Annotated in this window: 77 protein-coding genes and 2 pseudogenes (1 of these 79 cut by a window edge); 33 read left to right on the forward strand and 46 right to left on the reverse strand. The window is 63.8% G+C overall.

Going from position 1 to position 91,501, the window contains the following annotated elements; genetic code table 11:
* Positions 1-608 carry the 3' portion of an acyl-CoA dehydrogenase family protein gene (locus tag ABEH27_RS04785; protein ID WP_346612451.1) on the forward strand. The gene continues 556 nt to the left of window position 1, outside the view, so 608 of the gene's 1,164 nt are visible here — the last part of the coding sequence; its start codon lies off the left edge, out of view; the stop codon is at positions 606-608.
* 64 nt (positions 609-672) lie between these two features.
* Positions 673-1,983, forward strand: coding sequence for an MFS transporter (locus ABEH27_RS04790; protein ID WP_346612452.1), 1,311 nt, complete (start codon positions 673-675; stop codon positions 1,981-1,983).
* Here the strand turns inward: ABEH27_RS04790 and ABEH27_RS04795 are convergent.
* A complete protein-coding gene (locus ABEH27_RS04795) occupies positions 1,968-2,930 on the reverse strand; it encodes a LysR family transcriptional regulator (RefSeq protein ID WP_197897535.1) in 963 nt (320 codons plus the stop codon). The two genes, ABEH27_RS04790 and ABEH27_RS04795, sit on opposite strands and share 16 nt — an antisense overlap.
* A gap of 150 nt (positions 2,931-3,080) precedes the next feature.
* On the opposite strand from ABEH27_RS04795, the gene ABEH27_RS04800 reads away from it, so the two are divergent.
* The 3 genes from ABEH27_RS04800 to ABEH27_RS04810 are packed head-to-tail and all read left to right on the forward strand — an operon-like array spanning position 3,081 to position 5,109.
* Entirely contained in the window at positions 3,081-4,418 is a 1,338-nt protein-coding gene (locus tag ABEH27_RS04800; RefSeq protein WP_346612453.1) for a DUF1329 domain-containing protein, read from the forward strand.
* A 12-nt stretch (positions 4,419-4,430) separates the two neighbouring features.
* On the forward strand, positions 4,431-4,820 hold the full coding sequence (locus ABEH27_RS04805) for a DUF202 domain-containing protein (protein ID WP_279923554.1): 390 nt from the start codon (positions 4,431-4,433) through the stop codon (positions 4,818-4,820).
* Entirely contained in the window at positions 4,810-5,109 is a 300-nt protein-coding gene (locus tag ABEH27_RS04810) for a DUF202 domain-containing protein (protein ID WP_346612454.1), read from the forward strand. The genes ABEH27_RS04805 and ABEH27_RS04810 overlap by 11 nt, the downstream gene beginning before the upstream one ends.
* An 18-nt stretch (positions 5,110-5,127) precedes the next feature.
* On the opposite strand, the gene ABEH27_RS04815 is transcribed toward ABEH27_RS04810, so the two are convergent.
* Both ABEH27_RS04815 and ABEH27_RS04820 read right to left on the reverse strand, forming a co-directional pair.
* Positions 5,128-7,086 carry an alkyl sulfatase dimerization domain-containing protein gene (locus tag ABEH27_RS04815; RefSeq protein WP_346612455.1) on the reverse strand — a complete coding sequence of 653 codons (1,959 nt, stop codon included), beginning with the start codon at positions 7,084-7,086 and terminating at the stop codon, positions 5,128-5,130.
* Positions 7,087-7,187: 101 nt separating this feature from the next.
* A complete protein-coding gene (locus ABEH27_RS04820) occupies positions 7,188-8,087 on the reverse strand; it encodes a LysR family transcriptional regulator (RefSeq protein WP_346612456.1) in 900 nt (299 codons plus the stop codon).
* 100 nt (positions 8,088-8,187) lie between these two features.
* On the opposite strand from ABEH27_RS04820, the gene ABEH27_RS04825 reads away from it, so the two are divergent.
* From ABEH27_RS04825 to ABEH27_RS04855, 7 genes are all read left to right on the forward strand, one after another.
* Positions 8,188-9,426 (forward strand): 3-hydroxyacyl-CoA dehydrogenase NAD-binding domain-containing protein, encoded by a 1,239-nt coding sequence (locus tag ABEH27_RS04825; protein ID WP_346612457.1) that lies wholly within the window; start codon positions 8,188-8,190, stop codon positions 9,424-9,426.
* Positions 9,423-11,210, forward strand: a complete 1,788-nt coding sequence (locus ABEH27_RS04830; RefSeq protein WP_346612458.1) for an acyl-CoA dehydrogenase C-terminal domain-containing protein — start codon at positions 9,423-9,425, stop codon at positions 11,208-11,210. The genes ABEH27_RS04825 and ABEH27_RS04830 overlap by 4 nt, the downstream gene beginning before the upstream one ends.
* Before the next feature lie 43 nt (positions 11,211-11,253).
* Positions 11,254-12,417 (forward strand): iron-containing alcohol dehydrogenase, encoded by a 1,164-nt coding sequence (locus ABEH27_RS04835; RefSeq protein WP_346612459.1) that lies wholly within the window; start codon positions 11,254-11,256, stop codon positions 12,415-12,417.
* Positions 12,418-12,419: 2 nt separating this feature from the next.
* Positions 12,420-12,854, forward strand: coding sequence for a thioesterase family protein (locus ABEH27_RS04840; protein WP_346612460.1), 435 nt, complete (start codon positions 12,420-12,422; stop codon positions 12,852-12,854).
* Positions 12,855-12,875: 21 nt separating this feature from the next.
* Positions 12,876-14,060, forward strand: a complete 1,185-nt coding sequence (locus ABEH27_RS04845; protein ID WP_346612461.1) for an acetyl-CoA C-acyltransferase — start codon at positions 12,876-12,878, stop codon at positions 14,058-14,060.
* 174 nt (positions 14,061-14,234) lie between these two features.
* A complete protein-coding gene (locus ABEH27_RS04850; protein ID WP_346612462.1) occupies positions 14,235-16,088 on the forward strand; it encodes a DUF1302 domain-containing protein in 1,854 nt (617 codons plus the stop codon).
* 20 nt (positions 16,089-16,108) lie between these two features.
* On the forward strand, positions 16,109-17,428 hold the full coding sequence (locus ABEH27_RS04855) for a serine hydrolase (protein ID WP_346612463.1): 1,320 nt from the start codon (positions 16,109-16,111) through the stop codon (positions 17,426-17,428).
* On the opposite strand, the gene ABEH27_RS04860 is transcribed toward ABEH27_RS04855, so the two are convergent.
* Positions 17,429-17,593 (reverse strand): hypothetical protein, encoded by a 165-nt coding sequence (locus ABEH27_RS04860; RefSeq protein WP_346612464.1) that lies wholly within the window; start codon positions 17,591-17,593, stop codon positions 17,429-17,431.
* A gap of 291 nt (positions 17,594-17,884) precedes the next feature.
* On the opposite strand from ABEH27_RS04860, the gene ABEH27_RS04865 reads away from it, so the two are divergent.
* Positions 17,885-18,580 carry a 3-oxoacid CoA-transferase subunit A gene (locus tag ABEH27_RS04865; RefSeq protein ID WP_346612465.1) on the forward strand — a complete coding sequence of 232 codons (696 nt, stop codon included), beginning with the start codon at positions 17,885-17,887 and terminating at the stop codon, positions 18,578-18,580.
* A gap of 8 nt (positions 18,581-18,588) precedes the next feature.
* The gene (locus tag ABEH27_RS04870; protein WP_346612466.1) at positions 18,589-19,230 is read left to right on the forward strand and encodes a 3-oxoacid CoA-transferase subunit B; all 642 of its coding nucleotides are present in this window, start codon (positions 18,589-18,591) and stop codon (positions 19,228-19,230) included.
* 240 nt (positions 19,231-19,470) lie between these two features.
* Here the strand turns inward: ABEH27_RS04870 and ABEH27_RS04875 are convergent, their stop codons facing one another.
* From ABEH27_RS04875 to ABEH27_RS04915, 9 genes are all read right to left on the reverse strand, one after another.
* On the reverse strand, positions 19,471-19,782 hold the full coding sequence (locus ABEH27_RS04875; protein ID WP_346612467.1) for a DUF2388 domain-containing protein: 312 nt from the start codon (positions 19,780-19,782) through the stop codon (positions 19,471-19,473).
* An 80-nt stretch (positions 19,783-19,862) separates the two neighbouring features.
* On the reverse strand, positions 19,863-20,048 hold the full coding sequence (locus ABEH27_RS04880; RefSeq protein WP_346612468.1) for a hypothetical protein: 186 nt from the start codon (positions 20,046-20,048) through the stop codon (positions 19,863-19,865).
* A gap of 714 nt (positions 20,049-20,762) precedes the next feature.
* Entirely contained in the window at positions 20,763-21,155 is a 393-nt protein-coding gene (locus tag ABEH27_RS04885; RefSeq protein WP_346612469.1) for a hypothetical protein, read from the reverse strand.
* 65 nt (positions 21,156-21,220) lie between these two features.
* Positions 21,221-22,021, reverse strand: coding sequence for a DNA-binding protein (locus tag ABEH27_RS04890; RefSeq protein ID WP_346612470.1), 801 nt, complete (start codon positions 22,019-22,021; stop codon positions 21,221-21,223).
* A 232-nt stretch (positions 22,022-22,253) separates the two neighbouring features.
* Complete coding sequence (locus ABEH27_RS04895) at positions 22,254-22,487, reverse strand: hypothetical protein (protein ID WP_346612471.1); 234 nt, start codon at positions 22,485-22,487, stop codon at positions 22,254-22,256.
* A gap of 223 nt (positions 22,488-22,710) precedes the next feature.
* Positions 22,711-23,964 carry an aminotransferase class III-fold pyridoxal phosphate-dependent enzyme gene (locus tag ABEH27_RS04900; RefSeq protein ID WP_346612472.1) on the reverse strand — a complete coding sequence of 418 codons (1,254 nt, stop codon included), beginning with the start codon at positions 23,962-23,964 and terminating at the stop codon, positions 22,711-22,713.
* 61 nt (positions 23,965-24,025) lie between these two features.
* Positions 24,026-24,931, reverse strand: coding sequence for a LysR family transcriptional regulator (locus tag ABEH27_RS04905; RefSeq protein WP_346612473.1), 906 nt, complete (start codon positions 24,929-24,931; stop codon positions 24,026-24,028).
* Positions 24,932-25,022: 91 nt separating this feature from the next.
* Positions 25,023-25,559, reverse strand: coding sequence for a 2,4'-dihydroxyacetophenone dioxygenase family protein (locus tag ABEH27_RS04910; protein WP_346612474.1), 537 nt, complete (start codon positions 25,557-25,559; stop codon positions 25,023-25,025).
* A gap of 123 nt (positions 25,560-25,682) precedes the next feature.
* Positions 25,683-27,092 carry an amino acid permease gene (locus ABEH27_RS04915; protein ID WP_346612475.1) on the reverse strand — a complete coding sequence of 470 codons (1,410 nt, stop codon included), beginning with the start codon at positions 27,090-27,092 and terminating at the stop codon, positions 25,683-25,685.
* 246 nt (positions 27,093-27,338) lie between these two features.
* Between ABEH27_RS04915 and ABEH27_RS04920 the strand changes: the two genes are divergently transcribed.
* Positions 27,339-27,590 (forward strand): hypothetical protein, encoded by a 252-nt coding sequence (locus ABEH27_RS04920; RefSeq protein ID WP_346612476.1) that lies wholly within the window; start codon positions 27,339-27,341, stop codon positions 27,588-27,590.
* 184 nt (positions 27,591-27,774) lie between these two features.
* On the opposite strand, the gene ABEH27_RS04925 is transcribed toward ABEH27_RS04920, so the two are convergent.
* The 8 genes from ABEH27_RS04925 to nikA all read right to left on the reverse strand — a co-directional run bounded on the left by ABEH27_RS04925 (position 27,775) and on the right by nikA (position 42,573).
* Positions 27,775-28,041: a hypothetical protein gene (locus tag ABEH27_RS04925; RefSeq protein ID WP_346612477.1), complete on the reverse strand. Its 267-nt coding sequence runs from the start codon at positions 28,039-28,041 to the stop codon at positions 27,775-27,777.
* 90 nt (positions 28,042-28,131) lie between these two features.
* Positions 28,132-28,851: a Crp/Fnr family transcriptional regulator gene (locus tag ABEH27_RS04930; RefSeq protein ID WP_346612478.1), complete on the reverse strand. Its 720-nt coding sequence runs from the start codon at positions 28,849-28,851 to the stop codon at positions 28,132-28,134.
* 55 nt (positions 28,852-28,906) lie between these two features.
* A complete protein-coding gene (locus ABEH27_RS04935; RefSeq protein ID WP_346612479.1) occupies positions 28,907-37,540 on the reverse strand; it encodes a glucoamylase family protein in 8,634 nt (2,877 codons plus the stop codon).
* Positions 37,541-37,636: 96 nt separating this feature from the next.
* A complete protein-coding gene (gene nikE, locus ABEH27_RS04940) occupies positions 37,637-38,449 on the reverse strand; it encodes a nickel import ATP-binding protein NikE (protein ID WP_346612480.1) in 813 nt (270 codons plus the stop codon).
* On the reverse strand, positions 38,446-39,216 hold the full coding sequence (gene nikD / locus ABEH27_RS04945; RefSeq protein WP_346612481.1) for a nickel import ATP-binding protein NikD: 771 nt from the start codon (positions 39,214-39,216) through the stop codon (positions 38,446-38,448). Before nikD ends, nikE begins: the two co-directional genes overlap by 4 nt.
* Entirely contained in the window at positions 39,217-40,062 is an 846-nt protein-coding gene (nikC, locus tag ABEH27_RS04950; RefSeq protein WP_346612482.1) for a nickel ABC transporter permease subunit NikC, read from the reverse strand. It abuts the gene before it with no gap.
* The gene (nikB, locus tag ABEH27_RS04955; RefSeq protein ID WP_346612483.1) at positions 40,059-41,000 is read right to left on the reverse strand and encodes a nickel ABC transporter permease subunit NikB; all 942 of its coding nucleotides are present in this window, start codon (positions 40,998-41,000) and stop codon (positions 40,059-40,061) included. The genes nikC and nikB overlap by 4 nt, the downstream gene beginning before the upstream one ends.
* A 1-nt stretch (position 41,001) precedes the next feature.
* Positions 41,002-42,573 (reverse strand): nickel ABC transporter substrate-binding protein, encoded by a 1,572-nt coding sequence (gene nikA / locus ABEH27_RS04960; protein WP_346612484.1) that lies wholly within the window; start codon positions 42,571-42,573, stop codon positions 41,002-41,004.
* A gap of 227 nt (positions 42,574-42,800) precedes the next feature.
* Here nikA and ABEH27_RS04965 point away from each other — a divergent pair, with 227 nt between their 5' ends.
* Both ABEH27_RS04965 and ABEH27_RS04970 read left to right on the forward strand, forming a co-directional pair.
* Positions 42,801-43,325, forward strand: coding sequence for a cupin domain-containing protein (locus ABEH27_RS04965; RefSeq protein WP_346612485.1), 525 nt, complete (start codon positions 42,801-42,803; stop codon positions 43,323-43,325).
* A 121-nt stretch (positions 43,326-43,446) separates the two neighbouring features.
* Positions 43,447-43,794 carry a hypothetical protein gene (locus ABEH27_RS04970; RefSeq protein ID WP_346612486.1) on the forward strand — a complete coding sequence of 116 codons (348 nt, stop codon included), beginning with the start codon at positions 43,447-43,449 and terminating at the stop codon, positions 43,792-43,794.
* A 50-nt stretch (positions 43,795-43,844) separates the two neighbouring features.
* On the opposite strand, the gene ABEH27_RS04975 is transcribed toward ABEH27_RS04970, so the two are convergent.
* Complete coding sequence (locus ABEH27_RS04975; RefSeq protein ID WP_346612487.1) at positions 43,845-45,590, reverse strand: FAD-dependent oxidoreductase; 1,746 nt, start codon at positions 45,588-45,590, stop codon at positions 43,845-43,847.
* A 182-nt stretch (positions 45,591-45,772) separates the two neighbouring features.
* On the opposite strand from ABEH27_RS04975, the gene ABEH27_RS04980 reads away from it, so the two are divergent.
* From ABEH27_RS04980 to ABEH27_RS05000, 5 genes are all read left to right on the forward strand, one after another.
* A complete protein-coding gene (locus ABEH27_RS04980) occupies positions 45,773-46,549 on the forward strand; it encodes an IclR family transcriptional regulator (protein ID WP_346612488.1) in 777 nt (258 codons plus the stop codon).
* Between the two features lie 136 nt (positions 46,550-46,685).
* Positions 46,686-47,738, forward strand: a complete 1,053-nt coding sequence (locus ABEH27_RS04985) for a Gfo/Idh/MocA family oxidoreductase (RefSeq protein ID WP_346612489.1) — start codon at positions 46,686-46,688, stop codon at positions 47,736-47,738.
* A gap of 33 nt (positions 47,739-47,771) precedes the next feature.
* On the forward strand, positions 47,772-48,587 hold the full coding sequence (locus ABEH27_RS04990) for a sugar phosphate isomerase/epimerase (RefSeq protein WP_346612490.1): 816 nt from the start codon (positions 47,772-47,774) through the stop codon (positions 48,585-48,587).
* Positions 48,588-48,831: 244 nt separating this feature from the next.
* Positions 48,832-50,373, forward strand: a complete 1,542-nt coding sequence (locus tag ABEH27_RS04995; protein ID WP_346612491.1) for a gamma-glutamyltransferase — start codon at positions 48,832-48,834, stop codon at positions 50,371-50,373.
* Between the two features lie 73 nt (positions 50,374-50,446).
* Positions 50,447-51,142, forward strand: a complete 696-nt coding sequence (locus tag ABEH27_RS05000) for a GntR family transcriptional regulator (RefSeq protein ID WP_346612492.1) — start codon at positions 50,447-50,449, stop codon at positions 51,140-51,142.
* Here ABEH27_RS05000 and ABEH27_RS05005 read toward each other — a convergent pair.
* The 4 genes from ABEH27_RS05005 to ABEH27_RS05020 are packed head-to-tail and all read right to left on the reverse strand — an operon-like array spanning position 51,111 to position 56,895.
* Positions 51,111-52,358 carry an amidohydrolase family protein gene (locus tag ABEH27_RS05005; protein ID WP_346612493.1) on the reverse strand — a complete coding sequence of 416 codons (1,248 nt, stop codon included), beginning with the start codon at positions 52,356-52,358 and terminating at the stop codon, positions 51,111-51,113. The genes ABEH27_RS05000 and ABEH27_RS05005 overlap by 32 nt on opposite strands.
* Positions 52,355-54,835 (reverse strand): branched-chain amino acid ABC transporter ATP-binding protein/permease, encoded by a 2,481-nt coding sequence (locus tag ABEH27_RS05010; protein ID WP_346612494.1) that lies wholly within the window; start codon positions 54,833-54,835, stop codon positions 52,355-52,357. The genes ABEH27_RS05005 and ABEH27_RS05010 overlap by 4 nt, the downstream gene beginning before the upstream one ends.
* A 2-nt stretch (positions 54,836-54,837) precedes the next feature.
* On the reverse strand, positions 54,838-55,707 hold the full coding sequence (locus tag ABEH27_RS05015; RefSeq protein WP_346612495.1) for a branched-chain amino acid ABC transporter permease: 870 nt from the start codon (positions 55,705-55,707) through the stop codon (positions 54,838-54,840).
* A 15-nt stretch (positions 55,708-55,722) separates the two neighbouring features.
* Positions 55,723-56,895, reverse strand: coding sequence for an ABC transporter substrate-binding protein (locus ABEH27_RS05020; RefSeq protein ID WP_346612496.1), 1,173 nt, complete (start codon positions 56,893-56,895; stop codon positions 55,723-55,725).
* A gap of 185 nt (positions 56,896-57,080) precedes the next feature.
* On the opposite strand from ABEH27_RS05020, the gene ABEH27_RS05025 reads away from it, so the two are divergent.
* Positions 57,081-57,479, forward strand: coding sequence for a nuclear transport factor 2 family protein (locus ABEH27_RS05025; protein ID WP_346612497.1), 399 nt, complete (start codon positions 57,081-57,083; stop codon positions 57,477-57,479).
* Between the two features lie 44 nt (positions 57,480-57,523).
* Here ABEH27_RS05025 and ABEH27_RS05030 read toward each other — a convergent pair whose 3' ends face one another.
* The 4 genes from ABEH27_RS05030 to ABEH27_RS05045 are packed head-to-tail and all read right to left on the reverse strand — an operon-like array spanning position 57,524 to position 62,073.
* Positions 57,524-59,200 carry an FAD-dependent oxidoreductase gene (locus ABEH27_RS05030; protein ID WP_346612498.1) on the reverse strand — a complete coding sequence of 559 codons (1,677 nt, stop codon included), beginning with the start codon at positions 59,198-59,200 and terminating at the stop codon, positions 57,524-57,526.
* Between the two features lie 20 nt (positions 59,201-59,220).
* Complete coding sequence (locus ABEH27_RS05035; RefSeq protein WP_346612499.1) at positions 59,221-59,541, reverse strand: NIPSNAP family protein; 321 nt, start codon at positions 59,539-59,541, stop codon at positions 59,221-59,223.
* Positions 59,526-61,259 carry an FAD-dependent oxidoreductase gene (locus ABEH27_RS05040; protein WP_346612500.1) on the reverse strand — a complete coding sequence of 578 codons (1,734 nt, stop codon included), beginning with the start codon at positions 61,257-61,259 and terminating at the stop codon, positions 59,526-59,528. Before ABEH27_RS05040 ends, ABEH27_RS05035 begins: the two co-directional genes overlap by 16 nt.
* 4 nt (positions 61,260-61,263) lie before the next feature.
* Complete coding sequence (locus ABEH27_RS05045; protein ID WP_346612501.1) at positions 61,264-62,073, reverse strand: shikimate dehydrogenase; 810 nt, start codon at positions 62,071-62,073, stop codon at positions 61,264-61,266.
* A gap of 299 nt (positions 62,074-62,372) precedes the next feature.
* Here ABEH27_RS05045 and ABEH27_RS05050 point away from each other — a divergent pair, with 299 nt between their 5' ends.
* Complete coding sequence (locus ABEH27_RS05050) at positions 62,373-63,143, forward strand: IclR family transcriptional regulator C-terminal domain-containing protein (RefSeq protein ID WP_346612502.1); 771 nt, start codon at positions 62,373-62,375, stop codon at positions 63,141-63,143.
* A gap of 830 nt (positions 63,144-63,973) precedes the next feature.
* On the opposite strand, the gene ABEH27_RS05055 is transcribed toward ABEH27_RS05050, so the two are convergent.
* The gene (locus ABEH27_RS05055) at positions 63,974-64,378 is read right to left on the reverse strand and encodes a MerR family transcriptional regulator (RefSeq protein WP_346612503.1); all 405 of its coding nucleotides are present in this window, start codon (positions 64,376-64,378) and stop codon (positions 63,974-63,976) included.
* A gap of 73 nt (positions 64,379-64,451) precedes the next feature.
* On the opposite strand from ABEH27_RS05055, the gene ABEH27_RS05060 reads away from it, so the two are divergent.
* From ABEH27_RS05060 to ABEH27_RS05070, 3 genes are all read left to right on the forward strand, one after another.
* Positions 64,452-65,516, forward strand: coding sequence for an SDR family oxidoreductase (locus tag ABEH27_RS05060; protein WP_346612504.1), 1,065 nt, complete (start codon positions 64,452-64,454; stop codon positions 65,514-65,516).
* A 194-nt stretch (positions 65,517-65,710) separates the two neighbouring features.
* Positions 65,711-66,517: a diaminopimelate epimerase gene (dapF, locus tag ABEH27_RS05065; protein ID WP_346612505.1), complete on the forward strand. Its 807-nt coding sequence runs from the start codon at positions 65,711-65,713 to the stop codon at positions 66,515-66,517.
* 130 nt (positions 66,518-66,647) lie between these two features.
* Positions 66,648-67,274: a VOC family protein gene (locus ABEH27_RS05070; RefSeq protein WP_346612506.1), complete on the forward strand. Its 627-nt coding sequence runs from the start codon at positions 66,648-66,650 to the stop codon at positions 67,272-67,274.
* Between the two features lie 180 nt (positions 67,275-67,454).
* Here the strand turns inward: ABEH27_RS05070 and ABEH27_RS05075 are convergent, their stop codons facing one another.
* Positions 67,455-67,994, reverse strand: coding sequence for an XRE family transcriptional regulator (locus ABEH27_RS05075; protein ID WP_346612507.1), 540 nt, complete (start codon positions 67,992-67,994; stop codon positions 67,455-67,457).
* Between ABEH27_RS05075 and ABEH27_RS05080 the strand changes: the two are divergent.
* Positions 67,933-68,064, forward strand: a pseudogene (locus tag ABEH27_RS05080) (EamA/RhaT family transporter); the annotation flags it as partial. The gene ABEH27_RS05075 and the pseudogene ABEH27_RS05080 sit on opposite strands and share 62 nt — an antisense overlap.
* A gap of 126 nt (positions 68,065-68,190) precedes the next feature.
* Here ABEH27_RS05080 and ABEH27_RS05085 read toward each other — a convergent pair.
* Complete coding sequence (locus ABEH27_RS05085) at positions 68,191-69,714, reverse strand: MFS transporter (protein ID WP_346612508.1); 1,524 nt, start codon at positions 69,712-69,714, stop codon at positions 68,191-68,193.
* Positions 69,715-69,817: 103 nt separating this feature from the next.
* Between ABEH27_RS05085 and ABEH27_RS05090 the strand changes: the two genes are divergently transcribed.
* Both ABEH27_RS05090 and ABEH27_RS05095 read left to right on the forward strand, forming a co-directional pair.
* Entirely contained in the window at positions 69,818-70,720 is a 903-nt protein-coding gene (locus ABEH27_RS05090) for a LysR family transcriptional regulator (RefSeq protein ID WP_346612509.1), read from the forward strand.
* 741 nt (positions 70,721-71,461) lie between these two features.
* Positions 71,462-72,811, forward strand: coding sequence for a DUF4303 domain-containing protein (locus tag ABEH27_RS05095; protein ID WP_346612510.1), 1,350 nt, complete (start codon positions 71,462-71,464; stop codon positions 72,809-72,811).
* 313 nt (positions 72,812-73,124) lie between these two features.
* Here ABEH27_RS05095 and ABEH27_RS05100 read toward each other — a convergent pair whose 3' ends face one another.
* Positions 73,125-73,409 (reverse strand): hypothetical protein, encoded by a 285-nt coding sequence (locus ABEH27_RS05100; RefSeq protein ID WP_346612511.1) that lies wholly within the window; start codon positions 73,407-73,409, stop codon positions 73,125-73,127.
* Positions 73,410-73,499: 90 nt separating this feature from the next.
* On the opposite strand from ABEH27_RS05100, the gene ABEH27_RS05105 reads away from it, so the two are divergent.
* Positions 73,500-74,492 carry a hypothetical protein gene (locus ABEH27_RS05105; RefSeq protein WP_346612512.1) on the forward strand — a complete coding sequence of 331 codons (993 nt, stop codon included), beginning with the start codon at positions 73,500-73,502 and terminating at the stop codon, positions 74,490-74,492.
* A gap of 332 nt (positions 74,493-74,824) precedes the next feature.
* Here the strand turns inward: ABEH27_RS05105 and ABEH27_RS05110 are convergent, their stop codons facing one another.
* The 5 genes and pseudogenes from ABEH27_RS05110 to ABEH27_RS05130 form a co-directional block, all read right to left on the reverse strand.
* Entirely contained in the window at positions 74,825-75,337 is a 513-nt protein-coding gene (locus ABEH27_RS05110; RefSeq protein WP_346612534.1) for an IclR family transcriptional regulator C-terminal domain-containing protein, read from the reverse strand.
* A 54-nt stretch (positions 75,338-75,391) separates the two neighbouring features.
* Positions 75,392-75,595: pseudogene (locus ABEH27_RS05115) on the reverse strand (helix-turn-helix domain-containing protein); the annotation flags it as partial.
* 135 nt (positions 75,596-75,730) lie between these two features.
* On the reverse strand, positions 75,731-77,050 hold the full coding sequence (locus ABEH27_RS05120) for an MFS transporter (RefSeq protein ID WP_346612513.1): 1,320 nt from the start codon (positions 77,048-77,050) through the stop codon (positions 75,731-75,733).
* Positions 77,051-77,227: 177 nt separating this feature from the next.
* Positions 77,228-78,430, reverse strand: coding sequence for a CaiB/BaiF CoA-transferase family protein (locus ABEH27_RS05125; RefSeq protein ID WP_346612514.1), 1,203 nt, complete (start codon positions 78,428-78,430; stop codon positions 77,228-77,230).
* Positions 78,427-79,368 (reverse strand): hydroxymethylglutaryl-CoA lyase, encoded by a 942-nt coding sequence (locus ABEH27_RS05130; RefSeq protein ID WP_346612515.1) that lies wholly within the window; start codon positions 79,366-79,368, stop codon positions 78,427-78,429. Before ABEH27_RS05130 ends, ABEH27_RS05125 begins: the two co-directional genes overlap by 4 nt.
* A 391-nt stretch (positions 79,369-79,759) precedes the next feature.
* Here ABEH27_RS05130 and ABEH27_RS05135 point away from each other — a divergent pair, with 391 nt between their 5' ends.
* Together ABEH27_RS05135 and ABEH27_RS05140 are read left to right on the forward strand one after the other, a co-directional pair.
* A complete protein-coding gene (locus tag ABEH27_RS05135; protein WP_346612516.1) occupies positions 79,760-80,692 on the forward strand; it encodes an SMP-30/gluconolactonase/LRE family protein in 933 nt (310 codons plus the stop codon).
* A gap of 105 nt (positions 80,693-80,797) precedes the next feature.
* Positions 80,798-82,084, forward strand: coding sequence for a citrate:proton symporter (locus ABEH27_RS05140; RefSeq protein ID WP_346612517.1), 1,287 nt, complete (start codon positions 80,798-80,800; stop codon positions 82,082-82,084).
* A gap of 509 nt (positions 82,085-82,593) precedes the next feature.
* Here ABEH27_RS05140 and ABEH27_RS05145 read toward each other — a convergent pair.
* The 7 genes from ABEH27_RS05145 to ABEH27_RS05175 all read right to left on the reverse strand — a co-directional run.
* Complete coding sequence (locus tag ABEH27_RS05145) at positions 82,594-85,080, reverse strand: TonB-dependent siderophore receptor (RefSeq protein WP_346612518.1); 2,487 nt, start codon at positions 85,078-85,080, stop codon at positions 82,594-82,596.
* A gap of 114 nt (positions 85,081-85,194) precedes the next feature.
* Entirely contained in the window at positions 85,195-86,163 is a 969-nt protein-coding gene (locus tag ABEH27_RS05150) for a FecR family protein (protein WP_346612519.1), read from the reverse strand.
* Positions 86,160-86,663: a sigma-70 family RNA polymerase sigma factor gene (locus tag ABEH27_RS05155; protein WP_346612520.1), complete on the reverse strand. Its 504-nt coding sequence runs from the start codon at positions 86,661-86,663 to the stop codon at positions 86,160-86,162. The genes ABEH27_RS05150 and ABEH27_RS05155 overlap by 4 nt, the downstream gene beginning before the upstream one ends.
* Positions 86,664-87,230: 567 nt before the next feature.
* Positions 87,231-87,425 carry a DUF1737 domain-containing protein gene (locus ABEH27_RS05160; RefSeq protein WP_346612521.1) on the reverse strand — a complete coding sequence of 65 codons (195 nt, stop codon included), beginning with the start codon at positions 87,423-87,425 and terminating at the stop codon, positions 87,231-87,233.
* 187 nt (positions 87,426-87,612) lie between these two features.
* A complete protein-coding gene (locus ABEH27_RS05165) occupies positions 87,613-89,160 on the reverse strand; it encodes a J domain-containing protein (protein WP_346612522.1) in 1,548 nt (515 codons plus the stop codon).
* A gap of 3 nt (positions 89,161-89,163) precedes the next feature.
* A complete protein-coding gene (locus tag ABEH27_RS05170) occupies positions 89,164-90,858 on the reverse strand; it encodes a molecular chaperone HscC (RefSeq protein WP_346612523.1) in 1,695 nt (564 codons plus the stop codon).
* A 378-nt stretch (positions 90,859-91,236) separates the two neighbouring features.
* A partial coding sequence (locus tag ABEH27_RS05175; protein ID WP_346612524.1) for a transposase occupies positions 91,237-91,501 on the reverse strand: 265 nt, incomplete at its 5' end.

Genomic DNA, 91,501 nt, shown 5'->3' on the forward strand with positions numbered 1-91,501 from the left:
AGGGCATTTCGGCGTTCTTCGTCGACCTCAACGCCCCGGGTGTGCGAATCGACAGCGATTACTCGGTGATGTCCGGTGGCGGTGCCCACGGCGACATCGTGCTTGACCAAGTGCGCGTGCCCGCCGCCAACCTGATCGGTGAAGAGGGGCAGGGGTTCAAACTGGCCATGGGGCGCATCACCCTCAACCGCCTGCTGCATTGCCCGACCCTGCTGGGGATGGCCGGCCTGGCGCTGAACCTGTCGATCGAGCATGCACGCAGCCGCAAGCAGTTCGGCCAGCCGATCGCCATGTTCCAGGCGGTCAACCACATGATCGCCGACATGGCCACCGAGCTGCACGCTGCCCGCAGCATGGTCTACGCCACGGCCCAGGTGAACGACGCAGGGGGCGATATCCGCACCCAGGCGCCGATGTGCAAGCTGTTCGTCTCCGAGGCTGCCTTCCGCATCGCCGACAAGGCAGTGCAGGTGCACGGCGGCGCTGGGCTGATGCAGGGCCACCCGGTGGAGTGGATTTTCCGTGCCACGCGGATGATGCGTATCCTCACCGGTACCAGCGAGATCCAGCGCAACACCATCGCCAAAGGCGTGCTGATGCCTGCCTGAACGACGGGCCGCCCTTGCGGCGGCCTTTTTGCAACACCCCACAACAATAACAAGAGTACTCGCCATGACTGCGGATTCTTCCCTGCCCAACCCCCGTACCGCCTGGCTGGTGGCCGCGCTGCTGGCCCTGCTGATGCTGGTCAACTTTCTCGACAAGGTGGTGATCGGCCTGGTGGCGGTGCCGATGAGCGCCGAACTGGGCCTGACGGCCACCGAGTTCGGCCTGATCGGCGGCGCCTTGCATTGGTTTTTCGCGATCTCCGCCGTGGTCGGTGGCTTCATGGCCAACCGGCGCCCCACCCGCACCTTGCTGCTGGGCATGGGCCTGTTCTGGGCGCTGATCCAGCTGCCGATGCTGTTTGCCACCTCGCTGTGGGCCATCGTCGCCTGCCGGGTGCTGCTGGGCATTGGTGAGGGGCCGGCATCGCCGGTGGCCACCCATGCGCTGTACAAGTGGTTCCCCAACGATCGGCGCAACCTGCCGGTGGCCCTGCTGCATGCCGGCAGTGCCATGGGCCTGCTGGTGGCGGGGGCGATGATCCCCTGGGTCAGCCTGCATTACGGCTGGCGCACCAACTTTATCATCCTTGCGCTGATCGGCCTGGTCTGGTGCCTGCTGTGGTGGCGGCTGGGCCAGGAGGGCACCCTCGAGCGCCTGCGTGCCAGCCAGCTCAAGGCCGATGAGCCGTCTGTTCCCTATCGCAGGCTGCTGGGCGACCCCAGCGTGCTGGGCAACTACCTGTGCCACTTCGCCGCCAACTGGTCGCTGGCCCTGACCCTGACCTGGGTACCCAGTTACCTGCAGGTGGGCCTGGGTATCGACCCGCTGCAGACCGGCCGAATCTTCATCATGTTCGTGGTCGTGACCACGCCGCTGAGCCTGCTGCTGGCCTGGTTCTCCCAGCGCCTGATGCGTCGCGGCGTGACGTCACGGGTGGCACGCGGCGTGTTCGTTTCGGTGTGCCTGATACTGGGCGGGTTGTTGTCGGCGTCGCTGATGCTGCCTGGCTTGAGCACGGCCGCAAGGGTCGCCGCGCTGACCCTCAGTGGTGGCCTGGCGTTGGTGATGTATTCCGTGGGCCCGGCAATGCTCGCCGAGTTCACCCCGGCGGCCCAGCGCGGCGGCATCCTCGCCATGGGCAACGGCATCGCCTCGCTGGCCGGGCTGGCAGCGCCGGTGGTGACCGGCTTGCTGGTACAAGGTGCGGGTAGCGAACACCCGGCGGGGTATGCCCAGGGCTTCCTGGTGTGCGGCGCGGTGCTGGTGGTGGCCGGGCTGGTGGGCCTGGCCACCCTGAACCCGCAGCGCACCCAGCAGCGCCTGCGCGAGTCGGCTGCAGCTGGCGGGCAGGCGCGCGCTCAGACCGCCAGCTGAACGCCGAGCACCGACTCCAGTGGTTCGGCCTCTTTGCCGATCAGCTCGCCCCGCCAGCGGCCGCTGTTGACCAGGTCGATCAGCACGCTGCGCACCAGGTCGCGCAGGCAACCGGCAGCGAACGACAGGGGTTTGTGCTGGGAATGCGCCAAGGCGATGGTGCGGCTGATGCGCGGTTCGACGATGCGCCGCGCCGCCGTGGGTTCGAGCAGTACGCTCAGCGGCGGCCAGTTACTGATGGTCGCCGCCAGGCCGGCGCGCACCAGGCTGGCGATACCGGGTGCCGATTGCTGCTCGTAGGCGGCGGCCAGGGGTACGGCGGCTTCCATGGCGGCTTGCTCGATGCGTCGGCGCAGGTGCAGCGTCCTGGGCGGCAGCACCAGCCGGGTGGCGGCGGCTTCGGCGAGGGTGATGGTGTCGGGGGTGCCAGGGGCTGATGCGCCAACCCAGTACAGCGCTTCGGTGAAGATCGGCTCGGCCTCCACATGGTCGAGTTCCTCGGCATTGGGCACCACACCGAAGTCCACCTTGCCCAGCTCGATGGCCTGGCCGCCTTCACGGCTGAGGCCGTCCCATACGGTCAGCGTCACGCCGGGGAAGCGCTGTTCGGCGCGCCTGACGATTTCTGGCAGCAGCAAGTCGGCGGCCGTGGCCGGGATGGAAATGGCCACGTGGCCCTTGGGGTCGCCGCGGCTGGATTTGAGCTCATCCTTCACCGAGTCGAGTTTCTGCACCACCTGCCGGGCCACTTCGTAGAGCTGGCGCCCGGCATCGGTCAGGGCAATGCCATCGTGCTGGCGGTCGAGCAGCTGCATCTCCAGCTCGCTTTCCAGCAGGCTGATCTGCCGGCTCAACGCCGGCTGGGCAATGTAGGCGCGACGTGAAGCCGAAGAGAAGCTGCCGGCTTCGACGATGGCGATCAGGTAGCGGAGCTGTTTCAGGGTCATCGGAGCGGTTCCAAGGGTATGCCGAACTGATATGGCACGTATCCGAACACGTTATTTGTGGGGTTCGAAGCGCGGCTCCTAGTATCACCCCGAAAGGGCGTGCCAAGGCAAGCCCGGCCCGGACACCACAACAACAAGAGGCCAAGCCCGATGAAACCATTCGCCTTGCTGCGCAGCTTCCTGTTCGTCAACGCCAGCCTGCTGAGCCTGTACCTGGGCGCCACGCCACTGCCCGCAGACCTGACGCCGGTGGGGGCCGAACGCGGGCCCAGCAACGACGGCCGCATACCGGCCTGGAACGGCGGCCTGCAGGCGGGGCAAGTGTCGCTGGCGGTCAACGGCACGCCGCTGGACCCATACGCCGATGAGCAGCCGCTGTATGTGATCACCGCCAACAACTACACCCAGTACCGGGAGCAGCTGACGGCGGGGCAGGTGGCCTTGATGCAGCGTTACCCCCAGTCGTTCCGCCTGCCGGTGTATCCCTCGCACCGCAGTGTCGCGGTGCCGCCACCCGTGGGCGAGTGGGCCCGGCACAATGCGGCCAGTGCCCGGCTGGTCAATGACGGCAACGGCGTGCAGGGCTTTGCCGGCGTAGTGGCATTCCCCAAGCCCGAGAATGGCCTGCAGGTGCTGTGGAACCACCTCACCCGCCCGCGCAACGGCAGTTACAGCCTGGCCTCGGACAGCATTACCCCGCGTGGCGATGGCCGCTTCGCGACGATGAGCCTGCAACAGAACTTCGCCCGCCCCGACGTACTGGAGGGCGGCCAAGCGGGCAACGTGCTGTATTACCTGAGTTACCGCATGACCGCGCCGTCGCGCCTGGCGGGCGATGCCGTGGTGTTGCACGAAACCCTCGACCAGGTGGCCCAGCCGCGCCTCTCGTGGCTGTACAGCAGCAGCCAGCGGCGGGTGCGGCGCGCCCCGGCGCTGGCCTATGACAGCATCACCCCGGGCACGGCCGGCCTGCGCACCGCCGACAGCCGCGACATGTTCAACGGTGCCCCGGACCTCTACCAGTGGACCCTGGTGGGCAAGAAGGCCCTGCACGTGCCGTACAACAGCTATCGCCTGGCTTCGCCGCTGCTCGGTTATGCCGCGCTGATCGGGCCGGGGCACGTCAACCCGCAACCTACCCGCTACGAGCTGCACCGGGTGTGGGAAGTGGTGGGCACCCTCAAGCCTGGGGCGAAGCATTTGTACGCCAGCCGCCGGTATTACCTGGACGAGGACAGCTGGGCCATCCTCGAGGCGGACTTCTTCGACCACAAGGGTCAGCTGTGGCGCACTGCCCAGGCCCACAGCTATTACCACGTCACCGGGCAGGCACTGGTCAACGCCATGGAGGCGATCTACGACCTGCGCAGTGGCCGCTACCAGCTGTCTGGCCTGACCAACGAGCAGCCAAGGCCGTACGCCTTCGACGTGCGCACCAGTGCTTCCTACTTTTCACCCGGCGCATTGCGCAGCCAAGGGCTGCGTTGACACAGGGCTCTCATGAATTCCGATCACCGTCATACCCCTTGGGAGCGCTGGTTGCTGGGGCAGGGCAAGGCGCCCGACCCGCGTTTTACCCTGGCCAATGAGCGCACCTTTCTTGCCTGGATCCGCACCGCCCTGGCCTTGCTGGGCGGCGCCATCGCCATCGAAACCTTCGCGGCCCATGCCTGGCCGCCGTCTGGGCGCGTGGCGATGGAGCTGGCGTTGCTGGCCACCAGCTTGCTGGTGAGCCTGGGCGCCGGCTGGCGCTGGTTGGCGGTGGAGCGCGCATTGCGCCGCGAGGCACCGCTGCCGCTGCCGCGCCTGGTGCCGCTGCTGAGCGTGGCGTGCGGGCTTGCCTGCGTGGCGCTGGTCGGCGTGCTATGGGCGCGTTGGCATGGCGGATAGCGCCAGCGACAGCGGCCTGCAGGCCGAACGTACGGTGCTGGCCTGGCGGCGCACGCAGGTGGCGTTGCTGCTGGTAGCGTGCCTCGCCTGGCGCGGCGAAATGTGGGAGGTGGCCGGCCTGGCGGCGCTGCTGGCGCTGCTGGGCCGGGCCCGTGAGCGCGGGGTGTATCGCCGTGGGCTGGGCATGCTGCACCGCGAGCAGGGCCACGCGGCCGCCTGCAGCGTGCTGCTCTGCGCCCTGGGGGTGGCGGGCCTGGTGCTGAGCGTGTGGTTGCGCCGCTCGCTTTAGGGCGGCGCTGTTGGTCATTCAGGGTGTGACGATATTGAAGCGCCCATCCGGCTCGTCCAGCCCTGCCATGAAGCGCATGAATTTCACCCGCTCACCACTGATCTCGACATCACCCACGGTCGCCTCCTTGAGAAAGCCGGTCTGCTTGAGGGCGATGCGGTCCAGGGTAGCCTTGCTCATTTTCACCTCGACATCCGCCTGCCCGTGGCGGGTGTGGTCGCGGTGGGTGAGCACGCCGTTGCGCAGGGTCAGGGCGTAGTCTTCGTTCAGGTCGGTGAAGTGCCAGTTGATGGTCAGGTCCTGCTCGGCGGCCTTGGCAGCATCCACGCGTACGCCCAGGTAATCGAAGAACAGCGTCGGGGTCAGGGCGCGTACCAGGTCGTCCGCACTGCCGCCTTTGCTGGCGGCCGGCGCCACACCGTTGCGCAGCTCTTGCGCACCGGTCAGGTAGGCGTTGCGCCAGGTGGCATTCTCGCTCTGGTAGCCCAATTGCTCCAGGGCGTCGGCCTGCAGCTCGCGCGCTGCGCTGTTGTCGGGCTGGGCGAAAACCAGGTGCCGGGTGAGCTCGGCAACCCAGCGGTAATCACCGCTGCCGTAGGCCTCACGGGCCAGGGTCAGCACCCGCTCGGCGCCGCCCAGGGCCTTGACGTAATGCGTGCCGGCCTCGCTCGGCGGCAAGGGGTTGAGGGTTGCCGGGTTGCCGTCGTAAAAGCCCATGTAGCGCTGATACACCGCCCGCACGTTGTGGCTGAGCGAGCCGTAGTAGTCGCGGCTGTACCATTTGCTGGCCAGCCGTGGCGGCAAGCTGGTCAGCTCGGCGGCGATCTCGGTGGGGCCAAGGCCGCGGTTGATCAGGCGCAGGGTCTGGCTGTCGATGAAGGCGTACATGTCGCGCTGGTCAGCCAGGTAGTCGCGGATCGCCGCGCCGCCCCAGGTCGGCCAGTGGTGCTGGGCAAATACCACTTCGGCCTGCTCGCCATAGCGCATCAGCGACTGGTCGAGGTAGTGCGCCCACACCTTGGCGTCGCGCACCTGGGCGCCGCGCAGGGTCAGCACGTTGTGCTGCACGTGGGAGGCGTTCTCGGCCATGCACAGGGCCTTGAACTGGGGGAACCACAGGTTCATTTCAGCAGGCGCTTCGGTGCCAGGGGTGAGCTGGAACTCGATGTCGACACCGTCGATGCGCAGGGTTTCGAAAGGCTGTTCGATCAGCCGGGTCGGGGCAATCAGGCTAACCGTGGCATTGGCCGGCACACCCTTGCCCAGGCCGGCATCCACCTGGCCGCGTGGCCCGCGTGGCAGTGGCGCGCCGTACATGTACTGCGCCCGGCGCTTCATTGCCGGCCCGGCCAGCACGTTTTCGCTGACGGCATGTTCGAAGAAACCCTGCGGGGCGATGACCTGCACCTTGCCGGCCTTGACGTCGGCCTCGTCGATCACCCCACGCACACCGCCGAAATGATCGACGTGCGGGTGGGTATAGATCACCGCCACCACCGGCCGCTGCGGGCGATGGCGAAAGTACATGGCCAAGCCGGCCCTGGCGGTTTCCACCGACAGCAGCGGGTCCATCACGATCAGGCCGTGCTCGCCTTCGATCAGGGTCATGTTGGCCAGGTCCAGGCCGCGCACCTGGTAGATGCCTTCGCTGACCTTGAACAACCCGGCAAGGGTGTTGAGCTGGGCAATGCGCCACAGGCTCGGGTTGACCGTGGCCGGTGCCTCGTCTTTCAGGAAGGCATAGCGCTGCAGGTCCCAGACGGTTTTACCGTCGGCATTGACCACGGGCTGGTCGACGGCTTCTAGCAGCCCGCGGCGGGCATTGTCGAAGTCGTTGCGGTCGTCGAAGGGCAGGCGCTGCAACCATTGCTGATTGCTCTGGCGGGTGAGGTCGCTGGCGTCCTTGGCCGGCCCGTCGGCCAGCGCCGCGTAGGGCAGGGCCAGGGCCAGCAGGCAGGGCAGTGTGCGTAGGCGCATGGGGTGGTCCTTGTTGTTCTGAGGGCGAACACTCTAAGGACAGAGCTCGCTGGCGAACCAATACCACTCTTGCATGGCCACCCATGCCCAAATGCGATGGCTCAGCCGGCACCGATGTCCATGATGCGCGCCACCAGCCAGGCCAGTGCCGGGTCGTGCTGGCGATGGGCGAGGTACACCAGCTCCAGCTGGAAGGGCTCCAGGGCGAACGGCAGGTCGAATACCTGCAGCGGCAGCAGCCGGGCGAAATGGCGGGCCAGGGCGGTGGGCAGCACCACGCAGAGGTCGGAGCTTGCGGCCAGGTGCGCGGCCTGCAGGTAATTGGGCGTGGTGTAGACGATGCGCCGGGCCAGGCCCTGTTCCCCCAGCCATTGGTCGACCATGCCACGGGTCTGGCCGCCGTGCACCCACAAGTGGCGCAGGGCGAGAAACGTTTGAAGGTCGAGCGTGCCATCCACTTCGGGGTGGCCCTGGCGCACCGCCACGTGCAGGGTTTCGCTGCGCCAGTGGCGCCGCTCGTAGCGCGCGGGCACCTCATCGAAGCGCCCCAGCACCAGGTCGAGTTCGCCGCGGTCGAGGGCTTCAGCGGGCAGATTGGGCGTCAGGTGCAGCACGTCCACGCGCAAGTGCGGGGCCTGGGTTTGCAAGGTGGCCAGCAACTTTGGCATGCACAGCTGTTCGGCGAAGTCGGTGAGGGCGATACGCAGCTGGCGGTGGCTGAGCTGCGGGTCGAAGCTGTCGCCGGCGCCAAGGGTCTGTTCGATCTGTAGCAACGCCGCGCGAATCGGGCCTTCCAGGGCCAGGGCGCGCGGGGTGGGGCGCATGCGCCGGCCCACGCGCACCAGCAGCGGGTCGCCCAGCAGGTCGCGCAGGCGCGCCAGCGCATTGCTCACCGTCGGCTGGGTCAGCGCCAGGCGCTCGGCAGCGCGCGACACGTTCTGTTCACGCAGCAGCATGTCCAGGACGCGCAGCAGGTTGAGGTCGAAGTTGGCTATATTCATGCGAAAAATACATGGGATGGAAAATGAGAATTTCAAAAATAGTAGGCGCCTGACTAGGGTGAGGGCAATGCCTTCACACCTCGAATCAGGAGCGTCACCCGTGAGTACTCCCTACAACGTTCAGCAGGCGGCGGTGATCGGCGCCGGCACCATGGGCCGCGGCATCGTCATCAGCCTGGCCCGTGCAGGCCTTGCGGTGCTGTGGTTGGACAACGACCCCAGCGCCACCGAAGCGGGCCTTGCGATGATCGCGCAAACCTGGGCAAAGCAGGTGGCCAAGGGCCGTATCGATCAGGCCGAGGCCGACGCTTGCCTGGCGCGGGTGCGCCAGGTAACAGCCTATGACGACCTCGCCGAAGCCGACCTGGTGATCGAAGCGGTGTACGAGAACCTGGCGCTCAAGCAGGCCATCTTCCGTACCCTGGACAGCACGCTCAAGGCCGACGCCATCCTGGCCAGCAATACCTCGGCGCTGGACATCGACGCCATCGCGGCCGTCACCCGCCGGCCCGAACAGGTGCTGGGGCTGCATTTCTTCAGCCCGGCCCATGTGATGAAGCTGTTGGAAGTGGTGCGCGGCGAGCGCACTTCGCCTGCGGTACTCGAGGCGGCCCAGGCCCTGGGGCAGCGCATGGGCAAGGAAGTCGTGGTGGCCGGCAACTGCCCAGGCTTTATCGGCAACCGCATGCTCGCCAGCTATGTGGCCGAGGCGCGCAAGCTGCTGCTCGAAGGCGCCACGCCGCGGCAGGTGGATGGGGCGCTGCAGGCGTTCGGCATGGCCATGGGCCCGTTTCGCATGTACGACGTGGTTGGCATCGACCTGGAGTGGCGTGCGCGCCAGCTGGCCGGCAAAGACATGGATGCGCCGTTGGTACAGGTCGACAATGCCCTGTGCGCGCTGGGGCGTTTCGGTCAGAAAAGCGGCCAGGGTTACTACCGGTATGCCCCTGGCAGCCGTGAAGCCGTGCACGACCCCGAGGTCGATGCGCTTGTGCTCAAAATCGCCCAGGGCCTGGGCGTGCACCGGCGCGCGATCGACGACGAGGAAATCCGCGAGCGCTGCCTGCTGGCGCTGGTCAACGAGGGCGCGAAAATTCTCGAGGAAACGGTGGCCAGCTGCAGCGCTGACATCGACCGGGTGTACCTGCATGGCTATGGCTTCCCGCACGAGGTCGGCGGGCCGATGCGCTGGGCCGACCAGCAGGGCCTGGGCTTGCTCCTGGCACGCCTGGAACGCTTGCAGGGCCTGTTCGGCGAACACTGGCGCCCGGCCGGGTTGCTGATGCGCCTGGTGGCCGAGGGCAAACAGCTGGCCGACGTCCGCGAGGGCCGCGCATGAACTACCGAGCCCCCCAGCGTGACATGCACTTCGTGCTGCACGAACTGTTCGATGTGACGGCGCACTGTGCCCGCCTGGGCAATGAGCTGGACCGCGAAACCATCGACGGCATCCTTGAGCAGGGTGCACGCTTTGCCGGCGAAGTGGTTGCGCCGCTCAACCGCCAGGGCGATGAGCAGGGCTGCCGCCTGGAGCAAGGCAACGTGCGCACACCGGATGGTTTCCGCCAGGCTTACCGGCAGTATGTGGAGCAGGGCTGGGGTGGCATGACCGGCCCGCTGGAACATGACGGCCAGGGCCTGCCGCAAATGGTTTCGGCCTGCTTTCACGAAATGCTGATGGGCGCGTCGCTGTCGTTTCGGATTTATTCCGGCCTGACCGAGGGCGCCGTGCTGGCCTTGCACCGGCACGGCAGCGCAGCGCTCAAGCGCGATTACCTGGGCAAGCTGGTCAGCGGCGAATGGGCCGGCACCATGTGCCTGACCGAGCCGCAGGCCGGTACCGACCTGGCGCTGCTGCGTACCCGTGCCGAGCCGCAGGGCGATGGCAGCTACCGCATCAGCGGCAGCAAGATCTTCATCAGCGGCGGCGACCAGGACCTCACCGACAACATCGTCCACCTGGTGCTGGCGCGCCTGCCGGATGCGCCGGCCGGTGTGCGCGGCATCAGCCTGTTCCTGGTGCCCAAGTTCGAATGCACCGAAGGCGCAGGGCTGGGCCCGCGCAATGCGGTGGAATGCGGCGCGCTCGAGCACAAGATGGGCATCAAGGGTGCGGCGACCTGCGTGATGAATTTCGATGGCGCCCGTGGCTGGCTGGTGGGGGAGGCCAACCAGGGCCTGGCGTGCATGTTCACCATGATGAACGATGCGCGCTTCCAGGTCGGCCTGCAGGGGCTGGGCATCGCCGAGGCGGCCTTCCAGGGTGGCCTGGCCTATGCCCGCGAGCGCTTGCAGTCGCGCAGCCTGGCAGGGCCGGTGGCGCCCGAGCGCAGTGCCGACCCGATCATCTGCCACCCTGACGTGCGGCGCATGCTGCTGACCCAGAAAACCCTCAGCGAAGGTTGCCGCATGCTGGCGGCCTTTGCCGCCCAAGCGCTGGACCTGGAGCACGGCGCCTTGCAGCCTGAGGTGCAGGCGGCCGCCGGGCGCCGGGCGGCGTTGCTGATCCCCATCGTCAAGGCCTTCCTCACCGATGTCGGCCAGGAGACTGCCAGCCTGGGTGTGCAGCTGTACGGCGGGCATGGCTACATCCGCGAATGGGGCATGGAGCAACTGATGCGCGACAGCCGCATCACTCAGCTGTACGAGGGCACCAATGGCATTCAGGCGTTGGACCTGATTCGCCGCAAGCTGCTGGGCGACGGCGGCGAGCAGTTGCGCCTGCTGATCGATGAGTTGCTTGAAGCGGCACGCAACTGCCGCGCAGACGCGCTGGCCGGCATGGCCCAGGCGGTTGCCCAGCGCCTGCAGGAATGGCGCAACCTGAGCGCCGAGGTGCTCGACGCCTGCCGCTGCGACCCGCAGGAAATCGGCGCGGTGTCGGTGGATTTTCTCGCCTATTCGGGCTACGTGCTGCTGGCCGCGCTGTGGCTGCGGGCGGCCGAAACCGCCAGCGCGGCCTTGGCCGCCGGCAGCCAGGACAGCGCCTTCTACCAGGCCAAGTTGCACGCTGCAGCCTTTTACTGGCGGCGGGTGTTGCCGCGCGCGAGTGCCCACTGCGAGGCCGTGCGCGGCGGCGCGCAGTGCCTGATGAGCCTGGATGAAGCGCACTTCGCCTTTTGACCTGGCCCGGCTGTTCACCCACAAGAACAAGAGGAACATGAGCATGCAGCCTTTCAGTTTTGCCACCACCCCCCATCTGCTGTGCGAACCCGGCGCCGCCGGGCGCCTGGCGCAGCTGTGCCAGCAACGCGGCGTGCGCCGCGTGCTGATCGTCACCGACCCGGGCATCGTCAACCTGGGCATGCTCGATGACTTGCTGCCAGGGTTTACCCAGGCCCGCCTGAGCGTGGCGATCTTCAGCGAGGTCAGCGCCGACCCCAGCCACGCCTGCGTGCTGTCGGCCGTCGCTCGGGCGCGGCATATCGGCGCCGAGCTGATCGTCGGCTTCGGTGGCGGCAGCTCCATGGATGTCGCCAAGCTGGTGGCGCTGCTGGCGCACCCGGCCTGTGACCAGACCCTGGAGGCGGTCTACGGCATCGACCAGGCCAAAGGCCAGCGCTTGGCGCTGATCCAGGTGCCGACCACCGCCGGGACGGGGTCGGAGGTCACACCCGTGGCCGTGATCACCACCGGCGAGGCGGCCAAGATGGCGGTGATTTCACCCCTGTTGCTGCCCGACCTGGCGTTGCTCGACGCTGAGCGCACCCTCGGCCTGCCCCCGGCGATCACCGCCGCCACGGGGATCGATGCGATGGTCCATGCCATCGAGGCCACCACCAGCCAGTTCAAGCGTAACCCGCTGTCCAGCCTGTTGGCCCGTGAGGCGCTGGCGCTGCTGGCCAGCAACCTCGACCAGGCGGTGCACAACGGTGGCAACCTGGCGGCGCGCCAGGCCATGCTGCTGGGCGCCTGCCTGGCCGGGCAGGCGTTTGCCAACGCGCCGGTGGCGGCGGTGCATGCGCTGGCCTACCCGTTGGGGGCGCGTTACCACGTGCCGCATGGGCTGGCCAATGCGCTGGTGCTGCCCCACGTGATGCGCTTCAACCGTCGCGAAGCGTTCGCCGACTACGCCGCGCTGGCCCCGGCACTGCTGGGTGAGCGGCTGGTGCCTGGTGACCCGCATGAGCTGTGCAGCCAGTTCATCGATGAGCTGGAGCAGCTGGCGCCACGCTGCGGCCTGCCCAGCCGGCTGCGAGATGTCGGGGTACCGCGGCACAGCCTGCCGTTGCTGGCCGAGGATGCCCTGCAACAGCAACGGTTGCTGGTCAACAACCCGCGCAAGGTCACCCTCGACGACGCAGTGGCCCTCTATCAGGCGGCGTTTTGAACATGGCCAGGGAACGCCCGCTGCGCGGCGCCTACCGCCACTTCCAGCCGATCACCACGCGCTGGCACGACAACGACCTGTATGGGCATGTGAACAACGTTGTGTATTACGGGTTTTTCGACAGTGCCGTGAATACCTGGTTGATCGAGCACGCCGGCCTCGATATTCACCACGACCCGGTGGTGGCCTACGTGGCCGGGTCCGCCTGCGACTATTTTGCCGCCGTCGCCTTCCCGCAACGCATCGAGGTGGGTATCGCCGTCGAACGGTTGGGCAACAGTTCGGTGCACTACGCCCTGGCCGTGTTCGTCGAGGGCGAGCCCGAGGCCTGCGCCGCTGGCCGTTTCACCCATGTGTTCGTCGATCGCCGCAACAACCGCCCGGTCACTATCCCCGCCAAATTGCGCAGCGCCTACGCAAGCCTGCTGCCGGTGTAATTGCCCAAGGAGAGCCGTTTCATGCAAGACGCCGTCATCGTATCCACCGCACGCACGCCCATTGCCAAGGCTTGGCGCGGCGCGTTCAACGACCTCACCACCCCCAGCATGAGCGCCATTGCCATCCGCGCCGCCGTCGAGCGCGCCGGCGTGGAGCCGGGCGAAGTCGAGGACCTGGTGCTGGGCACCGCCATGCAAAGCGGGACCGCCGCCATCAACCCGGCGCGCTTGTCGGCCCTGGCGGCCGGCTTGCCGCAGTCGGTGGCCGGGCAGACCATCGACCGCCAATGCGCTTCAGGGCTGATGGCCATTGCCATCGGCGCTCAGCAGATTCGCGGCGAGGGCATGCAGGTGGTGGTCGGCGCCGGGCAGGAGCAGATTAGCCTGGTGCAGCAGGCGCACATGCAGGCCGCCAATGCTGCCCAGGACGCCACGGTGCGGCGCCTGTGCCAGCACGCCTACATGCCCATGCTGCACACGGCCGAGCACGTCGCCAAACGCTATGGTATCGACCGCCACGCCCAGGACCGGTACGCCTTGCTGTCGCAGCAGCGCACAGCGGCAGCGCAGGAGGCCGGGCTGTTCGCTGACGAAATCGTGGCGGTCACGGCGCAACGCAAGGTCGTCGACAAGGCCACTGGCGTCCAATCCCACGAGCGCGTGCACCTGAGCCAGGATGAAGGTAACCGCCCGCACACCCGGCTGGCGGACCTTGAGGCACTGCAACCGGTGATCGAGGGCGGCTGCGTGACTGCGGGCAATGCCAGCCAGTTGTCCGACGGTGCCAGCGCCTGTGTGCTGATGAGCGGTGCCCGGGCGGCACGCGCAGGCTGCCAGCCGCTGGGGCTGTACCGGGGCATGGCGGTGGTCGGCCTGGCCCCGGAGGAAATGGGCATTGGCCCGGTGCTGGCGATACCGCGCCTGTTGGCGCGCCACGCGTTGCGGGTCGAAGACATCGGCTTGTGGGAGATCAACGAGGCATTCGCCTGCCAGGTGCTCTACTGCGCCGAACACCTGGGCATCGACCCGTCGCGGCTTAACGTCAACGGTGGCGCCATCGCCATCGGCCACCCCTATGGCATGAGCGGTGCGCGCATGGTCGGGCATGCCTTGCTCGAAGGCCGCCGGCGCAAGGTTCGCTACGTGGTGGTGAGCATGTGCGTGGGCGGGGGCATGGGCGCCGCAGGCTTGTTCGAAGTGCTCTGAAGCACCGCCATCGAGCCATAACGAACCGGCATGGCATTGATCCGAAGACGCTATTTGTGAGCGTAATCAAACCTACCTGATACTGCTCGTCACCGACACCGCCGGCCTGGGCGGCCGGCGCGTCCGCGCTGAACCCATCATTTCCCTCTCTAATAAAACAACAAGAGGTTAAGAGTGAGCGCAACCCTCCTATTCTGTCGGCGCCAGGCGCCGCTGGCGGCCCTGTGCTGCCTGCTCGCCACCCCGGTTGTGGGCGTTCAATTCGACGTTGGCTCGCTGCAAGGGCGTTTCGACTCGGCGCTGTCACTGAGTACCGCCGTCAGCACTGCCAACCCCGACAAACAGCAGTTGCAGGCAGCCAATGGCAACGACGCGCGGCGCAACTACCGCTCGGGCGATGTGTTTTCGGCGATGTTCAAAGGCACCCACGACCTGGAGCTGCGCCGCGAGAACGTGGGTGTATTCCTGCGTGGCACCTATTGGTACGACACCGCGCAGCGCGACCACAGCCAGCGGGCCGTCGACATCGACGACCGCAACCGCCAGGTTTCGGCGAAAACCGCGGGGGCGGAGCTGCTCGATGCATTCGCCTATGGCCTTTACGACATTGGCGGTGAACCCGGGTCGCTGCGGGTGGGCAAACAGGTGGTCAACTGGGGGGAAAGCCTGTTCATCCAGGGCGGGCTGAACGTGATCAACCCCTTCAACCAGGCTGCGCTGCGCCGGCCAGGCTCGGAAGTGAAAGACGCCCTGGCGCCGGTCAACCTGCTGTATGTCACGCAGAACCTCAACCAGGCGCTGTCTTTCGATGCCTTCTACCAGCTGGACTGGGAGCAGACCCGGCTGGAGAACTGCGCAACGTTCTTTTCCGGCAACGACTTCATGCCCGAAGGCTGCCAGGGGCTGGATGTCGGCGGGCAGATGGTGACCAACCCGGCCGTGTCGCCGGCCCTGGCCCCGTTTGGTGTGACGCTGACGGAGGAGGGCGTGCGCGTGCCTCGGGGCGCCGACCAGGATGCACGCAACGGTGGCCAATGGGGTGTTTCGCTGCACTGGTACGTGGAGCCACTGGATACCGAGTTCGGCCTGTTCGCCGCCAATTACCACAGCCGCTCGCCCTATCTGGGCACGGTCAGCAGCCGTTATTACGCCAATACGGGTTTTGCCCGTGAACTGTGCGGCAATGTCGGTGTGGCGCTGGCCAATTGCGGGGCTTTTCTGGCGTCCAGCAACGGGCAGACCCTGGCCGGCGCGCTGCGCATGGGCACCTCGCAGTACCGGGCGCAATACCCCGAAGACATCCGCCTGTACGGCCTGACCTTCGCCACCACCCTGCGCAACGGTGCCGCCGTGCAGGGCGAACTCAGCTACCGGCCGAACATGCCGGTGCAGCTCAACGGCAACGATGTGCTGCAGTCACTGCTCAATGCCCCCGGCCGCAGCCCGCTCAACGCCGACGGCCTGCGCCCTGCGACAGACAACACACCCTTCGACGGTTACCGGCGCAAGGAGGTGACCCAGGCCCAGGTATCGGCCGTGCAGGCGTTCAGCCAAGTCATGGGCGCCAACCAGCTGCTGCTGATGGGTGAGGTGGGCGCCACCTATGTCGGCGGGTTGGAGGGGCGTTTCGGGCCGCGTTATGGCCGCTCCGGTGCCTATGGCAACGGCGAGCTGGCCGACAACAGCCTGTGCCTGGCGATCTCGAAAAGCCCGGGCGACTGCAACGACGAGGGCTTTGTCACACCCTTTTCCTGGGGCTACCGCCTGCGCGCCACCTGGAGCTACCCCAACCTGATCCAAGGCCTGGACATTCGCCCAGGCCTGGCCTGGGCCCATGACGTCAAGGGTTACTCACCGGCGGACAGCTCGGCCTTCAACGAAGGCTCGCGCTCGATCAGCCTGGGCGTGGACGTCAGCCTGGCCAGCCAGTACTGGGCAAGCCTTGCCTATAGCGATTACCTCGACGGCGATTACGGCACCCGCGGCGACCGCGATTATGTCGCGTTCAGCGTGGGCGCCAACTTCTAGTGCAACCAAGGAGCAAGACCATGTCCAAACGCATGCAGCCTTCATCCGCCAACCTGACGAGTATCGCCCTGGTGCTGGCCGGTGCCCTGGCCCCCACCCTGGCGGTTGGTGCACCGACCGGGCAGGGTGTGATGCAGGGGTTCCCTCCGGCGCCGGAGCTGCGGGTCAACCAGGCCAATGCCTTTCAGCCACCGTACTTGCGCTGGTCAATGCGCCACGCCCGTGAGGTGTCGCCCACCCGGGGCATCGGCCGCGCAGCCACACCGCTGGCCTTGGCCGAAGGCCGCGCGGCGGCGCTCGACCAACTGGCTTTCAGCGCCGGCGACCAGCCGTTGACCGTGGCCGGCTACCTGCAGCAAACCAGCACCGACGGGCTGATCGTGCTGCACCGGGGCAAGGTGGTGTACGAGCGTTACATGGACGGCTTCCAACCCGGCCAGCCCCATATCTGGGCGTCGATGACCAAGTCGGTCACCGGCCTGATCGCCGCCCAGCTGATCGCTGAAGGTGCACTGGACCCGCAGCGTACGCTGGCGCATTACGTGCCGGAACTGCGCGGCACGCCGTTTGGCGAGGCGACGGTGCAGGCCAACCTGGACATGCAGGTGGCGGTGCAGTACCCCGCGCAGATGCCGCCGGACCTCGGCCTGTTTGCCGCCACCGGCCTGATACCGCGGGGCGAGGGCATGCCGGGGGATATCTACAGCTTCCTGCGGCAGGTGCAGCAGGCGCCGAACCCCGCTGGCCAGGCGCCGTTCTTCTACCAGAACGGCTCGCCGGAGGCGCTGGCCTGGGCGTTGCGGCGCATCACCGGGCTGAACTGGGCGCAGTTGGTCGAACAGCGGTTGTGGTCACGCTTCGCCGAGGACGATGCCTATGTGCAAGTCGACCCGCTCGGTACCGAAATGGCCAGTGGCGGCATCAGCTGCAATTTGCGCGACACCGCCCGCTTCGCCGAACTGGTGCGCCGCGAACTGGCCCGTGATGCCAAGGGCGACAGCTTCAACCAGGCGGTGCACAGCACGTTCCAGCCTGCGGACCCGGCAGTGTTCGCCCAGGGCAGCCTCGGCCCCGGCCGCCCTGGGTACAGCTACCGCAATTACTGGTACCAGAAAAACGACGGTGACGGTTCGTTCGAGGCCAGCGGGCGCTTCGGGCAGAAAATCTACATCAACCCCCGCCGCGAACTGGTGATCGTCAAGCTCTCAGCCACCGCCGACCAGGCCCGTCGCGCCACGCGTGCTGACGGCGAGCCAAACGCCCCCGCGCGCGTGGTGGACTCGCCGGCTACGTTCAATAGCATGGTCGGTGCGGTGCTGGCGGCGCTGCCACGCTCATGATCAGCTCGCAGCGCCAGCAAGCAGCTTCAACAACGCATCAGCGTCGATTTTTGCACTGACCTCGCCACCCTCGAGCAGGCCGTCGGCCAAGTCGCGCTTGCGGGCATGCAGGGCGACGATCTGTTCTTCGAGGGTGTTCTCGGCCACCAGCCGGTAAAGGGTCACCGGGCGCTGCTGGCCAATGCGATGGGCACGGTCACTGGCTTTAGCAGCGCGGTCTTGCCTTTGTAACGATGCGTATTAAACGGTGGGCACACCCGACCGAAAATCGCACAATCGTTCGGTAACCGCACATATTCCCGCATCCCCCCCTCTACTGTTGCCGCGTCTTGCGGCACGCTATAGCCATATCAGCAAAACAACGCCAATCGCTGAGAGGCCCAGTAATTCTCCCATGGCTTGGCGGCTGACCACTGACCAGATAAACCCCACTCCAGGAACCACCAGGAGCTCGCCTTGATCAACAAAACGTTTGAGTCCATCGCCAGCGCGGTAGAAGACATCATCGACGGTTCGACCATCATGGTCGGTGGCTTTGGTACGGCCGGTATGCCGTCCGAGCTCATCGACGGGCTGATCGCCACCGGTGCCCGCGACCTGACCATCATCAGCAACAATGCCGGCAACGGCGAGATCGGCCTGGCCGCGCTGCTCAAGGCGGGCTGCGTGCGCAAGGTAGTCTGCTCGTTCCCGCGGCAGTCCGACTCGTACGTGTTCGACGAACTGTACCGCGCCGGCAAGATCGAGCTGGAAGTGGTGCCGCAAGGCAACCTGGCCGAGCGCATCCGCGCCGCAGGCTCCGGCATCGGCGCGTTCTTCTCGCCGACCGGCTACGGTACCCTGCTGGCCGAAGGCAAGGAAACCCGTGAGATCGACGGCCGCATGTATGTGCTGGAAATGCCGCTGCACGCTGACTTCGCGCTGATCAAAGCGCACCAGGGCGACCGCTGGGGCAACCTGATCTACCGCAAGGGCGCGCGCAACTTCGGCCCGATCATGGCCATGGCCGCCAAGACCGCCATCGCTCAAGTCGACCAGGTTGTCGAGCTCGGCGTGCTTGACCCGGAGCACATCGTCACCCCGGGTATCTTCGTCCAGCGCGTGGTTGCCGTCCCCGGCGCTACCGCTTCCTTGATCGCCAACGCTGTCTGAGGCCTGCCATGACCATCACCAAAAAGCTCTCCCGTACCGAGATGGCCCAACGCGTGGCCGCAGACATCCAGGAAGGCGCCTACGTTAACCTGGGTATCGGCGCCCCGACGTTGGTGGCCAACTTCCTGGGTGACAAGGAAGTCTTCCTGCACAGCGAGAACGGCCTGCTGGGCATGGGCCCGAGCCCGGCGCCGGGCGAGGAAGACGATGATCTGATCAACGCCGGTAAGCAGCATGTGACCATGCTTCCCGGAGGCGCGTTCTTCCACCACGCCGACTCGTTCTCGATGATGCGCGGGGGCCACCTGGACATTGCCGTGTTAGGCGCTTTCCAGGTGTCGGTCAAAGGCGACCTGGCCAACTGGCACACCGGTGCCGAAGGTTCGATCCCGGCCGTGGGCGGCGCGATGGACCTTGCTACTGGCGCCCGCCAGGTGTTCGTGATGATGGACCACCTGACCAAGTCCGGCGAAAGCAAGCTGGTGCCCGAGTGCACCTACCCGCTGACCGGTTTCGGTTGCGTCAGCCGCATCTACACCGACCTGGCCGTGCTGGATGTGACCTCTGATGGGCTGCGGGTGGTCGAGATCTATGCGGATATCGACTTCGAGCAGTTGCAGGCATTGAGTGGCGTACCGCTGATCCAGTGATCGGCGCAGTACGCATTGCCACTGCCTTCCACGAGGGGCTGCTATCGACTCATGGCGGACACCGTCCCACCGCCCTGTAGTCAGTACCGGCCTCATCGCCGGCAAGCCGGCTCCCACAGACCAGACGCCAACTTACTGATTTGGCGGGGATCCTGTAGGAGCGTAACCAGTCTCCGGGCTTGCGCAGTATCCGTGGGAGCCGCGCTTGCCGGTGATGGGCCGCGAAGCGGCCCCGGCCTTTTACTGGGCTACACCCCTGGCCAGAATGGATTGAGCCAGGTCCATATCACTGATCTCCATTTCAGGGTGGGATGTTCGAAATTTTTCCATCGCAGCTTCCAGATAGACGCCCTTGATGCCGCCATTACTTGCAACGAAGGTGCTTGCATCATCTTGTGTGCCGACGATCAGTTTTTTATCTCGGGATGTTAAATAGGTGGTGGCCGTGCTCGTGCTGGAGATCAGGGTTTCAGCCCAGAAATCATTAATCGCCATTGCAGGGCTGGAAAGAACCATCAGGCAGTAAGCTGATGGGATACATAGGTAGCGCATGGAGAAAACCTGAAGGTAGACCACTGGCAGTGGTTTATGATAATGCCCGAGAAGTAAAACCTTTATTTGCAGTGCTCAACTCACTTTCTCGCTTTAATCCGCTCGGCAGCATCATTGGCGCGCTTCAAGCGCGCAGTTCGCTGGGATTTATTGTAATCATCACGCCCCTGCATCACGCCGCCCGCGATTTCAATCCAATCATTCGCGGTGCAGCCAGAAACAAGCGCACAAAATAAAAACGGGGCCATAGACATCAACGGCTTCATTGCACACCTCTATCAACCAGGCTCAAACTTAAGCTACAACTCACTTTCTTGCGCTGATATACGGTGCAACCTTTCGCGCGCTTGTTCCAGTTTTTGCTTGTACCTTTCTACCATTCTGGGTGAGCCGGACGCTATTGCAGCATCCAACTGATCCTCCCTCCGTTGGACATCCTGCCGCGCCCGAAACAACCGGTCCTCCCGTTGGCTTGGCACATCGTCGCGGCAGTACCGCTCAACCCGATATAACGCCGACTCCAAGCCTCGCTGCTTGTATATATTGCCCGATCGTATCGCCTGATCCCTTTCGTAAATAATTTCATCTTTCTGCTGTTGGCAGGGCTTTCCGCTGTCGGCGTACGACTGATCACACCCTATGATAAAAGCAACCATGCCCATTAAACATGCCCTTGGCACTGACACCTCACCTTTTGCTGCTGCTTCAACCTTGAATGTTCCACAGCGCACAGCAACGCGAACTTCGCGTTCGTTTCAGGCCTGTGGCTACGTTGTGCGAGCAGGTCATCGAAGAACCCTGCTCAACTCGAGCTCCACAGTACCTGGCGAGAATACGACGGGCTTTACTTCGGCCCTACGTGGCCTTACTTATCTTTCCATGGGGCGGGATGGCTCTTACTTTTTCTTACCCAACGTGGCGCACGGGCGGCCCTGCGCCGGAGTCACCGGCGATTGCGGGTTCCAGGCGTGTGACATTGACTAACGCGGCACATGGCACACACCCACAACCAGGTTGTTCACATTGAAGTAGTATTCGAAATCGGAAAACGCATTGAAGGTCATCACACCCCCTTGAAACCCACGTGCCATGAAGGGGATGTTTCCTCCCGCCGTATCGCCATCGAAGATTGAAACGCTGCGGGTTTTGAAAAGGTACCGCGAGGTATCCAGGTGCGTCATCGATAACTCGAACCGTCGGTCGTACAGGTATTTCACGCGGTGCGGTGTTACCACTTGGTAGTAGACATAAATGGACCCTTCATTGGGGTCGATCGTCATATCCCCCACGCCGCGCCAAAGCCCCTCTCCATCCTCCACGTGGACGAAGTCAATGGAGGCGCTGCACGGTGCCCGGGGGATATCTTTGTACACGGATATTGCGTACTTGCCTATCAAAGTTCCAAAGGTCACTATTGAAACCAGGGAGGTAAGGCCAATCACTTTTTTCCAACGCGTAGATAGTTTACGCACAACGCCTCCCCGTGGCTTTCTGGTTTGACACAGCTGATCAGTAGTTGGCTGAGAGGTTTGCGTATATAAAAGTTGCTGTCTTTCAGAACCAGGGCTGGCTCAAATCCAGTCATCGCCGTCAACACGTCATCCTTTGACATGCGTTCACTGGCTTCCGCATATAGCGTTGCATCTTCACTGGCCCATACACGCTTCCACGCTTCCAGGTCAGGGGGCTTGTGAAACATAAGGTAGGCGTAAACAGCCGGCAGCAAAGCGCCAAGAATGACGAGGCTTGGCAAGAACAAGTGGCTATTTCTGCGTATCCACCCGTCACGCAACGGCAGGGGCGCCGTAACTGAGTTTGTGTTTTTGTCGGCACAGTCGTTGTGCGGACTGCCATTGCCAGGGGTATCTTCACTGTCGACAACTGACGCACCAGCGCTATCTGGGGCAGTGTGCAATGGCATATTGCGTTCAACTGCAGGGTCCGCAGAGATCAGGGTGATTTCGCAAAGCAGTATCAAACCTCGTTTAGGCAACGTCTTCAAACTGTCACGAGGTACGCCAATATCAACCAGCTTTGAACGAAGCGCATGCACGGTTTTATAATAACTGCTGTCTGAGACAACCAACCCCCGCCCACCCCAAACCCGGGCGATGATCGCTTCTTTATCGGTAATGCCTGCTATCAGCGCCAGCAACATGTCACTTTCATTGCTGCCGAGCGTGGTTGTTAACTGATCGCAACTCAGCGTCATCCGCTCAGCGTCGTAACAGACCTCCATCCATACTCCTTTCTGTGGTGCAAATGCGTTTCATCCAGCGCCTTGGCACACCGTCAACTTTGCGGGTGCCCAGCCTGCACTCAAGACAGTCGCGCTGGGTTCTGCATACTATCATGCCCACATGGCGAGCCAGATCCGGGCCGTCCGAGTGACCGGTGTGCGAGGCCCACTCGGGCGGCCTGCACACTATGAGCGGGCGGTGGCCTGGGGATTTGGCCGCATGACGTGAACCCTAGCTGTCGCTGTCCTGCACAGTGACCCTCACGCCCGTCGCTACGATCTCGTATTCGCGTTCGGAAATCTTGTTTACCGCACCCCCAAACTGCATCTCAAAATGCTTTAAGCCGGGATGTCGAATCATGCCATTGGGCGAGCGCTCCACGGTCTCGTCCTGATAAATGTTGATGACGTAGTTCACATTATCCGTGCCAACTCCGACTAATTTCCCAACATATTTATCGGCCATGTCCGCACTCCTTGAGTGAAACTTCAAGGTAGCCGCAATGGATGGATCAAGCCACAGCAATCAGCGATTTACCGTGACCGGCTATCCTGCGGGCCAGGGGTGTGCACGCCTGAAGGCATTTGTCGCCGTTGAGATCGAGCGCCTCCCGCGCGGCGCTCGATCATGAACCAAACCCACAACGGCGAGCGCCGCAGGCTTGCAGGAAAAAATGCTGACCCGTGGCTCAACGGTTCCTATCGGCAAAACGCGGCGCCAGCTGCACCGCAGCTGCTTCGAACGCGTGATTCATCTGCTCCACGACCGCATCGCTGTGCTCGAACGACAGGTAAATCCGCCCGTACTGGGACGGCATCACCAGCAGCCCCTGCGCACGCAGCGCCAGGTGCAGGGCCTGGCTGAAGCCTGCATCGCCGAACGCAGCCGCTTCTGCATAGGTGGACGGCGCACGCACGGATGGCCAGATGGCGAACACGTTGCCGTAGCCGCTGGTGCTGATGGTGATGCCCTGGGCCTTGAAGATCGCCTGTACGGCCTGGCGCAGCCGCTCGCCGCGTGCGATCAGCTGTGGGTAGTCGGCAGCGTCCAGTTGCTCCAGCGTGGCGAGCACCGCCGCGCACGCCAGCGGGTTGCCGCTGAAGGTGCCGCCGCGCAGTACCTTGCCTTGCTCGAAGCCCGCGAGGATATGCGGCTTGCCGACGATGGCCGACACCGGCACGCCGTTGCCGATGGCCTTGCCGACGCTGGCGATGTCTGGGTCCAGGCCGGCGTGCAGGCTGGCAAGCCCGGGATGCAGGCGAAACCCCATCAGCACTTCGTCACTGATCACCAGCGCACCGTGGCGGTGAGCCACCCCCTGCACGTGCTGCAGGTAGCCTGGCGCGGGCATGATGCAGCCGGCATTGGCGAGCATGGGTTCGAGGATCACCGCAGCGATGTCCTGGTCTTCGTCGAACAACCGCTCGACGTCGTCGAAGTCGTTGAAGCGCAGCAGCGTGGTGCGCGCCGTGGCGGGGCGCTCGCCATCGGCGAACGCGGCTTCGGGTGAGCCGACGTTACCGAAGCTGACATCGTCGAACCAGCCGTCGAAGCCGGCCGCCATCTTGGCGATGCGGCCGCGCCCGGTATAGGCGCGCGCCGCACGGCAGGCCAGGTGCACCGCTTCGCTGCCGGAATTGGTGAAGATCACCCGGCTGAGGGCGCCAGTATGGGCCGCCAACGCGGTGGCGGCGGCGTGCTCGCGTACGTGGGCCCAGGAAGGCGAAGCGGAGTCGGCCAGGGCCTCGGCCACCTGCGCGTTGACGCTGGCGTTGGCATGGCCGAGCAGCACGGCGCCGAAGCCCAGCGCGGTGTCGATGTACTGGCGGCCCTGGTCGTCCCACAGGTGCGGGCCTTTGCCGTTACGGATGAACAGGGCCTGGCCGTCGAGTGCCGGGAGGATGCGAGCGGCGCTGGAAACATCGCCTACGAGATTGCGCATGTGTACCTCTGTGTTGTTGTGCGGTACAGGGCTGGCGGTGCGCCTGGCCCTGTTCTGTGCCTCAGCGGGTGTTCCATGGGCTGCTCGCGAGCTTCTGTTCGAGAAAGTCGCGGAACACCCGGATGCGTGGGCTGAGGTGTTTGCGGTTGGTGTAGATCATGTAGATCGGTTCGACGCTGTCCTGGGCATACCGTTGCAGCAGCGGCACCAGGCGGCCTTCCTGGATGTCCTGGCCGATGTGAAATTCGGCCAGGCGCACGATGCCGGCGCCGCTGAGTGCCAAGTCGCGCAGCAAGTCGCCCTGGGCGAAGGTGGCCTTGGGCACCACGGGAACGGTGACGGCCTGGCCATCGACCACGAACCCCCAGGTGTTCCACACGCTGCTGAAGCCGAAGGAAAAACAGCTGTGCTGCAGCAGCTGCCCCGGGTGTTCAGGCGTGCCGTGCGCGGCCAGGTAACTGGGCGATGCGCAGATGACCCAGCGGCTTTGGCCGATCTTGCGGGCGATGCGCGACGAGTCGGGCAGCACGCCGCTGTGGATGGCCACGTCCAGCCCCTGGTCGAACTGGTCGCTGAACTGCGCACCCACCTGGATATCCACGGTCAGCCCCGGGTAGGCAGCGAGGAATTCCGGCAGCCAAGGGATGATCTGGTGCTTGGCGAAGGTGGTCATGGTGTGCACCCGCAACGTGCCGCTGACGCGGGTGGGGAAGGCCTCGGCCAGCGAATCGGCTTCGGCCATGGCATTGCTCACCGCGCGGGCGCTGACCAGGTAGGCAGCGCCTTCCTCGGTCAGCGTCAGGCTGCGGGTACCGCGCTGGAACAGGCGCACTTGCAGGCGGTCCTCCAGGCGCGAAATCAGCTTGCTGATGGCCGACGGGGTCATGCCACAAGCACGCGCGGCAGCAGAAAAGTTGCCGTGCTCGGCGGCGCCGAGGAAGGCCAGCAGTTGTGAGTAGTTGTCCATGTTCTGCCTCCATCAATCAGCAGGATGCTGGCAGCGCCGCGTCGGGGTGGCAACCGGCGTAGCGATGGCTACGCCAGTGGGGTGAGGCAGCTCAGCGAATGAACTGCTCGATGTAGTCGTCGGGCAACCCCAGCGTCTTGTAGTGAGCGCGGGCGGTTTCCAGCTTGGTGAACACGTCCTCGTAGCCCACGGCGACGCCCTGCGGGTCCACATAGGTATAGCCGCCTTGCACGTGGAACCAGGTGATCATCTCTTCGACGTCTTCCGGCACGAACAGGGTGTGGGTTTCACCTGGCGGCTCGAAGGCGAACGAGCCTTCTTCGGCGATCCAGTCATGCTCCAGGTAGTACCAGCGGCCTTTGAGCACCAGCGCATGCACCCCGCCAGTGTGGCGGTGGCGCGACAGCACACCGCTCTGACGCACCCGCAGCAGGTTGATGTAGTAGCCGCCAGAGACGCTCAGCAGCAGCGGCTTGAATGACACCGAAGCGGTGACCGGCACCCACAGCTGGTCGTCTTCGAGCCACTTGCCGAGTACCCCGGGGTGCACCATGTCGGGGGCCATGAACGGCACTTGCGGCAGTTGATAAGGGATGGCCAGTTCGTCGGGTTTTGGCGCAATGCTCATGAAGGGCTTCCACAGTTTGATTGGTTGGATTGCCCGGCCCGCTGTGGGCCGGGGTACAGCCAGGTTAGGGCTGTGTTACAGAAGGAAAAAGAGCTTGCGCGGCACAGCCGCTGTGACGGCGCGTCACGGCGTGCTGGTTTCGAACTGCAACGCGCTGCGCTGCGCCGACAGCGCCGGCTGGCGCTTTTGCAGGTAGGTGCCGATGGCGACCAGCACGGCGGTCAGCCCCAGCGTGCTGAGCAGCTCGGCCCGTTGCCCGGGGAACGCCGCCATGATCGCGAACACGCTGACGATCAGCACGATGGTGAACAGCGTCAGCCACGGGAACAGCCACATGCGCACCTCCAGCTGCTTGCCCAGCGCCACCAGTTTGCGGCGCATGCACAGCTGGGTAATGGCGATCACCAGGTACATCAGCAGTGCCAACGCGCCGCTGGTGGCCAGCAGAAACTGGAACACCTGGGCCGGCAGCAGGTAGTTGGCTGCCAGTGCCACCAGCGCAGCGGCTGAGGTGAGGGCAACGGCCAGCAGTGGCACACCCTTGTCAGTGGTGCGTGAAACCGCCTCGGGTGCATCGCCGCGGCGTGCCAGCGAGTAGGCCATGCGCGAGGCCGTGTAGATGGCCGAGTTCAGGCAACTGGTGACCGCCACCAGCACCACGATGCTCATGATGCCCGGCGCCCAGGGGATGTTCATCGCGGTCAGTACCGCCTGATACGAGCCCTGCGCCAACCCCGGGGCGTTCCACGGCACCAGGCACACCACCACGAACATCGAGCCGAGGTAGAACAGGCCCAGGCGCCAAACCACGGCGCGGATGGCCTTCTTGATGTTGGCTTTCGGGTCACGCGATTCGGCGGCGGCGATGGTCACCACCTCGCTGCCCTGAAAGCTGAACATGGCCGTCAGCAGTGCGGCGACGATGGCCACGTTGCCGTTGGGGGCGAAACCGCCGTTGGCGTACAGGTTGCTGATGCCGCTGGTGGCCGAGCCCGGCAGCAGGCCGAAGATCGCCAGCACGCCGAGGCCGATGAAGCTGACGATCGACACCACCTTGAACAGCGACAGCCAGTATTCCAGCGTGCCGAACGACCCGACGCTGAGGCTGTTGCAGAAGATCAGCACCAAGGTCATGGCGAAGGCCGTAAACCAGTGCGGCAGGCCTAGCCAGTCACCGAGGATGTTGCCCGCGACGATGGCTTCGATGGCGATTACCAGCACGTAGAACCACCAGTACAGCCAGCCGATGGAAAACCCCGCCCAGCGCCCGATGGCCTGGTCGGCGTAAGAGGAAAACGAGCCCGTGTCCGGCCGCGCCGTGGCCATTTCGCCAAGCATCTGCATGACCAGCACCACGATTGCCGCGGCGATCACGTACGCCACCAGCACCGCTGGCCCTGCAGCGGCGATGGCATTGCTGGAGCCTACGAACAGCCCGGCGCCAATCACACCGCCGATCGAGATCATCGTGACCTGCCTGCCTTTCAAGCCAGTCCCCAGCTTGTTGTTAGTCTTTTCTTGATCGCCACGCATCGGCTTGCACCTCGGTTGCACGCTTGTTGTTGTCATGGGCCGTTAGCTGCACGGCCTTGCAGGGCTACCTTAAGCGGCAAAGGCACACGGGATTAGCCGGCGCAGCGTCATACCGGGTGTGACGACAGTTCACAGGTGGGCGAAGCAGGTGCAGGCCGTGCGCTGTTGGTCCGATATAAACCCTTTGCCAAGCGTGAAGGCGCACACTCAAGGCAGCTCAGGACTTCTGAGCATCGAGAGGTGTGTATGACCATTGGCAAGAGCTTCACCGATATCGACGCCCCAGGTGGCAACCCCGATGAGGAAGCAGACTGGCCAACCGGCGAAGACGAAGAGGGCAGTGAAGAAGGCGAGGGCTCGAATGCGCAAGATCATGATGATCACGGGGATGAGCAGGCGCGCAAGGAAAGCGTGAAGGGCTCTGGCCGCCCAGACCCTTCGCGAGCCTCGGAGGCGGAGCGGTACAGCTACCAGCCGTGGCAGAAAATGAAGCCGTGAGTAACTGAGGCTGCGCGCTCCCACTTCAACGGCATCGGCCCCAAGCCCTGTGCAGGACCTGTGGGAGATTACCCAGCCCTTCGGGCTGCGCTGCCGCGCTGAGACATACCCTGTGGGAGCTGGCTTGCCAGCGATGAGGCCCACCCAGGCAACTCAAGGCAGTTGCTGCCACAGGCGTTCGCCGTCAGTGCTTGTCGAGGTAGTGGTGTGGGTACAGCGCCTTGTCTTTCTCCAGCTTTTCAGCATCCCCCACGCGCTTGCGAACTTCCGCATAGAACTGCTGGCTCTGGTTCTGAAACCTGACGTAATCCCGGGTGCAGACCTTGAGCGCACAACTGAGCTGCTCACCGCTCAGGCCTTCTGCCCGCTTTTGCGATGCGAGGTACGCCTGCCAGCTGTTCTCCACCTGCAACAGCCCCTGCGCGAACGCAGTTGTCTCGATTGTCGCCATTGCTGCACCCTCGTTGAGCCGCCCGAGCGACGAATGAGCCTTCGAAGTACCGAGCGTAGCCTGTTTTGCCTGGCACGCCTGCGCGGGCTGCTAAACGGGCGGCAGGTAGGGCAGCAGCCGGTCGGTCTCTTTCTTCACCACCGCGTAGCATTCGCAGCTGAGCTGCTCCAGGCGTGCCCTGTCGAGCACCCGGATATGGCCGCGGTTGTACTCGATCACCCCCAACCGCTGCAGTTTGCCGGCGGCATCGGTCACACCCTCGCGGCGCACACCGAGCATGTTGGCAATCAACTCCTGGGTCATGCGCAACTGATCGCCCGGCAGGCGGTCCAGCGACAGCAGCAGCCAGCGGCACAGTTGCTGGTCGATGGCATGGTGCCGGTTGCACACCGCCGTCTGTGCCATCTGGGTGATCAGTGCCTGGGTGTAGCGCAGCATCAGCATCATCAGTTCGCCATGGCGATTGAACTCCTCCTTGAGCTGTTCGCCCGGCAGGCGGTAGCCATGCCCTGCGCTTTGCACGATGGCGCGGCTGGGCGTGCTTTCACCGCCCATGAACACTGCAATGCCCACCAGCCCTTCATTGCCCACCACCGAAATTTCCGCCGACGCGCCGTTTTCCATGACGTACAGCAGCGAGACGATCGCATCGGCGGGGAAATACACATGGCGCAGGGTATCGCCCGATTCGTACAGTGATTTGCCCAACGGCAGGCTGACGCGCTCCAGGTGCGGCTCAAGCCTGCTGAACGTCTGCGCCGACAAGGCCGCGAGCAGGTAATTCTGTTTGGGGTTGAACACCGATTGCATGCGTGGGGACCGTCGCGGGCAGCTGTTGTGGCAACAAGCCTAGTCCAGGGGCGGCTCAGGCTGTGGGCAAGGGCGACGGTTGGCACTGGGCGATCACGTGGTGCTGGCCGCCATCATCCTGCAAGGGCAGCGTGGCCTGGTCGAGCAACTGGCCATCCAGGCTCAGGGTCACTTCGGCGCTGGCACCGTTGCGCACTTCGATGCGGTAGAGGGTGCTGCCAAACCGATAGTTCAGGGTGTAGCCGGGCCAATGGGCCGGCAGCAGCGGCTGGATGCGCAAGCTGCCACCGCGGCGTTGCAGGCCCAGCAGGTGCTCGACGATAAACCGGTACATCCAGCCTGCGGAACCGGTGTACCAGCTCCAGCCGCCACGCCCGATGTGCGGTGCCAGGGCGTAGACATCGGCGGCCATCACATAGGGTTCGACCTTGTAGGTGTCGATCAGCTCATCACTGCCCTGGCGCACCGGGTTGATCAGGCGCAGCAGCTCCCAGGCCTTGGCGGCATTGCCCAACTGCGCATAGGCCATGCCGGCCCAGATCGCCGCGTGCGTGTACTGCCCGCCGTTTTCGCGCACGCCCGGCAGGTAACCCTTGATGTAGCCAGGGTCCAGGCTGCCACGGTCGAAGGGCGGGTCGAGCAGTTTGACCACACCGAGGTCGCGGCGTACCAGGTGGTGCTCGAGCGCGGCCATGGCGGCGCGTGCGCGCTCGGGCGAAGCAACCCCGGAGAGGACCGCCCAGCTCTGAGTCAGCGAGTCAATCCGGCATTCCTGGTTGCTTGCCGACCCCAGCACCTGGCCATCGTCGAACCAGGCCCGGCAATACCAGTTGCCGTCCCAGGCATGCCGTTCGAGGTTTTCCGCCAGGGCGGCGGCCTGCGTCGTGCAGTGCAGGGCAAAGCTGCTGTCGCCGTGGTGCAGGGCCACGCTGCCGAACGCGCGCAGCACTTCATGGCCGAAAAAGCCCAGCCACACGCTCTCACCACGGCCTTGCTCGCCGACGCGGTTCATGCCGTCATTCCAGTCACCGCTGCCCATCAGCGGCAGGCCGTGAACGCCGCACTGCAGCCCGTGCTGGAGGGCACGCTGGCAGTGCTGATACAGGCTTTCGACCAGGCTCGCGTGGGCGGGCAGGTCGTAATACGACTCTTCACCGGCATTCAGCGCACGCCCGGCCAAGTAGCCGACCGGTTCATCCAGTACCGTGTAATCGCCGGTGATCACCACATAGCGGCTGGTCGCCAATGGCAGCCAGAGCATGTCGTCCGAACAGCGGGTACGCACGCCACGTTGCATCGGAGGGTGCCACCAATGCTGCACATCACCTTCGACGTACTGGTGCGCCGCGCAGCTCAGCAGGTGCTGGCGCGCTACGGCCGGCGCTGCGTGGAGCATGGCCATGCTGTCCTGCAACTGGTCGCGGAAACCGAAGGCGCCACCCGACTGGTAAAAGCCGCTGCGTGCCCAGAAGCGGCAGGCAATCACCTGGTACATCAACCAGCCGTTGGCCAATACATTCAGCGCAGGTTCTGGTGTTTCGATCTGTACGGTATCGAGGGTTTCGCGCCAGTAGCGCTGCACCTTGTCCAATTCGTCCATGGCTGTGCGAAGCCCGCGATACTGTTGCACGCAACGGCTGGCGGCCGTGGCATCGCGCTCGGCGCCCAGGCGGAACACCACTTCCAGGCTGTCGCCAGGCGCCAACAGCAGGCCGACCTGCAACGCCGCGCAAGGGTCGAGCCCGCCGCCCATGCGCCCAGACAGCCGCGCCTGGCGCAGGCCGGCGGGCGACGGGTAATCACCGTTGCGCCCAAGGAATTCGCTGCGATCACAGGTAATGCCTTGCGACGGCAGGTCGCAATCAAGAAACGCCACATGCCCGGAAAACTCGATGTTGAACGCGTTCCGGGCGAACAGCGCGCCACTGACCGGGTCGGCCTCGCTGACCACATGCAGCGCCGATTTGCTGCGCAGGTCACCCAGCACCCATTCCACGAAGCAGGTCACCGACAAGCGCCGCGCCCGCGCGGCGCGGTTGTGCAACTTGAGCCGGCTGAACTTGACCGGTGCATCCAGCGCCACGTGCACCCAGAGTTCGCTGTCCAGCTCGTCATCGGCATACTCGAACACGCTGTAGCCAAAGCCATGCCGGGTGCGATAGCGGCCAGGGCCGGGGCAGGGCTGCGGGGTAGGCGACCAACAGCGGCCGCTGTCCTCGTCGCGCAGGTAGAACGCTTCGCCGCCAGGGTCGGCAACCGGGTCGTTGTGCCAGGGCGTCAGGCGGTATTCGTGGGCGTTTTCGTACCAGCTGTAGGCACTGCCGGCTTCCGACACCACGCTGCCAAACCGCGGGTTGGCCAGTACGTTGACCCACGGCGCCGGTGGTGGCGCGCCGGGGCTATGGGCAATGACGTACTCGCGGCCATCGGCGTTGAAGCCGCCATACCGGTTGGCGAGCTGCAATGCAGGGGCAGCCGGCAGCGAGCGGCTGGCGGGCATGGGCCGGGCGTTGGCCAGCGTGGGCGCGAAGGCGGCAGGCGCCGCAGGAGGGCGGCGGTGATGCAGTTGCTCGGCCAGCGTGCCCTGGCTGTCGCTGAGCACCATCCGCGCCACCGACAGCGTCAGTACGCGGTCCTCCTCGGACAACTGCTGCGCCGGGCGCACGAAGATGCCACCGGGGCGGTCGAGCAGCGCCGCTTCGCTGCCAGAGGTGACGATGCCGACGATCATTTCCTGCAGTTGCTGGCGGTAGCCGGCCTGGTCTTCGTTCCAGATCACCAGGTCCAGTGCCAGGCCTTTCTGCCGCCAATAGGCATGGGCCAGCACCATCTGCTTGACCAGCTCGATATTGGCGAGGTCGCCGATCTGCACCAGCACGATCGGCAGGTCACCCGACAGCCCCTGGCCCCACAGGCCAGACTGGCTGCGCCGGTTGCTGGCCAGCAGCGCTGTACTGGCGCGCATCAGCGCATTGGGGTAAATGATCGATGCCGCCATCTGTTCAAATAAGCGGGCATCGTTCAGCGACCCGTTGAGCTGGCGCAACAGCACCTGGCTGTGCGGCCAGGCCAGGTCGAAGACCCGGTCGGCCAGGTGCCGGTCACGGTATCTGGCGACCTGTTGCAGGCACGCATCGCGGCTGTCGGCCACGCCGGTGGCCAGGTCGACCGTGGCGGCTTGGCCGGGCGCCAGGGTGATGCGGCAGCGGATCGCGACGATAGGGTCGAGCACCGGCCCGGCGCTGCCGGACAGCGCCTCGGTGTGCCGGTCCAGGGCTGCCGGGGCGCGCAGGGTGCGGCCGCGGCCGATGAAACGGGCGCGGTCGGTTTCATAGGAAATGGCGTCGATATCCACACCATGCACCGCCAGCACATGGCACATCCAGGGCGTTGCATCGAGCAGCGAGCGCGGCCGCCGGGTACAGAGGATGGCCTGCAGCGGGCGGATCAGCTCGGTCTGCACGAACAGCTTGCTGAAGGCCGGGTGCAGCGCGTCGCTCAGCGCCGGCGCCAGCACCACTTCGGCGTAGCTGGTCAGCTCCAGCGTGCGGCGCTGGTCACCATGGTTGGTCAGGTGCAGGCGCCGCAGCTCGATGTCGTCCTCGGGCGAGACGGCAATCTCGGTATGGCAGTCGAAGTCCCGTTCGCGCACGCGAAACTCCGCCCGGCCATCGCTGAAGATCGCTTCCTGGTTGTGGCTGCGGTGCTGCGTCGGCTGGTAGGTGGTGGACCAATACGCACCGCTGGCGACGTCGCGCAGGTAGCAGAAGCTGCCCAGCTCGTCGCGCGTGGCGTCCTCGCGCCAACGGGTGACGGCCAGGTTGTTGTGGTGGCTGTAGCCACTGCCGACGTGGTTGACCATGACGTGGTAGTGGCCGTTGGAGAGTAACTGCACGGCGGGGTGGCGCCGGTTGGGCTCGGTAAATACGCGCAGCCGCGCTTCACCGTTGTCCCTTGCGCCGTCGACGGCCGGTGACTGCAGGGTATGCAGGTACGGGGCCGCGGTTTTCGGTACGCGTTCCTGAAGCAGCAGCATGCTGGCCTGGAACTGTGGGTCGCAGGCGAAGCGCCGTTGCATGGGCTGGTCCAGCAGCACTGCGGTGAGGGCCAGAAAACTCATGCCCTGGTGATGCGCCATGAACGAACGGATAACCACCGCCTCTTGCCTGGGCGGCAACCGTGCTTCGCTGTAGTCCACGGCTTCGTACAGCCCGAAGCGGCCGGCCATACCGAGTGCGCTCAGGCGCTGCAGGTTGTGGCAGGCGGCGCTGGGCGCCACCATCAACGCCAGTGTGCTGGCGTAGGGCGCGACCACCCGCTCTTCGCCCAGGCCGCGCTTGAGGCCCAGCCCTGGCACGCCGAACGCCCGGTACTGGTAATTGAAGTGGGTGTCCAGCGCGTTGTAGGCCGACTCCGAAACGCCCCACGGGATACCCAGCAGGTGGCCATGCTCGATCTGCCGGCTGACGGCGGCCTGGCAGGTCTGGTCGAGCAGGGTGCCCTCGTAGTTGGGCATCACCAGCAGCGGCATCAGGTACTCGAACATCGAACCGGACCACGACAGCAGCACCGGCACGCCGGCATTGCTGGTCAGCAGCCGGCCCAACGCGAACCAGCTGGCCTGGGGTGCCTGGCCCTGGGCGATGAGGACGAAATTGGTCAGGCGCATTTCCGATGCCAGCAGGTCATAGAAGGACGCGTCCAGGCGATGCTCGTCGGCGTTGTAGCCGATGGCGAACAGGTCGCGGTCGTTGTCGTAGAGGAAGCTGAAGTCCATGTCGGCCAGGGCGGGGATGCGCGCCGCCAGCTCCTGCGCCTGGCCGATGCGCTGCAGGGCGAAGGTACGAACTTGCCTCACTGCGGCCTGATCGGCGCTTGGCCACTGGCCTGGCTCCAGGTTTGCCAGTTGTTGCCAGCTCGCGGTGCCAGGCAACGCCGGATCATGACTGCCCGGTAGCTGCACAGCTTGCAGCTCGCTGGCCAGGTCCAGGCACTGCTCCAGCATCATCTGCAGCCAGAACCCGCACTCATCGCCCTGCGTGTCATCGGCTGCGGGCAGGGCGTACTTGCTCAACAGGCCTTGCAATTGGCCGGCAAGCAGCGCCATCAGTGCGGCTGGCGGCGGCTGCGCAAGCGCATGGGCTTGCGCGACCTCGCGGCGCAACGCCTGCAATTCTGCGACCTCGCGGCCTGCCTGGGCGAACGCCTCGAGCAGTATGTCGAGGGTATCCAGCAGCCCTTGGGTCACGCGCGGGTGCGGTACCGGGGTGTCGGCCATCGCCAGCAGCCCGGGCCTCAACGTCAGCACCAGCGCGGCCAGGTTGCCGCTGTCTACCGAGGACACATACAGCGGCGGCAGCGGCTTGAGGGTGTGGGTGTCGTACCAGTTGTAGAAGTGCCCTTTGTAGCGCTCCAGGCCGTCCAGGGTGTCGAATAGGTGGCCCAGGCGTTCGAACAGGCGACCGGCAGACAAATAGCCAAAGTCATGGGCCGCCAGGTGCGACAGCACGGCCATGCCGATGTTGGTGGGTGAAGTGCGATGGGCGATGCTGGGGAAGGGCGGCTCCTGCAGGTTGTCAGGCGGCAGCCAGTGGTCGGCGGGGCCGACATGGCAGTCGAAGAACGCCCAGTTGCGCCGCGCCAGCCGATGCAGAAAGCGCAGGTCGCCGGCCGAGGGGGCAAACGCGGTGCGCACCCGCGCGCGGCTAAGCCACCAGGCCAGTGCCGGGCCGAGTAGCCAAAGGGTGAGGATTGGCGAGGCCAGCAACAGGGTGCCTGGCTGCAGCGCCAATGCGCAGGTCAAGGCCAGCGCCAGGGCCGGTTGCAGCCACTGCTCGCGGTACACCGCCTGCAAGGTATCGGCGCTGCTGCGTTCCTCTGTTTGCGAGGGGTTCCATTGCAGCAGGCGGCGTTTGCTCACGGCCAGCCGCCATAGGGTGCGGGCGATGGCCCCCAGGCTGTAGCTGGCTTCGAAAGGTAGCCAGGCCAGGAACAGCCCGGCTCGCACAAAGTAGATGCCCGAGGTTCGCAGGGCTGCCAGGAGGTGCTCGGCCAGCAGCACGTCAGTGGTCTTGTGCAGCACCTCCAACAGCGCATCCAGCAACGGGCGCACCAGTAGCAACCCCAGCAACGCCAAGGTCCAGAACAGGGGCGAGGCGCTGGCCAGCCAGCCCCACAGCAAGACCGTCAGCAGGGCTGCGGGCTCCAGGCTGCGGCGCAGGTTGTCGAAGATCTTCCAGCGCGACAGGGGACTCAGCGGGCTCCGGTCGCCACTGCGCTGGCCTGGCAATAGCCACGGCAGCAATTGCCAGTCACCGCGGATCCAGCGGTGACGCCGTTTGGCATCGGCGCTGTAGCGCGCCGGGTAACCTTCGAACAACTGCACGTCGCTGAGCAGGCCGGAGTGCGCATAGCAGCCCTCGATCAGGTCATGGCTGAGTATTCGGTTGTCGGCAAAGCGCCCCTCCAGGGCCTGCTCGAAGGCATCCACCGCGTAGATGCCCTTGCCGATGAACGAGCCGCTGAGGAACAGGTCCTGATACACGTCCGAAACCGCCTGGGTGTAGGGGTCGACCCCGGCATCGGCAGCGAACAGGCGCGCATAGGCCGAGCGCGAAACACTGGGCAGGCTGATGCCCACCTGCGGTTGCAATATCGCGTAGCCCGAGCGCATGCGGCCGGTCTGGGGGTCGAAACGCGGGCGGTTGAGCGGGTGTTGCATGGCGCCGACGAACTTCTGCGCCGTGTCGCGCGGCAGCAGGGTGTCGGTGTCCAGGGTGATGACATAGCGCACATCGCCCAGCGTGTGTACATCGCCAACGGTAAGCATGAAGCAATCGGCACCGTGCCCGCGCAGCAGGGCGTTGAGCTCGGCGAGCTTGCCGCGCTTGCGTTCACGGCCCATCCAGCAGCGTTCGGTGGCGTTCCACACCCTGGGCCGATGCATCAGAAAAAAACGCGCGCAGCCCGGGTTCGGGTACTTGCCATTGAGGGCCTGGATGCCGTCGCTGGCGAGGTCGAGCAGGGCCTGGTCGCCTGGGCAGGTCTGTTGCTGGGCGTCGACGAAATCACTCACCAGCGCAAAATGCAGGTGCGCGTCACGGTTGGCCAGAAAGCGCACTTCAAGGCCTTCGACAAGCGCCTCGACATCACCGGCACTGCCCAGCATGCAGGGCACGGCCACCAGCGTGCGCGCCTCGGCCGGGATGCCCAGGGTGTAATCCAGGCGTGGCAGGAACGACGGCTTGACGGTCAGGGTGACCAGCCAGTTCACCAGGCCAACGGCCAGGCGGCTGGTGGCAAGCAGCAGGGGGATGGCCATGAGCGCCGCAACCCAGGCCGGCCAGCCCTCGCCGCCGATCGTGCCGAGAAAGCCCCAGGCCAGCAGGCCTGACAGCAGCACCACCGGCACCAGGTAGAACGCCAGCGGCGCCCGGTGCAACAGGCGTTGCCAACGGTCGGCCAGCGCAAGCCGTGCACCAAGCTGGCGTTCCAGCGCCGGCAGGCCCTCGCCGGCCAGGTAGTAGCCGACATGCCTGGCCTGGTCATCTGCCCCGGCGCCTGCGGCCTGGGCAAGCGCGATGGCCGCATGTGCGACCTGTACTTCGGCAAATGCGCTATGCCGCGCCAGGCGTTCGACAAGGTGCCGGTAGTGGTCGCGGCTGGCGAAGTCCATGGCCGGGTAGACGGCGGCCGGGTCCTGGCTGAGCACCTGTTCCACATGGCTCAGGTGCTCGACGAACAGCCGCCAGTCGATGGTCGACAGCAGGCGCAGGCTGCCGATGCTGTTGCTGATGGACAACTGGTCGACGGCCTGCTGTTGCGCATCGAGTTGCACACTGCGCTCGATGCTCAGCGCCGACTCGCCAAGCATCTGCTCGATCCACGCCAGCGGTTGGGTCAGGGTGCTGCCGTGGCCTTGTAGGCGCCTGGCCAGTTCGGCGACGAAGGCCGGGGTCATCGGCGGGGCCGAGCGGGCCATGTCGGCCACCACCAGCACCACGCTCTTGGCATCGCGTTCGGCGGTTTCGCTGAGCTTGTCGGCCCAGCCATTGGCCAGGTCGCGGTCTGCCCAGTTCGCCATTACCCGGGCCGCCACCCGCCGCAGGTTTTCGATCAGCGCCAGGCGCAGCATGATCGGGATCGCCCACAGCTCGCCCAGGGTCAGCGGGGCGGTGTGCTGATAGGCTTCGACAAAGCGGCTGAGGCTGTCGCCATCGACCCGGCCATCACCGTGGGAGATGGTTTCCAGCGCGATGTCATAGACCCGCGGCAGGCCGCTGGAGGGGCCGTTGTCCAGGCGCGGCAGCTGCAGGCTGTAATCGGACGGCAGATGGCGCTTGGCGATGCGGATATGGGTTTCGACCAGGTAAAAGTTGTCGAGCAACCATTGCGCGGCCGGCAATGCCGGGCGGGCCCCGGGCAGGCTGGCGGCCAGGGCAGAACAGCTGGTATAGAGCATGCGCTCGTTATCGGCCAGGCGATCGAGCAGCGAGTCGTCGGCAGGCAGCTGGCTCAAGCGATGCTGGCTGGCCAGCCAGATGCCGTGGTCGGCCAACTGCTTGGCGCTGTAGAGCTCCGAGCGCAGCAGGCTCTCGTAGGTGAACCTGTGCCGCGGCGTGCGCCAGCCCCGGGCACGGCTGGCCAGGCGTTGGAGGTAGGCGAGGGGGCGAAGCCAAGGGGCGTCCATGGTGTCGGGGTTACCGCGAGCTGGCCGGTCAGACCCTCAGTCTGCACGGCCGGCGCGAGGCCGGTCTGTTCGGTAGCGAACAGACAGCAGCGGGTGTCAGCCGGTGCGCAGGTTTGCCGCCTCCGGCTTGAATGGCCGTGCCGGCAGCATGGCGGCTTGCAGCTGCTTGCCCACTTCATGATCGAAGCTCAGGTTACCGTCCACCGGGCGGTCCTCGACGATACGCCCAGCGTCCAACAGCAGCACCCGCTGGCAGAAGTAACGCACCAGGCTCAGGTCATGGGTGATCAGCACGAACGCGGTACCGCTTTCGCGGCGCAGGGCTTCCAGCCGCTGCAGCAGCTGCAGCTGCAGCACCCGGTCGAGGTTCGACAGGGCCTCGTCGAGCACCACCAGCTGGGGCGAAAGCGCCAGCGCCCGGGCGATATTGGCGCGTTGCAGCTGCCCGCCACTGAGCTGGTGGGGCAGGCGCTGGGCATGTTCCTCACCTAAGCCCATTTGCTGCAGCAGGGTCAGCACACGCTGTTCACGCCCTGCGCTGTCGAGGTCACTGAGGTGGCGCAGCGGCTCGGCGATGCTCCAGCCGATGCTGCGCTGCGGGTTGAACGCGCCGGGGGCATCCTGAAACACCAGCTGCACGGCGCTTTGGAAGGCGTGCGCCTGGCGCCCGCGCAAGCGGCTGACATCCTGGCCGGCGAAAGTCACCTGGCCATGGGCGGGTGTTTCCAGCCCCAGCAGCAACCTTGCAAGGGTGCTCTTGCCACTGCCGCTGCTGCCAAGCAGCCCGACCGACTCGCCAGCCTTGAACTCAAGCTGGATGCCGTCGAGCACCTGCAGCCAGCCCCGCCTGGCCAGCAGCCCTCCAGTGCGGTAGCCGTGGCCGATGTCATTGACGTGCAGCAGGGTCATGGCGTGCTCTCGGCAAGGATCTGGTGGGCGTCGAGCAGGGTGCGGGAAGCCGCACTGGCCGGGCGCTCGAACAGGCCATGGACCGTTTGCCGCTCGACAATGCGGCCGGCGTCCATCACCGCAACGTGATCAGCGCAGCGGGCGACCACGCCCATGTCGTGAGTGACCAGCAGCACCCCAAGCCCATGCTGCTGCACCAGCTCCATCAACAGGTCGAGAAAGCGCGCCTGGCTCAAGGCGTCAAGGTCACTGGTGGGCTCGTCTGCCAGCAAGAACGGGGTTTGCGCCATCAGCGCCAAGGCGATCATCATGCGCTGGAGCATGCCGCCGCTCAGCTGAAAGGCGAAGGCCTGCAGCACCCGCTCGCGGTCCTCAAGGCCCACGGCTTCCAGGCACTGAGCCATGCGCGCGCGGGCAGCGGCGCCGCCGATACCGCGCAGCTTCAAGGTTTCCTGGGCATGGCTGGCCATGTTGCGCACCGGGTTGAATGCGCTGCGCGGGTTTTGCAGGACCAGGCTGGCGGCCCGGCCGCGAACCTGTGCTGCCGGCAACGCTTGGCCATCCAGCAGCAACTGGCCGTGGGTGCGGGCCAGGCCTGCTGGCAGCAGGTCGAGCGCGCCCAGGCAGGTGAGGGATTTGCCTGAGCCGCTGCTGCCGACCAACGCGCAGACTTGGCCGCGGCGCAGTTGCAGATCGACGTCCTCGACCAGCACGCCCGCCCGCCCTTCAATACGCAAGCCCTGCAGCTCAAGTGTCGAATGCTCCATTCAGTGCACCTCCCGGGTAGGGTCCAGGCGGTCGCGCAGCGCATCGCCCAGCAGGTTGAAGGCCATCACCGAGAAAAAGATCATCAACCCGGGCAACAGCAACAGTTGCGGGTGGGTCCAGATGAATTCCTTGGCATCGTTGATCATCACCCCCCACTCGGCGGCAGGCGGGGTAACGCCAAGGCCGAGGAAGGACAGGCCTGAGACGTGCAGCATCATGTGCCCGATATCCATGGTCGCCAGCACCAGCAAAGGGCCGGCGATGTTCGGCAGCACGTGCTGGCGCAACCGCGCCCAGCGTGAAGCACCGGCCAGGCGCGATGCCAGCACGTATTCGCGGCCGCGTTGGGCGATGACCATGCCGCGTACCATGCGCGCATACCAGGCCCAGTGCGACAGGGCGATGGCGATGACTACATTGCTCAGGCCGGTGCCCAGCAGGGTGACGAAGAAAAACGCCAGCACCAGGGTGGGGAAGGTCATGAACATGTCGCACAGGCGCATCAGCAGCAGGTCGACCTTGCCGCCAAGAAAGCCGGACACGCCGCCCACCAGCAGGCCGAGCAACAGCACCAGGGCCAGGGTCAGCATCACACTGCCCAGCGACAGCTGGGTACCGACGATCAACCGCGAAAGGAGGTCGCGGCCCAGGTGATCGGTGCCCAGCCAGTGGCTGCTGTCAGGGGGCAGCAAACGCTGGCCGAGGTCGACCAGGTCGGGGTCATGCGGGGCGAGCCATTGGCCGAAAACGGCCAGCAGGGCCAGCAGGCTGACCAGCACCAGCCCCATCATCAGGCTGTTTTGACCGGCCAACGCCGGGCGGCGGAGCAGGGCCACGACACTCATGCGCTGACCCCTTCCAGGCGGCTGCGTGGGTCGAGCCAGGCATAGCACACGTCCACCACCAGGTTGCAGACCATCAGCAAGCCGGTGAGCAGCAGGGTGAAACACTGCATCACCGGGAAATCCCGGTTGAGCACCGCCGACACGGCAAAGCGCCCCACGCCGGGCCAGGCGAAGATGGTTTCGATCACCAGTGCGCCACCGATCAATTCGCCGATGTGCATGCCCGTGGCGGTGACCAGGGGCAGCCAGGCGTTGCGCAGTACATGGCTGCCCCAGACCTGGCGCGCCGGCAGGCCGCGTGCGCGGGCATAGGTGACATGGCGCTGGCCGCTGGCCTCCAGCAGGCTGGCGCGCAGCAGGCGGGCATTGATCGACATCGACATCAGCGCGATCGCCAGCACCGGCATCACCAGGTGCCCGGCGCCGCCACGCCCCAGTGGCGGCAGCCAGCCCAGCCACAGCGAGAACAGCGCAATCAGCAGAAACGCCAGCCAGAAGTTGGGCATCGACACGCCGAGGAACGTTACCGCCCGGACCGCGTGATCGGGCCAGCGCCCTTGCCAACGCGCCGCTACAAGCCCCAACGGGATTGACAGCAGCAGCGTGCAGGCCAGGGCCAGCCCGCCCAGCTGCAAGGTGGCGGGCAGGTAGTAGAGCAGGTCATCGAACACCGGCCGGCCGGTCAGGTAGGAGGTGCCAAAGTCCAGCTGCAGGGCCTTCCACAGCCAGCTCAGGTATTGCGCATACAGTGGCCGATCCAGGCCCAGGGCATGGCGCACTTCGGCGATGGCGGCGTCGGTGGGTGGGATGTGCGACAGGCGCAGGTAGTCCAATGCCGGGTCTGTGCTGCCCAGGTGCAGCAGCACGAACACCAGCAACGACACGCCGAGCATCACCGGCACCAGCAGCACCAGCCGCAAGAGGATATAGCGCAGCATGTCAGGGCTCCTGTTGCGGCGTCATGGTTTCGAACGGCACGTCGAACAGCGTGCTGCCGAACTGCACGTGGGCCACCGAAGCACGCCGCACGCTGATGGCAGTGAGGTAGGAAATGGGCAAGTACACCGCCTGCTGGTGCAGGGTGGTGAGGATGAACCGGTAGTGCTCAGCGCGTTGCTGCTCGTCGGTGCTGGCCAGCACCTGGCCGATGCGCTGGTCGAGTTGGTCCTTGATCGGCAGGCCACGTTGCGCCATGTAGTCGGCATGCCCGGCATAGCGCATGGAGCTGACGAAGGAGTGCGGGTCGTAGGGCGCGCCCCAGGTGTCGGCGAAGATCATGCCGAAGTCGCCGTCACGCTGGCGGCGCACCAGCGCACCTTCTTCCACGGCGCGCAGCTCGATGTGCATGCCGGCCTTGGCCAGCTCGCCTTGCAGCACCTCGGCCAGGCTCTTCTGCAGGGCGCTGGTGCCGAGGAACACCAGCTCGATCGACAGCGGCTCGCCACCCTTGCTGCGCACCGTATTGCCCGGCGCCAGGCGCCAGCCGGCGGCGTCGAGTTGGCGGGCGGCGAGGGCCGGGTCGTAGGCGTAGGGCTCAAGGCCCAGGTCGGCATAGGGCATGTTGGGGGCGAACAGCGTATCGGCGCGGGGCTCCAGGCCATAGAGGATCTTGTCGATGATCGCCTGCTTGTTCACCGCCTGGTTGATCGCCTGGCGCACCGCAAGGTCGCGGGTGGCGCCACGGCCGGTGTTCATGGCCACACTGCGGGTAGCCAGCGGCGCCGAGAGCGCGGTGGCGAAACCTTGGTCGCGCAGGCGCACGAAGGTGCTGGCGGTGATCTCGCCTGCTGCGCCCTGAATCAGCTGCAGTTCCCCGGTTTGCAGGGCCAGGGCGCGGCTGTTGGGGTCGGGGATGACCTTGACCAGCACCTCGCCGTAGGCCGGTGTCGGGCCCCAGTACAGAGGGTTGCGGGCAAAGCGGTCGTATTCGCCCAGGCGTGAGTCGATACGCATCCACGGCCCGGTACCGGCAGGTTCACCCGGCTTGGCCTGCGGCGACCCGAACCGCAGCGGGCGCACCTGCGCAAGCTCCATCAGGGTCGGGTAGTAGGGGTGTTTGAGCACCAGGCGCAAGGTGAGCCGGTCGGGGGCCTCGACGTGGTCGAGGGTGGTGACCAGTTCCATCCAGCGGTGGCGCTGGCTGTTGGCCAGGACGGCGTCCAGGTTGGCTTTGGCGGCCGCTGCATCGAACGCTGTGCCGTCACTGAAACGCACCCCGTCGCGCAGGGTGAAGGTGTAGACCTTGCCATCGTCGGACACCTGCCAGGCCGTCGCCAGCCAGGGCTCGATGGTGCCGGATGCGCTGTAGCGTACAAGCGGCTCATACACCATCGCCTGGGCGTACATCTGGTTGGGCGCGTAGCCACGCGGGTCCAGCGGGCCTGCATTGACCGGCCAGGAGTACACCAGCGTCGGTGCGTTCTGGGGGGCATCGTCAGCGTTGGCAAAGGTGCTTGCGGCAAGCAGGAGGAGGCCCCACAGGGCACGCTTTCGATTACCTGGTTGCTGCATCACACGGGGCCCCCCAATTCAACGGAGGCGGTAGGCTAAAGAGGCTCGTGGGTGATGTCCATGTAAAATCATCCGGCTGGAAGTTACAAAATGCGACAGATGCCCTGGCGCTTCACACGTGCTCGACGCTGACCTCGATAGCCGCCACTCGCGCCTTGGTCGGCCGGCAGGAACCTCTTCAATCGCACACGGTTCACAGGGGAATCACTCACTTTCAGGGGCTGATCATGCCTGGCGACGACGCGACCGACCTTTCAAAAACACTTGCGCAAAGCCTGCGCTTTGATGACGACGGAGCAACGCCGAACAGCCGACTGCCGGTGTTGCTGTACCGGCTGACGTTCGACCCTGCAGCCGACAAGGCCGCGCTGTTCGAGGCGATGTTCGCTGAACATCGCTGGACGCCACTGTGGCGCGACGGGATTTTCGACTATCACCACTTCCACCCCAACGCCCATGAAGCCCTTGGCATCGCCCGCGGGCAGGCCAGGGTGACCTTGGGCGGCGAGGCGGGTCAGACGCTGACGGTCAAGGCGGGCGACGTGCTGGTATTGCCGGCAGGCACTGGCCACCGGTGCGTGGAGCACAGCCGTGATTTTCTGGTTGTTGGCGCCTACCCGCACGGGCAGGAACATTACGCCATCCAGCGGCCCGACTCACGCCTGCACAGCCAGGCGCTGGCACGAATCGCCGAGGTGGCGGTGCCTGAACACGACCCGGTGACGGGGCTGCAGCTGCCTGGCTGGCACTGATTGATAGCCCCTTGCCAGTTGTCTGATTCAGTTCGCTTTTTCAACCTGCAGGGTTGCAGCCCTACCGCCGTCGGCTAGCTTTTTAACCTACGGTATAAGACTAAAGTCGTAGGAGGGCGGCATGCGGATTCGCGGTGATCTGTTCTGGGCCTGGGCTGACCCGATGCTTCATCATCGGACTCACGACGAAACATTGAGCGACGGCACGTTCATCGACGTGCAGGTGAGGCTGTCGCGCACGGGCAACACGCAAATGTTCATTGGCGTCTATGCGGCGGGCGGCATGGCGTTGCACGAAGAGGTGTTCGACTCCAGGCCCGGCGAGTCGATGACGCGCGCCATGGCCTGGGGCGTCGGCCGGGCCCGGCGGATTGCGCTGGATGGGCCTGGCGCAGTGGGCGCCAGGCCCACTGCAAGGCCGTCCGCGCAGGTGGCTGACGCGCAAGCCCGCCCTCCCACGGGTGGGTAAACCGCAGTTGCCACGGCGCCGTCCGGCCGGTACCGCCCGCTGATCCCGCGTTAGATGGCCACCTTGTTCTGCTGAGGGCTCGCTGCTTCATCGGCCCGGTGGCCGGCGATGTGCCGGCCGGCCACGTAGCCGAAGGTCAGCGCCGGGCCCAGGTTGATCCCCCCGGACGGGTACCAGCCGCCGAACACGCTGGCCATGTCGGTGCCTGCTGCATACAGGCCGGCGATGGGCTGGCCGTGGCTGTCGAGCACGCGCGCATGGCCGTCGGTGCGCAGGCCGGCGAAGGTGCCGAAGCAGCCGGGCTGTACCTTCACCGCATAGAACGGCCCGTGCTCGATCGGCGCGACGCAGGGGTTGGGGCCCTTGTGCTGTGGGTCGCCCTGCTTGCGGTTGAACGGCGTCGAGCCGCGGCCGAATGCAGGGTCCTGGCCGAGGCGTGCATGGTGGTTGTAGTCAGCGACCGTGGCGCTCAGGCCGGCAGGGTCGATGCCGCAGGCCTTGGCCAGCTGTTCCAGGCTGCCCCCACGCTTCAGGTAACCGCTGCGCAGGTGTGGCCAGGCCGGCAGCGGGGCCGGGCGGGCGTGGCCGAGGCCGTAGCGGCGCAGAAAACGGTGGTCGCAGATTAGCCACGAGCAGGCCTCTTCGCCCTCCGGTACTGCCTTGAGCATGGCCGAAACATAATCGTAGTAGCCGTGCGCCTCGTTGACGAAGCGCTTGCCGCTGGCCAGCACGCCGATGATGCCGGGCTTGCCGCGCTCGATGATGTGCGGGAAGTGGCCGACGCTGCCGTCGCGGTGCGGCACCTTGGACACCGGTGCCCAGGCCACGGGCGATTTCAGGTCGGTGGCGACGACACCGCCGGCCGCTTCGCCCAGGCGCAGGCCGTCGCCCGAACACGACAGTGGCGGCAGGGCCAGGTTGTCATGGCCGCTGGCGTCACGGGGGAACAGCTGGCGACGGCGGGCGGGGTCGTTGGGGAAACCACCGGCAGCCAGCACCACGGCCTTGGCCCTGACGCTCACATCGCCTTGCGCCGTGCCGATGACGGCGCCGCGCACCTGGCCGCCTTCCATCAGCAGGCGCTTGGCTGGCGCCGATTCGACCAGCTTCACGCCCAGGTCTTCGGCGGACTTGGCCAGGCGTGCCACCAGCGCCACGCCGTTGACCAGGTGCATGGCCCGGCCATGGCGGGCGAGGTGGTACAGGTGGCGGCCAAAGCGCTTGCACACATGCAGCAAAGCGCGCGGCGAGCGGGTCATGTTGAGGAAGGCGGCCAGGTCGGCGCCGGCCATGATCGGCATGCCCATGAACGAGGTTTCGCGCAGGGTCTTGCGCAGGCGTGGCAACAGCGCGCCGAGTTCTCGCGCATCGTAAGGGGCAGCGATGACCTGATGGCCGCCCGTTGCAGCGCCGGGCGTATCGCCATGCATGTCGGGGATGGCGTTGCCATCGACGAACTGCAGCGCAGTGTGCTGCTCGAAAAACGCGACCATGTGCGGACAGGCCTCCAGGAACGCCTTGACCCGTTTTTCGTCGAAGTGTGTGCCCAGTTCATTGCGCAGGTAGGTGAGCGGTTGCTCGATGTCTTCGACGATGCCGGCCCGCTGCGCCAGCGGGTTGCGCGGCACCCAGGCCCAGCCACCGGACCAGGCGGTGGCGCCGCCGAACACCGGGTCTTTTTCCACCAGGGTAACCCGCAGCCCATGCCAGGCGGCCGTCACTGCGGCGGCCAGCCCGGCGGCGCCGGAGCCTATGACCAGTACGTCGCATTCGGCTTGCAAGCTGTCGGTGGGCATCGTGGCGTCTCCAGTATTATTATTGGAACAAGGTTCCATATTCTTCGTGGTTGCCCGGTCGCGATGCAAGCCGCGCCGCCAAGTACTGGTCGATAACCGGACACTTCCACGCGGCCCGGCTGCGATCACCCACGACGATATGGAATCATCTTCCACAATCCGCAGAATTCAGGGTCCTAACCATGGCCGGTAGTCAGATCGAACGCGCCTTCAGTCTTGTAGAGAGCCTTGCCGCCGAGCCCCAAGGGCTTGGGCTGCAAACACTGGCCGAGCGCCTGGAGATACCCAAGAGCGCGGCCCATCGCATGCTCACCGAGCTGGTCCGGCTGGGTTACGTGCGCCAGAACCGCGACACCAGCCGTTATCAGTTGTCCGCCAAACTGGTGGCGCTGGGCTTTCGCTACCTGTCCAGCAGCGGTGCCGACATCATCCAGCCGATCCTCGACCGGCTGGCCCAGGACAGTGGCGAGCTGGTGCGCCTTGGCGTGATCGACGGTGGCCGGCAAACCTGGATCGCCAAATCGCAGGGCGCCCGTTCTGGCCTGCGTTACGACCCCGACATGGGCCGCGATGCACCGCTGTTCTACACCGCCTCCGGCCATGCCTGGCTGGCCAGCCTGAGTGATGACGAGGCGCTGCAGAGGGTCTTGCGCCAGGGCATCGCCGACCCGGAACAGTTTGGCCCGAACGCCCCGCGCTCCCCTGAAGACCTCCTGGCCTACCTATCCAGCGCCCGTGAGCGCGGTTATGCCTGGGTCGAGCAAACCTCGGCAGTCGGTACCTCGGCCTTGGCCGCCGTGGTGCGCAGGCCGCAAGGTAGTGACGTGATCGGCGTGCTGAGCATCGCCGGCCCCAGCGCACGCCTTTCGCCGGCGCGCCTGCCAGACCTGGCGCCGCTGTTGTTGGCCGCAGCGCAAGAGCTGTCGGCTGCCAGCCAGGCAAGCGAACTGTTCGCCTGAAATTAGCGGTCGATAACCGCACACTCTGTGCTCAATGTCCTAGTGCAAAGCGGACCGCAGTTCTAAATTGTCGATGGCTGAATGTGGAACACAGTTCCGAAATAGCTAAAAACAACAAAGACAAGAGGACTGCCCGTTGAACGCACCCCTTCGTATTGCCCTGGTTGGCGCCGGCATCATGGGCCGCCAGCATTATCAGCACCTCTGCCTGGTCCCGGAGGCGCAGTTGTGCGCGGTTGCCGACCCTGGCCCGCAAGCCGAAGCCTTTGCCAGTGAATGCGGCGTGCCGTATTACCCAGACCACCGGCAGATGCTGGCGCAGGTTCGCCCCGAGGCGGTAATCGTCGCCAACCCGAACAACCTGCATGTGGCCACGGCGCTGGACTGCGTCGAGGCCGGTGTGCCGGTGCTGGTGGAAAAGCCGGTCGGGGTGCAGCTGGATGAAGTCCGCGCGCTGGTCGAGGCATCGCGGCGCCGTGGCGTGCCGGTGCTGGTCGGCCATCACCGCCGGCACAACCCGCTGATCGCCAGCGCTCGCGGGATGATCGCCGATGGCGCCCTGGGCCGGCTGATCAACGTCACTGCGCTGTGGCAGCTGCAAAAACCCGACAGCTATTTCGATACCCCCTGGCGCCGCGAGCCGGGCGCAGGGTTTTTGCTGACCAACCTGATCCACGACCTGGACTTGCTGCGCTACCTGTGTGGCGAGGTAGTGCGGGTGCAAGCGTTCACCCGTAACGACGTGCGCGGTTTCGCCAACGAGGACAGTGCGGCTGTGCTGCTGGAATTCGCCAACGGCGCACTGGGCAGCCTGACCGGCTCCGATGCGGTGGCGGCGCCGTGGAGCTGGGAGCTGAGCTCGGGTGAAAGCCCGATCTATCCGCGCCAGGCAGACCAGCCCTGCTACCTGCTGGCCGGCACCCGGGGCGCGCTGAGCATTCCGCAGCTCAAGCACTGGCAATACGCCGAGGCCAACTCGGGGTGGCACACGCCGCTGCTGCAGGGCGAGGCGGGCATCCCGGCCGGCGCGGCGTTGACCCTGCAGTTGCAGCACTTCGTGCGTGTCGCCCGGGGTGAAGAGGCGCCGCTCACCGATGCCGCCGACGCTGGCCGCACCCTGGCGCTGATCGAGGCGATCCGCCAGGCCGCCGCCAGCGGCCGTGCTTGCGCCCCCGAACCCATTGCCTGACGCGTAAACCCGACCCTTCCTCAGGAAACAACCATGACCGACCGTATCTTTTCCCTGGCCGCCTTGACGGTACTCGAGCTGTCCCCACCCGCGATGATCGAAGCGGCCGCCCGCGCCGGCTATAGCCACGTGGGCCTGCGCCTGGTCCCGGCCACCCTCGAAGAACAGCACTTCCCGCTGGCGACCGACCCCGAGCTGCGCCGGCAGACTCAGGCGCGGCTGCGTGACACCGGCATCAAGGTGCTCGACCTGGAAATCCTGCGCCTGAAGCCCGACACCCGCGTTGCCGATTTCGAACCGATCCTGGCAGTGGGCGCTGAACTGGGGGGCACTGAACTGCTGGTAGCGGGTAACGACCCCAGCGAAGCACGCCTCACCGAGCGCTTCGCCGAACTGTGCGACCTGGCGGCTGACTACGGCATTCACCCGCATCTGGAGTTCATGCCCTGGACGGATGTGCCTGACTTGCACCAGGCCATGCGCGTCGTGGGCAACGCAGGCCGCCCGAATGGATGTGTGCTGGTGGACGCCTTCCATTTCAACCGCTCGCAATCGTCGCTGGACGACTTGGCGCGGCTGGCGCCGCAGCGCATGCGCTACGCGCAGCTGTGTGACGTTGCCGGCCCGGTGCCTGCCGATATGGATGAAATCCTGCGCCAGGCCCGCAACGAGCGGCGTTTCCCGGGGGAGGGGGATGCCGACCTGATTGGGCTGTTGCGCCAGTTGCCGGTGACCGTGCCCTTGAGCCTGGAGATACCCACCCGACAGCTGCTGGAGCAGGGGGTAAGTGGCGAACAGCGGGCGCGGATGGCGCTGGAGAAGGCCAGAGCTGTACTGGCGCTGGTTTGAATAACTTGCGGCCCATCGCCCTCAAGACGTGCGCCGTGTAGGAGCTGGCTTGCCGGCGATGGGCTGCGCAGCAGCCCCCTATCACCCCTGCAAAGCGCCCAACCCAGCGCATAGCAGCAGTTAAAGGGCAGCTTGCAGCCCATCGCCGGCAAGCCCGCGCCTACATCCCACGGTAATTACCTGCGTCGCCACCACCGGGAACGATCCTTGCTGATTGCTAGCAATATCCCTGAAGGAGCTAGCAATGAACAACCCTCTGACTGCCCATTCCCGCGGCGGCGTGCTGTGCACCCCACACCCCTTGGCAAGCGCGGCAGGCCTTGAAGTGTTGGACGGCGGCGGTACCGCCATCGACGCGATGCTCGCTGCCAGTGCGGTGCTGGCGGCGGTCTACCCGCACATGACCGGCCTTGGCGGCGATGCACTGTGGTTGGTCCACGACGACCAGGTACGCACCATCATCGGGATCGGCCAGGCGGGCAGGCGCCTGCCGGAAGCGGGTGCGATCAGCCTGCGCGGCCCCGCCTCGGTGGCGACCACGGCCGGGGCCATGGCCAGTTGGGGGAGGGCCAAGGTGCTCAGTGAGCAGTGGGGCTCGCGGTTGAGCTGGGCCGACCTGCTCAGCGGTGCCGCGGTATTGGCCCGTGATGGCGTGGAGGTGTCGCCTTCGCAGCTGTTCTGGCAGGCACACCGCGCCAGCCTCATCGAAACCCTGCCCAGCCTGCAGCCCTTGTGCACGCGCGCGGGTGGCCGCTTGCGCCAACCCGCCCTGGCCAACAGCCTGGAGCAACTGGCACGGCGCGGGCCGGGGGACTTCTACCACGGCGAACTGGCTGAGGCCTTTGGCGTGGCGTTCGATGCCCTGGGCTGCGGCCTGACCGTCGATGACCTGCGCGCCACAAACGCCCACCTGGCAGCGCCGATCTCGGTGCGTTACCGCAATGGCCGGCTGTACAACGTCGCGCCGCCCACCCAGGGGCTTTACACATTGCGCGCCATGGCGGCCCTGCAAGCCCTGGACCTGGGTGCAAACGGCTCACCGCGCTATTACCACCTGCTGGTCGAGGCCATCAAGCAGGGCCTGCTGCAACGCAACCAGCAACTGCACGACCCGCTCGCCAGTGGTTGGGCCTTCGAAAACGCCCTTGCCCAGCCTGCCGCCATGCTCGATCAGCAGCAGGCGACCCCCTGGGCCGAACCCGGACAACCCGCCGACACCGTGTGGATGGCCGCCACTGACCGCGCAGGGCGCAGCGCCTGCCTGATCCAGAGCCTGTTCCACGACTTTGGCTCCGGCTGCATCCTCGGCGACACCGGCATCCTCTGGCACAACCGCGCGGCAGGCTTCAATCCGCAGCCGGGGCACTGCAATGCCTGGGCACCTGGCAAGCGGCCGGCGCATACGCTCAACCCTTCGGCGTACCTGGCCGACGATGGGCGGCGCTGGTTCTTCGGCACCCAGGGTGGCGATGGCCAGCCGCAGACGCAGATGGTGCTTGCCACCCAACTGATCGACTACCAGCAGTGCGCCGAAGCGGCATTGCGGGCACCGCGCTTTTTGCTGGGCCGTAGCTTCTTCGACAGCACCGACAACCTCAAGCTGGAAGCCGATGTCGGCGCATCGGTGCTGGAAGGGTTGGCAGAACGTGGCCATGCCCTTGAAACCACGCCCGCGCTCAGCCCGTTGATGGGCCTGGCCGGGGTGATCGCCATCGATGCTGACGGCAACCGCAGCGCCGCCTACGACCCTCGCAGCCAGGGCTGTGCCCTCGGCCAGCAGGCCTGAAGCGCACGATTGCCGCGGCGCATGGGCCGGCGGATAATGCCGGCCGAATGCGTTTGCAGGTTTTGAGGTCTGGATGAAAGGCAAGGTGGTCAGCAGCAAGCAACAGGAAGTCCAGCGCATCGCCGAGATGCTCGCCAATGCCATCGCCCAGCACCGGCTGCGCCCCGGCGTGCGGCTGGTCGAGGCGCAGATCGTCGAGACCTTGCAGGCCAACCGCAACCATGTGCAGGCTGCGCTGCAGCGCCTGGCCATGCAGCGTATCGTCGACATCGAGCCCAACCGTGGTGCGACGGTGGCCCAACCCAGCGCCCGCGAAGCGCGGGAAATCTTCGCCGCCCGCCGCGCGGTGGAGCGGGCCATCGTCGAGGCCATCACCCCGGCGCATATCGCCGAGCAGCAGGCGCGCATCGAGCAGCACATGCACAACGAACGCACCGCGACCGCCAGCACTGACCGGCGCGCCATCGTCCGTGAGTTGAGCGCATTCCACCTGTTGCTGGGGGACGTGTGCGGCAACCAGGTGCTGGCCCAGATCCTCGGCAACCTGATGGTGCGCAGCTCGCTGATCGTCGCCCTCTACCAGCGTGGCGACAGCCCGCCCTGCGCCTCGGATGAGCACCAGGCGATCATCGAGGCGCTGCGCGCCGGTGACACGCAGGCCGCCGTGGCCGAAATGATCGAGCACCTGGACGAGCTCGAGGGCCAGTTGGCCCTCGAAGAGGTGGACGCGCCTGAGGTCAACCTGCGTCAGGCACTGTCTGGGCTGTGAGCTGCTTGGGGAACAGCTCTGCCGGTGGGCGGCTGAAAGTCTGCCGACCCTGTTTGAAGCCCATCAGCGGCGCGGCGATGCGCCCAATCACTTCGGCAGGCGAGGGGGCGTCGAACACCACGAAGTCGGCCCTGCAGCCAGGCTCAAGGCCATAGTCGGCAAGGCGTAGCAGGCGCGCCGACTGCCGCGAAATCCAGCCCAGGCACAGCAGCAGCTCCTGCGGTGTGCCCAGTTGGGCGACGTTGGCGTACAGGTTGGCCTGGCGCACCAGCGATGCATCCCCATAGGGCGTGAAAGGGTTGCCGATATTGTTGCTCGACAACGAGCAGGTCACCCCGCAGGCATGCAACTGTGCCAGTGGCGCCACGCCCCTGGGCTTGTTGTGGAAGCGGTCACGGCCAGTCAGAAACAGGTCGGTCGCGGGCAGGCAGGTCACCTGTACGCCGGCTTCAGCCAGGGCGCGGGCCATACTGATCAATTCGGGCTGCGGTAGCGCCGAGAGCTTGGTCACATGCCCCACGGTAACCCGGCCTTGCCAGCCATGCTGGTGGGTGCAGCGGATCACCTCACCTAGGGTCATGCCAGCGACCTCCAGGTCAAAGTCCAGGTGCAGGTCCAGGTCGCGGTCGTAGGCCACCGCCAATTCGAACAGGCGGCGGATCTGGGCGTGCGGGTCGGCGTCGGTGTAGGGGCAGCCGCCGAGTACCTCGGCACCCTCGTCCAGGGCCTGGCACAGCAGGGCCTCGGTGCCAGGGTTGTCGAGCATGCCTTCTTGCGGGAATACGCAGATCTGCAGGGTTACGGCCCAGGCATAGTCGGCTTGCAGGCGGCGGATTGCACGCAGGCCGGTCAAGCCGATGCCGGGGTCGATCTCGACATGCGTGCGCATGTGCGTGGTGCCCTGGACGATGGCCTGCTCCAGCACCGCAGCGCCGCGTGCATAGACGTCGGCCTCGGTGAAGTCCGCCTTGGCCAGGCGGGTTTGGGCGATGGCTTCGGCCAGGGTGCCTTCACGTAGCTGGCAGCGCGAGAGGATGCAGGCCTTGTCGAGGTGGATGTGGGTCTCGATCAGGCCCGGCAGCACCAGCCGGCCACCCAGGTCGAGCTTTGGGGCTGGCCGGCTCAGGTGCGAGACGAAACGGCCATCTTCGATCAGCAGCTGGCTTAGCGCCGGGCCAGCACCCAGGCGGACGTTGATCAATTCCAGTCGGCTCATGCGGCAGCTCCTGCGCCCAGGTAGGCGGCTTCCAGTTGCGGGTCGCCGCGCAATTGCTCGGCGCTGCCCTGTTTGACGATGCGGCCGGTTTCCAGCACGTAGGCGCGGTCGGCCACCTGCAGCGCCAGATTGGCCATCTGGTCGACCAGCAGCAGGGTGACGCCTTCGTCGCGCAGGGCGGCGAGGGCGTCGTACAGTTCGCCGATCATTGCCGGGGACAGGCCCAGGGACGGTTCGTCCAGTAGCAGGATGCGCGGCTTGGCCATCAGCCCGCGGCCAATCGCGACCATCTGCTGTTCACCGCCCGACAGCAGCCCAGCGGGGCTGTCGATGCGCTCGCGCAGGCGCGGGAAGCGGGTGAGGATGGCGGCAATTTCGGCATCGGCATCGACGCTGTCCTGGCGCACATTGGCCCCCAGCAGCAGGTTTTCACGCACGCTCAGCTGACCGAACAATTGCCGGCCTTCGGGCACCAGGGCCAGGCCAAGGCGGGCAATTTGACTGGCATCGAGGCTTTCGATGCTGTGGTTGTCCAGCACGATGCTGCCGCCGCGTGGCCGGTGCAGGCCGGCGAGGGCCTGCAGGATGCTTGACTTGCCGGCACCGTTGGCACCCAGGATGGCGATCAGCTCACCGGGGTTGACCACCAGGTCGACCCCTTCGACCACGGGCGCGGCGCCATAGTCGATGCACAGGTCGCGCACGTGCAGCACGGCATCGCGCGAACCGGCCCAGGCCTGCGCGCGCGGCTGCGCCTGGTACTCGGTGCCGCCCAGGTAGGCCGCGATCACCCGTGGGTTGCAGCGCACCTGCTCAGGCGTGCCCCAGGCAATCGGCTTGCCAGCGTCGAGTACCAGCAGCCGTTGCGACACGGCCATCACCAGCGGCATGTCGTGCTCGACCAGGATGATCGCCAGGTTGAATGCAGCCAGGCGTTGCAGCAGGGTGGCCAGGTGGTCGGTGTCCTGGCGGCCGAGGCCGGCGGCAGGCTCGTCCAGCAGCAGCACCTGCGGCCGGCTGGCCAGCGCCCGGGCGATCTCGACCAGGCGGCGGTCGACGTGCGGCAGGTCATCGGCCGCGACGTGCAGGTTGCCACGGTAGCCGACCAGCGCCAGCAACTGGGTCGCCAAGGCCTTGCGGCTGGCCTGCTGACGCGGCCACGGCCGTTCGATGGCGCCTTGCTGGAAGGCCACCAGCAGGTTTTCCAGCACGCTCAGTTCGCCGAACAGTTGGGTGGTCTGGTAGGTGCGGGCGATGCCGGCGCGGGCAATGCGCCAGGCGGGTTGCCCGGCCAGTTCGCGGCCCAGCTGGATGGAGCCGCTGTCGGTGCGGTAGAAACCACTGATCAGGTTGAGCACGGTGGATTTGCCCGCACCGTTGGGCCCGATCAGGCTGGTGATGCTGCCAGGCAAGGCCTGCAGGCTGACCTGCTGCGCGGCTTGCACGCCGCCAAAGCGGATGCCGATGCCCTCGACGCTCAGCCCGTTCTGCGCGCCACCGGCAAAGAACCCCTGCAGCACGCTGTTATCGGGCTGCTCCATGACCGGCTCGTGCCGCGGCCGCCAGAAGCGCCGCCCAAGGCTGCCCAGCACACCGCGCGGCGCCGCCCACAGCACCGCCAGCAGCAACACCGAAAACGCCAGCAGCCGATACTCGGCAAAATCCGCCAGCAACTCCGGCAGCAGCACGATCACCAGCGCGCCGAGCACTGGCCCGAACAGCATGCCGGCGCCGCCGACGATCACCGCCAGGACGAACAGGATCGACTGCGAGAATGGAAACGCCGCCGGGTTGATGAACATCAGGACCGGGGCCACCAGCGCACCCGCCGCGCCCGCCAGGCCTGCCGAAAGTGCAAAGGCCAAGGTGCGTGTCTGCACCGGGTTGACGCCAAGCGAGCGCGCAGCAATTTCCGAAGCCTTCACCGCCCGCATTGCCAGGCCCCAGCCGCTGCCCTGCAGGCTCCAGTAGAACAGCAGCGCCGCGAGCATCAGCAGCACGGCGCCCAGCGCCAGCGGCAACGCTGGGTCCAGCGTACCCACCTGCGGCAGCGGGATGCCCATAAGGCCATTGGCCCCACCGGTCACGCTGCGCCACTCGATCAAGCCGTTGTGCACGACCAGGGCAAAGGCAATGGTGATCATCGCCAGGTACGGCCCGCTGACCCGCAGCGCCGGGATCGCCAACAAACCGCCGAGCAGCGCACAGCCAAGGCCGGCCAAGGGCAATGCAGCTGCCAGGGGCAGGCCGGCAAGCGTCAGCAGCGCCGACAGGTAGGCGCCGATGGCATAGAAGGCGATGTGGCCGAAGGACATCTGCCCGGACAAGCCGATCAGGATATTCAGGCCCACGCCGACGGTGACCGCCAGTGCGTACAAGGTCAGGATCAACAGCCAGTAGCTGTCCAGGCCCAATGCCAGGCCAAGGCTGGCGACCCCGAACAGGGCCAGGCCAAGGGGGGCGAGTCGTTCGCGCATGGTCATACCTTCACCCAGAGTTTGCGGCCGAACAGGCCGTCAGGACGTGCCGCGAGCACCACGATCACCAGTGCAAAGCACAGCAACTGGGTGAACGCAGAGCCGAAATACAGCGTGACCAGCGCTTCGAGCAGGCCAAACAGCAAGCCGGCGGCAAACACCCCGCCGGCACTGGCGATACCGCCGAGGATGGCCACGGCGAATGCCTTCAGGCCGAACAACGTGCCCATGTCGGCATGCACGCTGTAGAGCGGCGCGATCAGCAAGCCGGCCAACGCGGCGAACACCGTGGACAGGGCGAACGCCGCTGCCACCACCCGGTTTACTTCGATGCCCATCAACCGTGCCGCCCTCGGGTTCTGCACGCAGGCTTCAAGGCGCAGGCCCAGTTGCGTGCGCCGGCGCACCCAGAACAGCGTTGCCGCCACCCCGGCACCGGCCAGCGGGATTGCCAGCTGCACGGCATTCAGGCTGCTGTCGCCCAGGTCCAGGCGCAGGCTGGCCAGGGCGCTGCCGAACTGCCGTGGTTCCTTGCCGAAAGTGAACATCGCCAGGTTGTCCAGCAATAACCCGCCCGCCACTGTCGCCATCAACCAGGCGTCCGAACCGCGAGCGTGGAAGGGCCGGACCAGGAAGCGCTCGATCGCCAGCCCCAGCACCGCGCACAGCACCAGGGTGGTCGGCAGTGCCAGCCACAGCGGCCAGCCCCAGGTCACCGCCAAGCTGTAGCCGAGTACGGCGCCAACCATCATCGCGCTGCCCTGGGCAAAGTTGACCGTGCGCGACACGGCGTAGGTGAGGTGAAAGCCCAGGGCCAGCAGCGCGTACATGCTGCCCAGGCCCAGGCCGCTGACCAGTGCGGTAGTAATCATCTCGAAGGCCTCTGCTCAGGGCGTCACGGGCACGATGGTGTCGCCATCGAAGCGGCTGAAAACATAGTCGTCAGGGCCCAGCGCATCGTGGCGGTCAGCGGTGAAGGGCTGCTGGTAGTGCTTGATCAGCCCGGGGTATTCGCTGATGGCGTAGAAGCCGTCGCGCACCTTCACGCCCTGGGTGTCCTGGGCCTTGTCGATCGCCAGGCCCACCAGGTGCATGGCGTCGTAGGCGTTGGCGATGCCCACGGCTGGGGTCACGTCGGCCAATGTCTTGACCTGCGGGTAACGCTGTTTGAGGGCAGCCAGCAAGGCATCGCCGCGGGCGCTGTTGTGCGCGCTGAACACGAAGGTCTGGACGAAGTGCACGCGGCCGGCACCAGGCCCCGCCAGCTCGCCAAAGCGCCCACCGGCCGGGCCCCAGTGCGACACCACCGGTACGTTCCAGCCCATCTGCTCCAGGGACTTGACCACCTGCGCCGAAGGCCCGACGTTGCCGACCAGCAGCAGCGTGTCGACGCCCGCGTTTTTCAGGCGGGTGAGCTGCGGCACCATGTCCAGGTCGCTGTCTTCAAAGCGCTCGGCCGGCGCTTGGGCCATGTTGCGGCGGGCCAGGGCGGCGTGAAGCCCTGCCAGGTTCGATTCACCCCAAGGGTTGTTGGCCAGGATCAGCCCCGGCTGCTTCATGCCTTGGCGCAGGCCATAGGCAACCAGCGCCTCGTCGACCTGTTCATCCACTGCCGAGACGCGGAACACGTAGTTATCTTTCGCGCCGTTCTCGGTGATCTTGGTGCCGGCCGCCCAAATGCCCATGAACGGCGTTTTCAGCTGGTTGGCCAGCGGCACGATGGCCAGCGAGACCGGGGTATCGAGGCCGCCGAACAGCACGCTGACTTTCTCCCGCTGGATCAGCTCGCGCGCCGCGAGCATGCCTTTGGCCGGGTTGCTTTCGTCGTCGCGGCGCACCAGCTCCACGGGCCGGCCAAGCAGCCCGCCCTTGGCGTTGATCTCATCGATGGCCAGGGTCAGGCCGCGGGTGAGGGCCTCGCCAGACTTGGCGGACTGCCCCGAGAGCGCGGCGACCAGGCCCACTTTGATCGGCTCGGCGGCTTGTACGAAGCCTGTGCAGCAGGCCAGGGAAAGGGCTGCACAGGGCAACCAGCGACGCAGCAAGGAACGGGTGAACATGGCGTGAACTCCTGATTGCTAGCAATTTATAAAAATGTGCTAGCAAAACAGGTGCCATCTGGAAAATACTCTGGACACCCCGTGGTTTGGGGCTTGCGCCACTCGGTTCAGCGCCCCCTGTGTGCACTGGATCAAGGCATCGCTGGGGGCAGACGCCCCATTCTGGACAACCTCGGAGACTTGAAATGACCGACAGCAACAGCGCCGTACAGCTCGTCCGCGACTTCCTCGCCGCTTCCATGGCACCCGACCCGGTGCGCGCCGCCACGTTCATGAGCGACGACGTGCGCATTACCTTCACCGGCGGCCGGGCGATGCCCACGCCGACCGACATCACCGCCTTCAACGGCGCGCGTTATACCTGGGTGAAAAAGCAGCTGGGGCAATTCGATTGGTGCGAACGCGATGACCATACGGTGGTGTATTCCAACGGTACGCTCTATGGCCAATGGCCGGATGGCCGTAGTTTTTCAGGCAACCGGTACCTTGATCGGTTCGAAGTGAAGGCGGGCAAGATCGTGCGCATGGATGTGTGGAACGACAGCGCGGAGTGGATGCTGGTGCCCGAGATCGGCAAGGCGTAAGCCAAAGTCGGCAGGCGCATGTGCCGACCTTGCAGCCAGGCAGGTCAATGCAGCCCACACAACCTCAAGCCCGCCAGATACCCGAACGTCATGCCCGGCCCAAGCGTGATCCCGCCACTGGGATAATGCCCGCCCATGATGCTGTGCATGTCGTTGCCCACCGCAAACAACCCGGGTATCGGCTGGCCCGTTTCACCCAGCACCTGCGCCGACGCATCGGTGGCCAGCCCGGCAAACGTCCCGAGGCTGCCCGGCAGCAGCTGCACTGCATGGAACGGCCCGCGCAGCAGTGGCCGCAACGCAGGGTTGGGCGCGTGCTTCGGCTCACCTTGCGCCTGGTTGTAGGCCGAGGCGCCTCGCTGAAAAGCCGGGTCCTCGCCCAGCGCCGCATGCTGGTTGAAAGCCGCCACGGTGCGCTCGAGCTGCTGGGCATCGATGCCACAACGCGCTGCCAGTTGCCCCAGGTCTTTACCGCTGAACAGGTAGCCACGGCGTTGGTAAAACCAGGTAGGGAAGGGGAAGGGCTTGGCCCAGCCGATGCCGTAACGCCGTTGCGCAGCGTGATCGCAGATCAGCCAGGCCTGCGCTGGCTCACCCTCGGGTGTGGCGGCGAACAGCGCATTCATGAAGTCGTGGTAGCAGTCGGCTTCGTTGACGAAGCGCCGACCGTCACGGCGCACGGCGATGAAACCGGGTTTGGCGCGGTCGATCAGGTGTGGGAAATGCCCCACGCTGCCATCGCCACGCAGCACCCGTGAAACCGGTGCCCAGGCGCCCGCATGTGCCAGTACCGTGCCGACCTGCGCGCCTGCCTGCTCACCCAGGCGCAGGCCGTCGCCGGTGTTTTCCGGTGGGGCCGCAGAGTAATGGCCGGCACCCTGCGGCGCGTGCGGCATCCATTGGGCGATACGCTGACGATCATGGGCGAAGCCACCGCAGGCCAGCACCACGCCACGCCGCGCATGGACCTGCTGGCCATCGCCAAACTGCGCACCCTTGATGCGCCCCTCGCCCAGCAAGCGCACGGCGGGTTTGTCGGTGAGCAGCGTCACGCCCAGGTCCAGCGCGCTGCGTAGCAGGCGCGCCACCAGCGCATTGCCATTGACCAGCTGCAACCCGCGCCGATGCAGCAGCAGGTCGCGGCCGTGGCGCAGCAGGCGCTTGCCCACATGCCAGGCCGCGCTTGGCGAGCGGCTGGCGTTGAAGAAAGCGGCCATGTCCGCACCCCCGGCGATGCCCATGCCGCCCAGGCTGACGATGTCCAGCGGTGGCCGCAGCTTGTGTATCCAGGGCCCTAGCCGGCGCCCGTCGAACGGCAGCGCACACAGCGCTCGCCCACCCCGTGCGCTGCCATCGCCCTCGCGCATGTCGGGCAGTTTGCTGCCCGCCTGAAACTGCACGGCGGTGTGCTGCTGAAAGAACGCCACCATTTCCGGGCCATGGCGCAGAAACGCGCGCTGGCGTGGGCACAGCTCGGCGACGTGGGTTTGCGCGCGCAGGTAGCGCTCTGGTGCGTCGCCGTGCTCCAGCATGCCTTCGGCGACCGCCAGCGGGTTGCGCGGCACCCACAACCAGCCACCCGACCACGCGCTGGTGCCGCCCAACTGGCCGGCCTTTTCCGCGACGATCACCTTCAGGCCGTGGTGCGCGGCGGTGACCGCCGCGGCCAGGCCAGAGGCGCCGGAGCCGATGACCAATACGTCACACTCAAGAGGTTGCATGAGGCGCTCCGGTCCAGGTTTCACTGCAGCGGCGAGAAGCCGGTGGGGCGTAGCAGGCGTGATTGCAGCCGCAGCACGGCGCCCAGCTCACGGTTGCGCCGCGAGAATTCCGCCCAGCGTGGGTCTGCCGCCATCGCCGCGCGGCGCTCGGCGCGCTGGTCAAGGCTGGTGTAGCCCCACAGGTGGACCACCTGGTTGACCTCTCCGAATTCACTGGTGAAGAAGCCCACCAGGTTGCCCAGGTGCTCTGTCTGCACGGCCAGTGCATGGCTTTGATACAGGGCCAGCCAGTCGGCCATTTTCAGCGGGTCGAGGGTGTAGGTTCTCAGTTCGTAGTACATGCGGTGGTCTCCATGTGTGGGGTGGGGGCTTGCAGCCGTTCTGCGATATGGCTGGCGGCGATCCAGCCGAAAGTCAGGGCGGGGCCGAGGGTGATGCCGGGGCCTGGGTACGTGCCGTTCATGAGCGAGTTCATGTCATTGCCGGTGGCATACAACCCGGCGATCGGCGTGCCGGCATGGTTGAGCACATTGGCGTTGGCATCGGTCACCAGGCCGCGCGCCGAACCGAGGTCGCCGGTGTGCAGGCGAATGGCATAGAACGGCGCCTTGGTCAGCGGCGCCAGGCAAGGGTTGGGCGTGTGTTGCGGGTCGCCCATGTAGCGGTTGTAGCTGTTGCCGCCCTTGTCGAACTGCCGGTCGATGCCATTGCGGGCGTCAGTGTTGAAGCGCTCCAGCGTCTGCTGCAGTGCCTGCGGGTCGACACCGATGGCGTTGGCCAGGGCCTGCGCAGAGTCGGCGCGGTACAGGTAACCCGACTGGATCAGAGCCGTGTTGTCGACAGGCTTCGGCCGCGCCAACCCCAGGCCGTAGCGGTTCATGGCCTCGGCGTCGCAAAGCAGCCAACACGTGCTCAGGCCATTGGCGAACATGGTCTGCACGAAGTGGTGATACGAGTTGGACTCGTTGACGAAGCGGCGCCCGCCAGGGTCGATCGCGATCACCCCGGGTTTGGCGCGGTCGGTGACCAGGTGCGGAAAGCGCTCGCGTTCGCCGTCGGCATGGCGCCGCTCGGACACCGGCGCCCAGAAGAAATTGGCGGCCAGGCCTTCGCCGTTGGCGGCATCCACGGCCTGGCCGAGGCGCAATGCAGCACCGTCGTTACCACTGGGTGACATGGTCAGGTGGGGCGCGGCAGGGGCCGGGCGGTAGGCCGCCGCCAGGGCGCCCGCCGCGAAGCCGCCCATGGCGCAGACCACGCCACCGCGGGCGACCACACGCTCGCGGCGGCCCTCGCGCAGCACCATTACCCCGGTAACCACACCGTGCTCGACGATCAGCTCCTGTGCTTCGCTGCGCAGCCACAGCTGGGTGCCCTTGGCAAACGCGCTGCTGGCCAGCCGGGCGATCAGCGCGTTGCCGGTGGTCAGGCGTGTGCCCCGGTGATGGTGCAGGCGGTCCAGCCCATAGCGCGTCATCAGTTTCAGGCAATGCCACAGCGACCCAGGTGAGCGGCGCAGGCTGAGGAAGTGCTGGATATCCACGCGGTTGACCATCATCCCGCCGAACAGCAGCATGCCCGGTGGCGGCATTTTCAAGTCCTTGAACCGCGCGCCGAGGCGACGCCCGTCGTACTCGACCATTTCCAGCGCACGGCCGAACTGCGTGGCGCCGGGCTCGTCGGGGTAATAATCCGGCGAGTGCGGGCGCAGGGCGTAGCGCAGTTCGGTGTTGTGCTCCAGCCAGCGCAGCGCCTGGTGCCCGCGGGCGATGAAGGCGTCCACCAGTTGGGCGTTGTAGCCGGCACCGATGATGGTTTTCAGGTAGGTGCGCATGGCCTGCGGTGAATCCTGCGCACCTGCGGCACGGGCTTGGTCGGTGCCATACACCCACGCCGCACCGCCCGAGATCGCCGAGGTGCCGCCAAAGCGGTCGGCCTTTTCCACCACCAGTACGTTCAGGCCAAGGCAGGAGGCCGTGGCTGCGGCAGCCAAACCACCGGCGCCGCTGCCGAGGACCACCAAGTCGTACTCATGCTGTGTGTGCTCGATTGAAGGCATGCGGTCAGATCTCCAGCGGCGTGACGCCCATGAAGGCGCCGAGGTGGCCGAGTTGCGCAAAGGCCATTTCCGGCCCGGTCTGGATCGAGCAGCCATGCTGGCGCGCACGCTGCAGAAGCGGCGTGATCTCCGGCGAGGTGACGACATCGGCCACATGCGTGGACGGCTGCAGCGTGGCCAGCATGGCTGCTGGCAGTGGCAGCTCGCCGGTCCCGCCCATGCCGACGGGCGAGGCGTTTACCAGCAGGTCGAAGCCTTCCAGTGCAGCGAACTCGATCGCGATGGCAAGGGCAGGGAAGGCCTTGCCGAGCAGTTCGCCAAGCGCCCCGGCACGCGCTGCGTCAGGGTCGCTGAGGGTGACCTGAGCGGCACCCGCTTCACCCAGCGCATAGGCAATCGCGCTGCCCACACCACCACAGCCGATCACCAGCGCACGCTTGCCTGCCGGGTCAAAGCCATGCTTGCGCGCGGCCCCCAGAAAACCTGCACCGTCGACGTTGTCGCCGACCAGGCGACCGTCGCTTTCGCGGCGCACCACGTTGACTGAGGCCAACGCCGAAGCACGTTCGCTCAGGCCATCCAGGCGCGTGGCGAACGCCTGTTTGTACGGCACGGTGACCACGCAACCGCGCAGGTTGCGCCAGCCGCGCAGGCTGCCAAGAAAGGCATCCAGCGCGGTGGGGTACAGGTCGATGGGCAGCATCGCCAGGTTGCGGCCGTTGTTGCTGAACCAGGTGTTGAAGTTTTCCGGCGATTTCACTTGGGCGATGGGCGAGCCGACGATGGCGACCAGCTCTGTCGAACCTTTGATCATGATGACCTCTGTTTTTTGCTGTTGTTGTGGAGGAGAGGGTGACTCGGCTGTGGGGGCGCAACAATGCGCTTATCGATGGTTTACTGCGATAATCGCAGTGCTGTAGCGGTAATCGCGAGAATGGGGCTTTTCTGTCAGGCATAATCCCGTAGCAGCGGGCTTGCCCCGCGAAGACGCCAGCCGGAGCAACCGAGGTGTATGGCCAGGGCGTTGCCCTGGTTCGCGGGGCGAGCCCGCCCCCACACGCTTTGGCCAGGCTTGAGTGACCTGGATTTGAATGGGAAGCCTGGACTGAAAGCATGGACAAACACGAGATACACCCCCGTGACCTGATCGCGGGCTTGCAGAAAGGCCTGGCGCTGATGCAGCTGTTCAGCGCCGATCAACCGCGCCTGAGCGTTCCCCAGGCGGCCAGGCAGTCCGGCCTCACGCCCAGCGCCGCACGGCGTTTTCTACTGACCCTGGTGCACGAAGGCTTCGCCGAAACCGACAACCGCCACTACTGGCTCACCCCCAAGGCCCTGCGCATCGGCCAGGCGTACGTGGATTCCGCGCAGTTGCCGCGCATGCTGCGCCCCATCGTCGAGCAGGTGGCCCGGCAGACCCAGGAGCATGTGTCGGTGGGCACCCGCGACGATGACGAAATCATCCACCTGGTGCGCAGCCGCTACAGCCACATCGCGTCGCTGTCGATCCGCCCCGGTTCGCGGGTGCCGATGTACTGCACCGCCGGCGGGCGGGTGTGGCTGGCAGCGCTCGGCCAGGCCCAGCGCGATGACTATTTTGCGCGCAACCCGTTACGCGCGCTGACACCCTACACGGTGACCGACCGGCCGGCGCTGGAGGAAGAGCTCGAACGGGTGAGCGAGCAGGGCTACTGCATCGTTGACCAGGAATATGAAATTGGCATGCGCGTGGTTGGCGTACCGTTGCTGGACCGGGCAGGCCGGTTGCAGGCAACGCTGACGATCACGACGCATGCGTCGAGGTTGAGCGTTGATGAGATACGGCTGCGCTACCTGGCACCGCTTTATGAGGCGCAGGCGCTCTTGAGACCGGTGTTTGATTGAGCATGGGCAGGAGGAAGGGGATAGCTGATATCGACCTGATACAGATAGTCATGGCGTTGGGGTCGGGGACGTTTAGGGCGCTTGATCTGACAGACGCTTAAAAAAGATAACAACTTTATGCTCTACAGCTACTGTCGGGTTTGGTTCGAAAGTGCCTGGTCACCACTGACCGCTTTTGACCCATGGCGGACATCGAAGGCCGGGGCCGCTTCGCGGCCCATCGCCGGCAAGCCCGGCTCCCACAAGTACTGCACAGGCCCGGAGACTGGTTACATCTCTGTGGGAGCCGGCTTGCCGGCGATGAGGCCGGTACTGACTACAGGGCGTTGGCACGGTGTCCGCCATGGGGCGTTTGCGGTCATTTACGACCGGCAGCTGTCGACCCGAAGCGGTCCCTGTATGCCCTGGGGTTAGTGCGGTGTTCGGATGTGTTCGCCTTGAAATCTTCAGCGCCTGTGAGATCGAGCGCCGCCCGCGCGGGGCATCGCGGATAAATCCGCTCCTACGTTTGCTTCAGGCCAGTAACGTCAGTGACAGACGCGCGCGAACCCTTGTTTGTACGACTCGATATTGCGTCATGCACCAAGGCGGTCGCGCGCACCCCTCCGACATAATTGGCCAAAAACAAACGTAGGAGCGGATTTATCCGCGATGCCCCGCGCGGGCGGCGCTCGATCTCATAGGCGCAGACGATGTCATGGCGAAAGTCCGCAATGGGTCGAAAGCGGCCGCTCGTGAGGGACAGCTTCGACCCTTAACAGCCATTACGCATCGGCAGTAATCGGCCAGCCGCCAGGGGGAGGGGCCACGTTAAACGGTTAAGCCGGGTACTATTGCGTTGCGGCATGCCCATTTACAGCAAGGTGAGGAATGGTCTGTCCGAGGGCTACGGCACTGGCTTCAAGCTTCACACGCTCTGCTTCCAGAAAAACATACGTGGCTTGCAAGGTGGTGATCTTCGTCTTGATTTCGGCCATCTTGCTGGCGACCAAGGCCGCGCCTTGCGCGCAATTGATCATATTACCCCGCCTGGCTGCAAGAATGTCGCCAATCTCGGCGAGTGAAAAGCCCACGCCCTGAGCACTCTGAATGAAGGCCAGATCAACAACGGTCTGATCGCTGTAGCTACGATAGTTGTTGGCCTGTCGATGGGCCACGATAAGCCCGAGTTGTTCGTAGTAGCGCAATGCATGGCGTCCAATTCCACTGCGGCGCTCCAGCTCTCCAATGTTCACATTAAAAATTCCTTGACCGTAGAGCAGGCTCTACACCTTAGCCTGCGCCCATCACCCAAACAAGGATTCAGGCATGAGCGTGGAATGCTTCGTCACAGGCGGCAGTGGGTTTGTAGGTCAACATTTGCTGGCCCATCTTACCCTGACAGGGCACAAGACCTGGGTGCTTATGCGCACCCCAGCAAACATCGAGCACCTTAGGGAGCAGGTAGGCCAATTGGGCGGTAACCCTGCCTGTATCCATGCCGTTGAGGGCGATATCAGCAAAGAGGGGCTTGGGCTCAGCGAGACAGACAAGCAGCGCGTGTCTTCCACCGCTGTGGCCTTTCACCTCGCGGCGGAATTTTCCTGGGGGCTGACAATGGAGCGCGCCCGCGAAGTCAATGTGCAAGGGGCGCTGAGAGTCGCCAGGCTTGCGGCGAGCCAGCGCATCCGCTTGCTGATGGTGGGCGGCTACATGCTGCAAAACCTTAGCCACCTGGCCAGTATCGGGGTTGACCATGAGTGCCCTGAAAACACGAACTGGCCCGCCGTCTACCGCCGTGCAGGTGGCTACGAAGGCAGCAAGCTCGAGTCCCATTTTGCGGTCATCCGTTACATGCAGGAAGCGGGCGCGGAGTACACGATCGTTCATCCTGCTACGGTGTGTGGCCACAGCGAGAGTGGGCACATTCTGGAAGGACAACCTCTGGCTGAAGTCATTCGAAATCTGGCACAAGGCCGGTTCAAAGCTGTCCCCGGCTCCACCAGGCACTGGTTGCCATTAGTCAGCGTCGATTACCTCGTGACAATGATTATTTGCGCGGCGTTCGACCCCGTGATGGCCAACCAGCAGGTTCTGGCACTCGATGAGCACACACCCAATTTGCAGGGACTGCTAGAGCAGATAGCGAAAACGCTGAATATCAATGCACCCCGCCGCCATGTAGCGATAGGGTTTCTGAGATGGATTTTGACAATTCCCGGACTGGCGGCCCGATTCGCGATCAGCGCCGAGTCGTTGAACTTTATCCAGACGCAACGCTTCGACATGAGTCATAGCCGGCAACTGGAACTGAAGTATCATTTGTCACATCCCGATATGGCGCGAACTTTGGAAAGAACAGCGCGCTACGTCAAAGGTTACTTGACCCACTGAAGCAACCACATTCGGCAATAGGCTGGGCCACGCCATGCCATAACGCTTGGCTTGACATACTCTTGTTCGAGGGTGCCAATTGCGGCCGATGGCTGCTTTTCACGAAGGGCAGCAGTGGCTCGAAAGCGGCCGTGTGCTATGTTTACAACTCCATTCATTATTCCCCGTCCCCAAGCGTCTTGGTCTCACAACTCATGCAGTTCATAAAATATCACGCGGCTGGCAACGACTATCTCGTCTACCACGACAAAACGCCATTCGGTTGCTCTCCGCTGGCCATCTCGGTGATATGCGACCGGCATAGAGGGCTAGGCAGTGACGGCATCTTGGTTCCTGTCATCGAGCCAGACAAGATGCTCTCAGTGCAGATTCTCAATACCGATGGCTCCGAGGCAGAAAAGAGTGGCAATGGATTGCGAATCCTATGTCGCTACCTTTGGGATCAGGGCATCGTATCGCACGAACCCTTCGAGTTGTTAACTAAAGGCGGTAAGGTTCGTTGCCAGGTACTTGACGACGGCCGACGCATTTCCATTGCCATGGGTATGGCTATATTCCCCGAGAACGAACGACACTCAATGGAAGTCGATGGCATGCGCCTGCACCTGAACCTTGTGTCGATGGGCAACCCGCATTGCGTGGTGTTTGTCGATCAGACAACTGAGGCACTTGCACGCCAGCTTGGGCCAACCATCGAGCAATTGCCGCTCTTCCCAAACAGAACCAACGTGCAATTCGTGAACGTTGTCGATCGCCGAAACCTGATGGTGCAGATCTGGGAGCGTGGCGTCGGCTATACCCTATCTTCAGGCACCAGCAGCTGTGCCGCTGCGGCAGTCTCACGACGACTCGGGTTTGTTGACGATCATGTGACAGTGCACATGCCTGGCGGTCAGATCACCATCGAACTCGATGAGGATAACCACGTACTCATGAAGGGCCCGGTGTGCAAAATTGGGAGGTACTGGTTGGACCCGGAGTGTCTGGCACAGATCGGCTGAATACGTGGCACCTCTGTATTCGCCGTTATCGCGTGAACTGATCAAGCGTAGGTAAGTGGAATTAAGATCGAGAGTGCTGGATGAAGAGTAGGTAACATACGAGATTCATTGATCAGGGAGATAAAAGACCATGAGGCGTTCAACCTTGGATCATCTGGTCATTGTTTCACCGACCCTTCCGTTGGGGGCGCAATTTATTGAGCGTCAGCTTGGAGTACGGTTGCAGCCAGGGGGTGAGCATCCGCGCATGAGCACTCACAACCTGCTGCTGCGGTTAGGGGAGTCTTTCTATCTTGAAGTGATAGCTCCGGACAGTAAGGCGCCCTTACCCACCAGGCCTAGGTGGTTTGGTCTGGATGGACTGAGCGCGCAAGCGTCGCCATATCTAGCCCACTGGGTCGTGCGTACAGAGCATCTGGATACCGCAGACGGAGTATTCCGGGATGTTTTTGGCGAGATTGAACCGATGAGCAGGGGAGCGCTTTCGTGGAAAATCACCATTCAGCCTGATGGGCATCTACCTCTGAATGGGGCAGTCCCGAGCTTGATCGATTGGGGCGAATCGGAGCATCCGGCTCAGAGGCTCGGTGATCAAGGCTGCGAATTGGAACGCTTGGAAATTGCTGTACCGGATCCCCGTTTGGTGGAACGCCAACTGGAGTCTATCGGTTTTACTGGCCCGGTGAGTGTGTTACGCAGCGAGCGATATGCATTGAAAGCTTATATCAATACACCGAATGGCCTGGTCATCCTGTGACCTGCAACCTGTCTTTATGGTGGAGGAGACCGATGATGGCGAGTCACGAGCTTGCGGCATGCGACAGGCAGCTTTTGCCCAGTGTCCTCAAATCATCGACAACCGGTCTGGGGCGGTTCGCGCCTCTGGATCGGGCTGACCATCCTTGTCGTCCTCGCATCAGATCGGGCTACCGCCCACTCAAGGGTGCTCGATCACCATCACCGCCGTTGTGTCTGTCGCGAAGGCTTCGAACACGTGGGGCAGGTGCGCCGAATAACTGATGTAGTCGCCCGCATGCAGCAAAACGGGAGCGCTAGCCGGGCCCACGTTTGCGCTGCCAGTGCACAGCACCACGTGCTCGACCGTGCCAGGGGGGTGGGGTTGCGAAAAACGCGCCTCGCCGGGCTGCACCTTCAATCGGTATATATCGCGTTGCACGCCGGCTGGGCAGTCGGCCAGCAGGGTCGCAGCGTAGTTGGAGGCTTCGGCGTAGGCCGTTATGCCCTCGTTGGCTCGGATCACGCGCAGATGCTGCTGGGGCTGTTCGAAAAACTTCGTCACCTGCAAGCCCATGGCTATGGCCAGCGACCATAGGGTCTCGATGCTGGGGTTGCCGATACCCGATTCGAGCTGTGACAAGGTCGACTTGGCAACGCTGGCGCGCTTGGCCAGTTCGGTCGATTGGCTTGCCTTCAGCCATCCCCTCGGCGTGCTGCAAATGGCCGGTGCTGCCGCCATCCTGCTCGCTGCGGCAGGCATGAACTTCGGCTGGACGCTGACGCGTGCGAAGGGTCAGGAAGCGGCTTGACACCTGATGCAGCGCGCTGGGCCTGTTGATCACTGCGAGTAGCATGATCAGCCATGGGCATGGTCGCTTGTTTCGATGAACAATTAGGGGCAAAAGAAAGCGGGCTGCTAGGCCGGCAAGGGGCCATTACCGGCCAGTGCGTGGCGCGGCATGGGGTGTCGACGAGGGTGCGCGGTCGCGCAGCGCCCAGCGGCTGATCAGCGCTGCGCTCAATGTCAGCGCGGCCAGCCCGTAGCACAGGGCCTTGAAAGCTTGGGAGTACAGGCTCATCAGGCCTGCGGGGCTGAGGGGCTGGGCACTCGACTGGGCTGCGGCAAAGTTACCGGTGGCCAACTCGGCTGCGACCCTGGCGGCGTTTTCCCCAGGCAGCGCACCCGCCAGCTGGCCTTGCATCAGGCTGTTGAGCACAGACAGCGCTGCGGCAACGCAGATCGCCTCACCGCAGGCGCGCATGGTAGTGAAGATGCCGGTAGCCATGCCCGCTCGCTCGACCGATACGACCTTGATCGACAGGTCGTCCATCAGTCCCCAGGGGATTGCCGAACCGACGCCAATGAGTAACATCGGCCAGCAGAACGCGAGCCAGTCACTGCCCACCTCTACAGACGCGAGCCAGATCAGCCCCAGACCGGCCAGCAACAAACCGGTACAGCAGAGATTGGCGGCGGCGAGATGGCGGGCGAGCATCGCCGAGAGGAAGGGCACCATGAGCATTGGCAGGGACAGCGACATCATCAGCAAACCGGCCTGGCCGGTGCCTAGGGTCTCGACCCCGACGAAACGCAGCGGCAGCAGGATCAGCAATACGATGAAGCTCAACGCAGTGGCGATGGGCAGCAACTGAACGCCGATGAAGCGTCGGTCGCCGAACAGCGAGAGATCGAGCATGGGGCGTTGCTGGTGCTGCTCGATGCGGATGAACAGCGCAAACAGCAAGACGCTGGCGCCGAGCAGGGCAAGGACGCTGACGCTGCGCCAGCCATGGGCGGGAATCTGCATGATGGCGAAGGTTAGCAGCACCAGCATGGCACTGAAGGCCAGCACGCCGGCCCAGTCCAGTTGACGGGCGCCGGGATCGCGGGTTTCGTGCATCCGCGCCGCTGCCAGCAGCCAGGCCAGCGCCCCGAACAGAGCACCCAGCAGGAAAATCGCACGCCAGTTGAGGAATTCGACCAGGGCCCCCGAGATAACCGGCCCGAATGCCAGGCCGAGGCCGAACGCGGTGCCCAGCAGGCCGAATGCCTTGGTCCTGGCATGGCCCTCGAACTCTTGCGCCAGGGTTGCCGCCCCCCCGGCCATGGTCAGTGCCGCTGCGATGCCTTGAAGGCCTCGCATCACGTCGAGGAAAATCACATCCAGGGCGCAACTGACGATGACCGAAAGGATCGTGAAACTGCCGATGCCCCAGCAGAACATGCGTTTGCGCCCGTAGAGGTCGGCCAGCGTGCCGGCCGCCATGATCGAGCTGCCGAAGCTTAGGGCGAACGCATTGACTACCCAGGCCAGGGCGATCGCGCTGCCGCCCAGGTCGCTGCCGATCGCTGAAAGGGCCATTGCCGGGCCCGTGTACTCGAGGGGCAATATCAAACCGGCCATACACACTGCCAGTAACACCGGTGCACGCCGCTTGGATTCGTTCCGGGCCGCCATTCCTTGGTTCCTTACCTTGTCTGATTCCTGGACTTGACGATGCTATTCGAGGGATAAATGCACTTGAAGAGGACAATATCCAAAAGAGAATTGCGGTTCGTGCATGAATGATGACATTTCGCTATGGCGCTTGTTTTTCCGCATTGTCGAACGCGGCAGCCTGACCAAGGCTGCTGATGACCTGGGCTTGGAACCCTCGTCGGTGAGCCGACGGATCGCTTCACTGGAAAAGCGCCTGAATGTTCGGCTGCTCAACCGCACCACAAGGCAGGTCACGCTTTCAGAGGCGGGGGCCAGGGCGTATGAGCAGATGAGGCCCCTGATTGAGGAGATGGAACGGGTAATCGCCGACCTCGACGGCACAGCGCCGCAGATCGCCGGGGCTATCCGCATGACGGCGCCGGTCAACTTCGGTGAACGGCACCTGGTTCCGTGGCTGACCGCGTTCCAGCAACTGCATCCCCAGGTGGTCGTAGACCTGGTGCTGTCCGATTACAGGCTGGACCTGAGTGGCGAGGCCATCGACTTGGCGCTGCGGGTGGGCGACTTGCCCGTCTCCGACATGGTCGCCCGCAAGATAGGCCACATGCCCAACGTGCTGTGTGCCAGTCGCAGCTATGTGCAGGCGCACGGGCTGCCTACCAGGCCACAGGACCTGGTTGGCCACCGGGCGATCCTCTATTCCCTGGGCCAAGAGCGGCACCGAACCCGCTTGCGCTTGTGTCGCAACGGCAAGGAAATGTCAGTCGAGCTGCGTGGGGTGTTCTACCTCAACAATGCCGGGGCAATCCTCCAGGCGGTGCGGCAGGGCGCCGGCATTCATCCTGGGCCGCGCTGGCTGTTCGAGGAAGGCATTCGTGCCGGTGAGTTGGTCGAGCTGCTGCCGGACTGGGGGCTGGTGGGGCTGCCTGTGCACCTGCTGCGCTTGAACAATCGCTACGAAGCCCCTCGTGTCAGGGCATTGGGTGACTGGATTGAAAAGTGCTGGGCTGAGCAGATGCACTGAGCCTCTCATATCGGATCGAGTCACCCATGAGCCAAACCGCATCATCAAGACGCGTCTGCACAAAGACTTGACTCGTCATGAACATCGTCGCAAACCATAGCCGTGAGCCTGGGAACAAAGGGAAATCGGTGGGCAGAAAGCCCCGCCACGACTGAGAAAAAAGAGCAGCTAACGGCCATGGCGGACATCCAGGCCGGGGCCGCTTCGCGGCCCATCGCCGGCAAGCGCGGCTCCCACAAGTACTGCACAGGCCCGGTGTGGGAGATTACCCAGCCCTTCGGGCTGCGCTGTCGCGCAGAGAAACGCCCGCGAGCGCGCCGCATACCCTGTATGAGCGGCTTCAACCGCGAAGCAGGCGCCGCGGTGGATGGCACCGGCTTCGCCGGTTTTCGTGGCTGAAGCCGCGCCCACAGGATCCCCGCCAAATCAGTACGCCAAGTGCGCCCGCCGAGGGAGCTTTCGCTGTTCTGCACGCTACTGAGAAGGGCGAACCGTTATGAGCAAAGCGGTTGGGCTGGAACGACGAAAATGGCAAAATCCAATACTTTGCAGTGACTATTGTCGACCCTTTGCGCAGGTACACTCATGAGCGACATTGAAGTACTGTCCCTGTCTCCTGGTTAAGCCCGACCCGGGTCGAACTCAAGCTGCGCAAATACCCCGGCCATCTCGCACCTCGGGGGCTCAATGTGATTATTGAGTGTGCGCTGCGTATCGCTGAGTGTGGCGATGGTACGCACATTGAACTGGCTCGCCTGGAAAGCACCCTTGAGGGGATGCTCGATCTGCTCGACTGAGCTTGTTTGTCAGCAAGGACCTGAATTGATGAATTGGAAAGCTCTGGAGCAAGCGCTGTTCGAGGCTGCTAGAAAGCCGCTGCAAACGCTGCTCGATGAGGGCGGTAGCCCTTTATATGCCGCAGCGTTTCATGCCAGCTACCGGGAAGAAGAGGCGGTTTTATCGCTGCCCAACTTTGCCGCCAACAGCCTTGAAGCACTCAGCGAAGACTTCCCCGACGAGGAAGACGAAAGCTTCAGTTCGGTCAAGTGGAACCCGGTGGACTGGCGCTGGGATTGGGAAATCTGCTCTGGTGAGCCGCTCACGCGGCTCGATGATGAGCTGCAAGCGCACGCCAACCGGCTTGGCCCGCGCCAATGGCACGCGGCTGAGCAACGCTTGCTGGTCACCGTAAGCCGTGCCGCCAGGTCGCTGGGCCGGCATTTCAGTCAGCATCCTGGTGTGACGCCTGGTTTCGTTGTGATTTTTCATGACTTTGCAGGCTACATGCCCTTGGCCAAGCGCAGCATGACCCGCCAGCAGTTCGAGAATAATTTCCCTGTCGAGCTGGCCATTGAAAACACCCTGCGCGATGTCGCTGCTCTGCCGCTCACCGAGCAGGTCGCGTTCTACGTCAGCAGCTTGCATTGTTCGGAAGGCATTTCGAGGGAGGACGCAGAGCGCTGGCTGATTGCCAACGGCCGTTGCGCACAGGCAGCGCTTATCGATCAGCTCAACGGGGATAGAGAGCCTACCGCTGCCGCGCGTATCCTCGGGCTGGCCGGCTTGGCTGATGGGCCCGTCATCCAGGCCCTGCGCCGGCAGGCGATTGAGGCCTGTGAGCAGCCGACCCGCAACTGGTGCACAAAAGCCCTGGGTTACCTTAAGGATTTCGACTGGCTGATGCAGCAAGCGCCCGATGTCGCTGTCGCGGGTATTTGCGCCAACTTCGACGGTTTCCGCTGGCGGGGCGTGGAGCCACCGGTACTGGACTACACGCCCGTTGAGCGTTTGCTTGATCAGCGCCCTGAGCTTCAGACTGCTGTTGAAGCAGCCCTGGAAGAACTCAACGGCCAGATCGATACCACCACTGCCGATGTCAGCGAAGCGTTACGCGGGATTGTTTCACCTCAGGCAGCCATTCGTCGTCATGCTGTGAGTGGATTGAACAACCGTGGCCTGCTGCCCGGTGACGCGCTTCGAGCCATCGATGGGCTACACCTGGCAACAGAGGATACCGATGAGCAGGTGAGACACCTAGCGGGTCTAGGCCTGAAAGCTATGAGTCCCAGCTTTGGTCATCGTCCCTGCTGAGTGCACCTGAGCCTGGATTGAGGTTAACTGACTTCCTCAGGGCGTGAAGCGGACTTTCCAGCCCAGGCGATATTCCAACAGGCTCACCAACTTCCTGGCACATCCCAGGCAATCCGGCCGTTCGAGCATCTTCCCCAAAGGTGTTTACCTGACAGGCTCCATTGCAGTTGCGCAAGACCACTGCATTTGGCGTCGTCGGTTTTCAGTGCCAGCGATCGCCCACTTTGCCGGTTTCATGCAGATTGCCTCCTTGGCAGTGTGGCGGTGCGGGCTCGCTCCTTGTCGAGACTGCTCAACCGAAGATATGAACGGGTTAGAAGAATGGAATTAATGTGGCAACTGCCGCACCGGATTGAACCAAGAGCATTACCGAGAGCCATTTGGGCTCCCGCCGGATAAACCAGTAAACCCCGTTGAATATCATTGAAATCAGGTTGGTGAGCCCTAGGATGACAAATGCAATGGCGCCCGAGATATTGACGGGTGAAGTGGTTGGCGATTGCAGCACGTAGAGCGCCAGGATCGGGCCCAGGATGACTGTTGTGATCGAAAGGCCAGCGACCGTACGGGTAAGGAGTAAAGCCTCGTCGGGCGTCATGCTGGGGATTTCCTTCTCTGATCGGGATTGGGGCATCACTGCCAATGGGTCTATTCTGCGGCGTTCACATAAGGGTTAACAAGGACGTCCATGATTCCCGTCGATATGCCGGTCATGTTGCTCGGCTACATGATCTACATTTTTTCCGAGGTTTTTCTCTGGCTTTTCATCGTCGGCCTGATCGCCTTGCTGGTGCCGCGAAGCCGTCGTTTCATGGTAGCTCGGCGCTGGAGGTTCGGCTTGTTGCTGATGTTGCTGGCAGTCGGGAGCGTGCCTTACATCGAGTCCAGCTACAGGCTCTGGCAGGATTGGCGTGCGCACAATCCTCGCCTCGAACACGAGGAGGTGCTCGGTGACCTGGTGCTTCCGGCTGGTACGCGGGTCCATCTGCAAGACCTGGAGCCTTTTAACGACCTGTCCGGCGATCCCGTGCCCTATGGCATGCAGAGCCTGGATCATGCTGATTTCGACCGCACGCCAGGTCACATCATGGGCATGCCTGTGCGTCGTCTGAAACTGGCGCAGGGCCATGGTTTCGCTACGGTCGAGACCCTGTCGGCCCATGACCTGGCAGGATGGAAATGTGAGCCTGGGGAGATCGAGTTCGATTTTCCGTTCGGTGCTCATTTCAAGTTTTCCGAATGGAAGATGAGTCGATGCACCCTGGCGCCCGGTACCGAGCTGGGCGGCATCATTTGGCCTGGGCCGGTAAGGGTATCCTCCAACACTACTGGTTGGCTGGCCGAATCAGAAGAGAGCCCGGTCAAAGTACTGGGGATCGAAATGCGCTCGCTGATCATGTTCCTGGATCGCCCATATGGGGAGGGGCGCTGGTGGCAAGGCCACGCGAACCAGCCCTTCGACTTCGGCCCTATTCACTATCCGGCCGACATCCAGGTCAGCCTTGATCAAGGTCAGATGCTGTTCAGTCTGCCACCGGACGCACAAGCCCAGGATCGACGTACCGGAGCGCCCATAGAGGGCGGTCAGACAGTGGTCCAGAGCATGGCCGGTCAGGTGTTACGAATACGCACCAACCGCTCCATGGGTGTTTATTTTCCTGACGACATCATAGTGCGCTGATGCTCGATGAGCTGAGGCGGGCAGCAGTGTCGGCAATGGGTCGACATCTGCCGGTCGTAAACGACCGCAAACGACCCACTGCGGACACCGCCGCAACGCTTTGAGTCAGTACTGTCCTCATCGCCGGCAAGCCGGCTCCCACAGAGATATAACCAGTCTCCGGGCCTGTGCAGTACTTGTAGGAGCCGCGCTTGCCGGCGATGGGCCGCGAAGCGGCCCCGGCCTTCGGATGTCCGCCATGGGCGAAATAGGTCAATGGTGACCGGCTGCTCTCGACCCATAGCTGTCATTGGCGAATGAAAGCAACCGACTCAATGCAGAATTCTGCAAGCCTATTTTTCACCAGTATTTTGTAATGCGGCGAGTAACTCTTGATTGCTTCCCCCGAGCAGACTTGTCGCCTGGGCTGCGCGCTTTAGCAGCATCAGGCGAGCCGCTTGCAGCTGATCCTTGTTGAAACGCTCGGAAGGGCCTGACAGCGTGAGAGCACCTTTAAACTCGTGGGCGACGCCAAACACAGGGGCCGAGATCGATGATGTATCCGGGTCACGCTCCCCGAACGAAGTTGCCCAGAACTGTTCCCGCACCTCAGCTAAAGCGCGATCAGCCGGCGGGCCAAATGCTCTGAGGATCTTCCCGGAGGCTCCAGCATGCAGCGGGAATCGGTCCCCCTCGTGAATGCTGAAGCGCACCGCGCGCTTGGGTTCGACCCTGAAGAGTACTACTCGGATATCGTTCTCGATCACGTAGAACGAAGAGGTCTCCCCACTCTCTTCAGTCAGTGCCTCAAGCACTGGATAGATCGCATCGCGTAGGCGGAATGAGGATTGGTAAATCTGAGCCAATCGCAGGGGCTCATGACCCACAGCGTACTGCCCGTCAGTCAGTCGCCTGATAAACCCAGCCCTCTCCAGAGAGCTCATGAGCCGAAGGATGGTGCTCTTGTACAAACCAGTGCGACGAGCGATCTCAGCTAGCGGGAGAGTGCTTCGATCAGGTTCGAAAGCCCCGAGAATTGCGAAGGCTCGATCAACAGCTGCCACCCCTCCGTCAGCATTGTTCTTGGAAGCTTCGGCTACCGCAGGCTCATTTTTTGGCGACATCGGACTTGTTCTCGGCGCAATCGTGAGAAAGCGGCCCCTTGAAGGGGCCGTTCAGATGGCTGATACCTTACCTGTGAGTAGGGTTAGCAGCCAGTCCATTGTCCAGACAACGTTCTGCATTACCGACACCAGATGTCAGGCATCACGCATAAACAGTCGCAGGGACAATGCCATCACGGCGGCGAAGAACAGGATGCATCCCATGACCATCAGGCCCGTTGTGAAAGATTGGGTGTAGTCCTTCAGGAAGCCCATCAGGTAAGGCCCGACGAACCCGCCAAATGCACCGATGGAGTTGATCAGAGCAATACCCCCAGCAGCAGCTTGACCACTCAGGAACTTCGCCGGCAACGTATAGAAGATGGTTTTCGCCGAGATTGTTCCCACCAGGGCAAGGGTGATCCCTGCCAGCGCTGGAATCAGGGCGTTCATGTTCACCGCAAAGATCAAAGCAAGACCGGCCAGTACCAGCGCAATGATCAGGTTCAAGATCCCACGTCCGCTCCGGTCGACATGCTTGGCCCAGAACAACAGGCCGATGGTTGAGAAGAAGTACGGAACTGCAGCGATCCATCCAATCAAGCTTATTTCAACACCCTGCGCCTTCAGCATTTGCGGCAGCCAGATACCGATACCGTAGGTGCCGATGGTGAAGCTGAAGGTGATTGAGCTCAGGATCCATACTCGCGGATCCTTCAATGCTGCTGTGAAACCGTGGCTTTTCTGGGTATTCGCCTTTTCCTTCTCCAGCATGCCAGTGAGAGCGTCCTTCTCTTCTTGGGACAACCACTTGGCCTCACTAGGCCGGTTGGCAAGCACCTTCAAAGTGATGAGACCCAGGACGCAAGCTGGCAAACCCTCAATGATGAACATCCACTGCCAACCCGCGAGCCCCCAAGCACCGTGCATTTGAAGCAGGTAGATGGAAAGCGGCCCACCTACAAGGAAAGAGATCGGCGTTGCCACCGTGAACCAAGCCAGTACCCGGGTACGGTATTGAGCTGGGAACCAGAGGGTGAGGAAGAAGATTACACCAGGAAAGAAGCCGGCCTCGGCAACCCCCAAAAGAAAGCGAATAACATAGAAACTATAAGGGCCGATAACGAATGCCGTAGCTGCTGCCGCAAGCCCCCAGGTGATCATGATTCGAGCCATCCACAGGCGTGCGCCGAACCGGTACATAGCCAGGTTACTGGGGACTTCACAGAGGCAATAGCCCACGAACATGATCCCTGCACCCAGGCCAAACTGAGCGGCAGTCAGCCCTAGCTGGTCAGTCATCTGCAGGGCTGCATAACCGACACTGGTGCGATCCAGGTAGTTGAAGAAATAAGCCAGTGCCAGCAATGGGATTAGGCGCCAAGCGGCCTTTTTCATTGCTCTTTGCTGCAACGCAGATGTGACTTCAGGCTGCGGCATGGACAAATGGGTATCCGGGGTCGTGACATTAGCCATGACTGTATCCTCGGTTTTGTTGTTATGAATACCGTGGCTGGATGGGCCATCGGAGAGCGCAGACCGGCGGTACGTCCCGTACCTTTAGTGCTGCTGATTTCGCCCGAGAGTCATTTCGAGCTCGACGTAAAATTTCACCTGGAGCGGGCAGTCAAAGGAGGCCCGCCCCAATCTGGATCAAACGGTCTTAATCGCGCCGGTAGACTCGAGCTGAGCGATCTCGTCGTCTCCGTAACCCAGCTGTACAAGCAGCTCTCTAGAGTGGCTGCCTAGGGGCGGGACATTGATACGAGCACCAAAACGTTGGCCGTTCATTTCAATAGGCAGCATCGGCACCTTCACCTGCTCACCGTCTGGCAACGTCAGCTCTGCCATACCGCCAGACTGATTAAGGTGCTCATCCGCAAACATGTCTTCCGGTCGCTGAATGGGGGAAAACGGCAGGCCAGCTTTCTCACAGAGTGTCATCACGGTCTGCTTATCCATGGCAGACAAGCGCTCTCGCACCCTAGGAATTATTCGGTCTCGAGCCTGAACGCGCTGGTTGTTCCGACTCAGTTCGGTGTCATTTCCAAATTCAGGGAAGTCGAAGGTTTCGCAGAAAGAGACCCACTGGCTGTCGCTGACGACGCCCATAAAGACTTGCTCACCTTCCTGGGCAGTCTCGAACACGTCATAGATGGCCCAAGCCGAAATCCGGCTTGGCATTGGTGCCGCCGCTTTACCCGTTACGACTTTCTGCATCATGTGCTGAGCGACCAGGAAGGCCGAGTTTTCAAACAGACCGGTCTGCACGAACTGACCACGCCCCGTTTCTTTGCGCTGCAGCAGGGCGGCAAGAATCGAGACAGTGCTGAACATACCGCCCATCACATCGTTGACAGAGGCTCCGGCGCGCAACGGACGCCCGACTGGCCCCGTCATGTAGGCCAAGCCCGTCATCATCTGTACGACCTCATCCAGCGCCGTGCGCTTCTCATAGGGCCCTGGCAGGAAGCCCTTCATCGAGCTGTAAATGATGTCCGGCTTGATGGCCTTGACCTGCTCATAGCCCAGGCCCAATTTCTCCATGGCGCCAGGGCGGAAGTTTTCGGTGACGACATCTGCCGTGGCGAGCAATTTCTTCACCGCAGCCATACCCTCTTCAGACTTGATGTCTACCGCAAAACTCTTCTTGTTGCGGTTGTAGGTCATCCAGTAGCCGGCGCCAGATCCCATCAGACGGCGAGTATTGTCACCCTCTGGAACGGGTTCTACCTTGATGACCTCAGCACCGAGATCGGCAAGCAGCAACCCGCAGGTTGGGCCCATCACCATGTGGACAAACTCCACCACGCGAATGCCTGCCAGAGGCAGAGACTTCTCTTCTTGCTGGCTCATACAGCCTCCTTCGCATAGGTGAAGTTCTTGCCAACCCCGGCATCTGGGATGAACCCGTATACAGGCTCGCCAGGTAGCCCACGACGAAGTACTTCACGCGCCGCAACGAGGCGATCGATGTCTACGCCGGTTTTCAGGCCCATAGACTCGAGGAGATACACCAGGTCTTCGGTGACGATGTTGCCCGAAGCACCCGGCGCGTATGGACAGCCGCCCAAGCCGCCTTGGGAACCATCGAACGTCTTCACGCCTGCTTCCAGTGCCGCGACGACGTTGGCCAGACCCTGGCCGCGAGTGTTGTGGAAGTGGGCGCTGCCTGCGAGCGCGCCGAGCTCTCGGAACAGGCGAGTGAACAGTCGACGCACTTGAGCGGGGTTGGCGTAGCCAACCGTGTCTGAAAGGCCGACCTCGTCCACCCCCAGCTCCGCCATTTTCAAGGCAATCGCCATGGTCTCGTCGTCCGTCACGACGCCTTGAAGCGTGCATCCGAAGGCTGTCGAAACGCCGGCTTCGATCAGGACATTCGGGAAGCGTTCATTACGCAAGGCAACGACCGCCTGAACCTCATCGAAGACTTGAGCGTGTGTCTTGCGGATGTTTGAGATCGAGTGCTGTTCGCTCACGGAAATCGGCAGCGTGATCTTGTGCACACCGGCGTTGAAAGCGGCTTCGGCACCCTTGAGATTCGGCACCAGGGCAGTGACGAAAAGATCGGGCAGAGTCAGGGCGTGGGCTACTACCTGGGCGGTATCTGCCATCTGCGGCAGCAGCTTTGGCGATACAAACGAGCCGACCTCAATCTCTTTCAGACCGGCATTCGCCAGAGCCGAAATCCACTCCAGCTTCAGCTCGGTGGGCATTGTGGCCTTGACGCTCTGTAAGCCATCCCTAGGCCCAACTTCACTGACGAGGATGTCGATATCTGTCGCTTCTTTCATGGAGGTTCTCCTGTAGCTGGGGAGAGCCTGCCCGAACATTCATGCAGTGCAGCTTCGATGGGGAGCGCTGTTTTTATGATTGTTCTGTCAGGCAGAATTAAGTTCTGTTCTAGTATCTACCCACATTTTTGCACCTGTCAATGAGGCTAACGATGAGCGGATGTCATTGGCTTTCATCTGGCTGATAGAGAGAGATGGAGAGTTTCCAACGGGACTTGACAGCATTGAAAATAGCTTGGAAAGTGTTCCGTCAAGAGCAATGACGTTCTGCTCAACAGAACATACGCTCGAAACAACAAGATATCCCAGGCAACGTACACTGATGAGATCGGCCCAGACCCTGCCGTTTGAGCCTCAGCGTCGCGCGTCTGTTTTCACATGGAGATTTGCCATGAGCCTGTATGCCCCTCCCGAGGAACGCCCAACCGAAGTCTTCAGCAGACTGCCGAAAGAGTTTTGGCGCGATGGGGACTCCGACTGGGTCAGAGCCAACAAACCAGGCCAGCAAGTGGCGAGCTTCCTGGAAGGGCCCTCTTTCGACCAGGCCGGTAACCTCTATGTCACGGATATCCCATATGGCCGAATCTTTCGCATTTCCCCTCAGGGAGAATGGGAACTGGTTGTTGAATACGACGGTTGGCCTAACGGCTTGAAAATCCATCGTGACGGGCGGATTTTCATTGCCGACTACAAGAACGGGATCCTCGTTCTCGACCCGATCAGCAACAGCATCGAGCCGTTCCTGACACATCGCCGAAGTGAAAGCTTCAAGGGTGTGAATGACCTGTTCTTTGACCAACAGGGGCACCTCTTCTTCACCGATCAAGGCCAGACAGGCATGCACGATCCAACGGGTCGAGTTTTCCGCTACGACCTGGAGCAACAACGGCTGGATTGTTTGCTGGATAACGGCCCTAGCCCTAATGGCCTGGTGATGGATCTTGAAGAGAAAGCGCTGCTGGTAGCCATGACTCGCGCAAACGCAGTATGGCGACTCCCGCTACAACCTGATGGCACTACTTCCAAGGTGGGTGTCTTCACCGCCATGGCCGGGGGCGTGAGTGGCGCCGACGGTATGGCCCTGGATGATTCAGGAAACCTGTATGTCTGCGATGCAGGCAATGGATGCGTGTGGGCATTCGACTCCCATGCCGTACCGCTCTATCGATTCAAGTCATGCACCGAAGGCCGCACGCTTACCAATCTCGCCTTTGGTGGCGAAGGTAATCGCGGTCTGTTCATCACCGACTCGGCGACAGGACACATCTTGAGGGCTGACCCCGGCCACTCAGGAAAGCCATTGTTCTCGCACGCTCCAGCCTAACGACTTCGTAGTACAGCCCTGTGCACATGGCGCACGGGCTTTGCTCGGCCAGAAAACGGCCAGCGAAAATTATTACTCATACAAAACAGATAATAAGAGGGCAGCATGCTCACTCTTTTGAGCTACACAATGATCGTGTGCTTCATGTACCTCGTCATGAGCAAACGCCTGTCACCACTGGTGGCCCTGATTCTAGTGCCGGTTGCATTCGCAAGCCTGGGTGGGTTTGCAACCCAGCTCGGGCCCATGATGTTCGATGGCGTAAAGATGCTGGCCCCGACAGGGATCATGCTGACCTTCGCGATCCTCTACTTCTGCATGATGACCGATGCAGGCTTGTTCAACCCGCTGATCAAACTGATCCTCAAGTGTGTGAAAGGCGATCCGCTGAAGATTGTCATCGGCACCGCTGTGCTCGGAATGTGCGTGGGCCTGGATGGGGACGGTGCCACGACCTACATCATCACCACCGCAGCACTCCTTCCGCTATACCGACGTACAGGGATGAGCCTGCAAGTTCTGGCCACCGTTCTGTTGCTAACTAACGGGGTGATGAACATCCTCCCTTGGGCCGGGCCCTTCTCGCGTGCGGCAAGCGCCATGCACGTAGATATCACTGAACTGTTCATCGAGATGCTGCCGCTGATGATCGCGGGAGCGGGCTGGGTGATTTTCGCGGCCTTCTATCTTGGTAGTCGGGAGCGCCGTCGTCTGGGTGTCGTGCAACTCGATCACGATGAGGTCATGAGCCACTTCACCGAGTTCAAACTGACCGACTGGCGCTTCCTCTTCAACGCTGTGCTCACCCTCACACTGATAACCATGATGATGCTGAGCCTCATGCCCCTCCCGATTCTCTTCATGCTGGCCTTCGGCCTGGGCGTCTTGGTTAACTTCCCGAGCGTCAAAGACCAAAAGGACGTCATCGGAAAATATGCCGACAACGTCATGGCGGTAACCCTGCTGATCTTCGCCGCGGGCATCTTCGTCGGGATCATGTCCGGGACAGGGATGATCAAGGCGATCTCGGAAAGCCTGATCCATGTAATTCCTGAATCCGCTGGCCATTTCATGTCGGTCATCACGGCGTTCCTCAGCATGCCTTTCACCTACGTGCTCACCAACGACGCGTTCTACTTCGGGATCCTCCCTATCCTGGCCGAAACTGCGAGCCATTACGGCATCGGCGCTACGGAGATGGCCATCGCCGGCCTGATCGGGCAGCCAGTCCATCTGCTCAGCCCCCTGGTTGCTTCGACCTATCTGCTCTGTGGACTGCTCGATTTGGACTACGGCGACAACCAGCGAGCGTCCATCGGCTGGAGCATCGGTACGTGCTTGGTGATGTTCGTTGCGGCTATCGCGCTTGGAACCATCGACGTTTTCAACTGAGGGCTTTCTTCTACCGAGCAATGCCACGAACGCCGGGCACTTGGCAGGCTTCGACTACGTGACAAAGCCTTCCCTGACATTGATGACACGGCGCAAATCAGCATCCGAAGCTATCGCTGAACGGCTGCTTTTGGTCAGATATTGCTCAAATCACTGGCAGCTATGGGTCGAAAGCAGCCGGTCTCCATTGACCTATTTCGCCCATGGCGGACATCCGAAGGTCGGGGCCGCTTCGCGGCCCATCGCCGGCAAGCCCGGCTCCCACAGGTACTGCGCAGGCCCGGAGACTGGTTATATGTCTGTGGGAGCCGGCTTGCCGGCGATGAGGCCGGTACTGACTACACAGCGTTGGGGCGGTGTCCGCCATGGGTCGAAAGAACAGCCATTCACAATGGGCCGCTATCGACCCGAAGTGGACATTCGGATGCCGACTTATGCGCACGCCAATCCTGCGAGAGCCTGTAAGTGCCATGCTGCTCACAGAGGGTTTAGATCTCGACCGAATCGGCTCAGAACGTTCCGCGTAGCGTCAACATATAGTTGCGAGGCGCGCCGTACCAGTTGCCGCCAGCAGTGGAGTCGACCGTCTGGTAATAGGTTTTGTCGAACAGGTTGTTGCCATTGAGTTGCGCGGTCCAATGCTGATCGATCTTGTACTCGACCAAGCCATTCCACACCGCATAGCCTGACTGTTCGAACGCATAAGCCTCGGCGCTGCTCAGGCCACCGTCAGGCAAGCGCTGCTGCACGGTACCACTTTTGTAGCTATCGCTCTGGATCGTCGCGCCGACCCCCACCTTCCACCGCTCGAAATTCCCCGGTAGCTGGTACGTGGTGAAAAACTTGAACAGATGCTTGGGTGTCTGTGAGCTGGTCGGTTTGCCGTTATTGCTGGTTGTATTTCCCGAGCGCTGTTCGTTGAAGTTCAGCGTGTAGCCCACCATGGCCTGCCAGCCCGGCGCCAGTTCGCCGGAGATTTCACTGTCCAGGCCCTTGCTGATGGCTTCGCCAGAGGCCGTGTAGAAACCGTTACCTGTGCTGACAGCTTCGTTCATGCGCTGGGTGTAATACAGCGCAGACGAGACGTTCAACCGACCGCCGAACAGTTCGCCTTTGGTCCCTAACTCATAAGTCTCGCCTTCGATCGGATCGAGCGGCGAACCGCTGAGGCTCTTGTAGGCTGTCTGGGGCTGGTAGATCTCAGCGTAGCTGGTGTAAAGCGACCATTGCTCGCTTACATCCAGCACCAGCGAGCCGAATGGGGTGATGACCCCGCGGTTACTCTCCTTCACCGGGGTGTCCATGTTGAAGCTAGGCACCACCGTGCGCACATAGTCACGGTAGTCGGAATAGCGGGCGCCAAGGGTCAGGTGCAGTGGCTCTGCCAGCTGTGCTTTGAACGTGGTGTAGGCGCCGGATTTGCGCTGGTTCCAGTCCGGGTTGTAGTAATAGATCCCAGGTTTGGCCGGTTTGGGCATGGAGCCGGCGTCATCGGTGGCCGGGTCGAACGGCACATTGATGTCGCTGGCGGTCCTCAAGTCGGTGTGGTCCGAATAGGTGCGTTTAACTTCCGAGTAGTCAGCCCCTATCAACCATTCGTGCTGCAGGCCGTACGCATCGAATTTGCCAGCGAGGTTGATATCGAACAGATCCTGGTCGTTGGTGTAGCCGCGAATGAAGCGCGAGAACGTTCCTCCATTGGCAACACCCTGGGTGATCGAAGATTTCACCTCACCGATGTCCTGGGTGGAATCGAACCTGGTCTTTGTGTAGCTGCTGTTCAACTTCCAGTTTTCGTCGAATGCGTGCTCGACCTTGGCAAAATAGTCGGTGCGTCTGTAGTTGTTGGAGGACCAGTCGGCGGCCAGTGATGTGCTGCGCGAAGCGTTCAACGGCGTACCGTCCTTGTAGCGGACTAGCCCTCTGTCCCAATAACCGTCCATGTCTCGCCACTCGTAGGTACCGCCTGCTGTCAGCAGGGTATCGGGCGTCAGGTCCGCTTCCAGGGTGCCGAAGATCACGTGCTTTTCGCTGTCGGCATTGTCATAGAAGTACTGCTTGTCCTCATACGACATGGCCACTCGACCACGCAGAGCGCCCTCGAAGGCCAGCGGCCCGGTGAGGTCGATCTCGCTGCGGTAGTTGTTCCAGCTGCCGGCGGACTGGCTGATCTTCAACTGGTTGTACGGTAGCGCACGCTTGCGCACCAGGTTGATGCTGCCTCCCGGGTCACCCGTTCCGCCAAAAAGGCCGTCGGACCCGCGCAGCACTTCGACGTGATCGAAGGCTGTCATATCTGGCAGGCTGTCATACGCCTCGTTGCGCAGCATGGGCGCCCCACCATCAACCTGGATACTGCGGATGAGAAAGCCGCGGGAGTAAATCTCGTTCTTCGAGTCGTTCCCACCGACTACCGTGATGCCGGTGGTTTGGTCGAGCACCTGGGTCAGGCTGTTAAGGTTCTGATCTTCCATGCGTTGCTTGGTCATGATCGTGACCGATTGCGGCGTTTCACGCAGGGTTCTCTGGGTCTTGCCGCCGACGCTGGCGGTGCCGGTGGTGTACGAGCCTGTACCCTCTGTGGTGGCCCCGAGCCCGATGCCCACCACACTGGTCGGGTCCAGCGCCACGGTACCCGCCGCAAGGTTATCCGGGGCCATTATCAGGCGGTAGCCACCGTCCGGCTGCAACACGGCCTGCAGGCCGCTGCCGGTCAGTAATCGCTGAAGCGCCTGGGCGCTGCTGAAGCGGCCTTGCAGCCCAGGCGTGTACTTACCGGCCAGATCGCCAGGGGCGAACGCGATGTTCAGGCCTGTGCTGCGGCTTAATGCGGTGAGCGCGGCATCCAGCGAGCCGGCAGGCAGTGCCAGGTCATGTACCTGGTCGCTGTAACCGGCTGTGGCCGCCTGGGCGAGGCAGGGAATGCTGCCAAGGCCAAGGCTGGCACAAATCAGGGCACGGTGGATGGTGATGCGAAGTGGCGACTGATGGGGCACGTGAAGGTCTCGTTGGCAAATGAGTTGTTCTGATGTGTATGCCGGGCGAAAAACAAAACCCCTTCACAAACCGCTCATTTTTTTCTCACCTGCCGAAGTCGAGGTGTAACGAGATCAAACGCCAAGGCGAACCCAGTATTGAGTCATGGACCGCAGGCGCAGGCCATGCGTCTGGGCGATGAAAGCCAGCGTCCCGTAGGTGTCTTCGAGATTGAAATTGCCGCTGATCCTGCGCTGGGCAATCCGTGACTCGCATCCAAGGTAACCGTTGCGGTAGCGGCCTAGTTCAGCGAGCACGTCGGCCAGGGGCATCTCACGTGCAACCAACACGCCGTCGCGCCAAGCTGCCGCATCCTCGGCATTGCCAGGCATGCGCTGCACGCTGCTGGCCGTCATCGCCCAAGTCTCCCCGGCTTGGGCAACGGCGGCCTCACCGGCCAGCGGTTGCAACTTTACCGCGCCCTCGGTTACGCCCAACAGGCAGCTTTGCTGGAGCCTGCGCACGCTGAACCGGGTACCCAAGGCTTCAAACGCACCGAATGCTGTCGACACCTGCAGTGGCCGGTGCCGCGTGCTGGAGCGATCGGCACCGGTGGCCAGGTACAGCTCACCACGCAGCAGCTCCACCACACGTGCATCGACGTCGAAGCGCAGGCGCACAGCACTGTCAGTATTGAGCTCCAGCAGGCTGCCATCGCTCAGTACCCATCTTCGATGCTCGCCAACGCCGGTGCTGTGATCAGCGACCAGACGTTGCCAGGAAAACTCATCGCGACCGGTCCATGCTAACGTAGCCGATACCCCCCCTAGTGCGAGCAGATTGAGCACCTGACGGCGCTGCAGCCGCGCCTCTGGCAGCTTGCCCAGCGCCTGACGTGCCAGCCCCGCAGGCATGTTGCTGAAGTGACTGCTCAGGCTCTGCAAGCGCGCCCAAGCCATCTGATGCGACACATCACTGGCCAGCCAAGCCTCAAAGGCGTTGCGAGTGGCCGCGTCGGGTTCGTTATAGGTGATACGAATGGACCACTGGATGGCCTGCTCGAGCGCCTGTTCCGGCAGGCTTTGCAGCCCGGCGTCTTTCAAACCGGTGCCTCGAACATCAGGTGATAGCAATGGCGCAAAGCCTTGGCCAGATCACGTTCGACGGTCGACAGCGAAATTCCCAAGTGTTCGGCAATGCGCGGGCAAGGCAATCCGTCGAGCTGCGCCATCAGGAAGATGCAGCGCATGCGCTCAGGCAATGTGTCCAGCATGCGATCGATGCTGACCAATGCCTCAATGGCCAACGCACTGACTTCCGGTGACGGCACTTGCACCTCCGGCAGCCCGGCCAAGGTTTCCAGCCAGGCCTGTTCAATGTCCCGATGCCGCCAAAGGTCTATCACCAGGCCCCGTGCGATGGTACGCAGATAGGCGCGTGGCTCCAGCACAGCGGGAACCTGACGGCGCTGCAATATGCGCAGGAATGTGTCATGAGCCAGGTCTGCGGCATCAGCTGCATTGTTCAAGCGTGTGCGCAGCCAGCTTTGCAGCCAGCCGTGGTGCTCGACGTAGAGGTGTTGCAGGGAGTGCGGAGCGGACATGCCGAAAGATTCCATGTCGGTGTTATTGCTAATCAGTCGCATTATTGCCTGGGATGGGCGATGCTTGCCAGATGCGTTTTGAGGCTCGGAGGAAAATGGTAAGGGTCTGGTGGGCGCACCCCTCAGACATAATTGGCCAAAAACAAACGTAGGAGCGGATTTATCCGCGATGCGCCGCGCGGGCGGCGCTCGATCTCATAGGCGCGGACGATGTCATGGCGGCCACCCGAAGGCCGGGGCCGCTTCGCGGCCCATCGCCGGCAAGCCCGGCTCCCACAGGTACTGCGCAGGCCCGGGGACTGGTTATATCTCTGTGGGAGATTGCCCAGGCATTCGGGCTGCGTTGTCGGGCAGAGAACAAAGCCCGCGAGTGCGCCGCATACCCTGTGGGAGCGGCTTCAGCCGCGAAGCGCGCGCCGCGGTGGATGGCACCGGCTTTGCCGGTGTTCGCGGCTGAAGCCGCTCCTACAGGATCCCCGCCAAATCAGTAAGTTAGCGTTTTTCTGTAGGAGCCGGCTTGCCGGCGATGAGGCCGGTACTTGCTACACAGCGTTGGGTCGGTAGCCGTCAGTGACCAGCGGCCTGCCCAGACCAAACAACGGCCTGCGCCACGATCACATCCTGGCCATTGAACGTGAGCGCAGGCCCGCCATGCAGTCGGTAGCCGAGTTCCAAAGCCTCACTGACACGCCGGCAAAAGCCAGCGTCATCGGGGCCCGTCAGCACGCGGTAGATCGGTAGTCCATTCGGAGGTTGGGTCATCTTTAGCTTCCTTGAGTTGTTTCGCCAACAAGCAACGCTGTGACGCCGCTGTGCAGCCACGGCAAAGTATCGCGCTTCGGCGCGTTGCTCCAGTTCGACACAGCCGTGTTCCTGCAACCCTTGCAGCGCGGTCCTACCTTTGCCAGGAAAGGACGTTCGGGAGCGCAGGCTTGGGTGTCAAAGGCCATCAGGATACCAATCGCACCCAACCGATCACCACCACCATCACGCTGCAAAGCAGCCACTGCACGCCACTGAGCCCGGCAATCCGATACACCGCCTGCAGCGGCCTGCGCCAGCGGTAGTCGCGGGCCTGCGGCCCCCAATCGGCTGGTTGCAGCAGGCCGATGATGCCAATTAGCACGTAGGTGCCCAGGCCAAGCGGCCCCAGCCAGTGCCATAACAGCAGGGCCAGCCCCAGCAACGGCCCTGCGTTGCGTATGACCAGGTGGCGGCGGTCACGGGTGATGCGCTTGCTGACGCACCAGGCGCTGACGCGTTGATCGATGTCCTGAAGGCTGGCGGCAATCTGTGCCCAGTGGCCGAACAGCCACTGGCCCATCTTCGCTGCAAGCAGCCCACCCGCCGCGTAAAGCGGGAGCATGATCAACGTGGTGACAGGGTCCAGCTTGGGCAGGCCATTGAGCGCCAGGGCCAGTGTGATCACAGCGGCGGCGCGCTTGACGCCATGGGGCGGGTCGCGGGGCTCGACCAGCGTTTTCCAGAACCAGGCGTCATGGTTGGGGAACATCCCCAACAGGTCGGGGTAGCGCGCTGCGAACGCCTCTGACAGGCGCTCGCAGGCTTGCCAGTCGGCCTCGACGAAGGCGGCGGTCAATGCCTTTTGCCGCTCAGGTTGGGGCGCCAACAGAAACAGCGCGGCGGCGTTGGCATCGGGGCTGGCTTGCGCCTCGCGTCGATCCGCCAGGCTGCGAAGGTGGCTCAGCCAGGCTCGCTGCTGGTAACGCCTGCGCAGGGTTTGCCAGTGCTCGTCCGCAATCGGTGGCTCGGCACCTGATGCGTTCCAGGCGAATATCTGGCACAGGTGCTCGAACAGCTCGGGCGGCCAGCCTTCATCGTCCAGCAACAGGTTCAGCACGTGCACTTGAAGCGCTTGGCGACGCTCCAGGTCCGCTAGCCAGCCTTGGCGACTGGCCCGCTCGAGCATGCCGCTGAAGCGCTCATGCTCGCCTGCGGCCAGTGAGTGTTCGAGCGCGTTGTAGAGGGTGACAGCGAGTATGAGCGCCAGGCGCTGCTGTTCGGCGTCAGAGGCGGGAAACTGCTGCCAAGGGGTGAGCCACTGACGCTGTTCGATGCCCCAGTGCAGGGTATGGGAATGGGCCGACGCTGCGCGCAGGCAACGCTCGAACAACAGGCGTTCGAAGACACCCTCGATGCCTTTTGCTTGCGCTTGGGCCCAGACCTGTTCGATGGCCGAGTCGACGAACCCGTCAAGCAATGCAACGGCTTGCTCATGGGCTGAGCGCGCGTGAAGCGTACGGCTGGCGGGTGGTGTGTCGGGCGGTGGCGCGCGTTCGGTAACTTGAGCATCCGTGCGCTCCCCCTGCAGCGCCTGCAGCGCCTGTTCATAGGCGTCGCGCAGCTGCTGGAACGCGGCCGGGTCTTCGTCTGGTCGCGTGACCTTGAGCAGCTTGGCGTACTGGCGCTTGAGGCTTCGCTCGTCGCACGCGGATGCAAGCTCCAGCACTTGCCAGCAATCGGAAACTGAGTTCATCGGTCAGCGTCCGTCGCTGCTTTCGAATGATGCCATGCGCGCGCCCAGCTCATGGCGCGCCTGGCCAATGACACGTTCATCCTGGCTGGCAAGCGCCTCTTGGAACCGCGTGGCCCAAAGGTCTACCAGCTCGCGACGCTCGCCCAGGCTTTCTTGGTACAGGCGCTCCAGGCGGGCGACCAGCAGGGTGTTGACCTGCTGGTCGCGTGGGTGCACTTTCAACGCTTCGAGCTTGTGCAGGCGTTCGGCAATGTCCTCGGCACTGAGCACGCCGGGGTTGTTCTCGATGACCAGCGCGAACTGCTCGCCAGTGATGGGGATGCTGACCTGGCATTCGAGCAGGCCGTTGCTGTCGTAGGTGAAGCGCACATCGAGGTCAACCACGCCCTTGTTCGGCGGCACCGGGATTTCCAGTTCGCCCAGGGGGATGTTGTCACGTACCAGGCGGCTCTCGCCTTGGTAGATCTGCACCTGCACGATCTCTTGCGCTTCATGCACTGTGCACACGGTTTTCACTCGGCTGACCGGGACGGTGGAATTGCGCTCGATGATCGGCAGATAGTGCCCACTCTCATGTTCGTTGCCCACCCGGCGCGATGTCGCGATGCCAAGGGTATAGGGGCAGACGTCGGTCAGCACCACTTCTTCCAGGGCCGCGTGCCGTGCCTTCAAGGCGGCCTGCACCGCAGCGCCGAGCGCCACGGTTTCGTCCGGGTTCAGCTGCACCGAAGGGAAGCGGCCGAACAGGCTGGCAGCCAGCTTGCGTACCAGCGGCATGCGCGTGGCGCCGCCCACCAGCAGCACCTGGTCCAACTCGTCGCTGCGTATGCGGGCATCACGCAGGGCGCGTTCCACAGGGTTGCGCAGCCGCTCGAGCAGGGGCTCGAACAGCGTGGCCATGGCCTGCTGGGTGAAGGTGTGCTGCCAGCGTCGCGCACCGACCTGCAGCACGAAATCGCTGGTGGGCGAGTGGCCCAGTGCGATGCGTACCCGCTCGGCTTCGCGCTGCAGTAGCGGGCTGATCGACGCGCTATCCGGGAAGTGCGGATCTTCAGCGTGGGCCTGGATAAACTGCCTGGCCAGCAACTGATCGAAGTCCTCGCCACCCAGGTAGTTGTCGCCTGCGCTGGCACGGACCTCCATCACGCCGTCGAACAGCTCGAGGATCGACACGTCGAAGGTACCACCGCCCAGGTCGAACACCAGAAACGACGACTCAGTGCCCTGCTGGGGGAGGCCGTAGGCGAGCGCCGCGGCGGTCGGCTCATTGACCAGCTTGTCGACTTTCAGCCCGGCCAGCTCACCGGCGATGCGGGTCGCCTTGCGCTGGGCATCGCTAAAGTAGGCCGGCACGCTGATCACCGCTTCGGTAACTGCCTCGCCATACGTGCGCTCGACATCTTCCTTGAGGCTTCTGAGCAGCATCGCCGACAGCTCTTCGGGGCGAAACGGCGTTGCGCCCAGTTGCAGCGTGCGGGCACTGCCCATATGCCGTTTGAATAGCGCTGCGGTCAGCGACGGGTGCGTGCACAAGCGTTCGCGGGCAGCCTGGCCGACCAGTATCCGGCCTTCGTCGTCGAGCCCGACCACAGACGGGGTCAGCAATTGCCCCAGAGCATTGGGCACAAGTTCACTGGTGTGTTCGTTCCATACCGCGACCAGGCTGTTGGTCGTACCGAGGTCAATCCCGACAATCATGGCGAATTCCTATTCGTTGCGAATGCAAGTTTACGGTGCTGTCACCGAGGCAGAATGCGAAACCTACCGCAAAAATGCAAAAAGGCAGGGCCTGCTTGAACTTCATCGACTATTGAGGCTCTTGGATACCGCTCCCGGCTGATGGCAATGTGTCAGCAGCTGAGCGCCCTGGGACAAGACAAGGATGAAGACAGTGCAAGCAAGCAGGGTATGGCTAGGACTGCTGAAGCGCGTTTGACGATGTGATCAACGACCTGAACTCCACGAGCTGCAGCTGAGCCATTGTGGCGACTGCGCAATGGGTCGGTAGCTGCCGTTCACCAGCGGCCGCTTTCCAGCTCTGATTTGGCGGCGATCCTGTAGATACCGTCTTGACCCTCACCCTGCAAGAGCGATTTTGGGATCAAACGGTATCCCCGACTTCACCACCCCGTAAACCAGGTGCAGCAGCTTGCGCATCGCCGCGCAAACGATCTGTTTGTAGGCTTTGTGCCGGCTGTTCAACCGCTCTGCCATGGCCTTCACGACAGGGTTATGCCTGATCGAGACAGTGCCTGACATCCACAAGCCCGCACGTAGCCGTGAGGCGCCTGTGCGCGAGATAGTGCTCTGGCCTATGAACTCTCCCGATTGCTGCACTACC

It is taken from the genome of Pseudomonas sp. P39-UII1 (assembly GCF_039672635.1).
In the GTDB taxonomy this organism is placed as follows: Bacteria; Pseudomonadota; Gammaproteobacteria; order Pseudomonadales; family Pseudomonadaceae; genus Aquipseudomonas.

Excerpts from the sequence above, each read along its gene's own strand:
- ABEH27_RS04790 (WP_346612452.1), top strand. The coding sequence starts at position 673 with ATGACTGCGGATTCTTCCCTGCCCAACCCCCGTACCGCCTGGCTGGTG.
- ABEH27_RS04795 (WP_197897535.1), bottom strand. The coding sequence starts at position 2,930 with ATGACCCTGAAACAGCTCCGCTACCTGATCGCCATCGTCGAAGCCGGC.
- ABEH27_RS04800 (WP_346612453.1), top strand. The coding sequence starts at position 3,081 with ATGAAACCATTCGCCTTGCTGCGCAGCTTCCTGTTCGTCAACGCCAGC.
- ABEH27_RS04805 (WP_279923554.1), top strand. The coding sequence starts at position 4,431 with ATGAATTCCGATCACCGTCATACCCCTTGGGAGCGCTGGTTGCTGGGG.
- ABEH27_RS04810 (WP_346612454.1), top strand. The coding sequence starts at position 4,810 with ATGGCGGATAGCGCCAGCGACAGCGGCCTGCAGGCCGAACGTACGGTG.
- ABEH27_RS04815 (WP_346612455.1), bottom strand. The coding sequence starts at position 7,086 with ATGCGCCTACGCACACTGCCCTGCCTGCTGGCCCTGGCCCTGCCCTAC.
- ABEH27_RS04820 (WP_346612456.1), bottom strand. The coding sequence starts at position 8,087 with ATGAATATAGCCAACTTCGACCTCAACCTGCTGCGCGTCCTGGACATG.
- ABEH27_RS04830 (WP_346612458.1), top strand. The coding sequence starts at position 9,423 with ATGAACTACCGAGCCCCCCAGCGTGACATGCACTTCGTGCTGCACGAA.
- ABEH27_RS04835 (WP_346612459.1), top strand. The coding sequence starts at position 11,254 with ATGCAGCCTTTCAGTTTTGCCACCACCCCCCATCTGCTGTGCGAACCC.
- ABEH27_RS04840 (WP_346612460.1), top strand. The coding sequence starts at position 12,420 with ATGGCCAGGGAACGCCCGCTGCGCGGCGCCTACCGCCACTTCCAGCCG.
- ABEH27_RS04845 (WP_346612461.1), top strand. The coding sequence starts at position 12,876 with ATGCAAGACGCCGTCATCGTATCCACCGCACGCACGCCCATTGCCAAG.
- ABEH27_RS04855 (WP_346612463.1), top strand. The coding sequence starts at position 16,109 with ATGTCCAAACGCATGCAGCCTTCATCCGCCAACCTGACGAGTATCGCC.
- ABEH27_RS04870 (WP_346612466.1), top strand. The coding sequence starts at position 18,589 with ATGACCATCACCAAAAAGCTCTCCCGTACCGAGATGGCCCAACGCGTG.
- ABEH27_RS04875 (WP_346612467.1), bottom strand. The coding sequence starts at position 19,782 with ATGCGCTACCTATGTATCCCATCAGCTTACTGCCTGATGGTTCTTTCC.
- ABEH27_RS04880 (WP_346612468.1), bottom strand. The coding sequence starts at position 20,048 with ATGAAGCCGTTGATGTCTATGGCCCCGTTTTTATTTTGTGCGCTTGTT.
- ABEH27_RS04890 (WP_346612470.1), bottom strand. The coding sequence starts at position 22,021 with ATGGAGGTCTGTTACGACGCTGAGCGGATGACGCTGAGTTGCGATCAG.
- ABEH27_RS04895 (WP_346612471.1), bottom strand. The coding sequence starts at position 22,487 with ATGGCCGATAAATATGTTGGGAAATTAGTCGGAGTTGGCACGGATAAT.
- ABEH27_RS04900 (WP_346612472.1), bottom strand. The coding sequence starts at position 23,964 with ATGCGCAATCTCGTAGGCGATGTTTCCAGCGCCGCTCGCATCCTCCCG.
- ABEH27_RS04905 (WP_346612473.1), bottom strand. The coding sequence starts at position 24,931 with ATGGACAACTACTCACAACTGCTGGCCTTCCTCGGCGCCGCCGAGCAC.
- ABEH27_RS04910 (WP_346612474.1), bottom strand. The coding sequence starts at position 25,559 with ATGAGCATTGCGCCAAAACCCGACGAACTGGCCATCCCTTATCAACTG.
- ABEH27_RS04915 (WP_346612475.1), bottom strand. The coding sequence starts at position 27,092 with ATGCGTGGCGATCAAGAAAAGACTAACAACAAGCTGGGGACTGGCTTG.
- ABEH27_RS04920 (WP_346612476.1), top strand. The coding sequence starts at position 27,339 with ATGACCATTGGCAAGAGCTTCACCGATATCGACGCCCCAGGTGGCAAC.
- ABEH27_RS04925 (WP_346612477.1), bottom strand. The coding sequence starts at position 28,041 with ATGGCGACAATCGAGACAACTGCGTTCGCGCAGGGGCTGTTGCAGGTG.
- ABEH27_RS04930 (WP_346612478.1), bottom strand. The coding sequence starts at position 28,851 with ATGCAATCGGTGTTCAACCCCAAACAGAATTACCTGCTCGCGGCCTTG.
- ABEH27_RS04935 (WP_346612479.1), bottom strand. The coding sequence starts at position 37,540 with ATGGACGCCCCTTGGCTTCGCCCCCTCGCCTACCTCCAACGCCTGGCC.
- nikE (WP_346612480.1), bottom strand. The coding sequence starts at position 38,449 with ATGACCCTGCTGCACGTCAATGACATCGGCCACGGCTACCGCACTGGA.
- nikD (WP_346612481.1), bottom strand. The coding sequence starts at position 39,216 with ATGGAGCATTCGACACTTGAGCTGCAGGGCTTGCGTATTGAAGGGCGG.
- nikC (WP_346612482.1), bottom strand. The coding sequence starts at position 40,062 with ATGAGTGTCGTGGCCCTGCTCCGCCGCCCGGCGTTGGCCGGTCAAAAC.
- nikB (WP_346612483.1), bottom strand. The coding sequence starts at position 41,000 with ATGCTGCGCTATATCCTCTTGCGGCTGGTGCTGCTGGTGCCGGTGATG.
- nikA (WP_346612484.1), bottom strand. The coding sequence starts at position 42,573 with ATGCAGCAACCAGGTAATCGAAAGCGTGCCCTGTGGGGCCTCCTCCTG.
- ABEH27_RS04965 (WP_346612485.1), top strand. The coding sequence starts at position 42,801 with ATGCCTGGCGACGACGCGACCGACCTTTCAAAAACACTTGCGCAAAGC.
- ABEH27_RS04970 (WP_346612486.1), top strand. The coding sequence starts at position 43,447 with ATGCGGATTCGCGGTGATCTGTTCTGGGCCTGGGCTGACCCGATGCTT.
- ABEH27_RS04975 (WP_346612487.1), bottom strand. The coding sequence starts at position 45,590 with ATGCCCACCGACAGCTTGCAAGCCGAATGCGACGTACTGGTCATAGGC.
- ABEH27_RS04980 (WP_346612488.1), top strand. The coding sequence starts at position 45,773 with ATGGCCGGTAGTCAGATCGAACGCGCCTTCAGTCTTGTAGAGAGCCTT.
- ABEH27_RS04990 (WP_346612490.1), top strand. The coding sequence starts at position 47,772 with ATGACCGACCGTATCTTTTCCCTGGCCGCCTTGACGGTACTCGAGCTG.
- ABEH27_RS04995 (WP_346612491.1), top strand. The coding sequence starts at position 48,832 with ATGAACAACCCTCTGACTGCCCATTCCCGCGGCGGCGTGCTGTGCACC.
- ABEH27_RS05000 (WP_346612492.1), top strand. The coding sequence starts at position 50,447 with ATGAAAGGCAAGGTGGTCAGCAGCAAGCAACAGGAAGTCCAGCGCATC.
- ABEH27_RS05005 (WP_346612493.1), bottom strand. The coding sequence starts at position 52,358 with ATGAGCCGACTGGAATTGATCAACGTCCGCCTGGGTGCTGGCCCGGCG.
- ABEH27_RS05010 (WP_346612494.1), bottom strand. The coding sequence starts at position 54,835 with ATGCGCGAACGACTCGCCCCCCTTGGCCTGGCCCTGTTCGGGGTCGCC.
- ABEH27_RS05015 (WP_346612495.1), bottom strand. The coding sequence starts at position 55,707 with ATGATTACTACCGCACTGGTCAGCGGCCTGGGCCTGGGCAGCATGTAC.
- ABEH27_RS05020 (WP_346612496.1), bottom strand. The coding sequence starts at position 56,895 with ATGTTCACCCGTTCCTTGCTGCGTCGCTGGTTGCCCTGTGCAGCCCTT.
- ABEH27_RS05025 (WP_346612497.1), top strand. The coding sequence starts at position 57,081 with ATGACCGACAGCAACAGCGCCGTACAGCTCGTCCGCGACTTCCTCGCC.
- ABEH27_RS05030 (WP_346612498.1), bottom strand. The coding sequence starts at position 59,200 with ATGCAACCTCTTGAGTGTGACGTATTGGTCATCGGCTCCGGCGCCTCT.
- ABEH27_RS05035 (WP_346612499.1), bottom strand. The coding sequence starts at position 59,541 with ATGTACTACGAACTGAGAACCTACACCCTCGACCCGCTGAAAATGGCC.
- ABEH27_RS05040 (WP_346612500.1), bottom strand. The coding sequence starts at position 61,259 with ATGCCTTCAATCGAGCACACACAGCATGAGTACGACTTGGTGGTCCTC.
- ABEH27_RS05045 (WP_346612501.1), bottom strand. The coding sequence starts at position 62,073 with ATGATCAAAGGTTCGACAGAGCTGGTCGCCATCGTCGGCTCGCCCATC.
- ABEH27_RS05050 (WP_346612502.1), top strand. The coding sequence starts at position 62,373 with ATGGACAAACACGAGATACACCCCCGTGACCTGATCGCGGGCTTGCAG.
- ABEH27_RS05060 (WP_346612504.1), top strand. The coding sequence starts at position 64,452 with ATGAGCGTGGAATGCTTCGTCACAGGCGGCAGTGGGTTTGTAGGTCAA.
- dapF (WP_346612505.1), top strand. The coding sequence starts at position 65,711 with ATGCAGTTCATAAAATATCACGCGGCTGGCAACGACTATCTCGTCTAC.
- ABEH27_RS05070 (WP_346612506.1), top strand. The coding sequence starts at position 66,648 with ATGAGGCGTTCAACCTTGGATCATCTGGTCATTGTTTCACCGACCCTT.
- ABEH27_RS05075 (WP_346612507.1), bottom strand. The coding sequence starts at position 67,994 with ATGGCGGCAGCACCGGCCATTTGCAGCACGCCGAGGGGATGGCTGAAG.
- ABEH27_RS05085 (WP_346612508.1), bottom strand. The coding sequence starts at position 69,714 with ATGGCGGCCCGGAACGAATCCAAGCGGCGTGCACCGGTGTTACTGGCA.
- ABEH27_RS05090 (WP_346612509.1), top strand. The coding sequence starts at position 69,818 with ATGAATGATGACATTTCGCTATGGCGCTTGTTTTTCCGCATTGTCGAA.
- ABEH27_RS05100 (WP_346612511.1), bottom strand. The coding sequence starts at position 73,409 with ATGACGCCCGACGAGGCTTTACTCCTTACCCGTACGGTCGCTGGCCTT.
- ABEH27_RS05105 (WP_346612512.1), top strand. The coding sequence starts at position 73,500 with ATGATTCCCGTCGATATGCCGGTCATGTTGCTCGGCTACATGATCTAC.
- ABEH27_RS05120 (WP_346612513.1), bottom strand. The coding sequence starts at position 77,050 with ATGGCTAATGTCACGACCCCGGATACCCATTTGTCCATGCCGCAGCCT.
- ABEH27_RS05125 (WP_346612514.1), bottom strand. The coding sequence starts at position 78,430 with ATGAGCCAGCAAGAAGAGAAGTCTCTGCCTCTGGCAGGCATTCGCGTG.
- ABEH27_RS05130 (WP_346612515.1), bottom strand. The coding sequence starts at position 79,368 with ATGAAAGAAGCGACAGATATCGACATCCTCGTCAGTGAAGTTGGGCCT.
- ABEH27_RS05135 (WP_346612516.1), top strand. The coding sequence starts at position 79,760 with ATGAGCCTGTATGCCCCTCCCGAGGAACGCCCAACCGAAGTCTTCAGC.
- ABEH27_RS05140 (WP_346612517.1), top strand. The coding sequence starts at position 80,798 with ATGCTCACTCTTTTGAGCTACACAATGATCGTGTGCTTCATGTACCTC.
- ABEH27_RS05155 (WP_346612520.1), bottom strand. The coding sequence starts at position 86,663 with ATGTCCGCTCCGCACTCCCTGCAACACCTCTACGTCGAGCACCACGGC.
- ABEH27_RS05160 (WP_346612521.1), bottom strand. The coding sequence starts at position 87,425 with ATGACCCAACCTCCGAATGGACTACCGATCTACCGCGTGCTGACGGGC.
- ABEH27_RS05165 (WP_346612522.1), bottom strand. The coding sequence starts at position 89,160 with ATGAACTCAGTTTCCGATTGCTGGCAAGTGCTGGAGCTTGCATCCGCG.
- ABEH27_RS05170 (WP_346612523.1), bottom strand. The coding sequence starts at position 90,858 with ATGATTGTCGGGATTGACCTCGGTACGACCAACAGCCTGGTCGCGGTA.